The organism is Pseudomonas sp. Au-Pse12, assembly GCF_021341665.1.
GTDB lineage: Bacteria > Pseudomonadota > Gammaproteobacteria > Pseudomonadales > Pseudomonadaceae > Aquipseudomonas.
On record NZ_JAJTTH010000006.1, the window covers coordinates 229,104 to 344,063 of the forward strand.

General features: G+C 63.4%; 103 protein-coding genes, 1 tRNA gene and 5 pseudogenes (2 of these 109 running past the window's edge). 60 read left to right on the top strand and 49 right to left on the bottom strand.

Annotation, left to right across the window (positions count from 1 at the left end; translation table 11 throughout):
* The 5 genes from LXM55_RS18620 to LXM55_RS18640 form a co-directional block, all read left to right on the top strand.
* A protein-coding gene (locus tag LXM55_RS18620) for a gamma-butyrobetaine hydroxylase-like domain-containing protein (RefSeq protein WP_233321721.1) crosses the window boundary here: on the top strand, positions 1–322 show its 3' portion. Its footprint begins 56 nt before the window's first position; only the last 322 of its 378 coding nucleotides appear in the window; its start codon lies beyond the left edge, outside the window; the stop codon is at positions 320–322.
* Between the two features lie 256 nt (positions 323–578).
* Positions 579–2,258 (top strand): class II poly(R)-hydroxyalkanoic acid synthase, encoded by a 1,680-nt coding sequence (gene phaC, locus LXM55_RS18625; RefSeq protein WP_233321722.1) that lies wholly within the window; start codon positions 579–581, stop codon positions 2,256–2,258.
* Positions 2,259–2,388: 130 nt separating this feature from the next.
* Positions 2,389–3,249: a poly(3-hydroxyalkanoate) depolymerase gene (gene phaZ, locus LXM55_RS18630; RefSeq protein ID WP_233321723.1), complete on the top strand. Its 861-nt coding sequence runs from the start codon at positions 2,389–2,391 to the stop codon at positions 3,247–3,249.
* 108 nt (positions 3,250–3,357) lie between these two features.
* On the top strand, positions 3,358–5,040 hold the full coding sequence (gene phaC / locus LXM55_RS18635) for a class II poly(R)-hydroxyalkanoic acid synthase (protein ID WP_233321724.1): 1,683 nt from the start codon (positions 3,358–3,360) through the stop codon (positions 5,038–5,040).
* A gap of 64 nt (positions 5,041–5,104) precedes the next feature.
* Positions 5,105–5,725 carry a TetR/AcrR family transcriptional regulator gene (locus tag LXM55_RS18640; RefSeq protein ID WP_233321726.1) on the top strand — a complete coding sequence of 207 codons (621 nt, stop codon included), beginning with the start codon at positions 5,105–5,107 and terminating at the stop codon, positions 5,723–5,725.
* A 73-nt stretch (positions 5,726–5,798) separates the two neighbouring features.
* Here LXM55_RS18640 and LXM55_RS18645 read toward each other — a convergent pair whose 3' ends face one another.
* The 3 genes from LXM55_RS18645 to LXM55_RS18655 form a co-directional block, all read right to left on the bottom strand.
* Positions 5,799–6,623 (bottom strand): phasin family protein, encoded by an 825-nt coding sequence (locus LXM55_RS18645; protein ID WP_233321728.1) that lies wholly within the window; start codon positions 6,621–6,623, stop codon positions 5,799–5,801.
* 10 nt (positions 6,624–6,633) lie between these two features.
* Positions 6,634–7,056, bottom strand: a complete 423-nt coding sequence (locus LXM55_RS18650; RefSeq protein ID WP_233321729.1) for a phasin family protein — start codon at positions 7,054–7,056, stop codon at positions 6,634–6,636.
* Between the two features lie 198 nt (positions 7,057–7,254).
* Entirely contained in the window at positions 7,255–7,530 is a 276-nt protein-coding gene (locus tag LXM55_RS18655; RefSeq protein WP_233321730.1) for a polyhydroxyalkanoic acid system family protein, read from the bottom strand.
* A gap of 155 nt (positions 7,531–7,685) precedes the next feature.
* Here LXM55_RS18655 and ubiE point away from each other — a divergent pair, with 155 nt between their 5' ends.
* The 11 genes and pseudogenes from ubiE to LXM55_RS32735 all read left to right on the top strand — a co-directional run bounded on the left by ubiE (position 7,686) and on the right by LXM55_RS32735 (position 15,792).
* Positions 7,686–8,456 carry a bifunctional demethylmenaquinone methyltransferase/2-methoxy-6-polyprenyl-1,4-benzoquinol methylase UbiE gene (gene ubiE / locus LXM55_RS18660; protein ID WP_011058802.1) on the top strand — a complete coding sequence of 257 codons (771 nt, stop codon included), beginning with the start codon at positions 7,686–7,688 and terminating at the stop codon, positions 8,454–8,456.
* A complete protein-coding gene (locus tag LXM55_RS18665) occupies positions 8,456–9,079 on the top strand; it encodes a ubiquinone biosynthesis accessory factor UbiJ (RefSeq protein ID WP_233321731.1) in 624 nt (207 codons plus the stop codon). Before ubiE ends, LXM55_RS18665 begins: the two co-directional genes overlap by 1 nt.
* Positions 9,076–10,680, top strand: a complete 1,605-nt coding sequence (gene ubiB / locus LXM55_RS18670; RefSeq protein WP_233321732.1) for a ubiquinone biosynthesis regulatory protein kinase UbiB — start codon at positions 9,076–9,078, stop codon at positions 10,678–10,680. The genes LXM55_RS18665 and ubiB overlap by 4 nt, the downstream gene beginning before the upstream one ends.
* Before the next feature lie 80 nt (positions 10,681–10,760).
* A complete protein-coding gene (hisI, locus tag LXM55_RS18675) occupies positions 10,761–11,153 on the top strand; it encodes a phosphoribosyl-AMP cyclohydrolase (protein ID WP_011058799.1) in 393 nt (130 codons plus the stop codon).
* Position 11,154: 1 nt separating this feature from the next.
* Positions 11,155–11,487, top strand: coding sequence for a phosphoribosyl-ATP diphosphatase (locus LXM55_RS18680; RefSeq protein WP_011058798.1), 333 nt, complete (start codon positions 11,155–11,157; stop codon positions 11,485–11,487).
* A 25-nt stretch (positions 11,488–11,512) separates the two neighbouring features.
* Positions 11,513–11,794, top strand: a complete 282-nt coding sequence (locus tag LXM55_RS18685; RefSeq protein WP_011058797.1) for a twin-arginine translocase TatA/TatE family subunit — start codon at positions 11,513–11,515, stop codon at positions 11,792–11,794.
* A gap of 10 nt (positions 11,795–11,804) precedes the next feature.
* The gene (gene tatB / locus LXM55_RS18690; RefSeq protein ID WP_233321733.1) at positions 11,805–12,257 is read left to right on the top strand and encodes a Sec-independent protein translocase protein TatB; all 453 of its coding nucleotides are present in this window, start codon (positions 11,805–11,807) and stop codon (positions 12,255–12,257) included.
* Positions 12,254–13,048: a twin-arginine translocase subunit TatC gene (gene tatC, locus LXM55_RS18695; RefSeq protein WP_233321734.1), complete on the top strand. Its 795-nt coding sequence runs from the start codon at positions 12,254–12,256 to the stop codon at positions 13,046–13,048. Before tatB ends, tatC begins: the two co-directional genes overlap by 4 nt.
* Entirely contained in the window at positions 13,045–13,752 is a 708-nt protein-coding gene (locus LXM55_RS18700) for a 16S rRNA (uracil(1498)-N(3))-methyltransferase (RefSeq protein WP_233321736.1), read from the top strand. Before tatC ends, LXM55_RS18700 begins: the two co-directional genes overlap by 4 nt.
* A gap of 123 nt (positions 13,753–13,875) precedes the next feature.
* Positions 13,876–14,886: pseudogene (locus tag LXM55_RS32730) on the top strand (methyl-accepting chemotaxis protein); the annotation flags it as partial.
* Between the two features lie 201 nt (positions 14,887–15,087).
* Positions 15,088–15,792 carry a methyl-accepting chemotaxis protein gene (locus LXM55_RS32735; RefSeq protein ID WP_442799773.1) on the top strand — a complete coding sequence of 235 codons (705 nt, stop codon included), beginning with the start codon at positions 15,088–15,090 and terminating at the stop codon, positions 15,790–15,792.
* A gap of 63 nt (positions 15,793–15,855) precedes the next feature.
* Here LXM55_RS32735 and LXM55_RS18710 read toward each other — a convergent pair whose 3' ends face one another.
* The 15 genes from LXM55_RS18710 to hutC all read right to left on the bottom strand — a co-directional run bounded on the left by LXM55_RS18710 (position 15,856) and on the right by hutC (position 35,245).
* Positions 15,856–16,590: an amino acid ABC transporter ATP-binding protein gene (locus LXM55_RS18710; RefSeq protein WP_233321738.1), complete on the bottom strand. Its 735-nt coding sequence runs from the start codon at positions 16,588–16,590 to the stop codon at positions 15,856–15,858.
* The gene (locus tag LXM55_RS18715; RefSeq protein ID WP_233321740.1) at positions 16,583–17,545 is read right to left on the bottom strand and encodes an amino acid ABC transporter permease; all 963 of its coding nucleotides are present in this window, start codon (positions 17,543–17,545) and stop codon (positions 16,583–16,585) included. Before LXM55_RS18715 ends, LXM55_RS18710 begins: the two co-directional genes overlap by 8 nt.
* Positions 17,546–17,690: 145 nt before the next feature.
* Positions 17,691–18,488: a transporter substrate-binding domain-containing protein gene (locus LXM55_RS18720; RefSeq protein ID WP_019095754.1), complete on the bottom strand. Its 798-nt coding sequence runs from the start codon at positions 18,486–18,488 to the stop codon at positions 17,691–17,693.
* A 223-nt stretch (positions 18,489–18,711) separates the two neighbouring features.
* A complete protein-coding gene (mdoH, locus tag LXM55_RS18725; protein WP_233321742.1) occupies positions 18,712–21,282 on the bottom strand; it encodes a glucans biosynthesis glucosyltransferase MdoH in 2,571 nt (856 codons plus the stop codon).
* Entirely contained in the window at positions 21,275–23,098 is a 1,824-nt protein-coding gene (locus tag LXM55_RS18730) for a glucan biosynthesis protein G (protein WP_233321743.1), read from the bottom strand. The genes mdoH and LXM55_RS18730 overlap by 8 nt, the downstream gene beginning before the upstream one ends.
* 276 nt (positions 23,099–23,374) lie before the next feature.
* The gene (dtd, locus tag LXM55_RS18735; RefSeq protein WP_233321744.1) at positions 23,375–23,812 is read right to left on the bottom strand and encodes a D-aminoacyl-tRNA deacylase; all 438 of its coding nucleotides are present in this window, start codon (positions 23,810–23,812) and stop codon (positions 23,375–23,377) included.
* Positions 23,809–24,780 (bottom strand): prolyl aminopeptidase, encoded by a 972-nt coding sequence (gene pip / locus LXM55_RS18740; RefSeq protein WP_233321746.1) that lies wholly within the window; start codon positions 24,778–24,780, stop codon positions 23,809–23,811. The genes dtd and pip overlap by 4 nt, the downstream gene beginning before the upstream one ends.
* Positions 24,781–24,996: 216 nt before the next feature.
* A complete protein-coding gene (hutG, locus tag LXM55_RS18745) occupies positions 24,997–25,797 on the bottom strand; it encodes an N-formylglutamate deformylase (protein ID WP_233321747.1) in 801 nt (266 codons plus the stop codon).
* A gap of 10 nt (positions 25,798–25,807) precedes the next feature.
* Positions 25,808–27,013 (bottom strand): imidazolonepropionase, encoded by a 1,206-nt coding sequence (gene hutI / locus LXM55_RS18750; protein WP_233321748.1) that lies wholly within the window; start codon positions 27,011–27,013, stop codon positions 25,808–25,810.
* Positions 27,014–27,025: 12 nt separating this feature from the next.
* Positions 27,026–28,438, bottom strand: coding sequence for an amino acid permease (locus LXM55_RS18755; RefSeq protein ID WP_233321749.1), 1,413 nt, complete (start codon positions 28,436–28,438; stop codon positions 27,026–27,028).
* 156 nt (positions 28,439–28,594) lie between these two features.
* Positions 28,595–30,133, bottom strand: a complete 1,539-nt coding sequence (gene hutH / locus LXM55_RS18760; protein WP_233321751.1) for a histidine ammonia-lyase — start codon at positions 30,131–30,133, stop codon at positions 28,595–28,597.
* 116 nt (positions 30,134–30,249) lie between these two features.
* The gene (locus LXM55_RS18765; protein WP_233321753.1) at positions 30,250–31,719 is read right to left on the bottom strand and encodes a purine-cytosine permease family protein; all 1,470 of its coding nucleotides are present in this window, start codon (positions 31,717–31,719) and stop codon (positions 30,250–30,252) included.
* A gap of 109 nt (positions 31,720–31,828) precedes the next feature.
* On the bottom strand, positions 31,829–33,511 hold the full coding sequence (gene hutU / locus LXM55_RS18770) for a urocanate hydratase (protein WP_233321755.1): 1,683 nt from the start codon (positions 33,509–33,511) through the stop codon (positions 31,829–31,831).
* Between the two features lie 415 nt (positions 33,512–33,926).
* Complete coding sequence (locus LXM55_RS18775; protein ID WP_233321757.1) at positions 33,927–34,499, bottom strand: HutD/Ves family protein; 573 nt, start codon at positions 34,497–34,499, stop codon at positions 33,927–33,929.
* Complete coding sequence (hutC, locus tag LXM55_RS18780) at positions 34,496–35,245, bottom strand: histidine utilization repressor (protein ID WP_011058774.1); 750 nt, start codon at positions 35,243–35,245, stop codon at positions 34,496–34,498. Before hutC ends, LXM55_RS18775 begins: the two co-directional genes overlap by 4 nt.
* Before the next feature lie 107 nt (positions 35,246–35,352).
* Here hutC and LXM55_RS18785 point away from each other — a divergent pair, with 107 nt between their 5' ends.
* Entirely contained in the window at positions 35,353–36,717 is a 1,365-nt protein-coding gene (locus LXM55_RS18785) for a formimidoylglutamate deiminase (protein WP_233321758.1), read from the top strand.
* Between the two features lie 46 nt (positions 36,718–36,763).
* Here the strand turns inward: LXM55_RS18785 and LXM55_RS18790 are convergent, their stop codons facing one another.
* Complete coding sequence (locus LXM55_RS18790) at positions 36,764–37,333, bottom strand: lipocalin family protein (RefSeq protein WP_233321760.1); 570 nt, start codon at positions 37,331–37,333, stop codon at positions 36,764–36,766.
* Positions 37,334–37,366: 33 nt separating this feature from the next.
* The gene (locus LXM55_RS18795) at positions 37,367–37,621 is read right to left on the bottom strand and encodes a hypothetical protein (protein WP_011058771.1); all 255 of its coding nucleotides are present in this window, start codon (positions 37,619–37,621) and stop codon (positions 37,367–37,369) included.
* Between the two features lie 294 nt (positions 37,622–37,915).
* Between LXM55_RS18795 and LXM55_RS32740 the strand changes: the two are divergent.
* The 4 genes and pseudogenes from LXM55_RS32740 to LXM55_RS18810 all read left to right on the top strand — a co-directional run.
* Positions 37,916–38,938: pseudogene (locus tag LXM55_RS32740) on the top strand (HAMP domain-containing protein); the annotation flags it as partial.
* 93 nt (positions 38,939–39,031) lie between these two features.
* Complete coding sequence (locus LXM55_RS32745) at positions 39,032–39,796, top strand: methyl-accepting chemotaxis protein (protein WP_442799774.1); 765 nt, start codon at positions 39,032–39,034, stop codon at positions 39,794–39,796.
* 169 nt (positions 39,797–39,965) lie between these two features.
* Entirely contained in the window at positions 39,966–40,238 is a 273-nt protein-coding gene (locus LXM55_RS18805; protein WP_233321764.1) for a type II toxin-antitoxin system Phd/YefM family antitoxin, read from the top strand.
* Positions 40,235–40,509 (top strand): annotated as a pseudogene (locus tag LXM55_RS18810) (type II toxin-antitoxin system RelE/ParE family toxin); the annotation flags it as partial. The gene LXM55_RS18805 and the pseudogene LXM55_RS18810, both read left to right, overlap by 4 nt.
* A 41-nt stretch (positions 40,510–40,550) precedes the next feature.
* Here LXM55_RS18810 and LXM55_RS18815 read toward each other — a convergent pair.
* The 5 genes from LXM55_RS18815 to LXM55_RS18835 form a co-directional block, all read right to left on the bottom strand.
* On the bottom strand, positions 40,551–41,153 hold the full coding sequence (locus tag LXM55_RS18815; RefSeq protein ID WP_233321766.1) for a DUF924 family protein: 603 nt from the start codon (positions 41,151–41,153) through the stop codon (positions 40,551–40,553).
* A 3-nt stretch (positions 41,154–41,156) separates the two neighbouring features.
* Positions 41,157–42,167: a class 1 fructose-bisphosphatase gene (locus LXM55_RS18820; RefSeq protein ID WP_233321768.1), complete on the bottom strand. Its 1,011-nt coding sequence runs from the start codon at positions 42,165–42,167 to the stop codon at positions 41,157–41,159.
* Between the two features lie 222 nt (positions 42,168–42,389).
* Positions 42,390–43,763, bottom strand: a complete 1,374-nt coding sequence (locus LXM55_RS18825; RefSeq protein ID WP_233321770.1) for a DUF3999 domain-containing protein — start codon at positions 43,761–43,763, stop codon at positions 42,390–42,392.
* Entirely contained in the window at positions 43,760–47,389 is a 3,630-nt protein-coding gene (locus LXM55_RS18830; RefSeq protein WP_233321771.1) for a DUF2339 domain-containing protein, read from the bottom strand. Before LXM55_RS18830 ends, LXM55_RS18825 begins: the two co-directional genes overlap by 4 nt.
* Positions 47,390–47,620: 231 nt before the next feature.
* Positions 47,621–50,071 carry a glycogen/starch/alpha-glucan phosphorylase gene (locus tag LXM55_RS18835; RefSeq protein ID WP_233321773.1) on the bottom strand — a complete coding sequence of 817 codons (2,451 nt, stop codon included), beginning with the start codon at positions 50,069–50,071 and terminating at the stop codon, positions 47,621–47,623.
* Between the two features lie 266 nt (positions 50,072–50,337).
* Between LXM55_RS18835 and LXM55_RS18840 the strand changes: the two genes are divergently transcribed.
* Entirely contained in the window at positions 50,338–50,781 is a 444-nt protein-coding gene (locus LXM55_RS18840) for a YkgJ family cysteine cluster protein (protein ID WP_170002055.1), read from the top strand.
* 136 nt (positions 50,782–50,917) lie between these two features.
* Here LXM55_RS18840 and typA read toward each other — a convergent pair whose 3' ends face one another.
* Together typA and thiI are read right to left on the bottom strand one after the other, a co-directional pair.
* On the bottom strand, positions 50,918–52,738 hold the full coding sequence (gene typA / locus LXM55_RS18845) for a translational GTPase TypA (protein ID WP_025130242.1): 1,821 nt from the start codon (positions 52,736–52,738) through the stop codon (positions 50,918–50,920).
* 139 nt (positions 52,739–52,877) lie between these two features.
* Positions 52,878–54,332 carry a tRNA uracil 4-sulfurtransferase ThiI gene (thiI, locus tag LXM55_RS18850; protein ID WP_233321775.1) on the bottom strand — a complete coding sequence of 485 codons (1,455 nt, stop codon included), beginning with the start codon at positions 54,330–54,332 and terminating at the stop codon, positions 52,878–52,880.
* Between the two features lie 331 nt (positions 54,333–54,663).
* Between thiI and glnA the strand changes: the two genes are divergently transcribed.
* The 3 genes from glnA (at position 54,664) to LXM55_RS18865 (ending at position 57,322) form a co-directional block, all read left to right on the top strand.
* On the top strand, positions 54,664–56,070 hold the full coding sequence (gene glnA / locus LXM55_RS18855) for a glutamate--ammonia ligase (RefSeq protein ID WP_016965623.1): 1,407 nt from the start codon (positions 54,664–54,666) through the stop codon (positions 56,068–56,070).
* Between the two features lie 137 nt (positions 56,071–56,207).
* Positions 56,208–56,762 (top strand): chorismate mutase, encoded by a 555-nt coding sequence (locus LXM55_RS18860; RefSeq protein ID WP_233321776.1) that lies wholly within the window; start codon positions 56,208–56,210, stop codon positions 56,760–56,762.
* Between the two features lie 68 nt (positions 56,763–56,830).
* Positions 56,831–57,322: a DUF4124 domain-containing protein gene (locus LXM55_RS18865; protein ID WP_233321777.1), complete on the top strand. Its 492-nt coding sequence runs from the start codon at positions 56,831–56,833 to the stop codon at positions 57,320–57,322.
* A gap of 9 nt (positions 57,323–57,331) precedes the next feature.
* Here LXM55_RS18865 and LXM55_RS18870 read toward each other — a convergent pair whose 3' ends face one another.
* Together LXM55_RS18870 and LXM55_RS18875 are read right to left on the bottom strand one after the other, a co-directional pair.
* Positions 57,332–58,519, bottom strand: a complete 1,188-nt coding sequence (locus LXM55_RS18870) for a CaiB/BaiF CoA transferase family protein (protein WP_233321778.1) — start codon at positions 58,517–58,519, stop codon at positions 57,332–57,334.
* 35 nt (positions 58,520–58,554) lie between these two features.
* Positions 58,555–60,276: an acyl-CoA dehydrogenase family protein gene (locus LXM55_RS18875; RefSeq protein ID WP_233321779.1), complete on the bottom strand. Its 1,722-nt coding sequence runs from the start codon at positions 60,274–60,276 to the stop codon at positions 58,555–58,557.
* Between the two features lie 111 nt (positions 60,277–60,387).
* On the opposite strand from LXM55_RS18875, the gene LXM55_RS18880 reads away from it, so the two are divergent.
* Positions 60,388–61,287: a LysR family transcriptional regulator gene (locus tag LXM55_RS18880; RefSeq protein WP_233321780.1), complete on the top strand. Its 900-nt coding sequence runs from the start codon at positions 60,388–60,390 to the stop codon at positions 61,285–61,287.
* 155 nt (positions 61,288–61,442) lie between these two features.
* Entirely contained in the window at positions 61,443–62,864 is a 1,422-nt protein-coding gene (locus tag LXM55_RS18885) for an MFS transporter (RefSeq protein WP_233321781.1), read from the top strand.
* Here the strand turns inward: LXM55_RS18885 and LXM55_RS18890 are convergent.
* The gene (locus tag LXM55_RS18890; RefSeq protein WP_233321782.1) at positions 62,847–63,941 is read right to left on the bottom strand and encodes a bifunctional transcriptional activator/DNA repair enzyme AdaA; all 1,095 of its coding nucleotides are present in this window, start codon (positions 63,939–63,941) and stop codon (positions 62,847–62,849) included. The genes LXM55_RS18885 and LXM55_RS18890 overlap by 18 nt on opposite strands.
* Before the next feature lie 363 nt (positions 63,942–64,304).
* Here LXM55_RS18890 and glnL point away from each other — a divergent pair, with 363 nt between their 5' ends.
* The 3 genes from glnL to LXM55_RS18905 all read left to right on the top strand — a co-directional run bounded on the left by glnL (position 64,305) and on the right by LXM55_RS18905 (position 67,123).
* Complete coding sequence (glnL, locus tag LXM55_RS18895; protein WP_060837111.1) at positions 64,305–65,390, top strand: nitrogen regulation protein NR(II); 1,086 nt, start codon at positions 64,305–64,307, stop codon at positions 65,388–65,390.
* Positions 65,387–66,823 (top strand): nitrogen regulation protein NR(I), encoded by a 1,437-nt coding sequence (gene ntrC, locus LXM55_RS18900; protein ID WP_233321783.1) that lies wholly within the window; start codon positions 65,387–65,389, stop codon positions 66,821–66,823. Before glnL ends, ntrC begins: the two co-directional genes overlap by 4 nt.
* A 129-nt stretch (positions 66,824–66,952) precedes the next feature.
* A complete protein-coding gene (locus LXM55_RS18905) occupies positions 66,953–67,123 on the top strand; it encodes a hypothetical protein (RefSeq protein ID WP_233321784.1) in 171 nt (56 codons plus the stop codon).
* Positions 67,124–67,507: 384 nt separating this feature from the next.
* On the opposite strand, the gene LXM55_RS18910 is transcribed toward LXM55_RS18905, so the two are convergent.
* Complete coding sequence (locus LXM55_RS18910) at positions 67,508–67,948, bottom strand: hypothetical protein (RefSeq protein WP_233321785.1); 441 nt, start codon at positions 67,946–67,948, stop codon at positions 67,508–67,510.
* Between LXM55_RS18910 and trmL the strand changes: the two genes are divergently transcribed.
* Positions 67,947–68,402 (top strand): tRNA (uridine(34)/cytosine(34)/5-carboxymethylaminomethyluridine(34)-2'-O)-methyltransferase TrmL, encoded by a 456-nt coding sequence (gene trmL / locus LXM55_RS18915; protein WP_047301115.1) that lies wholly within the window; start codon positions 67,947–67,949, stop codon positions 68,400–68,402. The genes LXM55_RS18910 and trmL overlap by 2 nt on opposite strands.
* A gap of 75 nt (positions 68,403–68,477) precedes the next feature.
* Here the strand turns inward: trmL and secB are convergent, their stop codons facing one another.
* Genes secB through LXM55_RS18930 form a run of 3 tightly spaced genes read right to left on the bottom strand, consistent with a single transcriptional unit; the run spans position 68,478 to position 69,670 of the window.
* On the bottom strand, positions 68,478–68,960 hold the full coding sequence (gene secB, locus LXM55_RS18920) for a protein-export chaperone SecB (protein ID WP_016963308.1): 483 nt from the start codon (positions 68,958–68,960) through the stop codon (positions 68,478–68,480).
* A 42-nt stretch (positions 68,961–69,002) separates the two neighbouring features.
* Positions 69,003–69,257, bottom strand: coding sequence for a glutaredoxin 3 (gene grxC, locus LXM55_RS18925; RefSeq protein WP_233321786.1), 255 nt, complete (start codon positions 69,255–69,257; stop codon positions 69,003–69,005).
* A complete protein-coding gene (locus tag LXM55_RS18930; RefSeq protein ID WP_233321787.1) occupies positions 69,257–69,670 on the bottom strand; it encodes a rhodanese-like domain-containing protein in 414 nt (137 codons plus the stop codon). Before LXM55_RS18930 ends, grxC begins: the two co-directional genes overlap by 1 nt.
* Positions 69,671–69,834: 164 nt before the next feature.
* On the opposite strand from LXM55_RS18930, the gene gpmI reads away from it, so the two are divergent.
* From gpmI to LXM55_RS18955, 5 genes are all read left to right on the top strand, one after another.
* Positions 69,835–71,376 (top strand): 2,3-bisphosphoglycerate-independent phosphoglycerate mutase, encoded by a 1,542-nt coding sequence (gene gpmI / locus LXM55_RS18935; protein ID WP_233321788.1) that lies wholly within the window; start codon positions 69,835–69,837, stop codon positions 71,374–71,376.
* Between the two features lie 184 nt (positions 71,377–71,560).
* Entirely contained in the window at positions 71,561–72,445 is an 885-nt protein-coding gene (locus LXM55_RS18940; RefSeq protein WP_233321789.1) for a DUF1460 domain-containing protein, read from the top strand.
* Positions 72,446–72,629: 184 nt separating this feature from the next.
* Complete coding sequence (locus LXM55_RS18945; RefSeq protein ID WP_233321790.1) at positions 72,630–73,916, top strand: murein hydrolase activator EnvC family protein; 1,287 nt, start codon at positions 72,630–72,632, stop codon at positions 73,914–73,916.
* 31 nt (positions 73,917–73,947) lie between these two features.
* Positions 73,948–75,258 (top strand): S41 family peptidase, encoded by a 1,311-nt coding sequence (locus tag LXM55_RS18950; RefSeq protein WP_233321791.1) that lies wholly within the window; start codon positions 73,948–73,950, stop codon positions 75,256–75,258.
* Positions 75,259–75,374: 116 nt separating this feature from the next.
* On the top strand, positions 75,375–76,181 hold the full coding sequence (locus LXM55_RS18955) for a divergent polysaccharide deacetylase family protein (protein WP_233321792.1): 807 nt from the start codon (positions 75,375–75,377) through the stop codon (positions 76,179–76,181).
* A 65-nt stretch (positions 76,182–76,246) separates the two neighbouring features.
* Here LXM55_RS18955 and LXM55_RS18960 read toward each other — a convergent pair whose 3' ends face one another.
* The 7 genes from LXM55_RS18960 to LXM55_RS18990 all read right to left on the bottom strand — a co-directional run bounded on the left by LXM55_RS18960 (position 76,247) and on the right by LXM55_RS18990 (position 82,119).
* The gene (locus LXM55_RS18960) at positions 76,247–77,002 is read right to left on the bottom strand and encodes a substrate-binding periplasmic protein (protein ID WP_233321793.1); all 756 of its coding nucleotides are present in this window, start codon (positions 77,000–77,002) and stop codon (positions 76,247–76,249) included.
* Between the two features lie 63 nt (positions 77,003–77,065).
* On the bottom strand, positions 77,066–77,836 hold the full coding sequence (gene hisF, locus LXM55_RS18965) for an imidazole glycerol phosphate synthase subunit HisF (protein ID WP_015633827.1): 771 nt from the start codon (positions 77,834–77,836) through the stop codon (positions 77,066–77,068).
* Between the two features lie 92 nt (positions 77,837–77,928).
* A complete protein-coding gene (gene hisA, locus LXM55_RS18970; protein WP_233321794.1) occupies positions 77,929–78,678 on the bottom strand; it encodes a 1-(5-phosphoribosyl)-5-[(5-phosphoribosylamino)methylideneamino]imidazole-4-carboxamide isomerase in 750 nt (249 codons plus the stop codon).
* Positions 78,679–78,769: 91 nt separating this feature from the next.
* Positions 78,770–79,033: a DUF2164 domain-containing protein gene (locus LXM55_RS18975; RefSeq protein WP_233321795.1), complete on the bottom strand. Its 264-nt coding sequence runs from the start codon at positions 79,031–79,033 to the stop codon at positions 78,770–78,772.
* Positions 79,034–79,672, bottom strand: coding sequence for an imidazole glycerol phosphate synthase subunit HisH (gene hisH / locus LXM55_RS18980; protein WP_233321796.1), 639 nt, complete (start codon positions 79,670–79,672; stop codon positions 79,034–79,036).
* Positions 79,672–80,265 (bottom strand): imidazoleglycerol-phosphate dehydratase HisB, encoded by a 594-nt coding sequence (hisB, locus tag LXM55_RS18985; protein WP_011058736.1) that lies wholly within the window; start codon positions 80,263–80,265, stop codon positions 79,672–79,674. Before hisB ends, hisH begins: the two co-directional genes overlap by 1 nt.
* Positions 80,266–80,457: 192 nt before the next feature.
* A complete protein-coding gene (locus LXM55_RS18990; protein ID WP_233321797.1) occupies positions 80,458–82,119 on the bottom strand; it encodes an OFA family MFS transporter in 1,662 nt (553 codons plus the stop codon).
* 348 nt (positions 82,120–82,467) lie between these two features.
* Here LXM55_RS18990 and LXM55_RS18995 point away from each other — a divergent pair, with 348 nt between their 5' ends.
* The 7 genes and pseudogenes from LXM55_RS18995 to LXM55_RS19025 all read left to right on the top strand — a co-directional run bounded on the left by LXM55_RS18995 (position 82,468) and on the right by LXM55_RS19025 (position 87,991).
* A complete protein-coding gene (locus LXM55_RS18995) occupies positions 82,468–82,866 on the top strand; it encodes an acetyl-CoA sensor PanZ family protein (protein ID WP_233321798.1) in 399 nt (132 codons plus the stop codon).
* A gap of 81 nt (positions 82,867–82,947) precedes the next feature.
* A complete protein-coding gene (locus LXM55_RS19000; protein WP_233321799.1) occupies positions 82,948–85,173 on the top strand; it encodes an AsmA family protein in 2,226 nt (741 codons plus the stop codon).
* The gene (gene mutY, locus LXM55_RS19005) at positions 85,170–86,237 is read left to right on the top strand and encodes an A/G-specific adenine glycosylase (RefSeq protein ID WP_233321800.1); all 1,068 of its coding nucleotides are present in this window, start codon (positions 85,170–85,172) and stop codon (positions 86,235–86,237) included. Before LXM55_RS19000 ends, mutY begins: the two co-directional genes overlap by 4 nt.
* Positions 86,234–86,506, top strand: coding sequence for an oxidative damage protection protein (locus tag LXM55_RS19010; protein WP_047301095.1), 273 nt, complete (start codon positions 86,234–86,236; stop codon positions 86,504–86,506). Before mutY ends, LXM55_RS19010 begins: the two co-directional genes overlap by 4 nt.
* Positions 86,507–86,611: 105 nt before the next feature.
* Positions 86,612–86,687 (top strand) — tRNA-Phe (locus LXM55_RS19015).
* 228 nt (positions 86,688–86,915) lie between these two features.
* Positions 86,916–87,316, top strand: a pseudogene (locus LXM55_RS19020) (DUF1016 N-terminal domain-containing protein); the annotation flags it as partial.
* Positions 87,302–87,991, top strand: coding sequence for a PDDEXK nuclease domain-containing protein (locus LXM55_RS19025; protein WP_233321992.1), 690 nt, complete (start codon positions 87,302–87,304; stop codon positions 87,989–87,991). The pseudogene LXM55_RS19020 and the gene LXM55_RS19025, both read left to right, overlap by 15 nt.
* 84 nt (positions 87,992–88,075) lie before the next feature.
* Here the strand turns inward: LXM55_RS19025 and LXM55_RS19030 are convergent, their stop codons facing one another.
* The 5 genes and pseudogenes from LXM55_RS19030 to LXM55_RS19050 form a co-directional block, all read right to left on the bottom strand.
* Positions 88,076–88,354 carry a hypothetical protein gene (locus tag LXM55_RS19030; protein ID WP_233321801.1) on the bottom strand — a complete coding sequence of 93 codons (279 nt, stop codon included), beginning with the start codon at positions 88,352–88,354 and terminating at the stop codon, positions 88,076–88,078.
* Between the two features lie 295 nt (positions 88,355–88,649).
* Positions 88,650–89,690: a DMT family transporter gene (locus LXM55_RS19035; protein ID WP_233321802.1), complete on the bottom strand. Its 1,041-nt coding sequence runs from the start codon at positions 89,688–89,690 to the stop codon at positions 88,650–88,652.
* A 212-nt stretch (positions 89,691–89,902) separates the two neighbouring features.
* Positions 89,903–90,361: a carboxypeptidase regulatory-like domain-containing protein gene (locus LXM55_RS19040; RefSeq protein ID WP_233321803.1), complete on the bottom strand. Its 459-nt coding sequence runs from the start codon at positions 90,359–90,361 to the stop codon at positions 89,903–89,905.
* A 258-nt stretch (positions 90,362–90,619) separates the two neighbouring features.
* Positions 90,620–91,201 carry a hypothetical protein gene (locus tag LXM55_RS19045; RefSeq protein ID WP_233321804.1) on the bottom strand — a complete coding sequence of 194 codons (582 nt, stop codon included), beginning with the start codon at positions 91,199–91,201 and terminating at the stop codon, positions 90,620–90,622.
* A gap of 105 nt (positions 91,202–91,306) precedes the next feature.
* Positions 91,307–91,617, bottom strand: a pseudogene (locus LXM55_RS19050) (isochorismate lyase).
* A gap of 109 nt (positions 91,618–91,726) precedes the next feature.
* Between LXM55_RS19050 and LXM55_RS19055 the strand changes: the two are divergent.
* The 3 genes from LXM55_RS19055 to LXM55_RS19065 all read left to right on the top strand — a co-directional run bounded on the left by LXM55_RS19055 (position 91,727) and on the right by LXM55_RS19065 (position 93,615).
* Entirely contained in the window at positions 91,727–92,056 is a 330-nt protein-coding gene (locus LXM55_RS19055; RefSeq protein WP_233321805.1) for a hypothetical protein, read from the top strand.
* Positions 92,057–92,104: 48 nt separating this feature from the next.
* Positions 92,105–93,079 carry an alpha/beta hydrolase family protein gene (locus tag LXM55_RS19060; protein WP_233321806.1) on the top strand — a complete coding sequence of 325 codons (975 nt, stop codon included), beginning with the start codon at positions 92,105–92,107 and terminating at the stop codon, positions 93,077–93,079.
* A gap of 125 nt (positions 93,080–93,204) precedes the next feature.
* The gene (locus tag LXM55_RS19065; RefSeq protein WP_233321807.1) at positions 93,205–93,615 is read left to right on the top strand and encodes a hypothetical protein; all 411 of its coding nucleotides are present in this window, start codon (positions 93,205–93,207) and stop codon (positions 93,613–93,615) included.
* A gap of 81 nt (positions 93,616–93,696) precedes the next feature.
* On the opposite strand, the gene LXM55_RS19070 is transcribed toward LXM55_RS19065, so the two are convergent.
* Positions 93,697–94,017, bottom strand: a complete 321-nt coding sequence (locus tag LXM55_RS19070; protein ID WP_011058722.1) for a hypothetical protein — start codon at positions 94,015–94,017, stop codon at positions 93,697–93,699.
* Positions 94,018–94,402: 385 nt separating this feature from the next.
* A complete protein-coding gene (gene gabP / locus LXM55_RS19075) occupies positions 94,403–95,794 on the bottom strand; it encodes a GABA permease (RefSeq protein ID WP_233321808.1) in 1,392 nt (463 codons plus the stop codon).
* A 564-nt stretch (positions 95,795–96,358) separates the two neighbouring features.
* Between gabP and LXM55_RS19080 the strand changes: the two genes are divergently transcribed.
* From LXM55_RS19080 to LXM55_RS19105, 6 genes are all read left to right on the top strand, one after another.
* Positions 96,359–97,132: an ABC transporter ATP-binding protein gene (locus LXM55_RS19080; RefSeq protein ID WP_233321809.1), complete on the top strand. Its 774-nt coding sequence runs from the start codon at positions 96,359–96,361 to the stop codon at positions 97,130–97,132.
* 13 nt (positions 97,133–97,145) lie between these two features.
* The gene (locus tag LXM55_RS19085; protein WP_233321810.1) at positions 97,146–97,898 is read left to right on the top strand and encodes an ABC transporter substrate-binding protein; all 753 of its coding nucleotides are present in this window, start codon (positions 97,146–97,148) and stop codon (positions 97,896–97,898) included.
* Between the two features lie 65 nt (positions 97,899–97,963).
* Positions 97,964–98,659, top strand: a complete 696-nt coding sequence (locus tag LXM55_RS19090; protein ID WP_233321811.1) for an ABC transporter permease — start codon at positions 97,964–97,966, stop codon at positions 98,657–98,659.
* A complete protein-coding gene (locus LXM55_RS19095) occupies positions 98,656–99,345 on the top strand; it encodes an ABC transporter permease (protein WP_170002027.1) in 690 nt (229 codons plus the stop codon). Before LXM55_RS19090 ends, LXM55_RS19095 begins: the two co-directional genes overlap by 4 nt.
* 48 nt (positions 99,346–99,393) lie before the next feature.
* Positions 99,394–100,605, top strand: a complete 1,212-nt coding sequence (locus LXM55_RS19100) for a methyltransferase (protein ID WP_233321812.1) — start codon at positions 99,394–99,396, stop codon at positions 100,603–100,605.
* A 279-nt stretch (positions 100,606–100,884) separates the two neighbouring features.
* Positions 100,885–102,516 carry a BBE domain-containing protein gene (locus tag LXM55_RS19105; RefSeq protein ID WP_233321813.1) on the top strand — a complete coding sequence of 544 codons (1,632 nt, stop codon included), beginning with the start codon at positions 100,885–100,887 and terminating at the stop codon, positions 102,514–102,516.
* Positions 102,517–102,915: 399 nt separating this feature from the next.
* Here LXM55_RS19105 and LXM55_RS19110 read toward each other — a convergent pair whose 3' ends face one another.
* Positions 102,916–104,499: an amidohydrolase gene (locus tag LXM55_RS19110; RefSeq protein ID WP_233321814.1), complete on the bottom strand. Its 1,584-nt coding sequence runs from the start codon at positions 104,497–104,499 to the stop codon at positions 102,916–102,918.
* Between the two features lie 292 nt (positions 104,500–104,791).
* Here LXM55_RS19110 and LXM55_RS19115 point away from each other — a divergent pair, with 292 nt between their 5' ends.
* The 8 genes from LXM55_RS19115 to fdhF all read left to right on the top strand — a co-directional run.
* Positions 104,792–105,709, top strand: a complete 918-nt coding sequence (locus tag LXM55_RS19115) for a LysR substrate-binding domain-containing protein (RefSeq protein WP_233321815.1) — start codon at positions 104,792–104,794, stop codon at positions 105,707–105,709.
* A 149-nt stretch (positions 105,710–105,858) separates the two neighbouring features.
* Positions 105,859–106,950, top strand: a complete 1,092-nt coding sequence (locus LXM55_RS19120) for an ABC transporter ATP-binding protein (protein ID WP_233321816.1) — start codon at positions 105,859–105,861, stop codon at positions 106,948–106,950.
* Positions 106,951–107,041: 91 nt separating this feature from the next.
* Entirely contained in the window at positions 107,042–108,154 is a 1,113-nt protein-coding gene (locus tag LXM55_RS19125) for an ABC transporter substrate-binding protein (protein ID WP_233321817.1), read from the top strand.
* Positions 108,155–108,164: 10 nt separating this feature from the next.
* Positions 108,165–109,001 (top strand): ABC transporter permease, encoded by an 837-nt coding sequence (locus tag LXM55_RS19130; protein ID WP_233321818.1) that lies wholly within the window; start codon positions 108,165–108,167, stop codon positions 108,999–109,001.
* 7 nt (positions 109,002–109,008) lie between these two features.
* Positions 109,009–109,824 (top strand): ABC transporter permease, encoded by an 816-nt coding sequence (locus tag LXM55_RS19135; protein WP_047335440.1) that lies wholly within the window; start codon positions 109,009–109,011, stop codon positions 109,822–109,824.
* A 526-nt stretch (positions 109,825–110,350) separates the two neighbouring features.
* Positions 110,351–110,827 (top strand): formate dehydrogenase subunit gamma, encoded by a 477-nt coding sequence (locus LXM55_RS19140; protein ID WP_233321819.1) that lies wholly within the window; start codon positions 110,351–110,353, stop codon positions 110,825–110,827.
* Positions 110,827–112,386 (top strand): NADH-ubiquinone oxidoreductase-F iron-sulfur binding region domain-containing protein, encoded by a 1,560-nt coding sequence (locus tag LXM55_RS19145; RefSeq protein ID WP_233321820.1) that lies wholly within the window; start codon positions 110,827–110,829, stop codon positions 112,384–112,386. Before LXM55_RS19140 ends, LXM55_RS19145 begins: the two co-directional genes overlap by 1 nt.
* Positions 112,383–114,960, top strand: the 5' portion of a protein-coding gene (gene fdhF / locus LXM55_RS19150; protein ID WP_233321821.1) for a formate dehydrogenase subunit alpha. 320 nt of this gene lie beyond the right edge of the window; 2,578 of the gene's 2,898 nt are visible here — the first part of the coding sequence; it begins with the start codon at positions 112,383–112,385; its stop codon lies off the right edge, out of view. The genes LXM55_RS19145 and fdhF overlap by 4 nt, the downstream gene beginning before the upstream one ends.

Genomic DNA, 114,960 nt, shown 5'->3' on the forward strand with positions numbered 1-114,960 from the left:
GACCTACGGGCCGGACGAGGTCTATCACCTGCCTGCGGAACTCCTGCGGGTGCATTCTCCCTCTGCCGAGGTCCAGGGCCACGGCAAGCCCATCCTGCAATTCGGCAAGCTCGGCGTCGGCCTGAGCAAAGTCGAACCGGCAGGCCAGTACGCACTGAAATTGACCTTCGACGACGGTCATGACAGTGGACTGTTCACCTGGGACTACCTCTATCAACTGGCGCTGCGCCAGGACGAGTTGTGGAACGACTATCTAGCGGAACTCAAGGCCGCCGGAAAATCCCGCGACCCAAACGAGTCCATCGTCAAGCTGATGCTCTAGCTCAAGCCTTCGACGGTTTAGAAGGCATTTTCTAATTCCATCTGTTTGAATGCTGGGCGGTATGGCCAATGAATGGCCTGCTTGCGGAAAAAATTAAACTCGGGTAACCAATGGAGCTGGCAAGTTCCCTGCAGAGCTTTCGCAACAAAAAGCAGCGGTACGCAATCAACGGTCACCCGAGCAGTAGTACCTGGCATCGTGCTGTGTGACTGCACAGCAGGTCCGGTACTCGTCTCAGGACAATGGAGCGTCGTAGATGAGTAACAAGAATAACGATGACCTGAAACGCCAAGCCTCGGAAAACACCCTGGGGCTCAATCCGGTCATCGGCTTGCGTAGAAAGGATCTGCTTACTTCTGCTCGAATGGTGCTTGCCCAGGCCATCAAACAACCTATCCACAGTGTCAAGCACGTCGCCCATTTCGGCCTTGAGCTGAAGAACGTGATATTCGGCCAATCGACCCTGCAGCCTGAGAGCGACGACCGTCGCTTCAACGACCCGGCGTGGAGCCAGAACCCGCTGTACAAACGCTATCTGCAAACCTACCTGGCGTGGCGCAAGGAACTCCACGAGTGGATCGGCGACAGCAACCTGTCCGACCAGGACATCAGCCGCGGGCACTTCGTGATCAACCTGATGACCGAAGCCATGGCCCCGACCAACAGCATGGCCAACCCGGCTGCGGTCAAGCGCTTCTTCGAAACCGGCGGCAAGAGCCTGCTGGACGGCCTGTCCCACCTGGCCAAGGACCTGGTGCAGAACGGCGGCATGCCCAGCCAGGTCAACATGGACGCCTTCGAAGTCGGCAAGAACCTCGGCACCAGCGAAGGCGCGGTGGTGTTCCGCAATGATGTGCTGGAGCTGATCCAGTACCGGCCGATCACCGAGCAGGTGCATGAACGTCCGCTGCTGGTGGTACCGCCACAGATCAACAAGTTCTACGTGTTCGACCTCAGCCCGGACAAGAGCCTGGCGCGCTTCTGCCTGCGCAACAACGTGCAGACCTTCATCGTCAGCTGGCGCAACCCCACCAAGGCGCAGCGTGAGTGGGGCCTGTCCACCTACATCGAAGCCCTGAAGGAAGCCGTCGACGTGGTCACCGCGATCACCGGCAGCAAGGACGTGAACATGCTCGGTGCCTGCTCCGGCGGCATCACCTGCACCGCGCTGCTGGGCCACTACGCGGCGCTGGGGCAGAAGAAGGTCAATGCCCTGACCCTGCTGGTCAGCGTGCTCGACACCACCCTGGATACCCAGGTGGCGCTGTTCGTCGACGAACAGACCCTGGAAGCCGCCAAGCGCCATTCCTATCAGGCGGGGGTCCTCGAAGGCCGCGACATGGCCAAGGTGTTCGCCTGGATGCGCCCCAACGACCTGATCTGGAACTACTGGGTCAACAACTACCTGCTGGGCAACGAACCGCCGGTATTCGACATCCTGTTCTGGAACAACGACACCACCCGCCTGCCCGCGGCGTTCCACGGCGACCTGATCGAGATGTTCAAGAACAACCCATTGACCCGGGCCGATGCACTGGAAGTGTGCGGCACGCCGATCGACCTGAAGCAGGTGACTGCCGATATCTTCTCCCTGGCCGGTACCAACGATCACATCACCCCGTGGAAGTCCTGCTACAAGTCGGCACAGCTGTTTGGCGGCAAGGTCGAGTTCGTGCTTTCCAGCAGCGGGCATATCCAGAGCATCCTGAACCCGCCCGGCAACCCCAAGGCGCGCTACATGACCAGCAGCGATATTCCGGCCTGCCCCGATCAGTGGCAGGAAAACTCGATCAAGCACACCGATTCCTGGTGGCTGCATTGGCAAGCCTGGCAGGCCGAGCGCTCAGGCGAGCTGAAACCGTCACCGACCATCCTGGGCAACAAGAAGTACCCAGCCGCCGAGGCAGCACCCGGGACCTACGTTCACGAGCGCTGAGTGCTGACCATCGACACGGCGGCGCCAGGAGGCACCGCCAAGCCCTATTCTTGGTAAGAGGCTCGGCCTCAGAACATCTTCAAGGTGCCCGGGAAGGCACCTGCAACGGTTTAATTCACAGGGCTACGGCATGCCACACTCATTCATATTCCGCACCGTCGACCTGGATGGCCAGACCATCCGCACCGCGGTACGCCCAGGCAAGCCGCACTTGACGCCGCTGCTGATCTTCAACGGTATCGGCGCCAACCTGGAGCTGGTGTTTCCGTTTGTCCAGGCCCTGGATCCAGACCTGGAAGTGATCGCCTTCGACGTTCCCGGTGTCGGAGGCTCCTCCACCCCGAGCCGGCCCTACCGCTTTCCCGGGCTGGCCAAGCTGACCGCACGGATGCTCGACTACCTGGACTATGGCCAGGTCAACGCCGTGGGCGTGTCCTGGGGCGGAGCGCTGGCCCAGCAGTTCGCCTACGACTACCCCGAACGCTGCAAGAAGCTGGTGCTGGCGGCCACCGCCGCCGGGGCGTTCATGGTGCCGGGCAAACCCAAGGTGCTGTGGATGATGGCCAGCCCACGGCGCTATGTGCAGCCTTCCCATGTGATACGCATCGCGCCGCTGATCTATGGCGGCTCATTCCGGCGCGACCCGAGCCTGGCAGCGGAGCACGCGGCCAAGGTGCGCTCGGCCGGCAAGCTCGGCTACTACTGGCAGCTGTTCGCGGGCATGGGCTGGACCAGCATTCACTGGCTGCACAAGATCCACCAGCCGACCCTGGTGCTGGCCGGTGACGACGACCCGCTGATCCCCCTGATCAACATGCGCATGCTGGCCTGGCGGATACCCAACGCCCAATTGCACATCATCGATGATGGCCATTTGTTCCTGATCACACGGGCCGAGGCCGTTGCCCCCATCATCATGAAGTTCCTCCAGGAAGAACGGCAGCGTGCGGTGATGCACCCCCATCCACTGCCTTCGCACCCAACGAAGTAAAAGAACTCTGTCGACAGGATCGTCGCGCGCAAGAAAGGCCAGGACCGACTATGTTGTCTGTCTTGGATTGGTCTGCTTGTTAGTGGCTTGACGAAGGAGTGTTGACTCATGCAAGACAAACCTGCGACGGGCTCGTTGCCCTCACCCGCCGCGTATATCAATGCGCAGAGCGCGATCACCGGTCTGCGCGGCCGGGACCTGTTCTCCACCTTACGCAGCCTGGCAGCCCACAGCCTGCGCAACCCGTTGCACAGTGCCCGGCATACCCTGGCGTTGAGCAGCCAGCTGGGGCGCGTGCTACTGGGGGATACCCTGCACAAGACCAACCCCAAGGACACCCGTTTTGCCGACCCGGCCTGGAGCCTCAACCCCTTTTACAAACGAGGCTTGCAGGCGTACCTGAGCTGGCAGAAACAGGTCCGCCACTGGATCGACGACAGCGGCATGAGCGAAGACGACAAGGCCCGTGCACACTTTGCCTTTTCCCTGCTCAATGACGCCGTCGCGCCCTCCAACACCTTGCTCAACCCCCTGGCCCTCAAGGAGATCTTCAACACCGGGGGCAACAGCGTGGTGCGTGGCATCGGCAACTTGCTGAATGACTTGCTGCACAACAACGGGCTGCCCAGCCAGGTGACCAAGCACGCCTTCGAAGTCGGCAAGAACCTGGCCGTCACTCAAGGTTCGGTGGTGTTTCGCAGCGAGCTGCTGGAGCTGATCCAGTACAGCCCCATGAGTGAAAAGCAGTACGCCAAGCCGCTGCTGATCGTGCCGCCGCAAATCAACAAGTACTACATCTTCGACCTGAGTCCGGCCAACAGCTTCGTCCAGCACGCGCTGAAGAATGGCCTGCAGGTCTTCATGATCAGCTGGCGCAACCCGGATGTGCGGCACCGTGAATGGGGCTTGTCGACCTACGTCGAGGCGGTCGAGGAGGCGCTGAATGTCACCCGGGCGATCAGCGGCAGTCGCGAAGCCAACCTGGTGGGCGCCTGTGCCGGCGGCCTGACCATTGCGGCCCTGCAAGGCCACCTGCAGGCCAAGCGCCAACTGCGCCGGGTGTCCAGCGCGACTTATCTGGTGAGCCTGCTGGACAGCCAGATGGACAGCCCGGCAACGCTGTTCGCCGACGAAAAGACCCTGGAGGCGGCCAAGCGTCGCTCCTATCAGCAAGGGGTGCTGGACGGTCGCGACATGGCCAAGGTGTTCGCCTGGATGCGCCCCAACGACCTGATCTGGAACTACTGGATCAACAACTACCTGCTGGGCAAGGAGCCGCCAGTCTTCGACATTCTCTACTGGAACAACGACAGCACTCGCTTGCCGGCCGCGCTGCACGGTGACCTGCTGGATTTCTTCAAGCACAACCCGCTAAGCCACGAAGGCGGGCTGGAAGTCTGCGGCACACCGATCGACCTGCAGAAAGTCACGGTGGACAGTTTCAGCGTGGCCGGAATCAACGACCACATCACGCCCTGGGACGCGGTCTATCGCTCGACCCTGCTGCTGGGCGGCGAGCGGCGCTTCGTGCTGTCCAACAGCGGGCATGTGCAGAGCATCCTCAACCCGCCGAGCAACCCCAAGGCCAACTATGTGGAGAACCGCAAGCTCAGCAGCGATCCCCGGGCCTGGTACTACGATGCGGAGCACGTCGACGGCAGTTGGTGGAGCCAATGGCTGACCTGGGTCCAGGAACGCTCCGGAGCGCAGCGGGAAACCCTGACCACCCTCGGCAACCAGAACTACCCACCGATGGAGGATGCCCCCGGCACCTACGTGCGCGTGCGCTGAAAACACTTTGCAGCACGACTCCATGCCGGAGTCGTGCCCTTCAATGGACCGACAAGAAATCAGGATGAAAACCCGCGATCGGATACTCGAATGTGCCCTGCAACTGTTCAACCAGAAGGGCGAGCCCAATGTCTCGACCATGGAGGTGGCCAACGAGATGGGCATCAGCCCCGGCAACCTCTATTACCACTTCCACGGCAAGGAACCGCTGGTGCTCGGCCTGTTCGAGCGCTTTCAGAACGAGCTGACGCCGCTGCTGGATCCACCGCCCGACGTCCAGCTGGCAGCGGAAGACTACTGGCTGTTCCTGCACCTGATCGTCGAACGCCTGGCCCACTACCGCTTTCTGTTCCAGGACCTGTCGAACCTGGCCGGACGCCTGCCGAAACTGGCCAAGGGCATTCGCAACCTGCTCAATGCCTTGAAGCGCACCCTGGCCTCCTTGCTGGCCCGGCTCAAGGCCCAGGGGCAACTGGTCAGCGGCACTCAGGCCCTGGGGCAGCTGGTGGAACAGATCACCATGACCCTGCTGTTCTCCCTGGATTACCAGCGGATACTCGATCGCGAAGGCGAGGTCCGCCTGGTGGTCTACCAGATCATGATGCTGGTGGCGCCGCACCTGCTGCCACCCGCGAAGATGGCCACCGAACAGCTGGCGCTGCGCTACCTGGATGAGCAGGGGTAAGCGGAATCAGCGAATGCGGCCCATGAAAAACGCCCGGTCTTTACAGGCCGGGCGTTGTGTATTCCTGAGGCAATCAGGACTGGCTGCTGGGCGTCGCTGGAGCTGGCGCGGCAGTCGGGGTTGCAACAGGGCTTGGCGCCACGGCGGAGTTCGCCGAACTGGCCGGTGCAGCAGCTGCAGGTTTTGCCGCAACAGCAGGCTTGGCGGCAGCAGGCTTCTTGGCCACTGGCTTTTTCGCTGCCGCAGGCTTGGCCGCGGGTTTCGCAGCTGGCTTGGCCGCTGCGGTCTTTACCGCCGGCTTGGCGGCGGGCTTGGCCGCAGGTTTAGCTGCGGGTTTGGCCGCAACAGGCTTGGCAGCCGGTTTGGCGGCAGGCTTGGCAGCGGCCGTTTTCGCTGCTGGCTTGGCAGCGGCCTTGGCGACAGGTTTAGCCGTAGGCTTGGCCAGCGGTTTGGCGGCAGCGGCTTTCGCTGCAACCGGCGCAACCTTGGCACCTGTGAGTTTTTCAATCTGCTTGGTCAGGGTGTCGACCTTTTCATGCAGGGCCTTGACCTCGTTGCGGCTCGGTACGCCCAAACGCGAGATGGCACTGTTCAAGCGCTTGTCGAAAGCACCTTCCAGCTCATCCCACTTGCCCAGAGCGCGGTCCTTGACGTCACTGATGCGCGACTTGGCCGAACTTGCGGAATCTTTGGCCGCATCAACTTTCTTGCCAACTACGCTCTTGGTCAGTTTCTCGGCTTTCTCGCCATCTTTGACCAGTGTCTCGAAAAGCTTGCTGCCGTCAGAGTCGATTTTCGAGTACACGCCTAAACCAGCAAGCCAAATTTTACGGGAGTACTCTTCGACTTTCCCGATCCACGAGCTGCCTTCTTTTTCAGTATTCTTTTTACCAGCCATCCCGTTCTCCTTAATGTTTACGCGCGACACGTTCGAGCAACGCCGTCAGCTCATCGAGCTTAGCAGAGAGTGTCTCAACGTCATGTTTAGACGGAATGCCGATACGATTCAAGGCACTGGCGACGCGCGTGTCAAAAGCCTTCTCGACCTTGTCCAGTTGCACTTCGACTTTGCCTTTAAGAGTACTGACATCCCCTTTAACGCTATCAATCTGACTGTTGGCGGCTTCAAGTTGTTCAGTGACAACTTTTTTGCCTTTCTTTTCAACGGATTGACCCGCCTTGATCAACTCTTGAAAGTACTCGCTGCCTTCCTGACCCACTTTGGCGTAGGCACCCAGGCCTGCCAGCCAGATCTTGCGGGCATAGGATTTGACTTCACTCAGAGCAGTCGATTGGGCATCAACCTTTTTCTTCAGAATTACTTTGGCCATGGTGCACCTCACGCGCAGAAGGTTTGAGGAACTGCCCTCGGAACGAGGACCTGAGGCACAACCTAGAGAGAAAAATTAGAATCGGCACCCTAACAAATGTCATCAATTCATGTAGGAGCCGGCTCGCCGGCAAGGCGCTTTGCCTGGCACCGTTGCAGTGCCTGCGAGTCGCCGGCAAGCCGGCTCCTGCGGGCCAGATCAGGCCAGGGCCTTGTCCAGGGCCTTTTCGATTTCCGACTTGATGGTGCCGCTCATGGCCGACATCAACATTCCCAGTTCCACGTCGACGCGAATCGACTCTTCGCCCACATGCACCGCGCCTTTGACCCCGGAGCGCTTGAGGTTCAGCGTATCGCCTGCCCACTGCGGCTCCAGGCCATATTGATCGGCGAGCTTCTGCGCCAGTTTGTCGGCCTTTTCACGGGCTGCCTGCTTACCCAGGCCATGGGCACGTTCAACACTAATACGGGCCATTGAAGGACTCCTGCTGTTTCCGGACTTGCCTGAAGCATCTTGACCCTGCGTGCGTCAAAACGTCCCGGCGGATCGCTATCTTACATTCAGCCTTGCCAAGACAAAGACCGCCACCGGCATTAGAATGTCGCGCATTCTCTTTTGGTGACAGCGATATGACTGATCAGCGCAAAGGCAGCGATGCCGAACCCACCACTCACTTCGGCTTCAAGAATGTTCCTGAAAGCCAGAAAGCGGAAAAAGTCGCTGAGGTGTTCCACTCGGTAGCGGCCAAGTACGACTTGATGAACGACGTGCTGTCCGGTGGCATGCACCGTCTGTGGAAACGCTTCACGATCGAGCTGTCCGGCGTGCGCGCCGGCAACCGCGTGCTGGACATCGCCGGTGGCACTGGCGACCTGACCAAGCGTTTCTCGCACCTGGTCGGCCCGACCGGCCAAGTGGTGCTGGCCGACATCAACGAATCCATGCTCAAGGTCGGTCGTGACCGCCTGCTGGACCTGGGTGTGGCCGGCAATGTCGAATTCGTCCAGGCCGATGCGGAAAAACTGCCATTCCCGGACAACCATTTCGACTGCGTGACCATCGCCTTCGGCCTGCGCAACGTGACCCACAAGGAAGACGCCCTGCGCTCCATGCTGCGGGTGCTCAAGCCAGGTGGCCGCCTGTTGGTGCTGGAATTCTCCAAGCCGACCAACGCGCTGATGTCCAAGGTCTACGACGCCTATTCGTTCGCCTTCATGCCCCTGGCCGGCAAGCTGATCACCAACGACTCGGAAAGCTACCGCTACCTGGCCGAATCGATCCGCATGCACCCCAACCAGGAAACCCTGAAGTCGATGATGGTCGAGGCCGGCTTCGACCGCGTGACCTATCACAACATGACCGCAGGCATTGTCGCCCTGCACCGCGGCATCAAGCCCTGATGTTGCTCAGCGGCCTGCTCGCCAGCGTCGAGACCGGCATCAATCGGGTGCTGCGCCTGGACAGCACGGCCCTGCCGCGCCTGCAGCACCTCAATGGCAAGGTGATCGCCGTGGATTGCCGCAGCCCGGCACTGCAGCTGTTCATCCTGCCCAGCGATGAAGGCCTGATGCTCGCCAGCCAGTGGGCCGCGGACCCGGACTGTACCCTGCGCGCGCCGGCATCGAGCCTGGCGCGCCTGGCCTTGAGCAAGGACAAGACCGCGGTCCTGCACAGCCCCGAAGTAGAGCTGGAAGGCGACAGCGGCGTGCTGCTGGACCTGGCGGCGATCCTCCAGGACCTGGAGCTGGACTGGGAATACGAACTCTCGCGCTGGCTGGGCCCGGTGGCCACCCAGCTGTTCAGTGGCCATGTGCGCAGCCGCGCCCGCTGGTATCAGCAAGGATTTGCCAGCCTCAACCAGAACCTCGCCGAATTCCTCGCCGAAGAATCGCGGACCCTGGTGGGTCAGCGCGAAGCTGAAGCGCGCTTTCGCGAGCTGGATCAGGCCAAACTCGACCTGGAACGTCTCGAGGCGCGCTTCGAGCGCCTTTCCCGATCCCTTGACCCAAGCGATAACGCATGAAGCTGCTTGCCGTCCGCCGTCTGTTGCGCATCCAGCGCGTCGTGATCCGCTACCGCCTCGATGACCTGCTGTTCGCCCTGCCCCTGCCCTGGTTTCTCCTGGCCCTGCGCTTCGCCCTGCCCTGGCGCTGGTTCCCGCGCAAGCCGCTGGACCTGAGCCGTGGTGCCCGCCTGCGCCTGGCGCTGCAGGACCTGGGGCCGATCTTCATCAAGTTCGGGCAGATCCTCTCCACCCGCCGCGACCTGCTGCCGGAAGACATCGCCGACGAGCTGATGCTGCTGCAGGACCGGGTGCCGCCCTTCGACTCGCAAAAGTCCGTGGCCCTGATCGAAGAACAACTGGGCAAGAAGATCAGCGACGTGTTCAGCCGCTTTGACATCGACCCCCTGGCCTCGGCCTCGGTGGCCCAGGTCCACGCCGCCAAGCTCAAGACCGGTGAAGAAGTGGTGGTCAAGGTGATCCGCCCCGGGCTCAAACCGATCATCGCCCAGGACCTGGCGTGGCTGTTCATCCTCGCCCGCGCCGCGGAAAAGCTCTCTGCCGACGCGCGCCTGCTGCACCCGGTGGACGTGGTCAGCGACTACGAGAAAACCATCTACGACGAGCTCGACCTGCTGCGCGAGGCGGCCAACGCCAGCCAGCTCAAGCGCAACTTCGAAGGTTCGCCGCTGCTTTATGTGCCCCAGGTCTACTGGGACTGGTGCCGGCCGAAAGTGCTGGTGATGGAGCGCATCTACGGCATTCAGGTGACCGACCTGGCCACCCTGGCCGACCAGCGCACCGACATGAAGATGCTCGCCGAGCGCGGCGTGGAGATCTTCTTCACCCAGGTGTTCCGCGACAGTTTCTTCCACGCCGACATGCACCCGGGCAACATCTTCGTCAGCACCGTGCAGCCCTGGAGCCCGCAGTACATTGCCATCGACTGTGGCATCGTCGGCAGCCTGACCCCGGAAGACCAGGATTACCTGGCACGCAACCTGTTCGCCTTCTTCAAGCGCGACTACCGTCGCGTGGCCCAGTTGCACATCGACTCCGGCTGGGTCCCGGCAGAAACCAAGCTCAACGAATTCGAGGCGGCGATCCGCACCGTGTGCGAGCCGATCTTCGAAAAGCCGCTGAAGGACATTTCCTTTGGCCAGGTGCTGATGCGCCTGTTCCAGACCGCCCGGCGCTTCAACATGGAAGTGCAGCCGCAACTGGTGCTGCTGCAGAAAACCCTGCTCAACATCGAGGGCCTGGGGCGCCAGCTGTACCCGGAACTGGACCTGTGGAACACCGCGCAGCCCTTCCTCGAACGCTGGATGCGCGAACGGGTCAGCCCCAAGGCCGTGCTCGGCAATATCCACAGCCAGATCGAACAACTGCCGCACCTGGCCAACATGACCCGCGACCTGCTGGAACGCATGTCGCAGCCACACGCTGCCGACCCTCCGGCGCCCTGGCACAAGCGCAAGGACGACTGGTTCCTGCGCCTGCTGGGCACCGCCCATCTGGGTGGCGGCGCCGTTCTGGCCGCCGGTGGTCCGCTGCATGAGCTGGGGCACTGGCCTGCTGGCATCATGATTGCGGTCGGTTTGTATCTGATCGTTCGCCGATAGCCAGTGGCGCGACCTGCTGGCAAACTGTCGAAATAGCCGAGGCGTCACCAGCGGGTTGCGCCCGGTTGTCGGAGTCGAAAATGAAAGATTGGCTGGACCAGATCAAATGGGACGCGGACGGCCTGGTGCCGGCCATCGCCCAGGACCACAAGACCGGGCGCGTGCTGATGATGGCCTGGATGAACCGCGAGGCCCTGAGCCTGACCGCCGCCGAGAACCGCGCCATTTATTGGTCACGTTCCCGTGGCAAGCTATGGCGCAAGGGCGAAGAGTCCGGGCACGTGCAGAAACTGCATGAGATGCGCCTGGACTGCGACGCGGACGTGATCATCCTGATGGTCGAGCAGATCGGCGACATTGCCTGTCACACCGGCCGCCACAGCTGTTTCTACCGCGTCTATGAAGACGGCGAGTGGAAAACCGTCGAACCGGTCCTCAAGGACCCGCACGCGATTTATTCTGCAGGACACTGACATGAGCGATACCCTCACCCGTCTGGCCCAAGTGCTGGAAGAGCGTAAAGACGCCGCAGCCGACAGCTCCTACGTGGCCAGCCTGTATCACAAGGGCCTGAACAAGATTCTGGAAAAAGTCGGCGAAGAGTCGGTGGAAACCATCATTGCCGCCAAGGACGCCGCCATCAGCGGCGACTGCAGCGATGTGATCTATGAAACCGCGGACCTGTGGTTCCATACCTTGGTCATGCTGGCGCAGCTGGGTCAGCACCCCCAGGCCGTGCTCGATGAGCTGGACCGCCGCTTCGGTCTGTCCGGACACGCCGAGAAAGCCTCGCGTCCGTCCGCCTGAACAACTTTCTAAGAGGAAACGCAGCATGGGCATTTTTGACTGGAAACACTGGATCGTCATCCTGGTGGTCGTGGTACTGGTATTCGGCACCAAGAAGCTCAAGAACCTGGGCACCGACGTCGGCGAATCGATCAAGGGCTTTCGCAAGGCCATGAACGACGACGAAAAACCTGCCGAACCCGTTGTACCGCCAGCCGCGCAGCCCGTGCCACCGGTTCAGCCACAGCAAAGCGCTCCGCTGAACCAGCCGCACACCATCGACGTGCAGGCACAAAAAGTCGAAGAGCCGACCCGCAAAGACTCGTGAGCACTGACTAATGTTTGGTATCAGCTTCTCTGAACTGCTGCTGGTGGGCCTGGTGGCCCTGCTGGTGCTCGGCCCCGAGCGCCTGCCTGGCGCGGCGCGTACCGCCGGCCTGTGGGTCGGGCGCCTGAAGCGCAGCTTCAACGCGATAAAACAGGAAGTTGAACGTGAGATCGGGGCCGACGAGATCCGTCGGCAACTGCACAACGAGCACATTCTGTCCCTGGAACAGGAGGCGCGGAAAATCCTCGCCCCGACCCAGCAGCAACCGACGCCCGTGGAGCCTGTGGCCGAGCAGACGATCCACGCGCCAGGCACCGCGCCGCTGGCCGAAGCCTCGCCTGTCAGCGAGGTGCCCGCCCCCGCGGCACCAACATCGGCACCGACCGCAGAGCCAGCAGCCCCGGTGGCAACACCCGCCACCACGGCCTCCCACGACTCCACCTTGCCGCCGCGAGCACCATGAGCGATATCCCAGAGAACGACCAACACATGCCGCTGGTATCGCACCTCACCGAGTTGCGTACCCGCCTGCTGCGCTGCGTAGCGGCGATCTTCATCATCTTCGCCGGGTTGTTCGCCTTCACCCAGCAGATCTACACCATCGTCTCCACGCCACTGCGCCAGTACCTGCCAGTCGGCGCGACGATGATTGCCACCGACGTCGCCTCGCCGTTTCTCACGCCGTTGAAGCTGACGATGATGGTCTCGCTGTTCCTGGCCATTCCGGTGATCCTGCACCAGATCTGGGGCTTTATCGCACCCGGCCTGTACAAGCATGAGAAGCGCATTGCCGTGCCCTTGCTGGTGTCGAGCATCCTGCTGTTCTACATCGGCATGGCGTTCGCCTACTTCCTGGTGTTCCCGCTGATCTTCAAGTTCTTCGCCGCCGCCACCCCGGCCGGCGTGGAAATGATGACCGATATCACCAGCTACCTCGATTTCGTCATGACCCTGTTCTTCGCCTTCGGCGTGGCCTTCGAAATCCCGGTGGCCGTGGTCCTGCTGGTGTGGATCGGCGTGGTCAACGTGGCGTACCTGCGCAAGATCCGCCCCTATGTGATCATCGGCTGCTTCGTGGTGGGGATGATCCTCACGCCGCCGGACATCTTTTCGCAAACCTTGCTGGCCGTCCCCATGTGGCTGCTGTTCGAGATCGGCGTGCTGTTCGGCGGGCTGATCAGCAAGCGTGGCGAGCATCCGGACGATGCACCGACTGACGACCACAACGACCAGCCGCCAGCGACCCAAGCGTGAACCTGCTGCTTCTGGAGGAGGCCGACTTCATCGCGGCCGACCGAGTGGTGCTGCGCGATCGGCGCCTGACCCACATGCAGGAAGTGCATCGGGTAGCGGTAGGCGACAGCCTGCGCGTAGGGCGCCTTGGCGGCTTGATGGGTAGCGCACAGGTACTGCGCCTGGAAGCACGCGAAGCCGAGCTGCAAGTCACCCTGGAGCAAGCGCCACCGGCCAAGCTGCCGCTGACCCTGGTACTGGCCCTGCCGCGGCCGAAGATGCTGCGCCGGGTATTCCAGACCGTGGCCAGCATGGGCGTGCCACGGCTGGTGCTGGTCAACAGCTACCGGGTCGAGAAGAGTTTCTGGCAGACCCCGTTCCTTGAACCTGAAGCCATTCGCGAACAACTGGTCCTTGGCCTGGAGCAGGCGCGTGACAGCGTACTGCCGGACGTGGTCATCGAGAAACGCTTCAAGCCCTTCGTTGAAGACCGCTTGCCCGCCTTGAGTGCCGGCACCCTGGGATTGGTGGGCCACCCAGGCCAGTACCCGCCTTGCCCACGCGGCCTGGATCAGCCGGTGACCCTGGCCATCGGCCCGGAAGGCGGCTGGATTCCCTACGAGATCGACCTGCTGGGCAAGGCCGGATTGCAACCGGTACAACTCGGCGAACGCATCCTGCGAGTGGAAACCGCCGTCACCGCCCTTCTTGCCCGCCTGTTCTGAGGTTCGACCCGGCGCCAGCCGGGCCTGCCGCCAGTAATGGCAAATCGCTATTTCGCTACAGAACCCGGGGTTCCCGCCGATAGCCTATGGTTAAGCCCATATTGCTAAAAGGGAGTTCGCAGCATGTACCGTTGGCTAGCCAAAAACCTCGGAAACTTGAGCGTCAGCCTGAAGCTCGGCATCGGCTTCGGCCTGGTACTGCTGCTGACCCTGGTGATCACAGCCACCGGCTGGACAGGCCTGGGCGGGGTGATTGATCGCGGCGACAAACTGGGCAATATCTCCACCCTCTACGCCATGACCAAGGACCTGCGGATCGCCCGTCTCAACTACGAGATGCTCCACGGCGAACAGGGCCCCACCGCAGTCAACGACACGCTCAAACAGCTCGACGAAGGCCTGCAAGCGGCTCGCGCGCAATTGCAGCAACCCGAAAGCATCGCCATGGTCGAGCAGCAACTGGAAGCCGTCGCCGAGTACCACAGGGCCTTTAACGACATGACCCAAGCCACCGCCGCCCGCGAGGCCGCCCGCTCGCAGCTCGGTGCCAGCGCGGACAATGCCGTGGCTCGAGTGGCCGAAGTCGAGAAGTCGCTGCTGCAAGGCGACAGCGTGGCTCAGTTCAACAACGTCATCGACCTCTCCAAGCTGATCCAGCAGGCGCGTTTCCAGGTTCGCGGCTACACCTACAGCGGCAAGCCCGAAGCCAAGCAGCCGGCCCTGGACGCCATCGACAACGCCCTGAACAACCTCACCAGCCTGCCCACGCGCCTGCCGGACCAGCACCTTGCCAACCTGCAACAGGCCAGCGACTCGCTCAAGGCCTACCGCGCCGCCGTCAGCGCCTTCAGCGACTCCGAGGAAGCCAGCGCCGCCGCCCTCAAGCGCATGGCCGCCCAGGGCGACCGGCTGATGAGCCTGAGCAAGCAACTGACCGTCACGCAGACCGCCAAGCGTGACAGCGAAGCCAGCCAAGCCAAGAGCACCCTGTTGATCGCCACCCTGCTGGCCCTGGTATTCGGCCTGATCGCCGCCTGGGCCATTACCCGGCAGATCATCCAGCCCCTGCAACAGACCCTCAAGGCCGCCGAACGAGTGGCTTCCGGCGACCTCAGCCAGGACCTGACGGTAGACCGGCGCGACGAGCTGGGCCAACTACAGAAGGCCATGCAGCGCATGACCCTGGGCCTGCGGGAGTTGATTGGCGGCATCAGCGACGGCGTGACCCAGATCGCCAGCGCCGCCGAGCAACTGTCCGCCGTCACCGAGCAGACCAGCGCCGGGGTCAACAGCCAGAAGGTCGAGACCGACCAGGTGGCCACCGCCATGAATGAAATGGCCGCCACGGTGCAGGAAGTCGCGCGCAACGCCGAAGAGGCTTCGGAAGCCGCAGTAGCCGCCGACCAGCAGGCACGCGAAGGTGATCGCGTGGTCAACGAAGCCATCGCCCAGATCGAGCGCCTGGCCAGCGAGGTGGGCCATTCCACCGAAGCCATGGGCCTCCTCAAGCAGGAAAGCGACAAGATCGGCAGCGTGCTGGACGTGATCAAATCCGTGGCCCAGCAGACCAACCTGCTGGCCCTCAACGCCGCCATCGAAGCGGCGCGGGCCGGTGAAGCCGGGCGTGGTTTTGCCGTGGTGGCGGACGAAGTGCGCAGCCTGGCGCAACGCACCCAGCAATCCACCGAAGAAATCGCCGAGTTGATCGTCGGCCTGCAAAGCGGCACCCAGCAGGTGGCCAGCACCCTGGACACCAGCCGCAGCCTGAGCGACAGCAGCGTTGAGCTGACCCGCCGGGCCGGTGGCTCGCTGGAAAACATCACCCGCACCGTGTCGGCGATCCAGGCGATGAACCAGCAGATCGCCGCCGCTGCCGAGCAGCAGAGCGCCGTGGCCGAGGAGATCAACCGCAGCGTGTTGAATGTGCGTGATGTGTCCGAACAGACGTCATCGGCCAGCGAGGAAACCGCGGCCTCCAGCGCCGAGCTGGCGCGGTTGGGGATTCACTTGCAGAGCCTGGTGGGGCGCTTCCGGGTCTGAGCCGCTTCGCCGGCAAGCCGGCTCCTACAGGGAAATGCAGGAGCCGGCCTGTCGGCACAGGCCTTACAGCACCTGACGCAGGAAAGCCTGGGCCCGTGGGTCTTTCGGTGCCTCGAAGAAGACATCCGGCGCCGCATCTTCCAGCAGCTTGCCGTGATCGAAGAACAGCACCCGATCCGCCACTTCCCGGGCGAACCCCATTTCGTGGGTGACGCACACCATGGTCATGCCTTCCAGGGCCAGGGTCTTCATCACGTCCAGCACCTCGCCGACCATTTCCGGGTCCAGCGCCGAGGTCGGCTCGTCGAACAGCATCACCTTGGGCTCCATCGCCAGGGCCCGGGCAATCGCCACCCGCTGCTGCTGGCCGCCGGAAAGCCGTGAAGGAAACTCGTGGGCCTTCTGTGCGATACCGACCTTCTCCAACAGCGCCAGGGCCTTGGCCTCGCGCTCCTGCTTGCCCCGCTTGCGCACCACCTTCTGCGCCAGGCAGAGGTTTTCCAGCACGGTCATGTGGGGAAACAGATTGAAGTGCTGAAACACCATGCCGACTTCCCGGCGATAGGCGTTCACGTCGGTCTTGGGATCGGCCAGTTGCAGGCCGTCGATGCTCACCGAACCCGAATCGAACGCTTCCAGGCCATTGAGGCAGCGCAGGAAGGTCGACTTGCCGGAACCGGAAGGACCGATCACCACCAGCACCTCGCCCTTGGCCACTCGGGTGGTGACGTTATCCACCGCGCGCACCACCTGGCCGCGGGTGTCGAAGACTTTTACCAGATCGCGGACTTCAATCACTTTGCGCGAGCCTCCGCTCAAGCCGGCTGGCCATCTTCGACAGCGGCAGGTTGATCAACAAATACAGGCCCGCCACACAGAACAGGATCTCGAACGGCGAGAACGAGGTGGTGATGACTTCCCGGCCGCTCTTGAGCAGCTCGGTAATGGCAATCACCGACACCAGCGAGGTGTCCTTGACCAGGCTGATGAATTGCCCGGCCAGGGGCGGCAGCACCCGCTTGAAGGCCTGGGGCAGCACCACATGGCGCATCGACTGGCCAGCGCTGAGCCCCAGGGAGCGGGCGGCTTCGTTCTGGCCGCGGGCGATGGACTGCACCCCGGCGCGAACGATCTCCGCCACATAGGCCCCGGTGAACAGCGACAGCGCGGCGATCCCGGCGAACTCCCGGGACAGGTTGAGCACCGTGCCGATAAAGAAATAGAAGATGAAGATCTGCACCAGCAACGGCGTGCCGCGCACCAACTCGACATAGATCGTCGACAGGTCGCGCAGGGTCGGGTTGTTCGACAGCCGGCACAAGCCGGTGCCCAGGCCAATGAACAACCCCAGTACCCCGGACACCACCGATAACCACAAGGTGGTCCACAGGCCCCACAACAGCGGGCCCGCGGCCCAGTGCCGGGTCACGCCGATGACATCGCCTTCGGCCACGTCATCGCCGCTGGCCACCTGCAGGCTGCTTTCATCGACGCTCAGATGCTGCTCGGCACCGGAGTCACCGCGCAGCGTGACTTGAGCCTTGCCGCCCTGGCGCACAACCTCGGCGACGGTGGAGATTTCCGCCGCACGCTGGGACTCTTCGGCCTGATAGGCGAAGTACTGGGGGACACGGTTCCAGCGCCACTCGTAAGACATCAACGAGGTGGCGTAGTACAGCGCGCCGGCCAGACCGATCAGCACCAGCACGGTCAGCACGTGCCAGGGCCATTGGGCTTTCTTGTGTTTGTTCACTTTGCAGGTTCCAGCGGTTTGCAGCGGGGAGGTTCGGCAGAGCCCGGGCGGGCATCATCACGAGCAAGCTCGTTCCTACAAAAACGCCGTACGTCCTGTAGGAGCGAGCTTGCTCGCGATCAACCACAAATCAGTTGCCTGACACCTATTCCATGTCCTTGAGCCACTCGGTGCTCTTGAACCACTTGTCATGGATGCGATCGTAGGTGCCGTCTTCGTGGATCTGGTGCAGGAAGTTGTTGATGAAGTTGATGCTGTCGTAGTCGCCCTTCTTCAGGCCGAAGGCCAGCGGCTCGTAGGTGAACGGCTTGTCGAGGAATACCAGCTTGCCATTGCCCACTTTGTTGACCGCCACCACGTTGTACGGGGCGTCATAGATGAAGGCGTCGGCCTTGCCGTTGACCACGTCCAGCACCGCTTCCTGCTCGTTGTCGTAGCCGTGGTACTTGGCCTTGGCGATCAGCTTCTTGGCGACCATTTCACCGGTGGTGCCCAGCTTGGAGGTGATGCGGTAATCGGCGCTGTTCAGGTCCTTGTAGGACTTGATGGTGCCTTCCAGGTCCTTGCGGATCAGCAGGGTCTGACCGACCACGATGAAGGGTTCGCTGAAGTTCAGGCGCAGGTTGCGTTCCTGGGTCAGGGTCATGCCGCTGCCGATCATGTCGAACTTGTCGGTCAGCAGGGCCGGGATGATGCCGTCATAGCCGGTCGAGACCATCTCCAGCTTGACCCCCATGGACTTGGCCATGGCTTTGAGCAGGTCGACTTCGAAACCGATGATTTCGCCGCGCTTGTTGGTCATTTCGAACGGCATGTAGGTCGGGTCCATGCCGACCTTCAGCGTGCCGCGCTTGACCGCATCGTCGATGGCGCCGGCCTGGGCCGTGTTGACCGCCAGCAGTGCCGCGGCACCTGCCAGCAACAGCGAAAGATACTTCTTCATCTCAAGTCCCCTGAAGCCATTTTATTGTGGTGTCTGTGCGTAGCGGGCATCTGCTGGAGTGCTTCGATTGGCAGGCCGTTGTCGATCACGCGCAGAAATTTGCGGGTGCGATGCTAACGCACTCGGCCATTTGCACAAGGATTTTTGTTGTTTCACAGAGGGATGGAGACTATTGGCCGCACACAGCAAAACGCCCTTGAGCGAGAGCTCAAGGGCGTTGGCTTCAGGCCGGTTGCGGCGCCGCGTTCAACGGCTGCAACGGCAGCAACGGTGCATGGGGGTCGGCATCCACCGACTGGCGCCAGGCGCTCAGCCATTCGCTGTGCCCCTCGCTCCAGACCTGCTGGTGCAGGCGGCCCAGGGCCACCGGGTCGCTCAACAGCGCCAGGCGCTCGCTATTGTTCAAGGCCGCCGGGCCGGCTTTCAGGGCATGCCGCACCCGCTCCTGACGCAGCCACTCGATCGGCTCGGCCTGGGTATGACGGGACGTTGCCAGGGCACAGGCCAGGGCGTTCTGCTGCGGATCGACCACGGCCCGGATAAAGCCGTCGTTGAGCGCGTGCCAGCGGTTCTCGTGGGTGTACTGGTCGGTGGCCAGCAGCGCCTGGGGCGGAGCGTATTCCTCAGGGATCAGGAACAGGCTCTCGTCACGGGACTTCAGGCCCAGGCCGACGCGACTGGAGATCACCGACACCGGGATCGACAGCATCAGCGAACCGACGATCGGCACCAGCCACCAGAGGAAGCTCGGGTTCAACCAGATCACCAGCAGCGCCCAGCAGAAGCCCAGCAGGGTCTGCGGACCGTGGCGGCGCACCGCTTCGCTCCACGGCGTGGAGTCGTCGTCACGTTGTGGCGAGTTCCAGGTCGCGGCCCAACCGAGGAACGCGGCCAGGACGAAACGGGTGTGGAAGATCATCCGCACCGGTGCCAGCAGCATGGAGAACAGCATCTCCAGGAGCATCGACAGGGTCACCTTGAACTTGCCGCCGAACTCTTTCGCCCCCTTGGCCCAGATCAGGATGATGCTCAAGAGCTTCGGCAGGAACAGCAGCACGATGGTGGTGGAGAACAGCGCGATGGCCTTGTCCGGGTGCCACTGCGGCCACAGCGGATACAGCTGCCGCGGTTCGAGGAAGTACTGCGGCTCCATCAAGGTGTTGACCGCCAGCAGGGCCGTGGACAGCACCAGGAAGAAGAACCACAACGGCGCCGACAGGTACGACATCACCCCGGTGAGGAACACCGCGCGGTGCACCGGGTGCATGCCCTTGACCAGGAACAGGCGGAAGTTCATCAGGTTGCCGTGGCACCAGCGACGGTCACGCTTGAGCTCGTCCAGCAGGTTCGGCGGCAGTTCTTCGTAGCTGCCCGGCAGGTCGTAGGCAATCCACACGCCCCAGCCGGCACGGCGCATCAGCGCGGCTTCGACGAAGTCGTGGGACAGGATCGCACCGGCGAAGGCGCCTTTACCGGGCAACGGCGCCAGGGCGCAGTGCTCGATGAACGGCTTCATGCGGATGATCGCGTTGTGCCCCCAGTAGTGGGATTCACCCAACTGCCAGAAGTGCAGGCCAGCGGTGAACAGCGGGCCGTAAACGCGGGTAGCGAACTGCTGCATGCGCGCATACAGGGTGTCCATGCCCGAGGCCCGTGGCGCGGTCTGGATGATCCCCGCGTCTGGCGTGGCCTCCATCAGGCGTACCAGGCTGGTCAGGCATTCGCCGCTCATCACGCTGTCGGCGTCGAGCACCACCATGTACTTGTAGTCACCGCCCCAGCGACGGCAGAAGTCGTCGAGGTTGCCGCTCTTGCGTTTCACCCGGCGGCGACGGCGGCGATAGAAGATCTTGCCGAAGCCCTTGGCTTCCCGGCAGACATCCAGCCAGGCCTGCTGCTCGGCGACGCAGATATCACTGTCATTACTGTCGCTGAGGACGAAGAAGTCGAAGCGGTCCAGGTCACCGGTGGCTGCCACCGACTCGAAGGTCGCGCGCAGGCCGGCAAACACCCGCGGCACGTCTTCGTTGCAAATCGGCATGACCAATGCGGTGCGCGCATCCATGGGGATCGGCTCGTTGCCGGCGCTGGCCCCGGAAATGCGGTACTTGTCGTGACCGGTGAGCAGTTCCAGGAAGCCCATCAGGGCGGTCCAGAAACCTGCCGACACCCAGCAGAACAGGATCCCGAACAGGATCAGGATGCTGGTCTGCAAGGCATAGGGCAGCACTTGCTGGGCGGTCTGCATCAGCGGCTGGTGCATGACCTCTTCCAGGTCGACGAAGGACCAGCCCTGGTACGGCATGATGCCTTTCATGTACCAGCCGGCGACGATGGTCTGGCCGAGCATCAGCACCAGCAGGATGTAGCGGCGGATCGAACCGACGGTGCGCCAGCGGGCAGCCGGCAGCACGCGCTCATCCTTCGGCGGCGCGGGCGGGTTGGTGCGCCCGGTCAGGCGCCGCCAGCCACGCACCAGGATATTGGTGCGCCACGGCTCCGGAACCACCTTGGTGCGGCGGATCGGCGGCGTGGCCTTGAGGCAGACCCGGCCTTCGGCGTCGACACCGAGCATCTCCGCGTCTTCAAGCTCCGCAGCGGTGCTCAGGCTCAGGCGTGGGCCCACCGAGGCCTGGGCGGCATCGGTGGGCGCGTCGAAGGTGCTGGACGACAGGCGTTGGTGCAGTTCGCTGAAGGACTGGCAGCCCGCGAGTTCCGCGCGCTGCTCGTCCGACATGGGCAAGTGAGCCAGGTACTCGGCAAGAGACGCTGGCTGTAGTTGAGAGTTACTCATCGGCAGGCAACTGATAGCTCCAGGTCTCGGTCAGGACTTGTTCAGTTTTAACCGGTTCCGGTGTGGCTGGGGCCGCTTCGGCAGCAACAGGCTGCTTGGCGTCTTTGTGATCCTTGTCCTTGGCATCCTTGGCTTCTTTGGCCGGCTTGGCATCAGCCTGCTTGGCGGCAGCCGCTGCGGCCTCCTTCTCCTTCTTCTCCTGCTGCTTGGCGGCGAGCTTGTCGGCCTTGGCCACGGAGGAGTTGGAGTTCGGCGTCGAGGCCTTGGTCGGCTCGGGCTGCGGAATGTCACGGACCAGGGCGGCGCGCATCTCGGTGGACTTGCTCGCGTCCTTGATCTTCATCCGCAGGGTCAGGCGCCAGCCCTTGGTTTCAGGGTTGTAGCGAACGCTGTTTTCCACCAGCTCGGCATTGTCGCCAACGCTGACCTGGCTGCGAACGTCGGCGTTCTCCGGCAATGCCGCCAGAGATGGGCCTTCGAAGTCCACCAGGTAGGCCACGCTGCCATCCGGCTGACGGATCAGGTTGGACTGCTTGACGTCACCGGTGGAGCGCAGGGTCTGCTTGACCCAGGCGCTGTCAGGCGAATGCAGGGCGGCTTCGTCGATGGTCCAGTGCAGGCGGTAGGCGTAATCCAGCGGCTGGCCTGGCTCAGGCTGCTTTTCCGGGTTCCAGAACGCCACGATGTTGTCGTTGGTTTCGTCCGCGGTCGGGATCTCTACCAGGTCGACGGTGCCTTTGCCCCAGTCGCCCTTCGGCTCGATCCAGGCGCTTGGGCGCTTGTCGTAGCGGTCATCGAGGTCTTCATAGTGGCTGAAGTCGCGGCCACGCTGCAGCAGGCCGAAACCACGCGGGTTTTCCACCGAGAAGTTGCTCACGGCCAGGTGTTTCGGGTTGTTCAGCGGGCGCCAGATCCACTCGCCATTGCCGGCATGGATCGACAGGCCGCTGGAGTCATGCAGCTCGCGACGGTAGTTGAGGACTTTCGACGGCTGGTTGGCGCCGAACAGGTACATGCTGGTCAGCGGGGCCAGGCCCAGCTTGCCGACCTTGTCACGCAGGAACACCCGGGCCTTGACGTCGACAATGGTGTCGGCGCCCGGCCGCAGGGTCAGGCGATAGGCGCCAGTGGCCCGTGGCGAATCCAGCAGGGCGTAGATCACCAGGTGCTTGTCGGTCGCCTTGGGCTGCTGGATCCAGAACTCGCTGAAACGCGGGAATTCTTCGCCGGACGGCAAGGCGGTGTCGATCGCCAGGCCCCGCGCGGACAGGCCATAGGTGTGGCCCTTGCCAACGACGCGGAAGTAGCTCGCGCCGAGCATGGTCATGATCTCGTCTTGCTTGTCAGCCTTGTTGATCGGGTACAGCACGCGGAAGCCGGCGTAGCCGAGCTTCTCGGTGGCTTTGGGATCGAACTTCACGTCGCCGAAATCGAAACGGTTCGGGTCGTACTTGATCTCGGTAACAGTGTTGGCGGCGATCTCGTTGATCTTCACCGGCGTGTCGAAGTGCATGCCCTGGTGGTAGAACGACAGCTTGAAGGGGGTCTTCTGATCGGCCCATTCGGCTTTTTCGGTGAGGAAGCGGATTTTCTGGTAATCCGCGAACTTCATCTCACGGAACTCGTTCGGCAAGTTACTGCGCGGGGCCTCGTACTTCTGCCCGGCCAGGTCCTTGGCCTTGACCGACACATCATCCAGATTGAATGCCATGAGTTGACCGGCACCGAACAGGCAGACCAGCGCAGAGCCCGTCACCAGTGCGTTTCGTAACCGTTTGGCAAACAAGTTTGGTGCATTACAGGGACTAACAATCACGAGCAACCCTCGCCGAAAACAGATCAAAAAACCAACGGCCAGCTATCTATATGCCAGGTTGGCGAGCATTGTTCCGACTCCGATGGGGCTAAATGATTCCCCAAACGGCCGTGGACAAGTCTCTACTTAAGTCAAAATGGACCAACGAACGCTGATCCCCGTAGCGCGCGATTATCTAGTAGCCCGCGTTACAACGCATCAGGGGTAACAAAGTATTTATCGCGAAAAACAGCAGTTTCCGGCCCAAATCGGCGGAAAAAGATGTTTCAGGCACTTTCAGGTCTGTAACAGGAAGGTTACCGGGCCATCATTGACCAGATGCACCTGCATGTCCGCGCCAAAACGCCCTGATGCCACTTTGCCATGCAACTGTTGCGCCTTCACTACCAGGTAGTCGAAAAGCGCCTCGCCAAGGGCGGGTGGCGCGGCCGTGGAAAAGCTCGGGCGCAACCCGCTCTTGGTGTCCGCCGCCAGGGTGAACTGCGACACCAGCAGCAAGCCACCCTGCACATCCGCCAGGGACAGGTTCATCTTGCCCTCGGCATCGCTGAACACCCGATAGTTAAGCAGCTTATGCAGAAGTTTGTCGGCGCTGGCCCGAGTGTCCTCGGGCTCCACCGCTACCAGCACCAGCAAGCCCTGGTCCACCGCGCCGACTATTTCCCCGGCCACTTCCACCCGCGCGCCACGCACGCGCTGCAACAGGCCCTTCATGCTTCTTCGGGCGGCAGATCGAGAAGGCGACGCGCCATCTGATCAGTGGCACGTACCAGGGCATCGGTGATGCCCGGTTCGGAGGCGGCGTGACCGGCGTCGCGAATCACCTGCAATTCACTGTTGGGCCAGGCTTGATGCAGCTCCCAGGCATTGTCCAGCGGGCAGATCACGTCGTAGCGACCATGAACGATGACCCCGGGCAGATGGGCGATCTTGCCCATGTCGCGAATCAGCTGGTCGGGTTCGAGGAAGGCGTTATTGGTGAAGTAGTGGCACTCGATCCGGGCAATCGACAGCGCCCGCTGCGGTTCCGAGAAACGATCCACCACCAGAGGGTTGGGACGCAGGGTTGCGGTGCGCCCTTCCCAGCCCGACCAGGCCTTGGCTGCATGCATCTGGGCGATCTGGTCGGTGCCGGTCAGGCGCTTGTGGAAGGCGCTGACCAGGTCGTGACGCTCTTCCAGGGGAATCGGCGCCACATAGTCTTGCCAGTAGTCGGGGAACAGGCGGCTGGCGCCACACTGGTAGTACCACTGAATTTCCTGGGGCCGGGCGAGGAAGATGCCGCGCACGATCAGGCCAAGCACACGGTCCGGGTGAGTCTGGGCATAGGCCAGGGCCAGGGTCGAACCCCAGGAGCCGCCAAACAGCACCCATTTGTCGATGCCCAGGTGCAGGCGAATGCGCTCCAGGTCGGCCACCAGGTCCCAGGTGGTGTTGTTTTCCAGGCTGGCGTGAGGGGTGGAGCGCCCGCAACCGCGCTGGTCGAAAGTGACGATACGGTACAGGTTCGGGTCGAAGTAGCAGCGACTCGCCCCATCACAGCCCGCGCCCGGACCACCGTGAATGAACACCACCGGCAAACCTTCCGGTGAACCACTTTCGTCGACATACAGCACATGCGGCTCGTCGACGGCCAGATCGTGCCGGGCATAGGGTTTGATCTGCGGGTACAAAGTCTGCATTACGCGCTCCGTGGAGGTCGGGTTCATCCCTGGTGGGGACTTCATTTATTCTGCCGTTCGGCATCATAAACCCGAATTACGCAATGAGCATGTCCTTGAAGAAAACAGGGTTGTTCAGGGGATTGCGACGAGTCACGCAGGGCGCTTCGCGAGCACGCTCGCGCCTACAGAAGGCGTGCGCCCGCGGTAGGAGCCAGCGTGCTGGCGAACGCCATGTCAGCGGTAACGCTCCTGCCCCCAGGCCAGCAGCCCCTGCAGCAACGCCTTGAGCACCTCCTGGGTCGGTGCCGCCAAGTCCTCGCGATAGCGGAACGGTTCGACCTCTTCCATGTAGGCGCTCTGCGCCAGTTCCAGCTGCACCGCGTGGATGTGCTCGGCCGGGTTGCCGTAATGCCGGGTGATGTGCCCGCCCTTGAAACGGCCATTGAGCACGTGGGTGTAATCGGCATGGGCCGCGCAAATGCTCTCCAGGCGGCCAGCCAATTGTGGATCGCAACTGGCGCCATTGAAGGTGCCGAGGTTGAAGTCCGGCAGCTTGCCTTCGAACAGGTGCGGGATCAGCGAACGGATGGAATGGGCATCGAACAGCAAGGCATAGCCGAACTCGGCCTTGAGCCGCGCCAGCTCTTCTTGCAGGGTCCGGTGATAGGGCCCCCAGACCTGCTCCAGGTACTGCTGGCGCTCCTGCGCGGACGGCGCCAGCCCTTCGACGAACAACGGCTCGCCGTCGAACAGGGTCGCCGGGTACAGGCCGGTGGTGGCGCCCACATACAGCGGCTTGTCGTCGGACGGCCGGTTCAGGTCAATGACGAAGCGCGAGTACTCGGCCGCCAGGGTGCTGGCCCCCAGCTCCTCGGCGAACTGATACAGCCGTGGAATGTGCCAGTCGGTGTCCGGCAGGCTCTGCGCCTGGGGCACCAGCCCGGCCGCCACTGCTGGCGTCAGGCGCGTACCGGCGTGGGGCATGCTGATCAGCAGCGGCACCCGGCCTTGTTTGAAGCTCAGAACCTTATCCACAAGCCTTCTCCTACACAGTCACTTCAACGCCGTGTCGCACGACGCGTTTTTCCAGGTCGCCGCCCAGCCAGTAGGCCAGGTCGGCGGGACGATCGATCTGCCAGGCGACGAAATCCGCCACTTTGCCCACCTCCAGCGAACCGTGGGTCTTGTCCATGCCCAGGGCCTGGGCCGCGTGCAAGGTCACCCCGGCCAGCGCCTCCTCGGGGGTCATGCGAAAACAGGTGCAGGCCATGTTCAGCATCAGCCGCACCGACAGCGCCGGCGAGGTGCCGGGATTGAGGTCGCTGGCCACGGCGATCTTCACCCCGTGCTTGCGCAGGGCTGCCATCGGCGGCAGCTGGGTTTCCCGGAGGAAATAGAAAGCCCCCGGCAACAACACCGCGACGGTTCCCGAGGCCGCCATGGCGATGGCATCGTCCTCGGTCATGAATTCCAGGTGATCGGCGGACAGCGCCCGGTAGCGCGCCGCCAGGCTCGAACCATGCAGGGACGACAGCTGCTCGGCATGCAGTTTCACCGGCAGGCCAAGCTGTTGCGCGGCAATGAATACCCGCTCCACCTGCTCAGGGGAAAACGCCAGGTACTCACAGAAGGCATCCACCGCATCCACCAGCCCTTCGGCCGCCAGGGCCGGGAGCATCTCGCTGCAGATATGCTCGATGTAGTCGTCGCTGCGCTCGGCGTATTCCGGCGGCAGGGCATGGGCCGCCAGGCAGGTGCTGCGCACGCTGACCGGCAGTTCCTCGCCCAGGCGGCGGATGACCCGCAGGATCTTGCGCTCGCTGGCCAGGTCCAGGCCGTAGCCGGACTTGATCTCGACGCTGGTGACACCGTCGCGCAGCAAGCTCAGCAGACGCTTGCGCGCACTGACGAACAGCTCCTCTTCAGAGGCGGCGCGAGTGGCCCGCACGGTGCTGGCGATACCGCCACCGGCCGCGGCGATCTCGGCATAACTGACGCCTTGCAGGCGTTGTTCGAACTCACCGCTGCGGTTGCCGCCAAACACCGTGTGGGTATGGCAATCGATCAGCCCCGGGGTGACCCAGGCGCCGCCCAGGTCCTGTACCCGGGAATAGTCGGTGGCCGGCGCCGCCTGGCGCCGGCCGATCCACTCGATGTGCGCCCCTGACGTCACGATGGCCGCGTCCTCGATGATCGAGTAAGTACCCTGGGCCATGCTCGCGACGTTGCAGTGTTGCCAAAGAGTTTTCATCCAAGGCCTCCGTTAATGATCAGTAGGTAGAGAAGAATCGACGCGGATCTGCTGGGCCTGCGCCGCTGCCGGCTTGACCCACAGCATATAGGCCAGCACCAGCAAGGCGATCCACACCACGCCCACCAGCAGCGCGGCCTGGGTTTTCGGGAAGTAGCCCAGCACACCGAAGATGAACAGCATGAAGGCAATGGCCGCCGCCGGCGCCCAAGGCCAGAACGGCACCTTGAACTGCAACTGGGCCACCTGTTCGGCGCTCATCGAGCGACGCATGGCCACATGGGTCAGCAGAATCATCAGCCACACCCAGACCGTGGCGAAAGTCGCCAGGGAAGCGATCAGCAGGAAGATGTTTTCCGGAATCAGGTAGTTCAGCACCACGCCACCCAACAGGGTCACGGCCATCACCACCACGGTCATCCACGGCACGCCGGTCTTGGACACCTGGGCAAAGCCCTTGGGCGCCTGCCCTTGCTGGGCCAGGCCGTACATCATGCGCCCGGCACCGAAAATGTCACTGTTGATGGCCGACACCGCCGCCGAAATCACCACGATATTCAGGATGGTGGCCGCCGAGCTGATACCCAGGCTGTCGAAGATCTGCACGAACGGGCTGCCCTGGGTACCGATCTGTGGCCAGGGGAAAATCGACATCAGCACGAACAGCGTCAGCACGTAGAACAGCAGGATGCGCAGAGGCACCGCGTTGATTGCCTTGGGAATGACCCGCTGCGGGTCCTTGGCCTCGCCGGCGGTGACGCCGATGATCTCGATGCCGCCGAAGGCGAACATCACCACCGCGAAGGAAGCGATCACCCCGCTGATGCCATTGGGCATGAAACCACCATGGGCCCACAGATTGCTGGCGCCGGTGGCCTGTTCGGTGGCCGCGCTGCCGATGCCGAACAGCATGATGCCGAAGCCGCCAAGGATCATCGCGATGATCGCCCCGACCTTGAGCAGCGACAGCCAGAACTCCATCTCGCCGAACACCTTGACGCTGCACAGATTAAGGCCGCCGATCAGCAGGACGATGCCCAGCACCCAGATCCAGCGCGCCACCTCGGGAAACCAGAACCCCATATAGATGCCGAAGGCGGTGACGTCCGCCAGGCACACGATCAACATCTCGAACGCGTAGGTCCAGCCCAGGATAAAGCCCGGCAAGGGCCCCAGGTACTGACTGGCGTACTGCCCGAAGGAGCCGGACACCGGGTTGTGCACCGCCATCTCCCCGAGGGCGCGCATCACCATGAACACCGCCGCCCCGCCAATCAGGTAGGCCAGCAACACAGCTGGCCCGGCCATCTGGATGGCCGAGGCCGAACCGTAGAACAATCCTGTACCGATGGCCGACCCCAGGGCCATGAAGCGTATATGACGGGCAGTCAGCCCCCGACGTAATCCTGTTTCTTGCGATTGCATGTCATCGTCCCTTTTATTGTTATCGGACAAGTGCGCCCCGCGCAGAGGCGCGGGGCGGCAGAAGCAGACGCTCAGCGCCCGCCTTGCCGGTCAAGCAAACCAACACAGGCCACCATTAGCGGCCGAGCACGGCGTTATCTGGCGGCCCGGCGTGCATTACAGGCTCGGCAACAACCGGGCTGGCAGCAGCCCATTCAGGCAACGCGAAGCCAGCAGCTCGCTGGCGGCGTTGATGTCCGGCGCGAAGAAACGGTCCTTCTCGTAATACGCCACTTTTTCGCGCAGGGTCGCGCGGGCCTTTTCCAGGGCCGGCGAGGTTTTCAGGCCTTCGCGCAGGTCCAGGCCCTGGCAGGCCGCCAGCCATTCCACGGCTAGAACACCGCGGGTGTTCTCGGCCATTTCCCACAGGCGCTTGCCAGCGGCCGGAGCCATGGAAACGTGGTCTTCCTGGTTGGCGGAAGTGGGGATGCTGTCCACCGAGTGCGGGTGGGCCAGGGCCTTGTTCTCGCTGGCCAGGGCCGCAGCGGTGACCTGGGCGATCATGAAGCCGGAGTTGACCCCGCCATTGGCCACCAGGAACGGCGGCAACTGGGACATGTGCTTGTCCATCATCAGCGAGATCCGCCGTTCGCTCAGCGAAGCGATCTCGGCGATGGCCAGGGCCATGTTGTCGGCCGCCATGGCCACCGGCTCGGCGTGGAAGTTGCCACCGGAGATCACGTCACCTTCCGCGGCGAACACCAGCGGGTTGTCCGACACGGCGTTGGCTTCCACCACCAGCACCTCGGCGGCCTGGCGGAACTGGGTCAGGCAGGCGCCCATCACTTGCGGCTGGCAACGCAGGGAGTACGGGTCCTGGACCTTGTCGCAGTTCTGGTGCGAGGCGGACACCTCGGTGCTGTCCCCCAGCAACGTCCGGTAGGCCGCAGCGGTATCGATCTGCCCGCGCTGGCCACGAGCCGCGTGAATCCGCGCATCGAACGGCGAGCGCGAACCGAGCACGGCTTCCACCGTCAGGCCGCCACAGACCAGGGCGCCGGCGAACAGGTCTTCGCCTTCGAACAACCCGCGCAGGGCGTATGCAGTGGAAACCTGGGTGCCGTTGAGCAGCGCCAGGCCTTCCTTGGCGGCCAGGGTCAGCGGCTTGAGGCCGGCGATTTCCAGGGCCGCAGTGGCTTCCAGCCATTGCCCCTTGTGGCGCGCCTTGCCCTCGCCCAGCAGCACCAGGGACATGTGCGCCAGCGGCGCCAGGTCACCGGATGCACCCACCGACCCCTTGAGCGGGATATGCGGGTAGACCTCGGCGTTGATCAGCGCGATCAGGGCATCGATCACCTGCCGCCGGATCCCGGAGAAACCACGGCTCAGGCTGTTGACCTTGAGCACCATGATCAGGCGCACCAGGTCGTCGCTGATCGGCTCGCCGACACCGGCAGCGTGGGACAGCACCAGGGAACGCTGGAGGTTTTCCAGGTCGGCGCTGGCAATGCGGGTCGAGGCCAGCAGGCCGAAGCCGGTGTTGATCCCATAGGCGGTGCGATTCTCGGCGAGGATCTGCTCGACACAGGCGACGCTGGCATCGATCTGCGCCGAAGCGCTGTCGTCCAGGCTCAGGGTCAGCGGCTGCTGGTAGATGGCACGCAGTTGGGCCAGGGTCAGTTGGCCGGGAATCAGGTTTAGCGCAGTCACATTCATGCTCCTTTCGAGAGTTTTGTAATTACTACCAGTCGCTCCGGAAGCTTCCGTTGTCCGTCGCCAGGCTCAAGGGTGAGTCGCTGGCGCCTTGGCACGCTGGTGATGAAAATCGAGAGTCAAACCGCCGTAGCACGGCGAGGTTCGTGGGTCGTTTGTTCAAGGACGGCTGGCGGCTCGACGGGCAGGATCAACTGCTCGGGCACCGCGCCGTGCCACTTCTTCGCACAGACGTAATACAAGGCTGCGGGCACCACCAGGCCGATGATCCAGGAAATATCAGTATCGCCAAGACTCGCCACCAGGGGGCCGGTGTAGAAGTGGGTAGAAATGAACGGCATCTGGACCAGCACGCCGAACACGTAAACGCTGATGCCCATGACATTCCAGCGGCCGTAGCGACCGTCCGGGTTGGACAGCGCCGGGATGTCATAGCGCTCCTTGGTGATGCAGTAGAAGTCCACCAGGTTGATCGCGCTCCAGGGCGTGAAGAACGCCAGCAGGAACAGGATGAAGGACTTGAACACACCGAGGAACGAGTGCTGGCCGAGCAGTGCGATCAGGGTCGCGGTGCCGACAATCAGCAACACCGCGACCAGCCGCTGCAAGCGCGTCACTTTCAGCTCGCCGCGAAAGCCGCTGATGATGGTGGCAATGCACATGAAGCTGCCATAGGAGTTCAGCGTCGAGATGGTCACCTTGCCGAAAGCGATGCTGAAGTAGAGCAACGCAGCAATGGCGCCACTGCCGCCCAGGCCGACGATGTAGGCCACTTCACGACCGGCGAACTGGCCCTTGGAGAGGGCCGCGGCGAACACCCCGAGCACCATCGCCACCTGGGCACCGATCACCGAACCGGCGCCAGCGGCGAGGAAGGTCTTCAACGGCGAAGTCTTGCTCGGCAGGTAGCGCGAATAGTCGGCGACGTAGGGGCCGAAAGCGATCTGCCAGGATGCCGCCAATGACACCGCCAGGAGGAAACTGCTCCAGCTGAAGTGACGAATGGCCAGCAAGGCACTGACATCGGTCTGGCTCAGCAGCCGGCTGAACAGATAGAAGAAGGCGACCACGCCAATCACGCTGGCGACTCGGCCGATGTAGTGAATCACCCGGTAGCCAAGCACCGTGACCAGCACGATGACGCTGGCGAAGATCAGGATGCCGGTGCTGTCGCTGACGCCAAACATCTGGCCCAGCGCCTGCCCGGAAAGCACCGTGCCGGTTGCGGTGAAACCGACGTACATCAGGCACACCAGCACGATCGGAATGGCCGCGCCATAGACGCCGAACTGCACCCGGCTGGAGATCATCTGCGGCAGGCCGAGCCTCGGCCCTTGCGCGGCATGCAGCGCCATCACCCCACCGCCCAGCAGTTGGCCGATCAGCAGACCGATCAACGACCAGAACACATCACCGCCCAACACCACCGCCAGAGCCCCGGTGACGATCGCCGTGATCTGCAGGTTGGCACCCAGCCACAGGGTGAACTGACTCAAGAGACGACCGTGTCTTTCCGCTTCCGGGATGTAGTCGATCGAACGCTTCTCGATCAACGGTTTGTTGTTGGCACGATCATTCGCTAAAGCCATGGACGTCAAACCTCTATGGGCACTGCAGACGACTTCCACCGTAGGAGCCAGCAAGCACCGCGGTGCTTGCTGGCTCCTACAGGGAGGGTGGGGTGAACCGACGCTCCGGTTACTGGCCGGTGATCATTGGCAGATTCAGGCCCTGTTCCTTGGCGCAATCGATCGCGATCTGGTAACCGGCATCGGCATGACGCATGACCCCGGTGGCCGGATCGTTGTGCAGCACGCGGGCAATCCGCTCGGCCGCTTCATCGGTACCGTCGCAGACGATCACCATCCCCGAATGCTGGGAGAAGCCCATGCCGACGCCGCCGCCGTGGTGCAGGGAAACCCAGGTCGCGCCACTGGCGGTGTTCAACAGGGCGTTGAGCAGCGGCCAGTCGGACACGGCGTCGGAACCATCCTGCATGGATTCGGTTTCACGGTTCGGGCTGGCCACGGAACCGGAGTCCAGGTGGTCGCGACCGATGACGATCGGCGCCGACAGCTCGCCGCTGCGGACCATTTCGTTGAACGCCAGGCCGAGCTTGGCGCGCTGGCCCAGGCCAACCCAGCAGATCCGCGCCGGCAGGCCCTGGAAGCTGATGCGCTCGCGCGCCATGTCCAGCCAGTTGTGCAGGTGGGCGTCGTCGGGAATCAGTTCCTTGACCTTGGCGTCGGTCTTGTAGATGTCCTGCGGATCACCGGACAGCGCCGCCCAGCGGAACGGGCCGATACCGCGGCAGAACAGCGGACGGATATAGGCCGGGACGAAACCCGGGAAGTCGAAGGCATTCTCGACGCCCTCTTCCTGGGCCATCTGGCGGATGTTGTTGCCGTAGTCGAAGGTCGGTACGCCCATCTTCTGGAACGCCAGCATGGCCTTGACGTGCTCGGCCATGGATTGCTTGGCGGCCTTGATAACCGCAGCAGGCTCGGTCTTGGCGCGATCACGGTACTGCTCCCAGGTCCAGCCTTTGGGCAGGTAGCCGTTGAGCGGGTCGTGAGCACTGGTCTGGTCGGTGACCATGTCCGGGCGCACGCCGCGACGTACCAGCTCCGGCAGGATCTCGGCAGCGTTGCCGCACAGCGCGATGGAGATCGCCCGGCCTTCGGCGGTGTATTTCTTGATCCGCGCCAGGGCGTCGTCCAGGTCGGTGGCCTGCTCGTCGACATAGCGGGTCTTGAGGCGGAAGTCGATGCTGGTCTGCTGGCACTCGATGTTCAGCGAGCACGCCCCGGCCAGGGTCGCGGCCAGCGGCTGCGCGCCGCCCATGCCGCCCAGACCGGCAGTCAGCACCCAGCGGCCGGTGAGGTTGGAATCGTAGTGTTGGCGACCCGCCTCGACGAAGGTTTCGTAGGTGCCCTGGACAATGCCCTGGCTGCCAATGTAGATCCAGCTGCCGGCGGTCATCTGGCCGTACATGGCCAGCCCCTTGGCATCCAGTTCGTTGAAGTGTTCCCAGCTGGCCCAATGCGGCACCAGGTTGGAGTTGGCGATCAGAACCCGTGGCGCGTTGCTGTGGGTCTTGAACACGCCGACCGGCTTGCCGGACTGCACCAGCAGGGTCTCGTCGTCATTCAGATTAGTCAGGGCTTCGACGATCTTGTCGTAGCACTCCCAGTTGCGCGCCGCGCGGCCAATGCCGCCGTACACCACCAGCTCCTTGGGGTTCTCGGCAACTTCCGGGTCGAGGTTGTTCATCAACATGCGCAGCGGCGCTTCGGTCAGCCAGCTCTTGGCGGTCAGCTTGTTGCCACGTGCGGCGCGGATTTCGACGTTACGGTATTTAGTTGGCTTGCTGTCGGTCACGGAAAAACTCCTCGGCGATGAGTCCAAGGTGCGAAGAGGTTCCATCGACTCTTACGCACACATATTTACTTGTACATACAAGCATATGCAATCAAGCGGCCAACTCGCTTGAGACGTACCTGAAAAGCCCCCGGATAAAACTGCAAGCCTTGCGGAACAAGGCTTTCAACCGAGCGAGAATTTTCCAGAGGAGACGTTGGCCCGCCGCGACGCTGTTACCCAGAATCGGTTTTGCGCCGTTCTGGGGCGTTCGGTAACAAATGAGTGCGCGGAAGAAACACCCCGCACAGGGCAATGCGTGCCGATCCAGCCCGACAAAGGCGGGCCAGCATCCGGGCAAGATCGAAGGAAGATAGAAGAAGGAAAACGTGCAGCCGTTCCAGGCCGGAGCTCGACCTGGAACGGCCAAGGGGAATCAGCGGATGGTGAGTTCGATGACGCAGCAGCGTCCGTCGGTGGCCATCTCCATAACCCCGGCATTGCCTTCCAGGCGCAGGCAGTCGTAACGACCCAGCGCCTGCAACGGGGCGTTACCCGTGTCCACCCACGCCTGTTCGGCGGCGCTGAACACCAGCACGGTGTGGGCCTGGGTGAAAAAGCGTTGCTGGCCATCGAACCACTGCAAGCGGGCAACATAGCGCTCAGGGCAATAGATCAGGTTGAAGTCGCGAATCGCCCCGTCCAGCAAGGTGCAGCTCACCTGGCTGGCACCACTGAAGGCGAAGGGGTCCAGAGGCAGCAAGGGCCGTACATCCCGACCATCGACCGTCAGTTGCATGCCCACGCCTTGCAGCACGGTGATGATCCGCTGATAACCGGCAAAGCTGGAAAAACCGCCGGACTCGCCAATGTCGGCAATCGACAGGCGCCAGCCGAAACCGTCCAGGCCAGTGCCCGCATCACGGGTGATTTCCTCAGTGCTGCCGCCGCCGTTTTTCCACGGCATGCGCGGGTAGTCGGCGGCGCGTAACAGGGTGGAGTGGATCATTTGTGAAAACGCCCTTCCAGACGATGACGGGAACCGGGGTGAATCAGCCGTGCAGCCGTTACCGGCTGGCGCCCGGACCAGGTGCGGCGGCGGATCAGCAGGCAAGGCTCGCCGCGCTCGATCTGCAACAGCCGGCATTCTTCGGCTTCGGCGAGAATCGCCTCCACCACATGCTCGCCCTCGGTCAGTGGCGCGACCTGGGACAGATAGGCGTAAGGGGTTTGCAGGGTGAAGTCCTGCTTGAGGTACTCCGGCGCCACCAGGGCGTTGACGAAGCGATCCTCGATCTGCACCGGAATATCATTCTCGAAATGCACGATCAGCGAGTGAAAGACCTTCTGCCCTTCGCGCATGTCCAGGGCCAGGGCGCGCTCGGAACCGGCGGCCTCTTCACCCAGGGTGATCACCTGGCAGGTATGGCGATGACCGCGGGATGCGATCTCGTCGGCAATGTTGTGCACTTCGAACAGGGCCGACTGGCTCTTGGGCTCGGCGACGAAAGTGCCCACGCCCTGCATCCGCACCAGCATGCCTTCGGCGGTCATCTCACGCAGCGCGCGGTTGATGGTCATGCGGCTGAAACCCAACTGATTGACCAGCTCGCTTTCCGAGGGAACCCGGTAATGCGGCGGCCAGTTTCCGCTCTCGATCTGCTGGGTGATCATCTGTTTGACGCGGGCATACAAGGGCGCCGGACTATCGCCCAAGTGGGCAGCCAACGGCGATTTGGCAGGCGGAGTCGGCACGGGAAATCCTTGTTGAGGAAAAAAGGTGACTAGCTTGCCGGAGTTTACCGGGCAGGCAAACGTCTGTATATGTATATACAAATAACACACGATGGGGTGCTTGAACCATGTCCGCCTTCTTCGCCGAACGCGCGCTGCTGCCTAATGGATGGGCCAACCATGTACGTCTTGAAGTCAGCGCCGACGGCCTGCTGACGCACATCCAGGCCAACGCCAGCGCGGATGGCGCAGAGCGACTCAAGGGCCCGTTGCTACCCGGCATGCCCAACCTGCACTCCCACGCCTTTCAGCGGGCGATGGCCGGGCTGGCGGAAGTGGCCGGCAACCCCAATGACAGCTTCTGGACCTGGCGCGACCTGATGTACCGCCTGGTGGGCAAGATCAGCCCTGAACAGCTGGAGATCATCGCCCGCCAGCTGTACATCGAAATGCTCAAGGCCGGCTATACCTCGGTGGCTGAATTCCATTACGTGCACCACGACAGCGATGGCCAGCCCTACGCCGACCCTGCCGAGCTGTCCCGACGCATCAGCCAGGCGGCTGCCGGCAGCGGCATCGGCCTGACCCTGCTGCCCGTGCTGTACAGCCATTCGGGCTTTGGCGGCCAGGCCCCCAATGACGGCCAGCGCCGCTTCATCAACAGCACGGAAAACTACCTCAAGCTGCAACAGCACCTGCAATCCGTGCTGGCGCAACAGGCCAACCAGCAACTGGGCCTGTGCTTTCACTCGTTGCGCGCGGTCACGCCCCAGCAGATCAGCGAAGTGCTGGCTGCCAGCGACCGCCAGTGCCCGGTGCATATCCACATTGCCGAGCAACAGAAGGAAGTCGACGACTGCCTGAGCTGGAGCGGGCAGCGCCCGTTGCAGTGGCTGTATGAGCACGTCGCGGTGGATCAGCGCTGGTGCCTGGTCCACGCCACCCACGCCAACCCGGAAGAAGTCAGCCTCATGGCCAAAAGCCGGGCCATTGCCGGCCTGTGCCTGACCACCGAAGCCAACCTGGGCGACGGTATTTTCCCAGCGGTGGATTTCCTCGCCCAGGGCGGCCGCCTGGGCATCGGCTCCGACAGCCATGTATCGCTGAGCGTGGTGGAAGAGCTGCGCTGGCTGGAATACGGCCAGCGCCTGCGGGACCAGCGGCGCAACCGCCTGTACGGCGCCGACCAGCCCATGGTGGGCCGGACCTTGTACGACGCCGCGCTGGACGGCGGCGCGCAAGCCCTGGGGCAAGGCATTGGCGCCCTGGCGGTGGGCAAGCGCGCCGACTGGCTGGTGCTCGATGGCACTGACCCGTACCTGGCCACCGCCGACGGCGACGGCATTCTCAACCGCTGGCTGTTCGCCGGCGGCGACCGTCAGGTGCGGGATGTGATGGTGGGCGGGCAATGGGTCGTGCGTGACGGTCGTCACGCCGCCGAAGAAGACAGCAGCCGGGCCTTCACCCAGGTACTGCGCGACCTGCTCCACTGACCCCAATGCATAGGAGCCGGCTGGCCGGCTCCTACAGGGGATGAGTCTATTTCGAGGTCTGGGCCATGGCCGAGTCCGACACCCGCCAGATCAGCCGCGTGGTGTCATAACCCTGCTGACGCGCCTTGCTCAGCAGATCCTCACGCACCGTCTCGTTGACCTCCGGAGTGCGCGACAGCAACCACAGGTAGCGCCGGTTCGGGTTGCCGACAATGGCGGTCTTGTAGTCATCGCTGACATACAGCACCCAGTAGTCGCCCTTGATCGCCCCCGGCAACAGCCGCGAGAACCAGTTATCGAACTGCACCCAAAGCTTGTCGGTCTTGCCCGGCACTTGAGGTGTGGCCGTGCCCCGCGCTTCCTCCCATTTCCACTCTGCTGTCAGGCAGCGGTTGAGCACCGCCACGTTGCCCTCTGGCAGCAAGGTGTAACGGGCCTCGGATTGCGCGCAGTTGCGCTGGAAATACATGGGCAACCGCGCCAACTCATACCAGGTCCCCTGGTAGCGCTTGAGGTCGACGTGATTGACGGTCTTGGGCGCCAGCGAATCGTCCCGGGACGTGGCGCAGCCGGCCAAGAGCAGGCCGACCAGAAGAGTGAAAACAAAACGCATCATTATTTTTCTCCCGTGGGCTCGAAGCCCCGGTTTTTACTTCAGGCCTTGCCCGGAAAACATCAGAACCTTGTCACCGGCATACTGCACGCTGATAAAGCTGTTCTTGTCACCCCAGGTGCAGCTGGACATGCCCAGCGCGCCCGAACAGTCAGTCGGTTTGCCCAGGAGCTGTTCGACCTCGGCCTTGGGCATGCCCGCCGAGAGCTTGGAATAGTTTTCCTGATTGACCTTGCTGCACGCAGCCAACAGCACGCAGAACGACAACAGAGCGAGAGAACGCAGGGACATGGTGAACTCCTGGACGAAAGGGGGAAGGCCTGTCAGCCAACCAGAAGCTTAGAAGAGAAAACCCCCTTCTGGTTCCCCGGGGGAACGGGTATTTCTCGCCAGGCTGGCGCGGTATTTTCCTCATCAATCAAGCCCCTTTTCAGCGGACCTGGCAGTTCGTCGGTTTTCTTCGCCACGACCTCATCTTCGCTAATGGCCAGTCGACATAACTGCAGCGCAAAGCCCTCCACTGTGGCAAATTGACGCCCCCTCGTTGACCAGCCCATCGCGGTAGTTCATTTAATGACCAGAAATATGAAGTTCAGCCACAAGATCCTGCTGGCCGCCGCCCTTGTGGTGGCCGTCGCGTTCGCCTGTTTTATTCTGTTCAACGACTATCGACAGCGTGAAGCCCTGCGCAGCAGCACCGAAGCCTCGATGCAGGAACTGGGCAGCCTGACCACCAGCAACATCCAGACCTGGCTGGAAAGCCGCATCCAGTTGCTGCAATCCCTGGCCCAGCAGATTGCCGTCGACGGCAGCGGCGCCGACAGCCTGAAACGCAGCGTCGGCCTGCCCGCCTATACCAGCAACTTCCAGCTCAGCTACTTCGGCGGCCAGGACGGCGTGATGTTCTCGGTCCCGGCCGGCAACCGTGCCGCCGACTACGACCCCCGTGCCCGCGGCTGGTACAAGGCGGCGAACAGCGCCCAGCAGACCATCGTCACCGAACCCTACATCGCCGCCTCGTCGGGCAAGCTGGTGGTCACCGTCGCCACCCCGGTGCAGCACCAGAACCAGATGATCGGCGTGGCCGGTGCCGACATCGACCTGTCGAGCATCAGTGCCATCATCAACTCGCTGAATTTCGGCGGCCATGGCCACGCCTTTATCGTCAGTGCCGAAGGCAAGATCCTCATCCATCCCGACAGCAAGCTGGTGCTCAAGAGCCTGAACGAGGCCTACCCCAGCGGCGCGCCGAAAGTCAGCCCGGGCATGAAAGAAGTGCAACTCAATGGCAAGTCGCAGTTCATTTCCTTCACCCATGTCAACGGTGTGCCCTCGGCCGACTGGTACGTGGCCCTGGTCCTGGACCAGGACACCGCGTTCGCCATGCTCAGCGAGTTTCGCACCTCGGCGATCATCGCCATGGCGATTGCCGTGGTGATCATCATCAGCCTGCTGGGCATGCTGATCCGCATGCTGATGCAGCCGCTGCACCTGATGGGCCGGGCCATGCATGACATCGCCGAAGGTGAAGGCGACCTGACCAAACGCCTGGTGATCCACGGTCACGACGAGTTCGGCACCCTGGGCGTGTCGTTCAACCGCTTTGTCGAGCGCATCCACAGCTCGATCCGCGAAGTGTCCTCGGCCACCGGCCAGGTCAACGAAGTGGCGCTGCGAGTCGTCGCGGCCTCCAACTCGTCGATGCTCAACTCCGACCAGCAGGCTTCGCGCACCAGCAGCGTGGCTGCGGCAATCAATCAGCTGGGGGCCGCCGCCCAGGAAATCGCCCAGAACGCCGCCCTGGCGTCGCAGCACTCCAGCGACGCCCGCAGCCTGGCGGAAGACGGCCAGCAGGTGGTGGACAGGACCATCGCGGCCATGCACCAGCTGTCGGCCAAGATCAGCAGCTCCTGCGACAACATCGAGACCCTCAACAGCAACACGGTGAACATCGGGCAGATCCTCGAAGTCATCACCAGCATCTCCCAGCAGACCAACCTGCTGGCGCTCAACGCCGCCATCGAGGCGGCCCGCGCCGGTGAGGCCGGACGTGGCTTCGCGGTGGTGGCGGACGAAGTGCGCAACCTCGCCCACCGCACCCAGGATTCGGCGCAGCAAGTGCAGAAGATGATCGAGGAACTGCAGGTCGGCGCCCGTGAAGCGGTGGGCACCATGACCGAAAGCCAGCGCGAGAGCGAAAGCAGCGTGGGCATCGCCAACCAGGCCGGCGAACGCCTGGGCAGCGTGACCCAACGCATCGGCGAGATCGACGGCATGAACCAGTCGGTGGCCACCGCCACCGAAGAGCAGACCGCGGTGGTGGAGTCGATCAACGTCGACATCACCGAGATCAACACCCTCAACCAGGAAGGCGTGGAAAACCTCCAGGCCACCCTGCGCGCCTGCTCCGACCTGGAACAACAGGCCAAGCGCCTGCAGCATCTGGTGGGCAGTTTCCGTATCTGAGTCACCGCTTCGCCGGCAAGCCGGCTCCTGCCACTCTCCCGCAGGAGCCAGCTTGCCGGCGAAATCATTCGATTGCGGACATTCAGCAATACAGTCGCGGGTCTGCACGCCCCCAACAGAACGGGATTAAGACTAAACTCAGGCCTGCCTTTCCAGTCGAGCCCGCCCCATGAAGCTTTCATCTCAGGTCAAGCCCATCAGTTACCTGAAAAGCCACACCGCCGAGATCGTCAAGCAACTGACGGAGAGCCGCGAGCCTCTGGTTATTACCCAGAATGGCGAAGCCAAGCTGGTGGTTATGGATGTACAGAGCTTTGAGGAACAGGAAGCGACCCTGGCCATGTTGAAACTTTTGGCCCTGGGCAACCGGGAGATTGAAGCCGGCCAGTTCCGTGATGCAGAGCAGGTGTTGGCCGACCTGGAGCGGGACGACCCGCAATGAGATTCAAGGTGGTCATTCTGCACTCGGCAGAACACGACCTCAAAGCGCTCAGACACTACCTGATAGTCGATTCTCTACCCAAGCCTGGCACAGCACCTTCCAGCACTTGAAATCCACCGTGGCTCAATTGGCGACCTCGCCCTACGCAGGCGTGGTGCCTGACGAAATTCAGTAGCTCAATCTGCGCCACTATCGCCAGGTACTGTGCGGCATGAACCGGGTGATCTACGAAGTACGGGAGAACACCGTCTTTATCCACATCATTGCTGATGAAGCGCCTGTTGCGAACGGACAAGTGATGCTTGCCGGCCGTCAGAAACGCGAACCAGGCTCGCGCAAAAAGGCCAGTTCTTCAGCGGTGGACTCACGGCCGAGGATGGCATTGCGATGGGGGAAGCGCCCAAAGCGGGCAATGACTTTCTGGTGCCGTTCGGCGTAGTCCAGGTTGTCGGCAAACACTGCACGCTCGTCCGCTGGCTGTTCGTCGTGCAGGGCCGTAAAGCGTGAAACGCTCTCGTTCTGCACCGCCAGGTTTTCGCAGTGCTCGAACACCAGGTAGATGAAGCAGCGCTGCATGGCCGGCAGGCGCCGGTCAAAATCCGCGGCGATGCCCTGGGCCACCAGTGCCTGGGCACGCAGGTCGCCGGCAAATGCCTTGGGAGTGTCGCGATAGATCATCCGTGGCAGTTGGTCGAGCAACAGCACCAGGGCCAGCCAACCTTGGGGACTTTGCGTCCACTCGGTCAAACCGCCGGCCAGGGCCTGCTCCGTCAGATCCCCAAAACGCTGGCGCGCCTCGAGGTCCTGGCTGTCACGCTTGCCAAACCACAACCGGCCCTTGGCAGCGACAATCTCTGCCGGCTTTTCGGCTGAGCCGAACCACCAGTCAAGCAGAGGCTGCCAGGGCGCGGTCACGGTTTATTCCTTGTGGTAACCGGTCACCCGGGCCACTTCTTCCTTCGAACCGAGGAACACCGCCACGCGCTGGTGCAGGCCTTCAGGCTGGATGTCGAGAATGCGCTTGTGGCCATCGGTGGACGCGCCGCCGGCCTGCTCCACCAGGAACGACATCGGGTTGGCTTCGTACATCAGGCGCAGCTTGCCCGGCTTCTCCGGTTCGCGGCTGTCGCGCGGGTACATGAACAGGCCGCCACGGGTCAGGATACGGTGCACGTCGGCCACCATCGCCGCGACCCAGCGCATGTTGTAGTTCTTTTTCAGGGGACCGGTGTCGCCCGCCAGCAGCTCCTCCACGTAGCGCTTGACCGGGGCTTCCCAGTGACGCTCGTTGGACATGTTGATAGCGAATTCCTGGGTGGCCTCCGGAATCGTGATGTCTTCGTGGGTCAGTACGAAGCTGCCCATTTCACGGTCCAGGGTAAAGCCCTTGACGCCGTCGCCCAGGGTCAGCACCAGCATGGTCTGCGGGCCGTAGATGGCGTAACCGGCGGCGACCTGCTGGGTGCCTGGCTGCAGGAAGGCCTTTTCGTTCAGGGCTTCGTTCTGGCTCAGGTACTCGTTCGGGCAGCGCAGCACCGAGAAGATGGTGCCCACCGGTGCGTTGATATCGATGTTCGACGAGCCGTCCAGTGGGTCGAATACCAGCAGGTAGGCACCTTTCGGGTACTTGCCGGGAATCTGGTAGGCATTGTCCATTTCCTCGGACGCCATACCGGCCAGGTGGCCGCCCCACTCGTTGGCTTCGAGGAGGATTTCGTTGGAAAGCACGTCGAGCTTCTTCTGCACTTCGCCCTGCACGTTTTCCGTGCCCATGCTGCCCAGGACACCGCCCAGGGCGCCCTTGGAAACGGCGTGGCTGATCTCCTTGCAAGCACGCGCCACCACTTCGATCAGGAAGCGCAGATCGGCAGGAGTGTTGTTGCTGCGGGTCTGCTCAATCAAATAGCGACTCAGGGTAACGCGGGACATGGAAGGCTCCGGAGGAATGGGGGGGTAAAAACCCGCGCAGTTTAACGCGAGTCGAGGCGCATTTCCTCCTCTCAGACAGGGAACTGGCAGATAGAGTTCAGGCACCGGTTTCAGCGTAGCCAAAAACGGCCGGCAGGATGGCGGCCCGTGGCGAGGGAGCCTGCTCCTGCTGCGCGCAGGCCAGCCGAACGGGAGCAATCTCCCTCGCCACAAGTGCTCGCTTCAGGCTGCCGGTTTGCGCAGCATGCTGAAGGCCATGCCGGCCAAGGCCAGCACGCCCAGGAGCAGCACCGCCCACAGGCCGATCTTTTTCCAGTCCGGCCCGCTGGCCGCCACGCCGGTCGCAGGAGCGGCGGTGGCCGCGGCCAGTTGCGCCGCGCCCTCGACCTTGGCCTGGCCCAGTGCCTTGAGCCGTTGCGGGCTGTAGTCGGGGATCAGGGTAGACAGCGGCAGATTGGCCGCGCTCGCGGTCGGGTTGCCCAGCGCCAGGGTGTAGGGCCCGGCGCCACGAGCCAGGAACACCAGTTGCGTGCCGTGCACGGCAAATTCCAGGCTCGGCGCCTCGGCGCCCAGGCCACCGCCGCGCTCGTCCACCACCAGCTTGAGTTGCTGCACGGTCTGCCCCGGCAGTTGCAGTTCGTTCTGTTGCACGTCCTGGCCATTCTGGGTCAGGCGATACAGCAGGCCATTGCCCAGGGGCTGCCATGGCAGGCTGCTTTCACGACGCCCATAAAGCGTGGCCGGAGCCAGGCTGTTGGCCTGGACCAGGGCAATCCGCACCCGCGCAAGGTTCAGGCCCATGGGCAACTGCCAGGTGTATTCGCCAGCCTTGCCAGTGCTGCCGCCCAACGGCTGCGACCACACCAGCGGCGACGGCAGGCTGCTGGTGGTGCTGCTTTGCACTTGCGCCGAGGTCAGCACCGGTGCCGACTGCGGGGTGTTCCACAACAGGCGCAGATAGCGCGCCGACTGCCCGGGCAAGGCCACTTCGTGCTGCTCGATCCGCTCGTCGGCAAACGACAGACGCGCCACCTGGCCATCGCCCCAGGCTTGCCAGTGCTGCAAGTCGTCACTGGCCTCGATGCTGAAGCGCTGGAAGCCATCGCGCTCGCTGGTCCAGTCCAGCACCAGTTGCTGCAAGGGGGCCTTGATCGCGCTGGCATCCAGCAGCCAACCGCGCAGGACTTCTTCTCCGGCCTCCAATTGCGTGGAAGGCTGGACTTCCACCAAGGTGCCATTGGTACTGGACTGCACGCGCACGCTGGGGGTGCTGTCGGCGGCCTCTGCCGAGCTGTACAGCGGGAACCACTTCACATCGCTGAGATGACGCTGCTCGCTGGTCTGCGCCGGCTGGCGGGCCAGGGCATAGGCCTGGGGCTCGCCGGCGGCGTTGAACACGCGGATATCCCGCAGGTCGGTCTGGCTGGCGTGCAGTTGCACCGCCAGCGGCAGCTCCAGGCGGTACCAGGGGCCCTCGCCGCTCAGGCTCAGGGGCGCAAGGGACTTGAAATCCCCCGGCTTGTCCTGGGCCACGGCGGACAACGCCACACACAGGCCGACAGCGCCCAACCAGCCCAGGCTCAGCTTCGAACTCACGATGACACTCCTTCATTCAACGGTTTGCCGGGCTCGGGTTCAGCCTCGGCGCGCTTGGGCGGCAATGGGGCGAAATAGCCCACCACCAGCAGCAATACCCCCACCCCGATGAACGAGACGATCCGCGCCAGCCCGCCACGGTTGCTCAACTCCACCAGGAACAGCTTGGCCACCACCACGGCAATCAGCACCGCGCCGATCAACCACACTTCGCGGCGATGGCGCAGGTGACCGCCGATCATCAGGCTCAGGGCAATCAGGGTCCAGACGATGGACAGCCCGGCCTGGACCATCATCGACTCCAGCAAGGCATCCGGCTGGAACGGCACGCCGCTCCAATGATGGGCCGCACGCATCACCAGCACGGTAAAGAAGGCGAACAGCGACAGCCCCGCCACCAGCTGCGTGCCGCGCTCGGCGTAATCGGCGCGGATCGCCAGTTCCTGCACGGCACTGCGCGACCAGACATAGACGCCGAACAGGGCAAACAGCAGCCCCAGCTCCAGCGGGTTGAGCAGCGGCAGGTACGGCAGCGGCTCGGCCCGGCCATCGCTGACGATATTCGCCAGCCAGAACCAGCCCAGCATCAGCACCGCCAGGGGCAGCGCGGCATACAGACGATATTCACGGGAATGCGCGCTGACCGGCCACGGCCAGTTGCGCGGTACGGCCATCGCCACCAGGTACAGGCTCGGCAGGATCGCCCAGCCCAGCCAGCGCCAGGCGTTGTACTGCTCGGACAACAGCAGCAAGCCATAACGCAGCTCCAGCGCCAGCACGCCGATCAGCAACCAGCAACCCAGTACATGGGCGATGCTCGCTACCCGGGCCGGCAACAACGCCGCCAAGCGCCGCAGGCTGAAGAAGTGCACGGCGAACAACAGGGTCCAGGCGAGCCAGCCGAAATCCGCTGCCGGGTGATAACGCGGCGCCCAGGACGCCAGCAACACCCCGCCAGCGGCCGGCATCAGCAGGCTGCACAGCAGGCCCAGGGACGGCCATTTCAGGCGCACCGCCAGCAGCGCCCAGAGCAGCACGCTGGCCGCGCAAACCAGCAACAGCAAGCTGGCCTGCCAATGGGCCGGGGCGAAACGCAGCACTTCCTTGAGCCAGCTAAAGGCCCACCAGCAGGCGCCCCAGGCCAGCAACAGATCAGACAGATGGCCGAGGCTCAAGGCATCGAAGGCCGAGCCATGGTTGCCTCGCTGCAGACGCCAGGCACCCACCAGGGCCGCCAGGGCCAGGACCATCGGCGTCCAGAAATCACCATTGGCCAGTGGCCGCAGGTTTTCCACCGCGCCACTGATGAACCCGTCCGAGCCGGCCAACAGGAAGGTGCTGCCACCTATCACCTGGAGCACCAGGCCGAAGACAAAACTGGCCCGCTGCTGCAAATACAGGCTGAGCCAGATGATCAGCAGGCCACTGGCGGCCCAGACGCCGCTGGCGGTGCGCCACGGCAGGACGAACAGCACCGCCAGGTTGATCATCATCAGCCCGGCCAACAGCACCAGAGACAGGCCGCGCAACAGCCGCGGGTCATTGCGCACCATGTCGTTGCGGGCGGCCAGGAGCATGCCGCCGATCAGAGCCAGGCCAATCAGCGAAGCGCTCAGCAAGCCGCTCCAGCCGGCGCTGAATACCGCACCGGCATCGCCGTCCGCGCCTTGCAGGCGCATCAGGAACAACGCACCGCCCAACAGTTGCACGGCGAAGGCGCTGAACAGGAAAGTCCGCGATTGCAGGCGCAGGCCGACAAACAGCGTCGCCAGCCCGGCCAGCGCCCAGCTGATGGCGGTGCCCTGGGTGAACAGGAACAACGGCGCCAGCAGGTACAGGAATGCCAGCCCGGCCACCGCCAGGATCGGCGCAATGCCCTGCTCCCAGCTCGCCACCTGGGTCTTCTGCGCCCGCCGCAACTGGTCGAAGCTGAACAGCAGCGAGCCTCCGAGCAGCAATGCCCCCAAGGGCGCGCCGGCCAGCAGGCTGGTGTCGCCGGGGCGCAATTCACTGAGAAAGGCCAGGGCCGAGCCCACCTGCAGCAGCAGGGCAAAGGCCCGGGCCAGCGGCCGCTGCTGGCGCAGGCCGAGCCAGAAGATGCCCGCACCTTCCACGGCCCAGGCTGCCGAGGTCCAGCGCGCATCCAGGCCCAGGGGAATCGCCAGGCTGGCGAAGATCACCCCCAGGGCCAGGCAGGTTTCACCGAGCAACAGGGCCCGGCCGCCCATCAATACCCGGGCCAGGACCATGTAGATCAGCCCCAGGGCCAGGGCGCTGAAGGACGCGGCGAACGCCAGGTGCTGCACCAGCGCCAGTTGCAGGCCAAAGCCCACCAGCGGCGGGCCGAAGAGCATGCTGCCGTCGACGTAATCGCCCTTGCGCGCGGACCAGTGCAGCAACGCCTGGCGGCTGTCGTCGGTGGGCGCATCGCTCAATTCCAGCAGCTTGCGCCGGGTGAACAGCAGGCCGATGGCCAGGTACATGACAAAGAACAGGACCAGGAAGGGTTCGGTGCTCCACAGCAGCTCAGGCGTGTAGGAGCGCAGGCCCCAGGCCAAGCCGATACCGAAGGTGCCGACAAAGCCGATCAGGTTCAGCAGGCGCCAGGCCTTGAACCAGGCGATGGCCAGGATGCCGGCATTGAGCAAGGCGAAGTAGCTGAAGAGCGCCACGTGGCTGCCGGCGCCGGTGGACGTCAGGATCGGCGCGGCAAAACCGCCCAGGGCCGCAGCGGCGGCCAGCCCGAGGGAGTCCTGGGTAATGGCCAGGATGGCCGAAAACACGGTGACCGCCACCAGCAGGCCCAGGGCGGCGGAAGGATCGAGCAGCGGATGCAGGCGCATGGCGGCGAACACCGTCAGGTACAGCACGGCGATCCCGGTGCCCTGGAGCATCAGGGCATAGTTGCTGTTGCGCCGCCGCAACCACCAGCCCAGGCCCAACAAGCCCAGCGCGCTGGCGGCGACGCCGGCGTAGCGCAGTTCGAGGGGCACCACCATGCCTTCGGTGGCATAGCGCAGGAGGAAGGCCAGGCCGAGGAACAGCAGCACCACGCCGACCCGTAGCACGGTGTTGCCGCCAAACAGCCAATTGCGCGCGCCGCTGATGGCGCGCTCGATCAGGTTCGGTTCCCGCGGCTGCGTCGCCACCGGCTCACGGGCCGGCGCCTGGGATTGCCAGACCGAATCCGGCAGCGGCTGGCTGGCCTCGACGGCTGCGGCAGGGCGCACCTCAGCGGGCAATTCCCAGACCAGATCCGGGGCAGCCGGCACCGGCTCCACTGGCTGGACCGGGTCAAGAATGAACTCAGGAAGGTCTTGCAGTTCCGGCGCGGCGTTCGAGGCCCTGTCGGCCTCGGCAGGCGGGGTGCTGGCCTGGGGTTCTGCAGCCGTTTCGGCAGCGCTGCCAGTGCCTTCCAGCAGGGCCAGACGCTGGCCCAGCGCCGCCAGGGCCTTTTTCGCCTGCTCCAGCTCGCGGTGCTGGTCGGCCACTTGTCGATGCAGGGCGCCGAAACGAATGGCCAGGCCAACAGCCAGGCCCAGCAGGGCGCCAATCAGGGCATCGCTGAAGGACTCGTCGATGATCCAGCCCAGCACGGCCCCCAGCAGCATGAACATCCATTGCATGTGTCGATATCCCTAAGCGGTCCACTGACGGACAGGTACAGCTGTGTTGATGCTTGCGCCGCACGCCGGTTCCTACAACGGATTGCAGGAGCCGGCGAAGGCCTCTCCCCGATTGGAAGCCAAGCGCGGCCCAAAAGACACCCCGAGGGAGACAAAATCGCCGCCCAGTATATCGACAAGGCCCAACAAACGCTGGGCCTTGTGCACACTTCCAGGATTTTCTCGCAAGCCTCAGTCCAAGGCCTTCCAGATCTCCGTGGCGTACTCGCGGATGGTCCGGTCCGAAGAAAACCAGCCCATGCGCGCGGTGTTGAGCACCGCCGAACGCCACCATTCCTTGGAATCGTGCCAACGCTCCTCGACCCGCACCTGGGCATTCCAGTAGGCGTCGAAATCAGCGCAGACCAGAAACCGGTCGTAATCGATCAGCGAGTCGACCAGCCCGGTATAGCGCGACGGATCGTCCGGAGAGAACACCCCCCCACGAATCGCCTGCAGCACATCGTTCAGGCGATGGGAGGCGGCAATGTCCGGCACCGCGCTGAACTCGCCATTGCGCTTGCGCGCCTCCACCTGCTGGGCGCTGAGGCCAAAGATGAACATGTGCTCGGCGCCGACCTGCTCGCACATTTCGACGTTGGCGCCGTCCAGGGTGCCGATGGTCAGCGCGCCATTGAGGCCGAACTTCATGTTGCTGGTGCCCGAGGCCTCGAACCCGGCGGTGGAAATCTGCTCCGACAGGTCGGCGGCGGGAATGATGCTTTCCGCCAGGCTGACGTTGTAGTTGGGCAGGAACACCACCTTGAGCAGGCCGCGTACCGTGGGGTCGTTATTCACCGTACGGGCAATGTCGTTGGTCAGCTTGATGATCAGCTTGGCCTGGTGATAGCTGGCGGCGGCCTTGCCAGCGAAGATCTTCACCCGCGGCACCCAGTCGGTTTCCGGCTCGGCGCGGATCGCCTGGTACAGCGCCACGGTGTGCAGCAGGTTGAGCAACTGGCGCTTGTATTCGTGGATGCGCTTGACCTGCACATCGAACATCGCCGCCGGGTTGATCGCGATCCCCAGGCGCTCGTGAATGATCGCCGCCAGGGCGCGCTTGCTGTGCAGCCGCTGCTCGGCGAACTGCTTGCGAAAGACCGGCTTCTCGGCAAAGGGCTCCAGCCCCCGCAGCAGCGCCTCGGGGTTGTCCAGCAGCTCGGGGCCCAGCGCCTCCACCAGCATTTCGGTGAGCGGCGGGTTGGCCTGGTACAACCAGCGGCGGAAGGTGATGCCGTTGGTCTTGTTGTTGATGCGCTCGGGGTACAGCTTGTGCAACTCGGAGAACACCGTGCTGCGCATCAGCTGGGTGTGCAGGCCGGACACGCCATTGACGCTGTGCGAACCGAGGAACGCCAGGTTGCCCATGCGCACCCGGCGGCCGTTGTCCTCCTCGATCAGCGACACCGCCCGCAGCACGTCGAAATCGTGCAAGCCCTTGGCCCGCAGCGAATCGATGTGCTGGGCATTGATCAGGTAGATGATCTGCATGTGCCGCGGCAGCATGCGTTCCATCAAGCCCACCGGCCAGGTTTCCAGGGCTTCGGGCAACAGCGTGTGGTTGGTGTAGGACAGGGTTTCCACGGTGATCTGCCACGCCGCGTCCCAGGCAATGCCGTGCAAGTCGACCAACTGGCGCATCAGCTCGGCCACGGCGATCGACGGGTGGGTGTCGTTGAGCTGAATGGCCGCGTGCTCGCCGAGGCTGAGCACCGAATCGTGCATGTTCTTGTGGCGCCGCAGCAGGTCCTGCAGCGACGCCGAGACGAAGAAGTATTCCTGGCGCAGGCGCAGTTCCTGGCCGGCCTCGGTGCTGTCAGCCGGGTACAGCACCCGGGAGATGCTCTCGGCCCGAGCCACTTCCGCCACCGCGCCCAAGTGGTCGCCGGCGTTGAAACGCTCCAGGTGCAGGTCTTCCATGGCCCGTGCCCGCCACAGGCGCAAGGTATTGACGCTGGCCCCGCGCCACCCCACCACCGGGGTGTCGTAGGCCACCGCGCGCACCGTTTCCGCCGGCCACCAGACTTGCCGGGCATGGCCCGCCTCGTCGGTCACGGTGTCGACACTGCCGCCAAAGCCGATGGAGTAGATCACCTCGGGGCGCTCGAACTCCCAGGGGTTGCCGAAATCCAGCCAGTGCTCGGTCTGCTCCTGCTGCCAGCCATCGACAATGGCCTGGCGGAACAGCCCGTGTTCATAGCGAATGCCGTAGCCGTGGCCGGCGATGCCCAGGGTCGACATGCTTTCCATGAAACACGCCGCCAAGCGCCCCAGGCCGCCGTTACCCAGCGCCGCATCGGGCTCCAGCAGGCGGATGCGCTCCAGGTCCACGCCAAGGTCGGTGAGGGCTTCGCGGGCCACGTCCAGCAACCCAAGGTTGCTCAGGCTGTCGAACAAGAGCCGACCAATGAGGAACTCCAGGGACAGGTAGTACACCCGCTTCTGACCCTTGCGGTAGATCTGTCGCGTGTGATCCATCCAGTGGTCGACCATATGGTCCCGCGCGGCCAGGGCAATGGCCTCGAACCAGTCGTGATCGAAGGCGTGATCCGGGTCTTTGCCTACCGCGTAGGTGAGCTTGGTCAAGACGGCTTCGCGAAAAGCAGCCACCTCAGCGTCGCGAACAAGGGGTTCCTGAGTCATCGATACGACCTCTGACGAGATACACAGTGAGCATGGAATGGTCTGAGCCTAGTCGGTCTGACACGAGGCGAAGGCTCTGGTTCGGCGCTACTTCAAATGGCTCGGCTAATGGGGGGAGTCGTCTGCGCCAGCAGGGAAAAAGATGCAGTTGCCGTGCCGCCATGCATTATTCGGCGCCATATGAAGAAAAATCCGACCCGCAGTCGTTCAAAAATCCACCAGTCCCGGTATGATCGCGCGCCCTGGAACATGCCGGAACCACCACCTTGATGAAGTCCAACCTGATCGCCGCCGCGGAAATCGACCGTCTCGATACCTGGGCCAAATACACCGCGCCCATGTGCGGCTCCTGCATGTCCAGCTGCTGCACCCTGCCGGTGGAAGTGAAGATCAAGGACCTGATCCGCATTGGCATCGTCGACGAATTCGAGCGCGGCGAACCGGCGAAGAACATCGCCAAGCGCCTGCAGAAAGAAGGCATCGTCGAGCGCTACAACCAGAAGTCGGAAATCTTCACCCTGCAGCGCATGAGCAACAACGACTGCCTGTATCTGGATCGTAAGAGCCGCCTGTGCACCATTTATGACAAGCGCCCGGACACCTGCCGCAACCACCCGAAGATCGGCCCGCGCCCGGGCTACTGCGCCTACAAGCCCAAGCCCCAGGAACGCCCGACCAATACCAGCAGTCGGACCCTGGAACGCTTCTGAGCCACCGCGCCTCACCGCTACTACCGCTGCTGTAGCCGCTGCCGAGCAGCGGCTACATGAACAGGTTTTCTCCAGGCAAAAAAAACGCCCCCGGTCTCGCGACCGGGGGCGTTTTCATTCAGCCGGAACTAAAGACTCAGTTCTTGGCTTTCTTGGCAGCGCGAGTACGCTCGCCTTCGTCCAGGATCTTCTTGCGAAGACGGATGGACTTAGGCGTCACTTCGCACAGCTCGTCGTCCTGGATGAATTCCAGAGCCTGTTCCAGGGTGAAACGAACCGGCGGCACCAGGGCGATGGTTTCGTCTTTACCCGAAGCACGCATGTTGTCGAGCTTCTTGCCTTTGGTTGGGTTCACACCCAGGTCGTTGTCACGGCTGTTCAGACCAACGATCTGACCGTTGTAGATCTCCTGGCCGTGCTCGACGAACAGCTTGCCGCGCGCCTGCAGGGTTTCCAGGGAGTAGGTCAGGGCCTTGCCGGTTTCTACCGATACCAGTACGCCGTTCTGACGGCCGGACATGTGGCCGGACTTCATCGGAGCGTAGCGATCGAAGATCGAGGTCAGGATGCCTGCACCGTTGGTCAGGGTCAGGAACTGGTTACGGAAACCGATCAGACCACGGGCCGGGATGTTGTATTCCAGGCGTACACGGCCCTTGCCATCCGGAACCATGTTGCTCAGGTCGCCCTTACGCAGGCCCATTTCTTCCATGACCTTGCCCTGGGATTCTTCAGGGATGTCGATGGTGACGTTTTCGAACGGTTCCTGCTTCACGCCATCCACTTCACGGATGATCACTTCAGGACGGCCAACGCCCATCTCGAAGCCTTCGCGACGCATGGTTTCGATCAGTACCGACAGGTGCAGCTCACCACGGCCGGAAACCTTGAACTTGTCGGCCGAGTCGCCTTCTTCAACGCGCAGGGCAACGTTGTACAGCAGCTCCTTGTCCAGACGTTCCTTGATGTTACGGGAAGTCACGAACTTGCCTTCTTTACCGCAGAATGGCGAATCGTTGACCTGGAAGGTCATGGAAACGGTTGGCTCGTCGACGCTCAGTGGCTTCATCGCTTCGACAACAGTCGGGTCGCACAGGGTGTCGGAGATGAACAGCTCGTCGAAACCGCTGATGCAGACGATGTCGCCGGCGGCAGCTTCTTCAACGTCCACACGGTGCAGACCGTGGTGACCCATCAGCTTGAGGATACGACCGTTACGGCGCTTGCCGTTGACGTCGATGGCCACTACCGGGGTGTTCGGCTTGACGCGACCGCGAGCGATACGGCCAACGCCGATCACACCCAGGAAGCTGTTGTAGTCCAGAGCGGAAACCTGCATCTGGAACGGGCCGTCACGGTCAACGCTTGGCGCTGGCACGTTGTCGACGATCGACTGGTACAGCGGGGTCATGTCTTCAGCCATTTCGGTGTGGTCAAGACCAGCAATACCGTTCAGGGCCGAGGCGTAGACGACTTTGAAGTCCAACTGTTCTTCAGTGGCGCCCAGGTTGTCGAACAGGTCGAAGATCTGGTCCAGAACCCAGTCAGGACGCGCGCCCGGACGGTCAACCTTGTTGATCACCACGATTGGACGCAGGCCGGCTTCGAAGGCCTTCTTGGTCACGAAACGGGTTTGCGGCATAGGGCCGTCTTGAGCGTCGACCAGCAGCAGCACGGAGTCGACCATGGACATTACGCGCTCAACTTCGCCGCCGAAGTCGGCGTGGCCCGGGGTGTCCACGATGTTGATGTGGTAGCCGTTCCAGTTGATGGCGGTGTTTTTCGCCAGAATGGTAATGCCGCGCTCTTTTTCCTGGTCGTTGGAGTCCATCACGCGCTCGTCGTTGAGCTCGTTGCGCTCCAGGGTGCCGGATTGACGCAGGAGTTTGTCTACCAGGGTGGTCTTACCATGGTCAACGTGGGCAATGATGGCGATGTTGCGTAGATTTTCGATCACTTGTGTATCTCGATCAGAGGATTCGGTGTGCTGACAAATGCTGGCAGCGATTAACAATAGATTCAGGCCTGGCCGTTACAGCTGGACGGCGGCGTCGGGGGGCCGGTGACGCAAGCCACAGGCGAACATCCCCGGGCACTTAGCTCGGTCTATAAACGCGCACATTGGCATGTCCCTCACTGAGCAGATGGTGAGCATGCAGGCGACTCATGACGCCTTTGTCGCAATACAGCAGGTACTGGCGCGTAGGGTCCAGTTCCTTGAAGCGGGCGTTCAATGCATAGAACGGCAGCGCTTTTACTTCGATGCCAGCCAGCTCCAGCGGGTCGTCTTCCTGGGCATCCGGGTGACGGATGTCGATGATGATCTGACCGGCCAGCGCCTCACTGACTTCTTCAATCTGCACATCCTGGCCCAACTCGTCGATCACCCGATCGATCGGCACCAGTTTGGCCCGCTCGATCGCACGCTCGAGCACCGCCATATCGAATTCTTTCTCTTCATGCTCGACGCGATGGCGCTTGGCATGGGTCTTGGGGTTCACCGAAATGACCCCGCAGTACTCCGGCATGTGCTTGGCGAAGTCGGCGGTGCCGATTTCCTCGGCCAGGTCGATGATGTCCTGCTTGTGGCTGGCGATCAGCGGACGCAGCACCAGCTTCTCGGTCACGCAGTCGATCACCGACAGGTTCGGCAGGGTCTGGCTGGACACCTGGGAAATCGCCTCGCCAGTCACCAGCGCATCGATGTGCAGGCGGTCGGCGATGCTCGACGCGGCACGCAACATCATACGCTTCAAAATGACGCCCATATGACTGTTGTCGACTTTGCCGAGAATTTCCCCGAGCACTTCCTCGAACGGCACGCTGACGAACAGCACGCGCTGGGAGCTGCCGTACTTCTTCCATATATAGTGCGCGACTTCCATCACGCCCAATTCGTGGGCACGCCCGCCCAGGTTGAAGAAGCAGAAATGCCCCATCAGGCCGCGCCGCATGATCTGGTAGGCCGCCACCGTGGAATCGAAACCGCCGGACATCAGCACCAGGGTCTGTTCCAGGGCACCCAGCGGGTAGCCGCCGATGCTGTTGTGCTGGCTGTGGATCACGAACAACCGTTGGTCGCGAATTTCCATCCGCACTTCGATTTCCGGCTCTTTCAGGGAAATTCCGGCGGCGCCGCACTGCCGACGCAGTTGGCTGCCGACGTATTTTTCCACGTCCATGGAGCTGAACGAGTGCTTGCCGGCACGCTTGCAGCGCACCGAAAAAATCTTCCCGGGCAAGGCATCGCCGAAGTGCTGCTTGCACTTGGCGACGATGTCGTCGAAGTCGCCCAGAGGGTACTCGTCGACCTGCAGGAAATGCGCGATGCCGGGCATGCAGCTCAGGCGCTCGGTCATGTCCTTCAGGGCCTTGGGGTCGCTGACGGCGGTTTCCAGCTCGAGGTTGTCCCACACACCATTGACCACCACGGCCGGGTCCAGATCGCGGAGCACGGCACGGATGTTTTTCGCCAACTGACGGATGAAACGCGTCCGTACCGGGCGGCTCTTGATGGTGATTTCCGGGAAAACTTTAACGATTAGTTTCATGAAAACAGCGCGCGCTGGGCCAGCCGAAAAAGGGGGGCGCGGATTATAGCGGAAATTGCTCAAGGTTTAACCAGTTAATGTGCAGAAGGTTTTCAGTGCACCAAAACGGGTCATTTATGGGCAAAGACGCTACATTGCAGTGCGCCAGATACCGGCATTTCAGCGAATGCGTCCTATAAAGCGTGATTTTGGGGCAGAAAACCCATCACGGGGCACTGGCATGCAATTTGCTCCCTTGTGAGGCAGGTTGCCATGGCAGAGTATTCGCGCCGGCATCACCCACATTCTAAGGGCACTCCAACACCAAGCCCGAAGCCACCCGGAGGACACTATGTCGAAGTCGGTTCAACTCATCAAAGATCATGACGTCAAATGGATTGATCTGCGCTTCACTGACACCAAGGGCACTCAACATCACGTGACCATGCCGGCCCGTGATGCGCTGGATGAAGACTTCTTCGAATCCGGCAAGATGTTCGACGGTTCCTCCATCGCTGGCTGGAAAGGCATCGAAGCCTCCGACATGATCCTGATGCCGGACGACGAAACCGCCGTGCTGGACCCGTTCACCGAAGAGCCGACCCTGATCCTGGTCTGCGACATCATCGAACCTTCGAGCATGCAAGGTTACGACCGCGACCCACGTGCCATCGCCAAGCGCGCTGAAGAGCACCTGAAGGCAACCGGTATCGGCGACACCGTATTCGCCGGTCCAGAGCCAGAGTTCTTCATCTTCGACCAGGTGAAGTTCAAGTCCGACATCTCCGGCTCGATGTTCAAGATCTACTCCGAACAAGGCTCCTGGATGTCCGACCAGGACATCGAAGGCGGCAACAAGGGCCACCGTCCAGGCGTCAAAGGCGGCTACTTCCCGGTTCCACCGTTCGACCACGACCACGAAATCCGTACCTCCATGTGCAACGCACTGGAAGAAATGGGCCTGACCGTTGAAGTTCACCACCACGAAGTGGCGACTGCCGGCCAGAACGAAATCGGCGTCAAGTTCAACACCCTGGTGAAGAAGGCCGACGAAACCCAGACCCTGAAATACGTCGTGCACAACGTGGCCGACGCCTACGGTCGCACCGCCACCTTCATGCCTAAGCCACTGTACGGCGACAACGGCTCGGGCATGCACGTGCACATGTCCATCTGGAAAGACGGCAAGAACACCTTCGCTGGCGAAGGCTATGCCGGCCTGTCCGACACCGCCCTGTACTTCATCGGCGGCATCATCAAGCACGGTAAGGCCCTGAACGGCTTCACCAACCCGGCCACCAACTCCTACAAGCGTCTGGTTCCAGGCTTCGAAGCCCCGGTCATGCTGGCCTACTCGGCGCGCAACCGTTCCGCTTCGATCCGCATTCCTTACGTGTCGAGCCCTAAGGCCCGCCGTATCGAAGCGCGCTTCCCGGACCCGGCTGCCAACCCGTACCTGGCCTTCGCCGCCCTGCTGATGGCCGGCCTGGACGGTATCCAGAACAAGATCCACCCTGGCGACGCTGCGGACAAAAACCTGTACGACCTGCCGCCTGAAGAGGCCAAAGAGATCCCACAGGTTTGCGGCAGCCTGAAGGAAGCCCTGGAAGAGCTGGACAAAGGTCGTGCGTTCCTGACCAAAGGCGGCGTTTTCAGCGACGACTTCATCGACGCCTACATCGCCCTGAAAAGCGAAGAAGAGATCAAGGTCCGTACCTTCGTACACCCACTGGAATACGAGCTGTACTACAGCTGCTGATCCGGTAGCGCCGGCGCAAGCCGCGTGATCGAGAGGCCTCCTTCGGGAGGCCTTTTTTATGCCCGCACATGTGCCCGGCCCGGGGTAGTTGCGTGCATCATGGGCGCCCTCTTTCCCATCAGCAGCCGAGCCCGCCCATGACTTCGCGCCTCACCCTGTGCCTCGCCCTGACTTGCAGCCTGCTCGCCACCGCGGCCTGCGCCAACGATGCCCCACCCACTCTTGCCCCACTGCTGCAAAGCATCAGTGAGCGCCTGGCGCTTGCCGATCAGGTGGCCCTGAGTAAATGGGACAGCCACAAGGCCGTGGAAGACCGCCCGCGAGAGCAGCAAGTGATTGCCGGGGCCACCGCCCAGGCGGCGGCCTATCACCTGAGCGAGGAAACGGTGGCGCAGTTCTTCGCCGCCCAGATCGAAGCCAACAAGCTGGTGCAATACGCCCGGCTCTCCAACTGGCACCTGCAAGGCCAGGCACCGGACACTCCGCGCCAGGATCTGGCCGGACAGATCCGCCCGCAACTTGATCAGTTACAAAAACGCCTGCTGCAGCAACTGGCCGACTTCAGCCCGCAACGCAGCAACCGCCAATGCCCGCAATGGCTGGCCCAGGCCAGCAAAGCCAGCAGCAGCGACCCCCTGCAGCAACTGGCGATGGTCCGCGCCACAGCAGAGTTATGTGTGTTCAAAGGTTAACCGCGCCCGCGCCACGCCCGGCCGCGGCCTATGCTGGGGCCTTTCAGGCAACCGCCAGGAGCCAGCAGATGCGCGCCTTGATCGCGGGCCTGCTGTGGATAACCGCACAGCCAGCCAGCGCACAGATCTACCAGTACACAGACACCGCCGGTCATCGCGCCTACAGCGACCAACCGCCGGGAACCCCGTATCAGCCGATTGAAACCGCCGCAGCGAAGCGCCTTCCCCGCCCGGCCGCTCCAGCGGCGCAGCCTGCCAGCGCATTCCAGGCCTACCAACGGCTGCAATTGACGGGTGTGCCGGAGCACGGCGCCGTGCGGGCCAACAATGGCCACTTCAGCGTGCAGGTGCGGTTGCAGCCGAGCCTGCAGCCCGGCCACCGCTTGCGCCTGCTACTGGACGACCAGCCCTACGGCCAGGCCAGCCAGGGGCCCGGCCTGCAACTGGAGAATATCGACCGCGGCCAGCACCGCCTGGCGGTGCAGGTGCTCGACGGCGAGCGGGTCCTGCAACAGAGCCCAAGCGTCACCTTCACCCTGCTGCGGGCCCAGCGCCGTTGAGCCCGCACCTCAACCGCGTACCACCCCGCTGGCCAGCAGCTTGGCGATGGTCGACTCATCCAGGCCCAGCCCCTGCAGGACCGCCCGGGTGTCCTGGCCCAGGGTCGGCGGAGCCGTGCGATAGCTGGCCGGGGTCCGCGACAGCTTCACCGGCGAGCCTATGCCGCGGTAACCATCGAGCTCCACCAGCAGGCCGCGATGCCGGGTGTGCGGATGAGCCACCACCTGCTCAACGGTAGCGATCGAGCCACAGGGCACCCCAAGGCCAATCAGGCGCGGGGCCAGCCCTGCACCGTCGTGGGCCGCCAGGTAGTGCTCCAACCGCTGCTTCAAGGCCTCGCGATTGACCGAACGCTGGCCGTTGTCGGCAAAGCGCGGGTCTTCCAGCAACTCGCTGGCCCCCAGCTCCTGGCACAGCCTGGCGAACTGCCGATCGTTGCCGACCGCGAGGAAAATCGGTTCGCCGGCGGTTCGATAACTGTCGTAGGGGGCAATATTGGGGTGGGCATTCCCCGTGCGCTGCGGCGTCTTGCCAGAGGCAAAGTAGTTCGGCAAATGGGGATGCAGCAGGGACACACCGCAGTCGTACAGGGAAATGTCCAGCGACTGCCCGCGGCCGCTGCGCTGGCGCTCGTTGAGGGCCAGGAGGATCCCCGCCAGGGCATTCAGGCCCGTGACCATATCGACAATCGGCAAGCCGATACGCAGCGGCCCGCCCTCGCCTTCGCCGTTGACGCTCATCAAACCGGCCATGGCCTGGATCACCGCGTCGTAACCGGGCAGCCCGCCCAGCGGCCCATCGGCGCCAAAGCCGGAAATCCCGCAGTGAATCAATGCCGGAAAGCGCGGGCTCAGCACCTCCTCGAAACCGATGCCCCAACGCTGCAGGGTGCCCGGCTTGAAGTTCTCGATCAGCACGTCGGCGCCTTCCAGCAACTGCATCAGCAGTTCCAGGCCTTCAGGGCGCGACAGGTCGACCGCAATCCCCTGCTTGTTGCGGTTGATACCGCGAAAGTACGAGGCGTCATCCCCTTCGAACGGCGGTCCCCAGCCACGGGTCTCGTCGCCGCTCAAGGGCTCCAGCTTGATCACTTCGGCGCCATGGTCGGCCAGGGCCTGGGAACAGTAGGGACCGCCCAGCACACGGCTGAGGTCGATGATTTTCAGGCCCGCCAGGGCCCCTTGGGTTTGCTTCATGTGAGTACTCCGGAAAATCGGCAAGGGGCGCACATTCAGGCCGGCAGCAATTGCATGGCTTCGGCCAGGGACAACGGGCTTTCATTGGCCAGCCGCGCCAGCAGTTCGGCATCGATGGCCGGCTCCAGGCTCAGGGGATCGCGCGGCAGCACCTTGTGCGCCAGCACCAGGTGAGCCAGGGCCAGGCGTCGATAATCCCCGGCCTGGCGCGTGGCCTCCCAGGCCATGAAAATCGCGCTGCTCAGGTGATAGAGAACACTGCCGGCCTGCCGCACCTGCTCATCCCGACGTTGCTGCGCCACGGCCTGGAAGCCGCTCACGGTGCGCAGCAGGGCCGAGTCGAACAGCTTGCGACTGGCGTCTGGCAGATCCGCCTCGGCCAGCAGCCCGGCCAGGTAGCCCTGCAGCGGCTCCAGCGCCTGCTCGCGGGTTGCCGCCCGGGCAATGTCCAAGGCAACGATGTTGCTGGTGCCCTCCCAGATCGACCCCAGGTGGGCGTCGCGCACCAGGCGGGCGTCGCTCCATTCCTCGATGTAGCCGACCCCGCCTCGCACTTCCATGGCATCGCCGGTCACCCGCCGGGCATCGCGGCAGGCGCGGAACTTGATCAGCGGCGTGAGAATCCGCACGCACTTGCGCGCCGTCTCTTCGCCGCCGTCGGCCCGGGGCAGCAAGGTGGCGATCTGCATGAACATCGAGCGCGCCTGCTCGGTAGGCAGCATCATCTTCAGCAACTGGCGCTGCATCAGCGGCATCTCGATCAAGTGCTTGCCAAACGCCCGACGTTGACGGGCGATGTACAGCGCCTCGCTCAGGCCCCGGCGCATCAGCCCCGCCGCGCGCACGCCGTTGGACAGGCGCGACATGTTGATCATGTCGGCCATCTGTTGAAAGCCGCGGCCGACTTCACCGATCAGGTAGGCCGTGGCGCCTTCCAGGGTGATCTCGCCGCTGGCCATGGAACGGCTGCCCAACTTGTCCTTCAGGCGCTGGATCCGGTAGGTGTTGCGCGAACCATCGGGCAGCACCTTCGGCAGCAGGAACAGGGTCACCCCGGCCATGCCGGACGGCGCATCGTCCGGGCGCGCCAGGACCATGGCCAGGTCCGCATCCGGGTTGGAACAGAACCATTTCTCGCCATACAGGCGCCACTGGCCATCTTCCAGCCGGGCACGGGTTTCGGTGCGTGAGACGTCGGAGCCGGCGGCCTGCTCGGTCATGAACATCGCCCCCTGGAACAGCTCGTCGAAATCCTGGGACTGCAACTGCGGCAGGTAGCGCTGCACCAGTTCGGGCGCGCCGAACTTGCGCAGCGTACGGGTCAGGGAGTCGGTCATGCTCACCGGGCAGCACAGGCCGAACTCGGCCTGGACGAACAGATAGGTCAGGGCGTACTTGACCAACGGCAGCGGGCCATCAGGGCGATGGCTCATGGCGGCCAGGCCCAGTTCGGCGTACGCCACCCGCTCCAGGGCCACGTAGTCCGGGTGCTTGGCAATGCTTTGCAGGTTCTCGCCACGGCGGGTACGGGGCTGCAGCACCGGCGGGTTCTTGTCGGCGCACAGCGCCAGCACATCCAACTCGCCACCGGCCCGGGCGCCCAGGCGCTGCAGGGTCGGCAGCCATTGCTGATAGACCGCCGGCGGCAGGTAGACCTGGAGCAATGCGGCCAGGCCGGCGTCACACGCAAACAGGTTGATGCCACGGCTGTCGGGAATGTTCAGGCGGTCTTCGATGGGGCGGGGCTCGACGGTCATGGCGCGTCTCCTGATTTTTGTAGGGCGAGACTAGAGCCACCATCGATAAGTATCTAATACAAAATCCATCCACTACGATAAGAAAACCATATCGTAGAAGGCAGGCCCCTCATGGACCTCAAACAACTGCGTTACTTCGTCGCCGTGGCCGAGGAGCTGCACTTCGGGCGCGCCGCGGAGCGTCTGTGCATTTCGCAACCGGCGCTGAGTTTCGACATCAAGAAGCTTGAGGGGCAGCTGGACATCCAGTTGCTCAACCGCAACAACAAGTCCGTGAGCCTGACCAATGCCGGCCAGGTGCTGCTGGGCGAAGCGCGCTACCTGCTGCTGCGGGCCGACCAGGCACGGCGCCTGACCCAGCGCTCGGCCGAGGGGTTTGCCGGGCGCCTGAGCGTGGGCTTCGTCAACTCGATCCTGCACCGTGGCCTGCCCCAGGCGGTCAAGGCCTTCGAGCGCAATCATCCGGACACCGAGATCGTGCTGATGGAAATGAACAGCGCCGGCCAGGCTCAGGCCCTGCAACGTGGGCAGATCGATATCGGCTTCGTTCACGCAGGCACCTTCGCCGCCGGCATCCACAGCGAAACACTGCTGGCCGAACCCTTTCTCTGCTGCCTGCCCCAGGGTCACCCGCTGGCCCGGCAGGCGCGGGTCGACCTGAAGCAGTTGGCCCATGATGATTTCATCCTGTTTCCACGGGAGGTCTCGCCGCACTACCACGACCTGATCATCGCCCGCTGCGTGGCCGCCGGGTTCAGCCCGCGCATTCGCCACGAAACCCGGCTCTGGCAAACCGTGGTGGCGATGGTGGCCCATGAGATGGGCGTGGCATTGGTGCCCCAGACTCTGGCCCAGCTCGGCCAACCGGGGGTGACTTACTGTGAGATTGAAGGCCAGGGCGCGCCTTCGGAGATTCTGGCGATCCATCTGGCGGATAAACCTTCGGCCGCTGCCGACAGTTTCCTCGCCTTGTTCAGATCCTTGCTGCAACCGCCAATCACCCAGGGCTGAGCGCCGCGCGGCGATACGAAATCACGTATCAAACCATAAGATTTAATCATTATATTTTTCGATTCCTGCCTGTATAGGCTCCCAGCGGTCGGGCCTTGCATGAAGCCCACGCGCCCTGCCGGGGCGCCCATAACAATAACAAGCAGGAGTTGCACATGAGCGCCGCCCTGGAAGCTGCCGCCCACAAGAAAGCCCGTAAAGCGGGCATTGCCTCGTTCATTGGCACCACCATCGAATGGTATGACTTCTACGCCTACGGGATCGCCGCGGCGCTGGTGTTCGGCAAAGTGTTCTTCCCCGCCGACCTGCCTGCGGGCACCGCCACCCTGCTGTCCTTCCTGACCCTGTGGGCGGGCTTTGTCGCCCGCCCCATTGGCGGCATCCTCTTCGGCCACATGGGCGACAAGATCGGCCGCAAGACCACCCTGGTGATCACCCTGATCATGATGGGCGTGGCCACCACCTGCATCGGCCTGCTGCCCAGCTATCTGCAGATCGGCATCTGGGCGCCGATTGCCCTGGTGGTCCTGCGCATCATCCAGGGCATCGCGGTGGGCGGCGAATGGGGCGGGGCGATCCTCATCGCCAGCGAAAGCGCGCCCAAGGGCAAGGGCATCCTGTATGCCGCCTTCGCCCAGCAGGGATCGCCCGCTGGCAACCTGCTGGCGACCCTGGTGTTCTTCGGCCTCAGCGCCCTGCCGACCCCGGACTTCCTGCTCTGGGGCTGGCGCATTCCGTTCCTGATCTCGGCACTGCTGGTGATCGTCGGCATGGTCATCCGCCTCAAGCTCGAAGAGTCCGATGACATGAAGCGCCTGATGGCGCAGAAAAAGACCGTCAAGCTGCCGATTCTCGAAGTGCTGCGCGACCACTGGCGGCTGGTGCTGCTGGGCGCCGGGGTGCTGCCGATCATCCACGTCACCTACTTCAAGAGCACCTTTGCCCTGTCCTGGGCCACCAAGGAACTGGGCTACAGCCAGAGCAGCTTCCTCAGCGTGATCGTCATCGCCCTGGTGGTGCAGTTCATTACCCAACCCCTGGGGGCGGTGCTGGTCTCGCGCATCGACATGCGCAAGGCCATGGTGCTGATGGTGGTGCCGGAGCTGTTGCTGATGCCGGCGATGTTCTTCGCCGTGGAAACCGGCAACTACTGGATTGCCGTGCTCGGCATGTGCCTGGCTACGGTGCCCCACTCGATGTTCTATGGCGCGGTGGGCGGCATCCTGGCCCGGGCCTTTCCAACGCGGGTGCGCTACAGCGGGCTGTCGATCTCCTACCAGCTGTGCTCGCTGCTGGTCGGCGGCGCCACCCCGGTGCTGGCACAGAGCATCCTCAATGGCACCGGCAGCATCATCGGCGTGGCCATCGCCTCGGCCTGCTACGCCCTGGTCTCGCTGCTGTGCATGCTGGCCCTGCTCAAGCGCATCGGCCACAACGCCGCCGAGCTGTCCACGGCAGAGCAGGCGGATGCCGACGAACTGCTGCGAGAAGCCAACAACCCGTGTTCAACGCCGCCTGTGGATAACCCTCCAACTGCCACCGCCACGCCCGCGATCCCGTTACAACCCGCTCGCTGACCCGCCCGGTGCAGGGCGCAAGCGCCGCTCATGCTCCAGCAGCCAGCGCTTGCGCCAAAGACCGCCGCCATAGCCGGTCAGGGAACCATCGGCGCCGATCACTCGGTGGCAGGCAATGACGATGGAAATCTGATTGGCCGCATTGGCCCGGGCCACCGCGCGCACCGCTGACGGCGAGCCGATCCGGCTCGCCACCTCGGCGTAGCTGCACGTCGTTCCCGGGGGAATGCCGCGCAACGCCTGCCAGACCGTGCGGGTAAAGGGCGAGGCGTTCATCGCCAGCGGCGTGCTGAAGTTCACCGCCTCGGCGGCGAAGTAGCGCTGCAATTCGGACTCGATCTGATCGATGGGGGCAAAACGCCCGAAACCGATGCTGGAGCCGCTGCTCTTTTGCAGGTTCTGCAGTTCATTGGCCAGCGCCGGGCGGTCGAAGAACTCCAGCAGGTGCAGAACCTGAGCATCCGCCACCGCCAGCATCACGCCGATCGGGGTTTGCAGCCAATCGACCTTGAGCAGTTCGCGCCCCCGCAGGTTCGACGGTGGCTGGCCCGCCAGGCGGCTGAAGGCGCGGCGAAAGCCGCTGTCGGAATCGAAACCGGCGCTGATCTGCGCCTCGATCACCGGCTCCCCGCAAGCCAGTTGCTGCATGCCCCGGCCCATGCGGCGCAGGCGGGCCATTTCCAGGAAGGTGACCCCGAAGTGGCGCTTGAAGGCGCGGCGAACCGTGGATGGATCCAGCCCCATGCCAATCAGATCGCCTTCGTACCAGCGACGCTCGGGGTCGCGGCCCAACTGCTCGAGCAAGGTCTTCACCCAGGGTTCCTGAACCCCGACCTGCTCCAGGGGACGGCAACGCAGGCAGGCGCGGAAGCCGGCTTCGATACAGCCTTTGATCGAGCTGAAAAACACCGTGTTCTCGCGCTTGGGCTTGCGCGCGGCACAGCTCAGGCGGCAGAACACCCCGGTGCTTTTCACCCCGACAAAGGCAAAGCCTTCATAGGCCGGGTCACGATCCAGCAGGGCCTGGTACAGGGTGTCGTCATCGGGGAGCTGGAACAGCAGAGGGGCATTTTCCATGGCCGCATCCTAAATCTTCACGCATCGGGTTCAAGCACTCTAAACCCGCGCCCTGCGCGCTGCCGCCGAAAAACGGGCGTTGATTCCCGCGCCATCCGGCAGCCGGCAAGCGCCACGCGGGATCATGCACTATATTGGTGCATCAGCTTGCACCCCACGGCCAATACCAGCCCATTTTGGTTCGAAAATACCCGCCGGAACTGGCAAAGCGCCACGCAATCGAGCCTCAAACGCCTGTTTCAGGGCTTGAACGCTTCTTTTCGGAGCCTTGGTTTAGTTTTTGCATTTTCTCCACATCAGCGCCTTAACTCCGCGCGCGATCCCGGACCGGTTCCGGATCGCCTTGCTCCAAAAGAGGTCCGAATGACCATCAGCGACCCACTGCACCGTCTGCTTCTGGACAACCTGACCACCGCCACCATTCTGCTCAACGCCGACCTGCGCCTTGAGTACATGAACCCGGCGGCGGAGATGCTCCTGGCCATCAGCGGCCAGCGCAGCCATGGGCAATTCATCAGTGAACTGTTCACCGAATCCGCCGAGGCCCTGAGCTCCCTGCGCCAGGCGGTGGAACAGGCGCACCCGTTCACCAAGCGCGAAGCCATGCTCACCGCCCTGACCGGCCAGACCCTGACCGTCGACTATGCGGTAACGCCGATCCTCAGCAATGGCGATACCTTGCTGCTGCTGGAAGTCCACCCCCGCGACCGGCTGCTGCGCATCACCAAGGAAGAAGCCCAGCTGTCCAAGCAGGAAACCAGCAAGATGCTGGTGCGCGGCCTGGCCCACGAGATCAAGAACCCGCTGGGCGGGATTCGCGGCGCCGCCCAACTGCTGGCCCGCGAGCTGCCCGAGGAAAGCCTCAAGGACTACACCAACGTCATCATCGAAGAGGCCGACCGCCTGCGAAACCTGGTGGACCGCATGCTCGGCTCGAACAAGCTGCCATCCCTGGCGCTGACCAACATCCATGAAGTGCTGGAGCGAGTCAGCAGCCTGGTGGAAGCCGAAAGCCAGGGCTGCATCACCCTGGTACGCGACTACGACCCGAGCATTCCCGACGTCTTGATCGACCGCGAACAGATGATCCAGGCGGTGCTCAACATCGTGCGCAACGCCATGCAGGCCATCAGCAGCCAGAACGAAATGCGCCTGGGGCGCATCACCCTGCGCAGCCGCACCATGCGCCAGTTCACCATCGGCCATGTGCGCCATCGCCTGGTGACCAAGATCGAGATCATCGACAACGGCCCGGGCATTCCCGCCGAGCTGCAGGACACCCTTTTCTTCCCCATGGTCAGCGGCCGCCCGGACGGTACCGGGCTGGGCCTGGCCATTACCCAGAACATCATCAGCCAGCACCAGGGCCTGATCGAATGTGACAGCCATCCTGGCCACACCACCTTCTCGATCTTTCTGCCTCTGGAACAAGGAGCCCCATCGACATGAGCCGTAGTGAAACCGTGTGGATCGTCGATGACGACCGTTCTATCCGTTGGGTCCTGGAAAAAGCCCTGCAGCAGGAAGGGATGACCACCCAGAGCTTCGACAGCGCTGACGGGGTGATGAGCCGCCTGGCCCGCCAGGCCCCGGACGTGATCATTTCCGACATTCGCATGCCCGGCGCCAGCGGCCTGGACCTGCTGGCGCGGATTCGCGAGCAGCACCCGCGCTTGCCGGTGATCATCATGACCGCGCATTCGGACCTGGATAGCGCTGTCGCCTCCTACCAGGGCGGGGCCTTCGAGTACCTGCCCAAGCCGTTCGATGTCGATGAAGCGGTGTCGCTGGTCAAGCGCGCCAATCAGCATGCCCAGGAGCAGCAAGGCCTGGAAGTGGCGCCCACCCTGACCCGCACCCCGGAAATCATCGGTGAAGCGCCGGCCATGCAGGAGGTGTTCCGCGCCATCGGCCGCCTGAGCCACTCCAACATCACGGTGCTGATCAACGGCGAGTCCGGCACCGGCAAGGAGCTGGTGGCCCACGCCCTGCATCGCCACAGCCCGCGGGCGGCTTCGCCGTTCATCGCCCTGAACATGGCGGCGATTCCCAAGGACCTGATGGAATCCGAACTGTTCGGCCATGAAAAAGGCGCCTTCACCGGCGCCGCCAACCTGCGCCGTGGGCGCTTCGAGCAGGCCGACGGCGGCACCCTGTTCCTCGACGAGATCGGCGACATGCCGGCCGACACCCAGACCCGCCTGCTGCGGGTTCTGGCCGATGGCGAGTTCTACCGGGTCGGTGGCCACACGCCGGTCAAGGTCGATGTGCGAATCATCGCCGCGACCCACCAGAACCTGGAAACCCTGGTGCATGCCGGCAAGTTCCGCGAAGACCTGTTCCACCGCCTCAACGTGATCCGCATCCATATCCCACGCCTGTCGGACCGTCGCGAAGACATCCCGACCCTGGCCAAGCACTTCCTCAGCCGTGCCGCCCAGGAGCTGGCGGTGGAACCCAAGCTGCTGAAGAACGAAACCGAGGAATACCTGAAAAACCTGCCGTGGCCGGGCAACGTGCGCCAGCTGGAGAACACCTGCCGCTGGATCACGGTGATGGCTTCAGGGCGCGAAGTGCATATCAGCGACCTGCCGCCAGAACTGCTGAACCTGCCCCAGGACAGCGCGCCAGTCACCAACTGGGAGCAAGCCTTGCGCCAGTGGGCCGACCAGGCGCTGGCCCGCGGACAATCGAACCTGCTGGACAGCGCGGTGCCGAGTTTCGAGCGGATCATGATCGAAACCGCCCTCAAGCACACCGCCGGCCGCCGCCGCGACGCCGCGGTGCTGCTGGGCTGGGGCCGCAACACCCTGACCCGCAAGATCAAGGAACTGGGAATGAAGGTGGACGGTGGCGACGAGGACGAAAGCGAAGAAGGCTGAGCCCTCTCCCCCTGTGCAGGAGCCGGCTTGCCAGCGAAGAAGCCCTTGAGCCTTGCGCTGCGCTGACCGGCGCGTTCGCCGGCCAGCCGGCTCCCTGGACGAAGATGTGCGTGCACCAGGATGGGCTGCATGCACTGCCCGAAGGCGCGGTGCGGCGCGCTCGGGCACAGGCAAAACCTGGGTTTCACCGCTGAAAACCTCTCCTTCGAAAACGCAAAAGCCCCGGATTACGGGGCTTTCAGCTATTTCTTCGAGCAACACGCGCAATGTTTGCCAAAACTGGCACGCCCCCTGCAATAACCCTGTCACTACCCAGTTTCGGGGACCTTGGTACAGGCAGGCCGGGGATTCCCCTCTTTAATACCCGGCCCATCACGCTCACAGCGACGGGCCACGTTTTCGGGAACCTCGGTACAGGCAGGCCGGGGCTTCCCTCTTTAACACCGGGCTCATCACGCGCATCGCGACGAGCCCAGGGTTTGGGAACCTCAGTACAGGCAGGCTGGGAATTCCCTTTTTACTACCCGGCCCATCACGCGCTCCGTGACCGGCCACGCTTTTGGGGACCCTGGTACAGGCAGGCCGGGAATCCCCTTCTTTACACCGGGACTCATCGCCGGCAACGGCGATCAGCCCGTCGCGCTTTTGGGGGCCTTGGTACAGGCAGGCCGGGGTTTCCCTCTTTTATTCCTCACGCAGGTGGATCGCCACGCGCCAGCGCCCCTGTACCTCGCTCCCGTCCCACTCGCCCCGCAGCGGGCGGGCGGCCACCAGACTCAGCAACAGGCCCTGGTCCGCCAGGCGCACCCGCCAGTTCACGTTCTTCTGATTGACCTGCAACTGGCCTTTCTGCGCATGCCCCTGGGCATCGAACAGCAGCGCCACGGTGCCATCGATGTGTTCGCCATGGAGCTTGGGCTCATGGTTGAACCACAGCACCAACCCATCGGGCGCCACTTCGACCTGCTGCAACTCGACAGGATCGGGCAGGGTCAGTCGACCAATCATCAAGCCCACCATCATTCCGACAATCGCCAGGGAGCCGAATACCCGCAGCATTAGCTTCGGTCGCGGGTCTTCTTCAGGCGTAGAATGCAGCCTGTCTTTCTCTTCGGAGCCGTGCATGTTTCACGTCATCCTCTTTCAACCAGAAATTCCGCCGAATACCGGCAACGTTATCAGGCTGTGCGCCAACAGCGGCTGCCACCTGCATTTGATCGAGCCGCTGGGTTTCGAAATGGACGACAAGCGCCTGCGCCGCGCCGGCCTCGACTATCACGAATACGCCACCCTGCAACGCCACGCCGACCTCGCCAGTTGCCTGGAAAGCCTCGGCCAGCCGCGCCTGTTCGCCTTCACCACCAAGGGCTCGCGGCCCTTTCACGACGCCAGCTTCAAGGAAGGCGACGCCTTCCTGTTCGGCCCGGAAAGCCGTGGCCTGCCCGCGGACGTGCTGGACGCCCTGCCCGGCGAACAGCGCCTGCGCCTGCCCATGCGCGAAGGCTGTCGCAGCCTGAACCTGTCCAACACCGTGGCCGTGGCGGTCTATGAAGGCTGGCGGCAACTGGGGTTCAAATAGCCGTCACCTGTAGCTGACGCCCGTGCATGAAAAAAGCGCCATTACAGGCGCTTTTTTCATGCACGGGCGAGGTTCTTATTGAACGGTGTTTTCGCCAGCGGACTGCAGGCGTTGCAGTTCCTGGGCGTACAGCGCATCGAAGTTCACCGGGGCCAGCATCAGTGCCGGGAACGAACCACGGGTCACCAGGCTGTCCAGCGCTTCGCGAGCGTAAGGGAACAGGATGTTCGGGCAGAAGGCACCCAGGGTGTGGCTCATGGAAGCCTCGTCCAGGTTCTTGATCAGGAAGATGCCGGCTTGTTGCACTTCAGCGATGAAGGCCACTTCGTCGCCGTTCTTCACGGTCACGGACAGGGTCAGCACCACTTCGTGGAAGTCGGCTTCCAGGGCTTTCTGGCGAGTGTTCAGGTCCAGGCCGACGCTTGGCTCCCACTGCTGGCGGAAGATGGCCGGGCTTTTCGGCGCTTCGAAGGACAGGTCACGCACGTAGATGCGCTGCAGGGAGAATTGCGGTGCGCTTTCGTCTTCGGCAGCAGCAGTGTTCTGTTGGTCAGTCATCTCAGATCCTTCTTGATCTTGGGGTCTATAGGGTTAGGAGTTTCAGGCCGCCAGCAGCGCGTCGAGCTTGCCGGCGCGCTCCAGGGCAAACAAATCATCACAACCACCTACATGGGTGGCACCGATCCAGATCTGCGGCACGGACGTGCGTCCGGCCTTCTGGGCCATATCGGCGCGCACCTGCGGCTTGCCATCGACCTTGATCTCTTCGAAGGCTACGCCTTTGTTCCCGAGCAGCTGTTTGGCGCGCGAGCAGTAAGGGCAGTAATCACTGGAGTAGACGATGACCTTGGGCATTACTTCACCAATGGCAGGTTGTCGGCTTTCCAGCTGGAAATACCACCGGACAGCTTGGCCGCGGTGAAACCGGATTTCAGCAGCTCACGGGCGTGGGTGCCGGCGTGCTGGCCCTGGGCATCCACCAGGATGATGGTCTTGGCCTTGTGTTTTTCCAGTTCGCCGACGCGAGCGGTCAGCTTGTCCTGGGGAATGTTCAGCGCGCCCACGATATGGCCGGCGGCATAGTCCTTGGATGGACGGATATCGATCACTACGCCCTGCTCGCTGTTGACCAGCGCGGTCAGTTCACGGGTGCTGAGGCTGCGGCCACCGCGGCTCAATTCATGAGCGATCAACAGAGCCAGCAGGATGGCGAAGGCGCCGACGAGCAAGTAGTGTTCAGTGGCGAATTGAATCAGGTGAGCAACCATCTAAGGAGGTTCCAGGGCGTTAAAATGTCGGCCAGTATACACAGCCCTCTGGGTCGGCCAAACCCCGCCCGGCGGTGACTCCATCGGAACTTCGCTTTAAACTGCCACTCCCTTTTTCAACACCTCCCTTTCAACTCTTTCCTATCCAGCCACGAGTGGACGCCATGACTACCACGCCTAAACCTTTGGTCCTGATGATTCTGGATGGCTTCGGTCACAGCGAAAGCCACGAATCCAATGCCGTCTATGCGGCCAAGAAGCCGGTCCTGGACCGCTTGTGCGCCAGCATGCCCAACGGCCTGATCTCGGGTTCGGGGATGGATGTCGGCCTGCCGGACGGGCAGATGGGCAACTCCGAAGTCGGCCACATGAACCTCGGCGCCGGCCGCGTGGTGTACCAGGACTTCACCCGGGTGACCAAGGCCATCCGTGACGGCGAGTTCTTCGAGAACCCGACCATCTGCGCCGCCGTGGACAAGGCCGTGGCCGCCGGCAAGGCCGTGCATATCCTCGGCCTGCTGTCGGACGGTGGCGTGCACAGCCACCAGGACCACCTGATCGCCATGGCCGAACTGGCCTTCAAGCGCGGCGCCGAAAAGATCTACCTGCACGCCTTCCTCGACGGCCGCGATACGCCCCCCAAGAGCGCCCAGTCGTCCATCGAACTGCTCGACGAGACCTTCAAGACCCTGGGCAAGGGCCGTATCGCCAGCCTGATCGGCCGCTACTTCGCCATGGACCGTGACAACCGCTGGGACCGCGTGGCCCAGGCCTACAACCTGATCGTCGACGGCCAGGGCCAGTTCAACGCCGCCACTGCCCAGGAAGGCCTGCAAGCCGCCTACGCCCGTGAAGAGAGCGACGAATTCGTCAAGGCCACCACCATCGGCGAGCCGGTCCGGGTCGAGGACGGCGACGCCGTGGTGTTCATGAACTTCCGCGCCGACCGCGCCCGCGAGCTGACCCGGGTTTTCGTCGAAGACGACTTCAATGACTTCGAACGTGCACGCCAGCCCAAGCTGGCCGGCTTCGTCATGCTCACCCAGTACGCCGCCAGCATCCCCGCGCCTTCGGCCTTTGCCCCGGGCAGCCTGGAAAACGTGCTGGGCGACTATTTGGCGAAAAACGGCAAGACCCAGCTGCGCATCGCCGAAACCGAAAAATACGCCCACGTCACCTTCTTCTTCTCCGGTGGCCGTGAAGAACCGTTCCCGGGCGAGGAACGCATCCTGATCCCGTCGCCGAAAGTCGCCACCTACGACCTGCAGCCGGAAATGAGCGCTCCTGAAGTCACCGACAAGATCGTCGATGCCATCGAGCACCAGCGCTACGACGTGATCATCGTCAACTACGCCAACGGCGACATGGTCGGCCACAGCGGCGTGTTCGCCGCCGCGGTGAAAGCCGTGGAGTGCCTGGACCAGTGCGTCGGGCGCATCGTCGATGCCCTGGAAAAGGTCGGTGGCGAAGCCCTGATCACTGCCGACCACGGCAACGTCGAGCAGATGTCCGACGCCTCCACCGGCCAGGCCCACACCGCCCACACCACCGAGCCGGTGCCTTTCATCTATTACGGCAAGCGCGCGCTGCAAGTGCGTGAAGGCGGGGTGCTGGCGGACGTGGCGCCGACCATGCTCAAGCTGCTGGACCTGCCCCAGCCCGAGGAAATGACCGGCACCTCGATCCTGGTCGATCCTGCGCACTGAAACCCTCAGGTCGCTGTTGCATGAAAAACGCCCGATGCTGCCCATCGGGCGTTTTTCATGGTGGCCTCGCCCCGCTCAAGACGCGGCACAACAACTCAAGGCCTGGACAGCGCGAGCAGACAACTACGCGCCACCTGTTGAATAATGATTATCGTTATCAGAAGAGCCCGCAGAGAGAATCCCCATGAACAAGATGGCTACGCTGTTTCTAGCCTCCCTCCTGTCAGGCTGCGCAAGCCAGGTTCCTGCTCAACAGTCGCTGGATCCCAGGGCCAGGGCGCCCGAACAGCAACACACCCGGGTGGCCATGGATCCGCTGACTGCCGACAAATTGCGCGCGCTGTTGCAGATCCAGCCCCAGCAGAGCTCCGCCGACATCGGGCAGATGAACGACCTCATTTCACGGGAGTTCCTGCAGACGCCTTATGCGCCGAACAAGCTGCAGGGCTCTGCCACCCTGGCCGAGAAACTGGTCGTCGACTTCAGGGGCCTGGACTGCTTTACCTACCTGGATTACGTCGAGGCATTGCGCCAGTCCAGCGACGAAGCCGGCTTCATCAACAACCTGGTGCAGATTCGCTACATCAACGGCGAGATCAATTTCCTCAACCGCCGCCACTTCTTCAGCGACTGGGCCCATGCCGGGCAACCCATGGCCGATGACGTCACCGCCCTGCTCGGTGCCGATGCGGTAACCGTCGCCAAGCACCTCAATCAAAAGGCCGATGGCGGCCACTACCTGCCCGGCCTGCCCGTGGCCGAACGCGACATCACCTACATTCCCAGCGCGCGGATTGACCAGCGTGTGCTCAGCCACCTGCGAACCGGCGACTACATCGGCATCTATACCCCGCTCTCGGGCCTGGACGTCACTCACACCGGGCTGTTCATCAGAACCGCAAAGGGCCCCGTCCTGCGCAACGCGTCCTCGAAGCAGAACCAGCGCGTGGTGATCGACTCGCCCTTCATGGAGTACGTCCACAACGTCCCGGGAATCGTGGTCCTGCGCGCCCGCCAAGCCAGCGTCCAGGCACAACAGCATCCGCCTCACTCGCAAGCACCTGGCTGACCTCGCCGGGAATCGCCGCCGCCCCGGGCCGCGAACGGCGGCGCGCTGATAGCAAATGGCCCAATAACCGCCCGGAAACGGCTTTTTATGACGAACGCCGCAAAGCAGTTGGCTTTGAGGCGTTTTTTTTGCCGCGATGGGCGGGCATACTAGGCCGTCCCTTTCCCTGGTGTCGCCCGCCTCTATGCTTCGCGCCCTGATTGCCCTTGCTCTGATCTGCCTGCTCCAACCGGCTTTTGCCGACGAGCGCGCGCAAACCCAACAACAGTTGGACGCCACGCGTCAGGACATTGCCGAGCTGAAGAAGCTGCTGGGCAAGCTGCAGGAAGAGAAGTCCGGGGTACAGAAAGAACTGCGCGGCACCGAAACCGAGATGGGCAAGCTGGAAAAGCAGGTCGAAGCCCTGCAGAAAGAGCTGAAGAAAAGCGAAACCGAGCTGCAGCGACTCGATGAGGAGAAAAAAAAACTCCAGAGCGCGCGCACTGAACAACAGCGACTGATCGCCATCCAGGCCCGCGCCGCCTACCAGAACGGGCGCCAGGAATACCTCAAGCTGCTGCTCAACCAGCAGAACCCGGAAAAATTCGCCCGCACCCTGACCTATTACGACTACCTGAGCCAGGCGCGCCTGGAGCAGTTGAAGAACTTCAACGAGACCCTGCGCCAGCTGGCCAATGTGGAAAAGGACATCTCCCTGCAGCAGGCCCAGTTGCTGGTGCAGAAAAGCAGCCTCGACACCCAGCGCGAAGAACTCGACAAGGTGCGCAAGGAACGCCAGCTGGCCCTGGCCAAGCTGAACAACGATGTGAAGGCCCGCGACGACAAGCTCAAGGCCCGCGAACAGGACCAGGCCGACCTGGCCAAGGTCCTGAAAACCATCGAGGAAACCCTGGCCCGCCAGGCCCGCGAGGCAGAGGAAGCGCGCCAGAAAGCGCTGATCGCCCAGCAGGAAGCCGAAAAAAAGCGTTTGCGTGAGGCTCAGGCCGACGCCAGCGATGCACCGCGCAAACCCGCAAGATCAAGCCCCGGCGCCCTGGTTTCCAGCGCCGGCCCGGCCTTCGGCGGTGCATTTGCTGCAGCCCGGGGAAAACTTCCATGGCCCGTTGATGGTCGACTGCTGGCACGCTTTGGTGAAACCCGTGGCGACGACTCCCGCTCCAAGTGGGACGGTGTGATGATCAGCGCCGCCGCCGGCAGCCAGGTGCACGCCGTGCACGGTGGCCGCGTGGTGTTCGCCGACTGGCTGCGTGGTGCCGGCCTGCTGGTGATCCTCGATCACGGCAACGGCTACCTGAGCCTCTACGGGCACAACCAGACGCTGCTCAAAGAAGCCGGCGACGTGGTCAAGGCCGGAGAGTCCATCTCCACCGTCGGTAATAGTGGCGGACAGGACACTCCTGCGCTGTACTTTGCAATTCGTCAGCAGGGCCGCCCCAGCGACCCGGCACAGTGGTGCCACGCGCAAGGATAAGCGCTGCATCTAAATTAGGAGTTCGTTCGACATGCTGCATTTGTCCCGCCTTACCTCGCTGGCCCTGACGATCGCCCTGGTGATCGGAGCGCCTCAGGCGTTTGCCGCCGAAACCGCTCAATCAGCGACCGCCGCGACCACCAAGGCGCCTTTGCCGCTGGAAGAGCTGCGCACCTTCGCCGAGGTCATGGACCGCATCAAGGCCGCGTATGTCGAACCCGTAGACGACAAGACCCTGCTGGAGAATGCCATCAAGGGCATGCTCAGCAACCTTGATCCGCATTCGGCCTACCTGGGCCCGGAAGACTTCGCCGAACTGCAGGAAAGTACCAGCGGTGAATTCGGCGGCCTGGGCATCGAAGTCGGCGCCGAAGACGGCTTTATCAAAGTGGTCTCGCCGATCGACGACACCCCGGCCTCCAAGGCCGGGATCCAGGCCGGCGACCTGATCGTCAAGATCAACGGCCAGCCGACCCGCGGCCAGACCATGACCGAAGCCGTGGACAAGATGCGCGGCAAGATCGGCCAGAAGATCACCCTGACCCTGGTGCGCGACGGCGGCACGCCGTTCGACGTGACCCTGGCCCGCGCCACCATCCAGGTGAAAAGCGTGAAGAGCCAGTTGCTGGAGTCGGGCTACGGCTATATCCGCATCACCCAGTTCCAGGTCAAGACCGGCGAGGAAGTCTCCAAGGCCCTGGCCAAGCTGCGCAAGGACAACGGCAAGAAGCTCAACGGCATCATCCTCGACCTGCGCAACAACCCGGGCGGCGTGCTGCAAGCCGCGGTGGAAGTGGTCGACCACTTCATCACCAAGGGCCTGATCGTCTACACCAAGGGCCGCATCGCCAACTCCGAGCTGCGCTTCTCTGCCACCGGCAAGGACGAAAGCGAAGCCGTGCCGATGGTGGTGCTGATCAACGGCGGCAGCGCCTCGGCTTCGGAAATCGTCGCCGGCGCCCTGCAAGACCAGAAACGCGCGGTGCTGATGGGCACCACCAGCTTCGGCAAGGGCTCGGTGCAGACCGTGCTGCCGCTGAACAACGACCGCGCGCTGAAGATCACCACCGCGCTGTACTTCACCCCCAACGGCCGCTCGATCCAGGCCCAGGGCATCGTTCCGGACATCGAAGTACGCCGCGCCAAGATCACCAGCGAAGCCCAGGACGGCGAGTACTTCAAGGAAGCCGACCTGCAGGGTCACCTGGGCAACGGCAACGGCGGCGCCGACAAGCCGAGCGGTTCGGCGAACAAGGCCAAGCCGATGCCGCAGGATGACGACTACCAGCTGGCCCAGGCCCTGAGCCTGCTCAAGGGGCTGAGCATCACTCGCGGCAAGTGATTGAACCCTTCGCCGGCAAGCCGGCTCCTACAGGAGCCGGCTTGTGTAGGAGCTGGCTCGCCAGCGAAGCGCCCGCCAGGGCGCCCATTCCCCTATAAGGCCCGATTCCGATCCCCATGATTTCCCGCCGCCCATTCCTGTTCCGCCCGCTCTGGGCCCCGCTGCTGGCCCTGCTGTGCCTCTTCACTGCTGCGACCCACGCTGCCGAACCGGCACCTGCGGCACCCAAGGCCTACCTGAGCCTGATCATCGACGACCTCGGCCAGAACCTGCCCCGGGACCGCCGGGTATTGGCCCTGCCCGGCCCGGTGACCACGGCGATCATGCCCGACACGCCCCACGCCGCCGAGTTCGCCCGCGAAGCTCACCGGGCCGGCAAGATCGTCATCCTGCACATGCCCATGGACCCGGCCACCGGCCCCTTCGCCTGGCACCCCGAACTGCCCATCGAGGAACTGCAGAAACGCCTGGACGCCGCCTTCCAGGCCGTGCCCTACACCAGCGGCATCAACAACCACATGGGCAGCCGCATGACCGCCCAACCGCAAGCCATGGCCTGGCTGATGGCCGACTTGCAGCGACGCCACAAATTTTTCGTCGACAGCCGCACCAGCGCCCAGACGGTCGCCGCCGCCGAAGCGCAGAAGATCGGCCTGGCCAGTGTTTCCCGGGATGTATTCCTGGATGACGAACGCACCGAAGCAGCGATCAGCCAACAGTTGCAAACAGCCATCAAGCTGGCGCGCAAACAGGGCTCGGCGGTGATGATCGGCCACCCTTACCCACAGACCCTGGCCGTGCTCGAACGCGAGCTGCCCACGCTCAAGGCCCAGGGCATCGAGTGGATCGATATCAAGTCGATGATCAGTCTGCGCAGCAACGAAGCCATGGCCGGGCATGGCAAAAATGGCAAGTACAGATAGGGCAGCGGCAAGCCTCAAGCTGCAAGACGCTTGCAGCTTCAAGCTTGTAGCTTGCAGCTGCTCCCCTACAGATAACGCCCCATGATTTCTTCCACCAGCCCCTCTTTGCGCATCTGCTCCAGGGCCGCCTGAAGCTTGGCCACCACCTCGTCAGGCACGTCCTTGTTCAGGGCCAGGTACAGCTCGGCGCTGTTGAAGCGCAACACAGTCTTGAGGCCGCTGATGCCTTCCTGCTTGGCCAGGTAACGTCCGGCCGGGTCGCCGGTGGCCCACAGGTCGATCTGCCCCGCCAGCAGCTTCCTGGCGTTGTCCTGGTCGCGTAGCACCACTTGCGGCGCCAGCCCCTGCTTGGTCAGGGTCTCGGCTATTGCATCGCCCTTGTAGGCGCCGATCTTGTACTTGCGCGCCTGCTCCAGGGATTCGAGGCTGATGGTGCTGTCGCCCTTGGCCAGCATGATCCAGTCGTCCGGGCCGATCGGGCCGACCCACTTGAACAGCGATTCGCGATCCGGCAGACGCGCCATGACAAACACGCCATACCCCGGCTGCTCCAGGGCCTGCTTGTAGATGCGTTCCCAGGGGAAGCGCAGGGTCAGGCTGTAGTTGATCCCGGCACGCTTGAACATTTCGCGGACGATATCCACGGCAATGCCGTTGATATTTTCGCCCTGGGCAAAGTTCTTGCCGTTCTTGGCCATGTTGTAAGGGGGGAAGTTTTCGGTCAGCAACACCAGGGAGGTGTCGGTCGGCTCAGCTGCGCGGGCAAGGCCGCAAAGAACAAGCGAAACGCTGGCGACCACCACTAGAAGAGGTTTGAACATGACGGGCTACCGGAATCCATGGCGTGCTCAAGAGTGCCGTGAGCCCGCCATGCTGTCCAGTGGCTATCGCACAACAATCCCGCGCTGAGCCATGTAGGCCTTGGCCTCGGGAACGGTGTATTCACCGAAGTGAAAAATGCTCGCCGCCAGCACCGCGCTGGCGTGGCCTTCGATGATGCCGTCAGCCAGATGCTGGAGGTTGCCGACGCCGCCGGAGGCGATCACCGGAATTCCCAGGGCATCGCTGATGGCCCGGGTCACGCCCAGGTCGAAGCCGTTTTTCATGCCGTCCTGATCCATGCTGGTGAGGAGGATTTCACCGGCCCCCAGGCCTTCCATCTTCTTCGCCCACTCCACCGCGTCCAGCCCGGTGGGTTTGCGTCCGCCATGGGTGAAGATTTCCCAGCGCGGGGTTTCACCCGGGCCGGAGACCTTCTTCGCGTCGATGGCGACCACGATGCATTGCGAGCCGAAATGCTGCGCCGCTTCACCAACAAACTCGGGGTTGAACACCGCCGCGGTATTGATCGAAACCTTGTCGGCACCGGCATTGAGCAGGTTGCGGATGTCTTGCACGGTGCGTACGCCACCACCCACGGTCAGCGGGATGAACACCTGGCTGGCCATGCGCTCGACGGTGTGCAAGGTGGTGTCGCGGCCATCAACGCTGGCGGTGATGTCGAGGAAGGTGATTTCGTCGGCACCCTGCTCATCGTAGCGACGGGCGATTTCCACCGGGTCGCCGGCATCGCGGATGTTCTCGAACTTGACGCCCTTGACCACCCGGCCGTTGTCCACGTCCAGGCAAGGGATGATGCGTTTGGCTAAGGCCATGGGCTTAATCTCCGATGAAGAGTTGCAAGCTGCAAGCTACAAGCGGCAAGTAAGAGCCGATCGCGGTCGGGCTTTGACTTGCCGCTTGCAGCTTATGACTTGCAGCTGGTCGCGTAGCCATCACAAAAGGCCTGGGCTTCTGCCACATCCAGCGTGCCTTCATAGATCGCGCGGCCCGTAATGGCGCCGATGATCCCCGGAGCCTTGGCATCCAACAGGGCCTTGATGTCGCCCAGGTTGTGGATGCCGCCGGAGGCGATCACCGGAATTTTGGTGGCCGCCGCCAGGGCCGCAGTGAACGGCACGTTGCAGCCCTGCATCATGCCGTCTTTGGCGATGTCGGTATAAACGATGGCGGACACGCCGTCGGCTTCGAAGCGCTTGGCCAGGTCGATCACCTGCACGCTGCTGACTTCAGCCCAGCCGTCGGTGGCGACGAAACCGTCCTTGGCGTCCAGGCCGACGATGACCTTGCCCGGGAACGCGCGGCAGGCCTCGGCAACGAACTCCGGCTCCTTGACCGCCTTGGTGCCGATGATCACGTAGCTCACGCCAGCCTTGACGTAGTGTTCGATGGTTTCCAGGGAGCGGATACCGCCGCCGATCTGGATCGGCAGGTTCGGGTAGCGCTTGGCGATCGCGGTGACCACCTCGCCGTTGACCGGCTGGCCTTCGAAGGCACCGTTCAGGTCCACCAGATGCAGGCGCCGGCAACCCCCTTCAACCCACTTGGCAGCCATGCTCACCGGGTCATCGGAGAACACCGTGGAGTCTTCCATGCGGCCCTGGCGCAGACGCACACAGGCGCCGTCCTTGAGATCGATAGCGGGAATAATCAGCATGCTTTTTCCTTCGTCAAAAGAGCTGCAAGCTGCAAGCAACAAGCTGCAAGCATGCGTGTCTGTTGTTCTTGCAGCTTGAAGCTTGGAGCTTTCAGCTGCTCTTCTCTAATGCCCACAGGTCGCTTTCGATGCTTTCGAACCTCTCTTTGAGGTGCGTCTGCACATCGAAAATCGCCCGGTTGTAATAGTGCGGAGCAATTTCGCGGGTAAACAGCTCAAGAATCTCCGCTGCCTCGAACGAGCCCAGGTCGAGCTCGAAGCGCTCTTCCATGAAACGCTTGATCTTGTACGTCGCCTCACGCTCCTGTTCGGCAGTGAGGCTCAGGATCGGCGGCTTGGATTTCTTGATCGCCATTTACCAGCGACCGTCCCAGGCGGCGAAATTCTGCAGCAATTGCAGGCCGTGGGTATGGCTCTTCTCCGGGTGGAACTGCACGGCGAAACGCGAACCGTCGGCCAGCGCCGCGGCGAAATCCACCCCGTAGTGACCGCTGCCCACCACCTGCCGCGCGTTGCCGGCGTTGATGTAGTAGCTGTGCACGAAGTAGAAGCGCGCCAGGTCCGGAATGCTGTGCCACAGCGGGTGATCCACCGCCTGCCTCACTTCGTTCCAGCCCATGTGCGGCACCTTCAGGTGCTCGCCGTCCTCGATCAGGCCCTTGCCGAAGAACTTCACCTGGCCGGGAAACAGGCCGATGCAGTCGACGCCATCGTTCTCTTCGCTGTGGTCGAGCAAAGCTTGCATGCCCACGCAGATCCCGAGGAACGGACGATCCTGGCTGACTTCACGCACCAGGGAATCGAAGCCCAGGCGGCGAATCTCGGCCATGCAATCGCGAATCGCGCCCACGCCGGGAAACACCACCCGGTCGGCTTCGCGAATCACGCTGGCATCGCTGGTGATCAGCACCTTGCCGGCGCCCACGTGCTCCAGGGCCTTGGCCACCGAGTGCAGGTTGCCCATGCCGTAGTCGATAACGGCGACGGTCTGCATTACAGCACGCCCTTGGTGGACGGCATCTGGCCGGCCATGCGCTCGTCCAGCTCCACCGCCATGCGCAGTGCACGGCCGAAGGCCTTGAACACGGTCTCGATCTGGTGGTGCGTGTTGGTGCCGCGCAAGGTGTCGATGTGCAGGGTCACGTTGGCGTGGTTGACGAAGCCCTGGAAGAATTCCTGGAACAGGTCAACGTCGAAACCACCGACAGTGGCGCGGGTGAAGGGCACGTGCATCTGCAGGCCGGGGCGGCCGGAGAAGTCGATCACCACGCGGGACAGGGCTTCATCCAGCGGCACATAGGCGTGGCCGTAGCGACGGATGCCTTTCTTGTCGCCGATGGCCTTGCTGAACGCCTGGCCGAGGGTGATACCGACATCCTCCACAGTGTGGTGGTCGTCGATATGCAGGTCGCCCTTGCTTTCGATGTCCAGGTCGATCAGCCCGTGCCGGGCGATCTGGTCCAGCATGTGCTCAAGGAAGGGCACGCCGATATCGAATCGGGCCTTTCCGGTGCCATCCAGGTTGATCGAGGCTTTGATCTGGGTTTCCAGAGTGTCGCGCTCGACAGATGCCTTACGTTCGGCCATCACCAGCTCCGCAAAATCATTGGGCGAAAAAGGCGAATAGTATAGGCCCGACGGCGGCTAAACAGAAACACGCTGGACAATATCCTGACGGGCGCCAGCCAATGGTTACGGGGCTGTACCTGTCATGACAAGCGGTGATGCGCTCGTCGGCCAACCGGCTCCCAGGCAGGAGCTGGCTGGCCAGCGAAGCCCTTAATGGAACAGCACGGCCGTCTTCTGCAGCGTCACCCACACGCCCCACGCCAGGGGAATGCCCACCACCAGCCAGGCAGCGATCACCACCGGCAGGCTGGCGGACGAAGCTTTCCACTCCAGCACGACACCGTTGTCGGCGCCCTTGTCGTGGCCCAGGGCCTGTTCGGCCGCCAGTTGTTCGTCGGTCATGAAGTACTTGTCGGCCACCGGGCGCACCAGCAGGTTGCACAGGAAGCCCAGCACCAGCAGGCCGGCGAGGATGTACAGGGTGATGTCGTAGGCCGCGGCGCGCTCGACGCCGATGCTCAGCTGGTACTCGCGCAGGTAGTTCACCAGCACCGGGCCCAGCACGCCCGCCGCCGCCCAGGCAGTCAGCAGGCGACCGTGGATCGCGCCCACCATCTGCGTGCCGAACAGGTCGGCTAGGTAGGCCGGAACCGTGGCGAAACCACCGCCGTACATCGACAGGATGATGCAGAACGCCGCCACGAACAGGGCGATATTGCCCAGGTGGCCGAGGTTCGGAATCAGCGCATACAGGGCAAAACCCAGGGCGAAGAACACGAAATAGGTGTTCTTGCGGCCCAGGTAGTCGGAGAACGACGCCCAGAAGAATCGCCCGCCAATGTTGAACAGGCTCAGCAGGCCGGTGAAGCCGGCGGCGATGGCGGCGATCTGCGCCAGTTGCCCGGCATCCAGCTGACTGAAGGTCAGGTCATTGCCCAGCAGCTTGCCGGCGAACACTTCCTGCAGCAGCGGCGAGGCCATGCCGAGAATGCCGATACCGGCCGATACGTTGAGGCACAGCACCAGCCAGACCAGGCGGAACTGCGGAGTCTTCCAGGCCACGTTCACGTGGACATGGCGGTGGGTGATCATCGCGTTGGCGGCTTTCTTCGCCGGCGCGGCCCAGCCTTCAGGTTTCCAGCCGGTAGGCGGAACCCGGTACGCCAGGGCGCCACCGATCATGAACACGAAATAGATCGCGGCCATCACCAGGAAGCTCTGCCACACGCCGACACTGGTAGGCGTGGCGAAGTGGCTCATCAGGGCTGCCGCCAGGGGCGCTCCCACCATGGCACCGCCGCCAAATCCCATGATCGCCATGCCGGTAGCCATGCCGCGCTTGTCCGGGAACCACTTGATCAGGGTCGACACCGGGGAGATATAGCCCAGGCCCAGGCCGATACCGCCAATGACCCCAGAGCCGATCCACATCAGCCAGATCTGGTGGGTGTAGATCCCCAATGCCGAGATCAGCAGGCCGCCGCACCAGCACAACGCGGAAACCACACCGGCCTTGCGCGGCCCGGCGTGTTCCAGCCACCCGCCCCAGATCGCTGCCGAGCAGCCGAGGAAAATGAAGAACAGGGTGTAGATCCAGCCGAGCATGGAGATCGGCCAGTCGCACTGGGACGAAAAGATCTGCGCGATAAAGCCCATGCCGGGCTCGCAGGCCACTGGCGCACTGATACCCAGGGCCTTGGACAGCGGCAGCCAGAACACCGAGAAGCCATAGGCCATGCCGATGCACAGGTGGATGGCCAGGGCGGCCGGTGGAACCAGCCAGCGGTTGAAACCAGGCTTGGCGATGATGCGTTCTTTGGACAAGAACGCTGGCTGAGCGGTCGAACTGGCCACCGCGGTGCTAGTGCTCATGGATGTTTCCCCCAATTATTAGAATTGTTCATCGACCACTCTTCTGCGACGACCTTGGCACGCAGGCGCGGTCGTTTTATTGAGTAAAGCTGCATTTTTGCAGGCGCGACATTAAGTCGCAGAAGGACGAACGAACCGCGAGAGGTTACCATTTGCGACGCGCTAAAAAACCAGACTGCTACCACCTTTTTTTGCCGCGACTGCTTCGTTCGGCCTCGCCAGAATGATGCCCAGGGCCTGCAGGCGGCCCTGTTCGCCAGCACGCCGGCCCCTGGCTGAAAACCCGACGCGCCATGGTGCGGACCTGCCAGCGAAGGCCCCAGCCACGGCCCCCAAACAGGAAATCCCATGCCCATTCTTGTCGAATCGCTGTGCAACGCCAGCTATCAGGATCAGCAAGACCTGCAGAAGATCTACCAGGACGCCCCGCACTGGCTGTTTGCGCCTCAACGCGACGCACAGGAGCTGATCGACAGCGGCCTGCGCGACGGCGAACTGCTCACCGCCCGCTTCAATGACCGCTTGCTGGGCGCCGCACGCCTGCAACGGCACCCGGACGGCTGGCACCTGTCACAGCTGTGCGTGCGCAGAATCACCCGGCGCCGCGGGGTGGCCGAGCGCCTGCTGAGCGAGGCCCAGAAAATGGCTCGCGCCCAGGGCACAACCTTGCACCTGCTAGCGCCCGCCGGGCATCTGGAGGCTCAGGCCCTGGCGAGCAAAATGCACCTGCCGCTGAAAAAACTGTAAGCGCAATGGCTGACCAGCCGTCAGGTTCAGAGCGCTATACTCCCCGGCTAAATTTTGAATTCGACATACAAGGACTCGCCCATGAAAGCGTTCGGCAAAATCCTGGGTCTGGTCATTCTCGGGCTGTTGCTGATCATCGTGGCTCTGGGCTTCGCCCTGACCCACCTGTTTGATCCCAACGATTACAAAGACGAGATTCGCCAGATTGCCCGCGACAAGGCCCACATCGAGCTGACGCTCAATGGCGATATCGGCTGGAGCCTGTTCCCCTGGCTGGGCCTGGAACTGCACGATGCCGGAGTGGCCACCCTGGCCAACCCGACCCAACCCTTCGCCGACCTGCAGATGCTCGGCCTGTCAGTGCGCGTCCTGCCGCTGCTGCGCCGCGAAGTGCAGATGAGCGATGTCCGGGTCGAAGGCCTGAACCTGCGCCTGACCCGCAACAAGGACGGCCACGGCAACTGGCAGGACATCGGCAAGGTAGCGCCGACCGACAAGCAGGCCGAGACCCCGGCCACCAGCACCGGCGACGCCAGCCAGGCCCCGGCCGGCGCAGAGAAACCCTCGCAGCCGATCCGCCTGGACATCGACAGCCTGACCGTGAACAACGCGCGGGTTGAATACAACGATGAACAGACCGACAAGCAGTTCACCGCCGAAAGCATCCAGCTGAGCACCGGGCCGATTCACGAAGCCAGCAGCACCCCGGTCAAGCTCACCGCCTTCCTCGCCAGCACCCAGCCGGCGGTGCGCGTGCGCACCGAGCTCAATGGCGAGCTGCGCTTCGACCGCGCCCTGCAGCGCTACCAGTTCGAAGACATGCGCCTGTCCGGCGAGGCCACCGGCGACCCGCTGCAAGGCAAGACCGTGACCTTCGCCGCCCAGGGCCAGCTGTTGCTGGACAAGGCCGCCAACGTCGGCCAGTGGACCGGGCTGAAAGTCTCCCTCAACCAACTGCGCGCCCTGGGCGAGCTGAAGGTCAATGACCTGGACAAGACCCCGCAGATCAGCGGCGGGATTTCCATCGCCCAGTTCGACCTGGCGAAATTCGTCGACAGCATCGGCCAGACCCTGCCGGCCATGGCCGAAGGCAGCCTGAGCAAGGTCGAGCTGGTCAGCCGCCTGCAAGGCACGCCCAGCAGCCTGGCCCTGGAAGACCTGAACCTGAAGCTCGACGACAGCACCTTCAGCGGCCGCCTGGCCATCGAGGACTTCGACAAGCAAGCCCTGCGCGCCCAGCTCAAGGCCGACACCTTCAACGTCGACCGCTACCTGCCGCCCAAGTCTGCCGCCGCCAACAGTGCCGCCACTGCGCGCAAGGCTGAAGTGCAGAGCAGCGAAGCCGACGCCATGGCCGGCGCCGGCACCACGCCGCTGCCTAACTCGCCGACCAAGGGCGCCTGGAGCACCGACAAACTGCTGCCGGTGGAACGCCTGAACAAGCTCGACGTCGACGCCGACCTGAGCTTCGGCCAACTGACCCTGGACAAGCTGCCGATTCAAAACGCCGCGCTCAAGGCCAGCGGCCAGGGCGGCCTGCTGAAACTGTCCAGCCTGCGCGGCGAGCTGTACAACGGCAGCTTCGAGGCCAGCGGCACCCTCGATGTGCGCCAGAGCACACCGCAGTTGAACCTGCAGACCAAGATCAACCGGGTGCCGGTGGAACGCATCCTCGAAAGCCAGGGCCAGACACCTCCAGTCAAGGGCCTGGTGACCCTCAACAGCAACCTCAGCGGCAATGGCAACAGCCAGAAAGCGCTGATCGACAGCCTCAACGGCAGCGCCAGTTTCGTCATCAACAACGGCGTGCTGCTCAACGCCAACATCGAGCAGCAACTGTGCCAGGGCATCGCCGTGCTCAACCGCAAGAACCTCACCAGCACGCCCCGGGGCAAGGACACGCCCTTCCAGGAGCTCAAGGGCAACCTGACGCTGCGCAACGGCGTGGCCAGCAACCCGGACCTGAAAGTGCGCATCCCCGGCCTGAGCGTCAACGGCAATGGTGATATCGACCTGCGGGTACTGGGCATGGACTACCGGGTCGGCATCGTCGTCGAGGGCGACCTCAGCAATAACCCCGACCCGGCCTGCCAGGTCGGTGAACGCTTCACCGGCGTTGAACTGCCGCTGCGCTGCCGCGGGCCGCTGGAGCTGGGGGCCAAGGCCTGCCGCCTGGACAAGGACGGCCTGGGCCAGGTCGCGGCCAAACTGGCCGGTGACCGGCTGCAGCAGAAAATCGACGAGAAACTGGGTGACAAAGTCAGCCCGGAACTGAAAAACGCGCTCAAGGGGCTGTTCAAACGATGAGAGCCGAGGCGTTTTCAACGGCGGTGCTGGACTGGTACGACCGCCACGGCCGCCATGACCTGCCCTGGCAGCAGGACATCAACCCGTATCGGGTGTGGGTCTCGGAGATCATGCTGCAGCAGACCCAGGTCAGCACCGTGCTCAACTACTTCGACCGCTTCATGGCCTCGCTGCCCACAGTGCAGGCCCTGGCCGAAGCCCCGGAAGACGAAGTGCTGCACCTGTGGACCGGCCTGGGCTACTACACCCGGGCGCGCAACCTGCAAAAGACCGCGAAGATCGTCATGGCCGAGCACGGCGGCGAGTTCCCCCGGGACGTGGAAAAACTCACCGAGCTGCCGGGCATCGGCCTGTCCACTGCCGGCGCCATCGCCAGCATCAGCATGGGCCTGCGGGCGCCAATCCTCGACGGCAACGTCAAGCGGGTGCTGGCACGCTTCACCGCCCAGGAGGGCTACCCGGGCGAACCCAAGGTCGCCAAACAGCTGTGGGCCGCCGCGGAGCGCTTCACGCCCCACAGCCGGGTCAACCACTACACCCAGGCGATGATGGACCTGGGGGCGACCCTCTGTACCCGGAGCAAGCCCAGCTGCCTGCTGTGCCCCCTGGAGCGCGGCTGCGAAGCCCACATGCTCGGCCTGGAAACCCGCTACCCGATTCCCAAGCCGCGCAAGGAGGTGCCGCAGAAGCGCACCCTGATGCCGATGCTGGCCAACCGCGAAGGCGCCATCCTGCTTTACCGGCGGCCCTCCAGCGGCCTCTGGGGCGGCTTGTGGAGCCTGCCAGAACTGGATGGCCTGGACGATATCCCGCACCTGGCCTCGCAGCACGCCCTGGAACTGGGCCAGCAACAGCAGATGCCGGATCTGCTCCACACCTTCAGTCACTTCCAACTGGCCATCGAGCCCTGGCTGATCCGGGTCGAAGAGTCGGCCCTGCACGTCGCCGAGGCCGATTGGCTCTGGTATAACCTCGCCACCCCGCCGCGCCTGGGCCTTGCCGCCCCGGTGAAAAAACTGCTGAAGCGCGCGGCCGAAGTCTTGAATGCAGGAGAGTCGTCATGACCCGCACCGTAATGTGCCGCAAATACCAGGAAGAACTGCCGGGCCTGGAGCGCCCTCCCTACCCGGGCGCCAAGGGCCAGGACATTTTCGAACACGTCTCGGCCAAGGCCTGGGCCGACTGGCAGAAACACCAGACCCTGCTGATCAACGAAAAGCGCCTGAACATGATGAATGCCGAAGACCGCAAATATCTGCAGGGCGAGATGGACAAATTTTTCTCCGGCGAGGAATACGCCAAGGCCGAAGGCTACGTGCCACCGGCTGAGTAAAACCCGCACAAAATCGGGGGCGGAACGTAAGCGGCGGTAATAATTAAACTTTTTTTCAAAACTTGCTTGACGCCCCCCTGAAAAACCCGTTTAATGCGCCCCGTTGCCCAGATAGCTCAGTCGGTAGAGCAGGGGATTGAAAATCCCCGTGTCGGCGGTTCGATTCCGTCTCTGGGCACCACCTTCAGCTTTCAGGTGGTGTTTACATCACGTGAAAGCAACCAGAAAACCCGCCTAGTGCGGGTTTTTTGTTGCCTGAGATTTAGCCCCTCCCCGTATAACCTGCATCGCCAAGAGCGTTGCACCCCGACAGAAATACCCCGATACCCCATGACCCAGCTCAAGTCGTGACTTGCTGGCACTCTCCTCAGTTTGCCAATCCGTCAGGCTGCCCTCTGTGGAGGTTCATATGAGTCAGGCAAGTACGTGGAACAATCCCGATACCCACCTTCTTCCGCTGATCGACAGCCTCGGTGAATTGATCCGTCAATCACGCCGACAGGCACTACGCACCGTCGATACGCTTCAGGTACAAACCTGCTGGCAAATCGGCCGGCACATCGTGGAGTTTGAGCAAGGCGGCGCCGAACGGGCGACCTATGGAAAGCGCCTGCTGCCAGAACTGGCAAAGGTACTGAGCGCAGAGTTTGGCAAAGGCTTCGACGCTACCAACTTGCGGCATATGCGCGGTTTTTTCTGAGCGTCGAAAAATGCGACGCACTGCGTCGCGAATTGAGCTGGACCCACTATCGCTTGCTTCTAAGAGTCGAAAGCCAGCACGCGCGCCAGTGGTATATGCACGAAGCCGCGACACAGGGCTGGTCAACCCGAGCCCTGGAACGCCAGATCGGCACGCTCTATTACGAACGCCTCCTGAGTAGCCAGGATCGCGCCCCTGTCGAGCAAGAGGCGGCCATCAATATTCAAGCCCTGGGCAAGACTCCAAGGGAGTTTGTCCGCGATCCTGTGCTGTTGGAGTTTCTTGGAGTACCCAGCCCTGCCAACCTGCTGGAGAACGATCTGGAGCAGGCGCTGATCAATCAGTTGCAAGCCTTCCTGCTTGAACTGGGCAAGGGCTTCGCCTTTGTTGCTCGTCAACAACGTATCAGCACCGAGAGCAAAGACTTCTACCTCGATCTGGTGTTCTACAACTACCTGCTCAAATGTTTCGTGGTCTTCGATCTCAAGCGTGGCGAACTCAGCCATCAGGATATTGGCCAGATGGATATGTACGTGCGCCTTTACGACGACCTCAAACGCGGGGCGGATGACGGACCTACCGTGGGCATCATTTTATGCACACAAAAAGACGAATCCATGGTTCGTTATTCCGTGCTACACGGGCATGAGCAGCTGTTTGCAAGCAAGTACAAGCTAGTACTGCCCAGCGAAGAGCAACTGCGTGATGAGCTGGACCGCGAGCGAGCCAGGATCGAAGAGCGCCTACTGGCGCAAACTGACCAGGTACTGCCGGGAAGCCGATAAGCGCCGCAGATGCTCTCAGGCCGGTTTGAAGGCGGTCAGATTCGTATCGACCCTGACCGCATACGCATTACCTGCCTGCGCTGATCAGAAGGCTCTGCCAGCACTCTCCAGCGCCTGCCCCTGAGCCACATCGAGCAGGGCCACGCCATCACCGAGCAGCAGCGAGGCGATGTCGGCGATCTGGAACAGGTCGCTGGCGTCAGCCGTTTGCGCGGTCATGCCGGACAGGCTGTTCATCAGTTTGTGAAGGGCGCGGATGCGCTGATCGGCGCAGGCCAGAAGATCGACCAGCGGCGCATGAGGATTGATCAGCAGGACGGGGTTGTCCGCTGGCGTGTGTTGAAGAGGGATATATCCGTTCATTGATGTAGCTCCGTGCGTTAGGGAAGCTCCCCCCAAGCTCTCCTACAAGCTGGGTGGCAGCTGTACGCGGGGTAGGAGACCGGTCGCACAACCCGGCCACGCCGAAGCGTGCCCGCGCACAGCCGCCATAAAACACAGGGCAGCAAGAAGCGCCCAAGAAAAGCTGGGCGCCTGTGCACGGTGCGACTCTCGGGCTCCTACACCCGGCCGCTGATTTGGCAGCGACCGGCGCAGAGTAAAGAGCAGGTCGGATCAGCGCAAGCCCTCACCTGGTGACTGAAAGTAACCAGCCCACTCAGTGTTTATGCCGATGATGAACATCGGGGAAGTGCGCATGGCTATGCCGGATCGGCGCGTGCTCATGGGGATGGCTGTGGGGCTCCGAGCCGTCCCACTCAAAGCCGTGTTCATGCTGGTGGTGCTCGTCATGCCTATGGCGATGGTTGTGCGCGAGAGGTTCATGCTGATGCTCGTGAGCATGGTGTTCCATCAAGTGAATCCAGACGCCGATGGCCATCAGTGCCGCCGCCACCAGGAACCACAGGGAAACCGACTCGCCGAGGATCAGAATCGAGAGCGCCGCGCCAAGAAAGGGCGCCGTGGAGAAATAGGCCCCAGTGCGCGCGCTGCCCAGCCCACGCAGAGCCAGGACGAACAACACCAGGCTGACGCCGTAACCCAGGAACCCCACCAGCAGTATCGGCCCCAGTGTGGCAGCGGCAGGCAGTTGCGCGCCAATAAGCAGCGCCAGGCCAACATTGACCACCCCCGCCACCAATCCCTTGCTGCCGGCGATGAACAGCGCATCGGACGCCGAGACGTTGCGGGTCAGGTTGTTATCGATGGCCCAGCACAGGCAGGCGAAGGCCACCGCCAGTGGCCCCAGCCAGTCATCAGCGCCGGCGTGCTGCTGCGGCCATGACAGAACGATCCCGCCCAACACGATGGCGAGCATGCCGAGCACGATCCGGCGATCGGCGTTCTCCTTGAACACCAGCCACGCCAGCACCGCGGTGAGTACCGACTCCAGGTTGAGCAGCAACGAAGCGGTGGCGCCTGCGGTCCGCGTCAGGCCGAACATCAGCGCGACCGGCGCCAGCACTCCGCCAAACAAGATCGCCCCCAGTAGCCACGGCCACTCGCGCGCCGTCAGCCCCGTCGGTCGCCAACCCCGATCGCGAACGCAACGGACAATGGCCAGGCCGACGCCACTGCCCAGGTACAGCAGCCCAGCCAGGAGCATCGGCGGAACATCCAGCCCCAGCAGCTTGGCCAACGGCGTACTGGCGCCGAACAAGGCGGCGGCCGCCAAGGCATAGAGAACACTCAGATTCATATTCGGGTCGCCTTTCAGGCTGGTGGCATGCAGTTGTGCATGATGGCTCTGCCCGTGTGGAAATGATGTGAATCACCCCGCAACGGACAAGCGCATGCCTCCCTCTTTCTGCCCGCCCACAGTAAAAACCCTGAATCTTTCGACTCAGGGCTTTTCAGGCCTGGGATTGGGCATTGCCCCTGTTCCACGCCGGGCAACACCCCCGCCCTTACTCAGTAGGCGTCATTCCAGTGCAGGTTGAGGTCGCGCGTGGCCGCCATCCGCGTATCGACCATGCTGTGTTGCACATGCCCGTTGCGCGTGGTGACAACCTGGTATTTTCCGGCCGGCAACTGCACATAGACGAACGGGCCCACCTGGTTCAGGTTCAGCACCGACCGCCCTTGCAGGTTCTGGATCGCCACATCGATATCCGAGGTGTATTGGTTTTCCGGCCCCACGGAAAAGGTCATGTGCAGGTTGTAACCCTTGACCAGCTGGATAGCCCGCGACTCGTCCAGGCCGATGCCGCCGCACAGATAGGTGATGCCATTCTGCTGTTGCGGCTCCAGCTGCACACCGGCCGGATCGATCGGCTCGCTGCTGATGGTGGCGGACTGCAGGCCAAGTGGCGTCACTGACAGCAGCGCCGCCACAACGCCGGATATGACACTCATAGGAAAGGACTTCATGATGACCACTCCCGGGTTCGTCTCGAACCGGTGAACAGAACACCACCGCCACGTCTTCAGCCCCAGGATGGCGGTGACTGGGTCTCCCCTACTGTCTCTGAATGACCAGCCCCTCTCAGGCAAGCAACCTTGTGCTTGCAGCTCCTGTCTTAAGTGTATGCCGCGACAGAGAGCGGTTTAGAACGATTCGGCGTGAAGTCTTTAACCAAAGGAATCTAGGCTCGCCGGCTCGGAGACCTTGCCCGCCCAGCCACTTGTTCACTGCGAACTGGCATCCATCAGCACCTTGAGCGCCGCATCGGCCTCGGCACGCTGGGCCTTGGTGGGTTTGCCGGCAAATTGGCTGCGCTGCTTGTTGAGGGTCAAGTAGGCGTTATCGCCATCCCCCCAGATGTAGGAGTAGATCAGCAGGAAACTGTCGGAGCCGGGCTGGCAGTAAGGGGCGACGCTGCGCAGCGGTGCCAGCAGTTGGATCATCTCGCCATAGTTGTCGGTGAACTCCAGCAGGGCGAACTGCCAGCGACCGGTCTGCGGATCATAGTGCGAAGCGCTACCCGGCCCGGCCCAGATCTGCACCACCTCCTGCAGGCTGCGCGCACCGGAATCCTGCAACCACTCGGCATCGACCCGCGCCGAGCCGTACATGTCCTTGCTGTCGAACCACTTCTGCCAATCGCTGTAGGAAACCGCCGGGCGTGGCGCTGCCGCCATGGCCTTGGCGTACTGCTCGGGGGTCATGCTGCAACGCAGATACACCGAGGAAGGCTCGCTCGCCTGTACCTGCCCGGTCGCTGCCAATAGCGCTGCCAGCGCCAGCCCTGTCCATGAGCGAAATTGCATGGTTGTCGTTCCTGATCGATCAAAAAAGGTCGCCAGCATACCCGGCGCCGACACAGATCAAGGACGCTGCCCAATCCGATCAACGCCGAACGCCGGCCTACAAGCTCAAGCAGGCGCCTGCGCCGCCTGCCAATGCTTCATCTCCTCTGCGATAAAGTGCTGCTGTACAGCTTCTCGATGGCATCTGCGCTCAGGCCTTCGGCCTCGGCCCATTCGCGGCGGGTGGCGAGCATCGCCTTGAAGCGCTCCTCGGCCCGCACGGTGGCCGCCGAGGTCTTGAACTTCGACGCGGCCAGCACGTACTTGAAACGCGCGCCCAGGAGGGCAATGACCGCCCGATCCAGGCTGTCGATTTCCCGACGGATATCTTCCATGCCCTGGCATTGTTCCGGGCTCATCTGCAGCTTCACTTCCATGCTCAAGGCTCCATCGACATCTAGCGGCTGGGCCCGGATTATTCCCATGGCGGCGCATGGGAGTAAAGTTGCAGGCTCGCGCCCATTCGACTGCAAAGGAACTGCCCGCGTGAACCAGAAGAGAACCCGAGTCCGCCTGCCCCATCCCAAGCCCGGCAAGACCGGCAGGGGCGCCTGGGTATTCCTGCTGATCGGTAGCGTGCTGCTGGCACTGACCGGGCTACTGGACTGGGCGCTGGTGAACGCCTGGCTGGACGGGCTGATCGTTACCCGCAACCGCGCCGGCCCGAAGCTCGCCTACAGCCAGGCACAACAGCCCACCCAGTTCTATATCGAGCTGCTCTGGCAAGGCACCAGCACCCTGTTGCTGGGCGCACTGGCAGTTGCCGCGCTGTGGATCGGCCGGGTATTAATGAGCCCAGAAAAAAAACTTCGCTGACGCCGGATGCTGCTCCGGCACATTGCAGCCGCCAAGGAATAACCGTCCATGTCCCTGCTGTCCTCACCCGACCTGCCTGCCGCGCGCCCCACCGCTACCGAGCCGGCGCCCGGCCCCAGCGAAACCTTCCACGAACCGGCGGCCGACGGTTACCTGATCGGTGGCTTCGGCTGGCGCCACCCGCAAGCCGACCCGGCGCGACCGGTGGTGATCATCAACGCCGCGACCTCGGTGCGCTGCCGCTACTACTTCCGTTTCGCCGACTACCTGTTCGCCAATGGCTTCGACGTCATGACCTATGACTATCGCGGCATCGGCGAGTCGCGCCCGGCCTCGCTCAAGGGGCTCAAGGCGTCCTGGTCGGACTGGGGCGCACTGGATTTCGAAGCCATGCTGCAACGCGCCCGGCGCGAGTTTCCCGGGCAACCAATCGATGTGGTGGGCCACAGCTTCGGTGGCTGTGCCGTGGGCCTGGCGGCCTCCGCCGGGGAAATCCGCCGCGTGGCGACCATGGGCGCGCAGTTCGCCTACTGGCGCGACTACGAGCCCCGGCTGCGCTGGCGCATGCTGGGCAAATGGCATGTGCTGATGCCCCTGCTGACCGGCTTCTACGGCTACTTCCCGGGCAAGCGCCTGGGCTGGATGGAGGACACCCCCGCCGGCGTGGTCCGCGACTGGGCCACCCCGCATCCACGCTATGAAGGCCGCCCCAGTGGCCGCAGGCTCACCGGCGCGCGCAGCGGCCAGCCCTTCGCCCAGGTCACGGCCAACGTGCTCGCCATCAGCCTCAGCGACGACCCCTTCGGCACGGTGGCGGCCATTGAGCGCCTGCTGGGCTACTTCAGCCACAGCGCCCGCACCCATTTGCGCATCGCCCCGCAGGATATCGGCGAAACCGAGGTCGGCCATTTCGCCTTTTTCCACAGCCGCTTCGACACCCGGCTCTGGCCCATCATCCTGAGCTGGCTGCGCCACGGCGAACTCGACAGCCGCAGCCCGGGACGGGTAGTGCCGCGCGCCTGAGCCGCCCTTCTCGCCCGGCGGCAGGTGCTCCGGCCTCGATTTGCTGGCATCCTTGGCCGCCTGAAAAGGTCGCTGCAGCCCGGCGACCCACGCGAAACACCTCACAGCATCAAGGTAAGGCGCCCATGGCATCTGCGAACAAGCAACACAAAAGGGCCCAGCGGGCGAAAACCAAGGCCAAGCAAAACCGCGCCAAGCGCACGGCACCCACTTCGGAACTGGAGCTGGACCCCAACGACAGCCGCATCGACTTCGAGTCGGTGGACCTGACCGAGCTGTTCGTGAAAATGCTCGACGCCGAGAAAACCAGCCTGCAGGCCATGTGCACCGTGTTCCTCTCGGACCCGTTGCTGGAGCTGGTGTATGAGCAGGAAGGCGACGAAGGCGCCACGGATTTCATCCTTGCGGCGCTGATCGAGTACCGCAACTGGTCCACCGAAGCCGACGAGGCGGCGGCGCTGGAGTGGATCGAGTCCGAGGCCTTCCGCAACGACTACATGGCCGCGTCCCAGGCGCTGTTCAGCACCAAGGACTGAGCCGCCGACAGGCATGAAAAAAGGGCGCATTCAGCAATGAATGCGCCCTTTTCATTTCAGCTACAGAAGCCGAGCCGAGACTCAGGCCGCTTCCAGCCGAGGAATTTCCATGCCGATGCGCGAACTGGCGAAGTTCAGGTCGCCGCTGGCGATGGACTGGGCCTTGAAGCCTGCGCCGATCAGGTCACGGACATACAGCTTGTTGTAGATGAACATGAACACCAGGTTGCTCAGGCCGAAAGTGAACATGGCCAGCAGGAACATGATGGCTGCCCATTTCCAGTCGGCGCGGAACAGTGCCGGGATGAAACCGAAGAAGAACACGGTCCAGGAGAAACCAACTGGCGCTTCCTTGATGGCTCCGGTGTTCGGGTTTTTGAAGATGATTTTAGTGAACGCCATGCGCGTCTCCTTGCCGCCCCATTTTGAGGAACCAACGACCGGGCGATCGCCATTGGACCCTGAATGCTCATTCTTCGAGCCGGGACCGTCAGCCATGCCATAGGCAAGTGCGGACAATCAGGAGCATGGGCCGGCGCGGATGGATCAGGGGGAGGGAAGCGGAAGACGGATTCAGAGTCCCGACAAGCATTCAATCCCTTGCAATACAGCGCTATTCCCTAGCTCCTCTCACGCAGGCACGCAAGAGCTCTTATCGAAGAGCGCGCAGGCTACTATTTCGCCAGCGGGCTGTCCATGAAACGCCATGTAACAAGTCACAGATCCAATAAAAAAAGCCGCGGTCAATGCTGACAGCGGCCTTTTTGTATGGCAAAGCGTCAAACCGTCAGTTCAGCACCAGGGCGCCCTTGCCCTCGATCTTGCGCCGACGGGCCACCAGCAGGCCGGCGGCGATCACCAGGATGCTCAGCAGGCCGGTGGCGAGGATCTCCACCCGATGCTCTTCCTGGAACAGCATGATGCCCAGGATCGCCACGATGAACACGATCACCGCGTAGGTCAGGCCGGGGAACAGCCACATGCGGAAGGCGATCTTTTCGCCAGCCGCCACGCGCTTCTGGCGCATGCGCAGTTGCGACACGGCGATCACCAGGTACACCAGCAGGGCGATGGCGCCGGAACTGGCCAGCAGGAACTCGAACACCGCCGCCGGGGCCACGTAGTTGGCGAACACCGCGAGGAAGGCCGCAGCGGTGGACAGGATCACCGCCCAGTAAGGCGTGCCGCTGGCATTGGTGCGCTTGGCCGCTGCCGGGGCATCGCCACGCTTGCCCAGGGAGAAGAGCATGCGCGAGGCGGTATAGAGCGCCGAGTTCAGGCAACTGGTCACCGCCACCAGCACCACCAGGTCAACGATCAGCTTGGCGTTGGGAATGCCCATGCGGTCAAGCACGGTCTGGTAGGAGCCGACCTGGGCCAGGCTTGGGTCGTTCCACGGCACCAGGGCCACGACGATGAAGATCGACACCAGGTAGAACAGGCCGATCCGCCAGATCACCGAGTTGGTGGCCTTGGAGATCTGCTTGCCCGGGTTGTGGGATTCTGCCGCGGCGATGGTAACGATCTCGGTCCCCATAAAGGAGAACATGGTGGTCAGCATGGCCGCCAGCACCGCGCCCATGCCGTTGGGCATGAAGCCCTGGGTATCCACCAGGTGCGAGACACCGCTGACCTGGCTATTGGGCAGCAAGCCGCAAATGGCCGCCAGGCCGAGGATCACGAAGCCGATGATGGCCACCACCTTGATCAGGGCGAACCAGAACTCGAACTCGCCGTAGTTCTTCACGCTGAACAGGTTGGTGGCGGTCAGCAGCAACGTGATCACCAGGGTGAAGACCCAGATCGCCACGTTGGGGAACCAGGCATGCAGGATGGTCGCGGCGGCGTTGGCTTCCAGCGGGATCACCAACACCCAGAACCACCAGTACAGCCAGCCGATGGTGAAACCGGCCCAGTGGCCGATGGCGCGATCGGCGTAAGTCGAGAACGAACCGGTGTCCGGCGAGGCGACCGCCATTTCCGCCAGCATGCGCATCACCAGCACCACCAGGGTGCCAGCGGCGGCATAGGCCAGCAGCACGGCCGGGCCGGCCTCGGCGATGGCGTGGCCGGAGCCGACGAAAAGACCTGCGCCGATCACACCGGCAATCGACAGCATGGTTACATGCCGCGGTTTGAGCCCCTGTTCGAGGTCATTGGAGAGTTGCGTACCGCTCATGAAAAGCACCTTTGCAACGAAAAAAGAATCACTCCACCCGGGCTGGATTGGCTCTCGTAAAAAGAATCCAACAGGGCGTTCTTTATTTCGCACGCAAGATTTGCGCCAAAATGTTACAGAGTCCCGGGCAACGGGGGTTGGCGAGCCGACCGACGGGATTCCCAACTCCTTGAGATCAATGGCATTTCGCCATTTCGTTACCGGGCGACTCACTTGTCGGACAATCCGGCGCACCAGAAACACACCCGAAAAGTGGGCGATGAGCGATTAGAGTGCAGATCCATGACCTTTGGCCCGTAAACCCTTCCAACACCCGGCCAAAGCTGGCACCATCGCGCCTTTTTTTACGCGACACCTACCGGATTCCAGGCGAATCCAGGGTTCAAACGGGCGTTCGGTTGTTGATGGGGCGACAGTCTTCTGTGCTGATGCGACAACCTGCCACACACCGTCCGTTTACCTCCGGTAGCGCTGTTGGCTGCGATTCGAACCCTATGCTAGCTTGGCGCCTCGCCAGGAAGGCCGCCAACAGCAGGAGCACAATGAACTCTATGAGGACCGCACATGGCTGAGGCCACGCCCGCGCTTGAAATCCGCAACTTGCACAAACGCTACGGCACTCAGGAGGTACTCAAAGGTATCTCGCTGACCGCACGCGACGGTGACGTGATATCGATCCTGGGTTCCTCCGGCTCCGGCAAGTCCACTTTCCTGCGCTGCATCAACCTGCTGGAAAATCCGCACCAGGGGCAGATCCTGGTCGCCGGCGAAGAGCTCAAGCTCAAGCCCGCGAAAAACGGCGAGCTGGTGGCCGCCGACGGCAAGCAGATCAACCGCCTGCGCAGCGAAATCGGTTTCGTCTTTCAGAATTTCAATCTCTGGCCGCACATGAGCGTGCTCGACAACATCATCGAGGCACCGCGCCGGGTGCTGGGCCAGAGCAAGGCCGAAGCCATCGAAGTGGCCGAGGCACTGCTGGCCAAGGTCGGCATCGCCGACAAGCGCCACGCCTACCCGGCCCAGCTTTCCGGTGGCCAGCAGCAGCGCGCCGCCATCGCCCGCACCCTGGCGATGCAACCCAAAGTCATCCTGTTCGACGAGCCGACCTCGGCCCTGGACCCGGAAATGGTCCAGGAAGTCCTCAACGTGATCCGCGCCCTGGCCGAAGAAGGCCGCACCATGCTGCTGGTCACCCACGAAATGAGCTTTGCCCGTCAGGTCTCCAGTGAAGTGGTGTTTCTGCACCAGGGCCTGGTAGAAGAACAAGGATCGCCACAGCAGGTCTTCGAGAACCCGCTTTCGGCACGCTGCAAACAATTCATGTCCAGCAACCGCTAACGGAGCTACACGCATGCAGAGCTATAAGAAAATCCTCCTGGCCGCTGCCGTCACCCTGGCGTTCAGTGCCAGCGCTGCCGCCGAGACCCTGAAGATGGGCATCGAAGCAGCCTACCCGCCGTTCAACAACAAGGACGCCAGCGGCCAAGTGGTCGGCTTCGACAAAGACATCGGCGACGCCCTGTGCGCCAAGATGAAAGTCGAATGCACCGTGGTCACCTCCGACTGGGACGGCATCATCCCGGCCCTGAACGCGAAGAAGTTCGACTTCCTGATCTCTTCGCTGTCGATCACCGACGAGCGCAAGCAAGCGGTGGACTTCACCGACCCGTACTACTCCAACAAGCTGCAGTTCATCGCGCCCAAGGCCAAGACCGAGTTCAAGACCGACAAGGCCTCGCTCAAGGGCAAGATCATCGGCGCACAACGGGCGACCCTGGCCGGCACCTGGCTGGAAGATCAACTGGGCGACGACATCACCATCAAGCTCTACGACACCCAGGAAAACGCCTACCTGGACCTGACCTCCGGCCGCCTGGACGCGATCCTGGCCGACAAGTACGTCAACTACGAGTGGCTCAAGAGCGAAGCCGGCAAGCCTTACGAGTTCAAGGGCGATCCGGTTGAAGAAAGCGACAAGATCGGCATTGCCGTACGCAAGAAAGATCCTCTGCGCGAGAAGCTGAACGCCGCCCTGAAGGAAATCGTGGCCGACGGCACTTACAAGAAGATCAACGACAAGTACTTCCCGTTCAGCATCTATTGATACTGACTTGCCTGACCGGCGCCCGCCCCCTGGGCGCCGGTCCTTAGCAAAGCCATCCAGACCCCATGAATATCGATCTCTACGGATTCGGCCCGGCGCTCGCCGCCGGCGCGCTGATGACCGTCAAGCTGGCCCTCTCGGCGTTGTGCCTGGGGCTGGTGCTCGGTCTGCTCGGCGCCTTGGCCAAGACTTCTCCGTACAAGCCGCTGCAATGGCTTGGCGGCGCTTATTCGACCCTGGTGCGCGGCGTTCCGGAGCTGCTCTGGGTCCTGCTCATCTACTTCGGCACGGTCAACCTGATGCGGGCCCTGGGCGAGTTCTTCGGCAACCCCGAGCTTGAACTCAACGCCTTCGCCGCCGGGGTGATCGCCCTTGGCCTGTGCTTCGGCGCCTACGCCACCGAAGTGTTCCGCGGCGCGATCCTGGCCATTCCCAAGGGTCACCGCGAGGCCGGCATGGCCCTGGGCCTGTCGAAATGGCGGATCTTCACCCGGCTGATCATGCCGCAGATGTGGCGCATCGCCCTGCCGGGCCTGGGCAACCTGTTCATGATCCTGATGAAGGACACTGCCCTGGTGTCGGTGATCGGCCTGGAAGAAATCATGCGTCACTCGCAGATTGCAGTGACCGTTTCCAAGCAGCCGTTCACCTTCTACATGGTCGCCGCCTTCATGTACCTGGGCCTGACCGTGCTGGCCATGACCGGCATGCACTTCCTGGAAAAACGCGCCGCTCGCGGCTTCGCAAGGAGCGCCCAATGAACTGGGAAGTGATCATCAAATGGCTGCCGAAACTGGCTCAGGGCGCAACCCTGACCCTGGAGCTGGTGGCCATCGCGGTCATCGCCGGCCTGTTGCTGGCGATCCCCCTGGGCATCGCCCGCTCGTCGCGGCTGTGGTACGTGCGCGCCCTGCCCTACGCCTACATTTTCTTCTTCCGCGGCACGCCGCTGCTGGTGCAGCTGTTCCTGGTGTACTACGGGCTGGCGCAGTTCGATGCGGTGCGTGAAAGCGCTCTGTGGCCCTACCTGCGCGATCCGTTCTGGTGCGCCACCGTGACCATGACCCTGCACACCGCGGCCTACATCGCCGAGATCCTGCGCGGTGCGATCCAGGCCATCCCGCCGGGTGAAATCGAGGCCGCGCGGGCCCTGGGCATGTCCCGACCCAAGGCTTTGTTCTACATCATCCTGCCGCGCGCCGCGCGGATCGGCCTGCCGGCCTACAGCAACGAAGTGATCCTGATGCTCAAGGCCAGTGCCCTGGCCAGCACCGTGACCCTGCTGGAACTGACCGGCATGGCACGCACCATCATCGCCCGCACCTACCTGCCGGTGGAGATTTTCTTCGCCGCCGGGCTGTTCTACCTGGTGATGGCCTACGTCCTGGTACGCGGCTTCAAGCTGCTGGAACGCTGGCTGCGGGTCGACGCCTGCCAGGGACGCTGACCTTCCCCCGCTCCCGCCCGGGAGCGGGCCTGCCCGGACCCACCGCCCATGCCCTCGATCCTCCAAGGCCCCGCGCTGCTCGATCGTTTCCAGGCCCTGGACGGCTTCCTGCTTGAACACCAGGCGCTCTGGCGCCCGCGCCCGTTCAACCATCTGCAACTGCCGTGGGAAACCGCTCACCCCGAACTGGCCCAGTGGCTGCGCCAGCGCTCCCTGGAGGACGCCGAAGCGGCTCATAACCACCCGGAGCTACTCCAGGCACCCGCGCCCTTTGCCCAACTGGCGGAGCAGGCCCGAGCGCTCGGCGCGGTGGGCGAACTCCCCATAAAGGCCCTGCCCGCGCATCACCCGCGCCTCAATGTCGACGTGCCCGGGCGCAAATGGCAGCAGATCGAAGCCTTCGCCGCCTGCCTGCAATTCGAGCGCGCGCCGGCTCACTGGCTCGACTGGTGCTCCGGCAAGGGCCACCTCGGCCGGCGCCTGCTGCAACCCGGGCAGCAACTGACCTGCCTGGAATACGACCCGGCGCTGATCGACAGTGGCGAGCAACTGAGCCGGCACCACGGTTTGCCCGCCCGCCATCTGCACCAGGACGTGCTGGCCGATGACACCGCCCAGCACCTGCGCGCCGAGCACAGTCCGGTGGCCCTGCACGCGTGCGGCGATCTGCATGTGCGCTTGATCCAGTTGGCCAGCCAGCAGGGTTGTCCACAGCTGGCCATTGCCCCTTGCTGCTACAACCGCACCCGCGCCAGCCACTACCAGGGGTTATCCACAGCCGCCCGGGCATCGCGCCTGCAACTGTCCCTGGAAGACCTGGCCCTGCCCATGAGCGAAACCGTCACCGCTGGCGCCCGGGTCCGGCGCCAGCGCGACCGCTCCATGGCCCGGCGCCTGGCCTTCGACCTGCTGCAACGGCAAGTGCGCGGGGTCGACCAATACCTGCCAACGCCTTCGCTGCCCAGCCACTGGCTGGACAAGCCGTTCGCCGACTACTGCCGCGACCTGGCCGCGCTCAAGGACTTATCCACAGGCGATTGCCAGGATTGGGCCGCCCTCGAAGCCGCCGGCTGGCAGCGCCTGGCCCAGGTGCGCAACCTGGAACTGCTGCGGGGCCTGTTCCGCCGCCCACTGGAATTGTGGCTGGTGCTGGACCGTGCGCTGTTTCTACAAGAACAGGGCTATGCCGTGCGCCTCGGAACCTTCTGCCAGGCCCCCTTGACCCCACGCAATCTGCTCCTGCTGGCAGAGCGCCGGTAATCGCCCCCTTCGACCCACGCTCGCTGTGCATCACTGCCGCCAGTGGCCTCACCAACGCACGTCGGACACCCACGGCAAACCCGCCCCTTTGAAAGTCGCCTATCAAACCGGGGGATATGCCTCAACTTCACAAAAGAAAAAAACCAAGCTCATTACGCCTACTAGTCTGTAAGGCGTACCGGACACAGGCAGCCCCCAAGCAACAGAGCTGGCACAACGAAAGCGCTCATCTTTCGACAGGAAGTCGCCAAGTCCACCCTCACTGACAGGGAGTCAACCATGAACGTCATCGACCCTCAGGCACACACCTACGAAACCCTGCAAAAGGGTTTCAACTTGCGCTGGCCGCCCAGTATCGAACAGGGCGCAAAGCGGATTTATGTCTGCACAACCCCGGAGCAAGCCCTGACGGCAGCCAATACCGCACTGCGTGAGGGCTATCGCATCACGGTGCGCAGTGGCGGCCACTGCTACGAGGGTTTTGTCTCCAACAGGTTGAGCGGCGAGACAGAAAGCCTGGCAATCATCGACATCGGTGAAATGAAAGGCCTGAAGTACGACGAGAACCAATCCATCACCTCGCCCTGGGACAGCCGCCACAGCAAATATCGATTCATGGCATTGACCGGCAACCAGAACTGGGACGGCTACCTGTCGCTGTACAAGCAGGCCGGGCGCACCCTTCCTGGCGGCTCGTGCTATTCAGTCGGCGTGGGCGGACACATCAGCGGCGGCGGTTATGGATTGTTATCGCGCCTGCAGGGCCTGACCGTGGATTGGGTCACCGGAGTCGACATTCTGGTACCGGTCGGAAACTCGCGGCAACTGGCGTTCCGGCATGTTCGCGCGGACAGTCCCTCGGCCAACGACAAGGCATTGTTTAGCGCCTGTTGCGGGGCCGGCGGTGGCAACTTCGGCATCATCATCGGCTACTACTTCGACCAACTGCCCCAAGCCCCGCAGAAAGCCTACTGGATTCCCCTGGCCTACCCGTGGAAAGAGCTGATTCCCAACTTCTCGAACTTCCTGCGAGCCTATTGGCAATGGTTCTCGGATAACGACGCCAACGCGACCAGCCCGGTGGAAGGCGTTGGCAACGGTGGCTTGTTCACCCTGCTGAAACTCAACCATGTGGACACCTCCGACCATGTGGTGCTGGCGATCCAGTACACCGGCCCCAATGGCCGGGTCGGCGGCGCCAACGACATACCGCTCAACGACTTCATCAGCAAGATGAACGCCGCCGCGGGCATCACGCCGACCCTGCATGACGGCTTCATCGCACCTAACATTGCCCCGCTCAGGCACCCGCTCGCCGGCAGGAAATTCAGAGGCGCGGTGCCTGAACACACGGCGATGGACTGGCTGTACGTCACTCAAATGATCAACGGCTCGGGCAACAATCAGCGGGGCAAATACAAGTCTGACTATCAGGTCGAACAGTTCTCCGAGCAGGCCTGCAACGCGCTGCTGACGCACTTGACCGAAGCGACCGCAGACAAACGCTTCAGCCAGTCGCTGGTACAGATCGACTCCTACGGCGGGGCCATCAATGAAAAGGGCATGGGCACGACCGCCGTTCCTCAACGAAACTCACTGCTTAAAACCCAATACCAGACGTACTGGACCCATGCGGCCGATGACGCGGAGCAAATAGCCTGGATTCGCAACATCTTCACCGCCGTGCATGGCGGCAAGCCGAAACGCCCCGCCTACGATGGCTGCTATATCAACTACCCCGACGTCGACATGAAGTACACCGATACGGGCGCGGTCGATCCCCACTGGCTGAACCTGTACTACGGCTGGAACAGCGAGCTCATCACCAGGCTTTGCAAGCTGAAAGCCGCCATCGACCCGCACAACCTGTTCCGTCATGAACTGTCCATTCCGGCCACAAGGACCGAGTAGGTTCCGGCCTGGACCCAGCACCCAGGCATAACCACAGCCTGCTCGATCAAGCCTCCCGGCGACCCTGCGCCATCGGCTTGACGAGCAGGCTGCATGCCTCTGCGACAGGGCGTCGCAACCTGTGGATAAGTCTGTTGATGGAATCTTGAAAATGCCCAGGATTGCAGGACGTGCAAGCGCAATCCGCAACTGGTCATTTTTTGTTCATAAAATAAAATCCCGAAAAAACAGCCAGTTGCAAAAAGATGAGAACGGCTGCACAAATCCGGCAGTTTCTCGCCCCGGCCGCCCATCCGTTGTGCATAAACACCTGAGCGAACGGGCATAACGCCCTGCGCTCAGGTGCCTGGGAGCGACCTCAGGCAAGGGCCTGATAACGCCCCCCCTGCCTACTCATCCCTACTCATCGGCCCGAGCCGGGATCCACCACTCTTCGCCCCGGGCGGTGCTGATGTACTCCGGCCAGCGGAAATCATGGGGCACCTTGAAGTCCTCGGGCAGCAGCGGCGCCTGCCAGCGGCTGCCGCCGATACCGCCACCGGTACGCTCGACGAACTCGGCCTTGGCCGCGCTGAGCAGCGCTTCGTCGGTCAGCAGGTCGACCAGGGTCGCGGCGATGGTCTTGGCCGCCACCTCGATCATCGGATCGATGGTCTGGCGAATGCCGCCCAGGGCGTTGGACACCCAGTCCGGATAGACCGTGCCCGGCGGCGCGCTGAGCATCGGCCGGGCCACCAGCAGACGCACGGTCGGGCAGTGCCAGGTGTATTCCGGGTAGTCGTCGGAGGTCAGGTAGTTCTGCCAGGCGGGCATTTGCAGGCGCATCTGGCGTTCGCATTCCTGGGGCTCGATCAGTTCTTCGGTGGCCGGCAGGAAGGGCTTGTCCATGGCTTCCAGGCCGAGGTTGCGCTGGATCTCGCGGGCAATCTCCCGCGCGTCTTCATCCCACTGCGGGGCCCCCACCGCCGCCAGGTTGTCGTAGGTGGCCTGGGCCATGACGTGGTTGGGCAGGCCGCCCCGGGACTTGCAGACCCAGGTCTTTTTCCAGCGGCAGCCGGTAGCCATGGCCGCTGCCGCGGCGTTGTTGTCCATCACCTGGGAGATGGTTTCGGCCTGCTCGATGGAGTCGCAGCGCAGCAGGTACTGGATCTGCGACAGGTGCGGCGGCAGGTTGTCGGCGGTGGCCTGGCCGGCGGTGAGGATCGCTTCGTTGTAGCTCCACAGGCCGGTGAACGGCAGGGTCGAGCGGCGCAGGCTTTCGTTCAGGGTGTAGAAATGCACCAGGGCGTCGTTGGCTCCCGGGGCCCGGGCCGCCAGGTGGTTCTGCGGGATCGGGCTGTAACGGTCGGCAGCGATCCAGTGTTCCGGATCCTCGCAGGTGAAGCTGTAGATGTAGGCGTAGGCGATGCCGCAGTGGGTGTCCCAGGTGGTGGTGTTGTTCAGCGGCAGCATGTAGGTCGGGTGGAAGCTGATGGCCGCGTCCAGGTCATCGTAGTAACCCTTGGCGGCGTGGACCGGCTTGGAGGCGCGGAGCTTTTCCGCCGGCTCGCCGAAGAACCTGATGCTGCCCTGCAGGCCGAATTCCACCATGGTCGCCTTGGCCGCCAGGGCCCCGCCGAGGGCGCTGATGCCCAGGGCCGAATGCGGGTCGGTGTGCCCCGGAGCAAAGCGCGACAGGCCATCACGCGGCTGCTTGCGGGTGGTCGCCGCCTGGCAGTTGCCGGGCACCGCGTCGTACTCGCCGTAGGTGGCCAGCAGCGGCCCCTGGCCCTGGGTGAAGGTGGCGCAGAAGGCCGTGGGCATGCCGCCGCTGGCGCGTTCAACGGTAAAGCCCTCGGCTTCCAGCAACTGCACATACCAGGCGCTGGACTTGTACTCACGGAACGCCGGCTCGGCGTAATGCCAGATGATCTGGTGCCAGTCCGACAATTGCTGGCGGTGGCGCTCAACCCAATCGAGAGCGAATGCTTTGTAGCGGGACATGCGCGGCACTCCTGGTTATCCAGGTTCCGGCCGGCCGCTGTCCGGACGCCTCGGCGTCCGTTCCAGGCCTGCAGGACCTCTTGTTGTTATAGGGATGGTCCGGTTGGCTGTGCCCGGATCGCGGTCCAGTATTGGTGAAGCAGCGATGACATCAATCGAATTTTTTCGCCAGCAATGTCAAAGAAAATTGACCAATACGGCGCCGCCGCGGCCCATACTGCGACGCGCCCAGCCGCGCCTCGGAGCCCTGCCTGGGGCCGTCGTACACAGGTTCCCCTGACCCGGAGGTTGTATGCGTTACCCCTCGATCACCGCCCTGCGCGCCCTCGACGCGGTCGCCCGGCTAGGCAGCGTGACCGCCGCCGCCCAGCAGCTGAGCCTGACCCGCAGCGCCATCAGCCACCAGATCATCAGCCTCGAACAGAGCCTGGGGTTTGCCCTCACCGAACGGGTCGGGCGCGGCATTGGCCTGACCTACCAGGGCGAGTGCTACGCCCGCGAAGTACGACGCATCCTGGCGGATATCCAGGACGCCGGGCGGCGTTTCGACGGCCAGGCGGTGTCGGGCAAATTGCGCATCAGCTGCAACCCGGGCTTCGCCAGTTTCTGGCTGTGCAACCACATCAACGGCTTCCTGCGCCAGTACCCCCAGGTGCAGCTACAGGTGGTCAGCCCGCGCGCTCAGGACGACACCAGCGATGCCGAGGCTGACCTGTTCATCGCCTACGGCATCGGCGACTGGCCGGGGCTGCTGGTGGAACAGATCGTCACCCTGCGCTTCTCGCCGGTGTGCAGCCCGCGCCTGATCAACGCCATTGGCGGCCTGAAGAGCCCGCTGGAGCTCAAGGACTTTCCGCTGATCCACATGAGCGACAGCAGCGACTGGCGGGTCTGGCTGGCGGCCGCCGGGGCCAGCCAGGTCAACCCCGACCGCGGCATTACCTTCTCCGATGCGCACTGCGCGCAGTCGGCCTGCATCGCCGCGCAAGGCGTGGCCATCGGCGACAACCTGCTCAGCGGCGACGCCCTGGCCCGCGGCCTGCTGGTGCGCCCGTTCGACATCAGCATCAGTGCCCTGCGCGGTTATTTCCTGGTGATCGACCCGGCCAAGGCCGAGCGACCGGCGGTCCAGGCCTTCAGCGACTGGCTGAAAAACCAGCTGCAAACCAGCGCTCAAAGCATCAGCGACGGCCCGCAGATCGAGCCTTGAAGAGCGGGCCGAATGGAAAATTTCACTCACCAATGAGGCAAAAATTATTCCATTGATGTGGCGTTGCTTTTCACAATAATGAGCCGACCACCTGCTGCACACACAATAAAAATTCAATCGTGCAGGTGGGCTTCCGGGAGATTTCTGAAGTGTCCAGTAGCCCCTCGACTCAACTCAGCGCCCAAGGAATCAGCCAGTTTTACGGCAACTTCACCGCCCTGGATGGCATTGACCTCGACGTTCGCCAAGGCGAATTCCTCACCTTGCTCGGCCCCTCCGGCTCAGGCAAGACCACCCTGTTGATGATCCTCGCGGGCTTCCTCACCCCCAGCGCCGGCAAGCTGCTGGAGCGTGGCGTGGACATCAGCCGGCGGCCGGCGGAAAAACGCAACTACGGCATGGTGTTCCAGGGCTACGCGCTGTTCCCGCACATGAGCGTGGCCGACAACGTCGCCTACCCGCTGCGCATTCGTGGAGTGAAGGCCGAAGAGCGCCAGCGCCGGGTCAAGCACATCCTCGACGTGGTGGGCCTGGGGGCTCATCTGGACAAGAAACCCTCCGAGCTTTCCGGCGGCCAGCAGCAACGCGTGGCCATTGCCCGGGCCCTGGTGTTCGAGCCGGACATGCTGCTGCTCGACGAGCCCCTCTCGGCCCTCGACAAGAACCTGCGCGAGCAGTTGCAGACCGAGCTGCAACGCATCCACCGCCAGGTCGGCACCAGCTTCGTCTTCGTCACCCACGACCAGGGTGAAGCCCTGGCCCTGTCGACCCGCATCGCCATCTTCAACCAGGGGCGGCTGGCGCAGATCGACACCCCGGAAACCATCTACGACCGGCCGAAAAACCGCTTCGTCGCCGAGTTCCTCGGCAAGATGAACCTGTTCCCGCTGCAGGGCCTTTCCCGCACCGGCAGCCAGGCCAGCGGCCGCTTTGGCGACAACCCGCTGCACGCCACCACGACCGGGGACATCAGCAGCCAGCCGCAGCTGCTGGCGGTGCGCCCGGAACACATGACCCTGCACACCGAGCGCCCGCAAGCGGGGGAACACAACGTGCTGCCCGCCTGCCTTGGCGAGCGGGTCTACCAGGGGTCCAGCACTCATCTGGCGCTGAACATCAGCCCGCAAATGGCACCGGTCAACCTCTCGGTGCCTGGCGATCACCCCGGCGCCCGCTTGCCCAGCGGCACCCCGGTGTGGCTGAGCTGGCCCGTGCGCCACAGCCTCCTGCTGGAAGCCTGAGCCGGCCACGCTCGCTGTCGACCGTTTTCGTAGAAAGCCAATAACACTATCGGCCGGCGCCTTGCGCATCGGCCTCGCGAGGACTTGCCCCATGAGCCAGCACCACCAACGCGACTGCATCGAAATCCTCATCGAAAAAGCCCGTGGCGGGCAGGTCAGCCGCCGCACCTTCCTCCAGGCCATGGGCCTGCTGGCAGCGGTGCCGCTGGCGCTGCGCAGCGGCATCAGCTGGGCGGCGGACAAGCCCCTGGTGGTGGTCAACTGGGGCGGCGATGCGCTCAAGGCCTTTCGCAGCGCCTGGACCGACAGCTTCACCCAGAGCACCGGCATCCCGGTGCGCATCGACGGCGCCGGCCCCACCGAAGGCGCCATCCGCTCGCAGCTGGCCAGCGGCCGGCCAAGCTGGGACGTGGTGGATGTGGACAGCTACAGCGCCATGACCCTGGGCCGCGACAAGGTCCTGCAACCCCTGGACTACAGCGTGGTGCAACGCGACCTGGTGGCGCCGTCGCTGTCCCACGAGCACGGCATCGCCGGCTACCTGTTCAGCTACGTGATCGCCTGGGACAGCCAGAAATACGGCAACAACGGCCCCAAGGACTGGGCGGATTTCTGGAACGTGGAGAAATTCCCCGGCAAGCGCACCCTCTACAAATGGATGAACGGCATGCTCGAAGCCGCGCTGCTGGCCGATGGCGTGGCCGCCGACCAGTTGTACCCGCTGGACGTGCCCCGAGCCTTGCGCAAGATCGATGAGCTCAAGCCCCACGTCCTGTCGTTCTGGGGCTCGGGCGCGGAAAGCCAGCAACTGATGATCGAAGGCGAAGCCTCCATGGGCGCCATCTGGCACACCCGCGCCACCCTGCTCCACGAGGACAGCGACGGGCGCATCAAATGGGGCTTCGACAATGCCTTCCTCAACGCCAGCAGTTGGGGCGTGCTCAAGGACAACCCGGCGGGCGCCGCGCCGGCCATGCAGTTCATCCAGCACGCCTTGCAGCCGGCCGGCCAGTTGAAGCTGTTCGAAGCCCTGGGCAACGGCCCGTCCAACGCCGCCACCCAGCAACTGATGAGCGCCGAGCAGCGGGAGATCAACTGCGCCTCCGAAGCCAACATGAAGAAGCAGATCTTCCTCAATACCCAGTGGTACGCCGACCACTACTCCAGCACCCTGGAGCAGTACCTGACCCACCTCTCCAAGTGAGCCGTCGACCATGAGTGCAACCCGAACCGCGCGCCTGGAACGCAGCCTGCTGCTGTTCCCGCTGCCGCTGCTGCTGGTGGTGTTCTACCTGTTGCCGTTCTTCGGCGTGGTGAGCTGGAGCTTCACCCTGCCCGAGCCCGGAATCGAGCAGTACCAGCGCATTGCCACGGACCCGGCGATCCACGACATGCTCCTGCGCACCCTGCGCCTGTGCCTGACCGTGAGCCTCCTGGCCCTGGTGATCGGCTACCTGCTGGCCTACTGCTGGGTGTTCAGCCCGCCGTTCTGGCAGCGCATGGTGGAGATCTGCGTGTTCATCCCGTTCTGGATCTCGGTGCTGGTGCGGGCCTTCGGCTGGCTGATCGCCCTGCGCAGCAACGGCGTGGTCAATGACAGCCTGCTGTCCCTGGGCTGGATCGACCACCCGTTGCAGCTGACCCGCAACGAGCTGGGGGTGGTGATCGGCATGCTGCACTTCATGATTCCGTATGCGCTGTTCCCGCTGCTGTCGAGCATGCGCCAGCTGGATCAACGGGTGCTGCTGGCCTCGCGCGGCCTGGGGGCCGGCGCGCTGCGGACCTTCTGGCAAGTGCTGCTGCCGCAGACCCTGCCGGGGCTCTTGGGGGCCTTCATCATGGTCTTCGTGTTCTGCCTGGGCTTTTTCATCACCCCGGTGCTGCTGGGCGGCGGGCAGACGGTGATGATCGCCGAGTACGTGTTCCTGCAGATGTTCCAGACCAGCAACTGGGGCCTGGGCGCGGCCCTGAGCCTGGTGCTGCTGGCCCTGGTCAGCGCGCTGATCTGGCTGCTGCTGCGCGTCACCCGTGTCAATCGACTGGTGGGTTGAGGTCACTATGAATACACATCGCACTGCATTGAGTACCCGGCTGATCGCTGTGGTCGCCATGGCCTTCATGCTGTTCCCGCTGCTGACGGTGATCCCGGTGTCGTTCACCGCCAAGCGCTACCTGTCGATGCCGGACGGCAACTGGTCGCTGCGGCACTATGAGGCGCTGCTGAGCAACCCCGACTGGCTGTCGAGCATCGGCCAGAGCCTGGCGATTGCCAGCGCCACCAGCCTGATCGCCACCTTGCTGGCGGTGAGTTTCAGCCTCGGCATCTGGTACCTGCGCTCGCGCCTGGCGACCCTGCTGATCGGCCTGGTGCTGCTGCCCATGGCCATTCCGCCGGTGATCTCGGCGCTGGTGCTGTACTTCATGGAAACCAACCTCGGGCGCATCGCCCCGGGCTGGGGCTACGACACCTTGCCCGGGGTGGTGATCGCCCACGTGGTGATGGTGGTGCCCTACGGCGTGGTGACCATGCTGGTGGCCCTGAGCCAGGTGGACCGGCGCATCGAGCTGGCTTCGCGCAACCTCGGCGCGAGCCTGATGCAGACCACCTTCCTGGTGATGCTGCCGAACCTCAAGCTGGGGATCTTCTCCACCGCGCTGCTGAGCTTTGCCCTGTCCTGGGAGGAGGTGGCGGTGACCCTGTTCATCACCAGCGTCGACGTCAACACCTTGCCGCGGCGGATCTGGAGCGGCTTGCGGGACAACGTCGACCCCAGCGTGGCGGCGATCTCGGTGCTGCTGATCGGCCTGACCCTGCTGGTGCTCATGGGCCGCCTGGCCCTGCAATACGCCGCCCAGCGCCGCGCCCGCCCCTAGCCACCGCTACGTGGCGAGGGAGCTTGCTCGCGCTCGGGCGCGCAGCGGCCGCAACGCCTGAATCCGTGGTCAGCCTGCAAGATCCGGGATTCAGGCATTGGGCCGGCTTCGCCAGCCAGCGGGAGCAAGCTCCCTCGCCACGGTGCCCACCCTCCTCCTTGCCAACCTCCTCGGCTATCGGCCTTCGAGCTGACCGAAGTCATGCCCCGCGCCCACGGTTTTGTCCGATAGTGCGCCGCTCGCTGCACCCGGTTGCCCAGGCTCTTCTAGACTCAATGAGTGGTCGTATTCGGAACTGAGCAAGTCGCTTTCGTGCGGATCAATCAGAGGCAGCGTGTCAAGCTGCCCTTTATGCCCTGAACAGGTGCGGCAACGACCGCGCCGGGTACAACAAGATGCCCATTCAGGGTGCATGGCCAACGGCCTGAAACGCCGCGCTACCGTGACGTGGCAACCAGTGTCGCAGCCGACACTTTCGGACAGCCGACAACCACCAGGTGTGTCCGTGACCGTGAGGAATTGCTGTATGCCTGATGAAACACTGCACCTGCCGTTGATCCACGCCCTGCTGGAGCGTCACAAGGGCTCCCCGGGCGCGCTGTTGCCGATTCTCCACCAGATTCAGCAGGAGCTCGGCTACGTCCCCGATCTGGCCGTCCCGGACATCGCCCATGCGCTCAATCAGAGCCAGGCGGAAGTGCGCGGGGTGATCAGCTTCTACCATGATTTCCGCACCGCGCCGCCGGCGCGGCACATCCTGCGCCTGTGCCGTGCCGAGTCCTGCCAGAGCCGCGGCTCCGAGCAGCTGGCGGCGCAATTGCGCGAGCGCCTGCAGCTGGATGACCACGGCAGCAGCGCCGACGGTTCCATCAGCCTGCGACCGGTGTATTGCCTGGGGGCCTGTGCCTGTTCGCCGGCCCTGGAACTGGACGGGCAACTGCACGCCCGGGTCAGCGCCGAACGCCTGGATGCGCTGCTGGACAGCTGCCGGGAGGACGCGTGATGCCGAGCCTCTATCTGCCCTGTGATTCCCTGGCCCGGGCCGTGGGCGCCGACGCGGTGGCCGCCGCCATCGCCGCCCAGGCCGAACAGCGCCACCTGCCGCTGCAACTGCAACGCACCAGCTCCCGTGGCCTGTACTGGCTGGAGCCGCTTTTGGAAGTCGACACCCCGGACGGGCGCCTGGGCTTTGGCCCGCTGAGCGTCGCCGACGTGCCTTCGTTGCTCGATGCCCTGCAAGGCGATCCCGCCAGCCATCCCCTGGCCCTGGGCCGGGTGGAAGACCTGCCCTATCTGAAAAGCCAGCAACGCTTGCTGTTCGCCCGCGCCGGTATTACCCGGCCGCTGTCCCTGGCGGACTATCGGGCCCATGGCGGCTTCGAGGGGCTGGACCGTTCCATCGCCCTGGGCGGTGAGCAGACCGTGGCCGCGGTGCTCGATTCCGGCCTGCGTGGCCGTGGCGGCGCGGCGTTCCCCGCCGGGATCAAATGGCGCACCGTGCGCGACACGCCGCCGCAGCAGAAGTACGTGGTGTGCAACGCCGACGAAGGCGACTCCGGCACCTTCGCCGACCGCATGCTGATGGAAGGCGACCCGTTCCTGCTGATCGAAGGCATGGCCATTGCCGGCCTCGCGGTCGGCGCCAGCTACGGCTACATCTACGTGCGCTCGGAATACCCACAGGCGGTGGCGACCCTGCGCGAGGCCCTGGACATCGCCCGGGATGCCGGTTACCTCGGGGCCAATGCCGGCGGCAGCGGCCAGGCCTTCGACCTGGAAGTACGGGTCGGCGCCGGGGCCTATATCTGCGGCGAGGAAACCGCCCTGCTGGACTCCCTGGAAGGCAAGCGCGGCATCGTCCGCGCCAAGCCGCCGATCCCGGCGTTGCAAGGCCTGTTCGGCCAGCCGACCCTGGTGCACAACGTGCTGACCCTGGCCTCGGTGCCGCTGATCCTGGAAAAGGGCGCGGCCTTCTATCGCGACTACGGCATGGGCCGCTCCCTGGGCACCATGCCCTTTCAACTGGCGGGCAACGTGCGTCATGGTGGCCTGGTGGAACGGGCCTTCGGCCTGACCCTGCGCGAGCTGGTGGAAGGCTACGGCGGCGGCACTGCCAGCGGCCGGCCGCTGAAGGCCGCGCAAGTGGGCGGCCCTCTTGGCGCCTGGGTGCCGCCGGCGCAGTTCGATACGCCGCTGGATTACGAAGCCTTCGCCGCCATGGGCGCGATGCTCGGCCACGGCGGCGTGGTGGTCGCCGATGACAGCCTGGACATGGCCCACATGGCGCGCTTCGCCCTGCAATTCTGCGCCGAGGAATCCTGCGGCAAATGCACCCCGTGCCGCATCGGTTCGACCCGCGGCGTGGAGGTCATCGACCGCCTGCTGGCCGCGCCACAGGCCGAGGATCGCCAGACCCAGGCGATCATCCTCAAGGACCTGTGCGACACCCTGCAATACGGCTCGCTGTGCGCCCTGGGCGGGATGACGTCCTACCCGGTGGCCAGCGCCCTGAAGCACTTCCCCGCCGACTTCGGTCTGGCGCCCTCGGAGGCCGAGCAATGATCAGCATTTTCGACCCAGCCACAGACATCGACCTCAATGCCGTGGACTTCGGCACCCCGGCCCGCGACAGCCAGGTGCAGGTCAGCCTGAACATCGACGGGCGCAGCATCAGCGTGCCCCAGGGCACTTCGGTAATGCGCGCCGCAGCCCTGATGGGCACCACCATCCCCAAACTCTGCGCCACCGACAGCCTGGAAGCCTTCGGCTCGTGCCGCATGTGCCTGGTGGAGATCGACGGCATGCGCGGCTACCCGGCCTCCTGCACCACCCCGGTCAGCGAAGGCATGGTGGTGCATACGCAAACACCGAAGCTGGCGACCCTGCGGCGTAACGTGATGGAGCTGTACATCTCCGACCACCCGCTGGACTGCCTGACCTGCTCGGCCAACGGCAACTGCGAACTGCAGACCGTGGCCGGCCAGGTGGGCCTGCGGGAAGTGCGCTACGGCTATGACGGCGCCAACCACCTGCAAGACCAGAAAGACACCTCCAACCCCTACTTCGACTACGACCCGAGCAAGTGCATCGTCTGCAACCGCTGCGTGCGCGCCTGCGAGGAAACCCAGGGCACCTTCGCCCTGACCATCAGCGGCCGCGGCTTCGAATCCCGGGTCGCGGCGGCCGGTGGCGACAACTTCCTGGACTCCGAATGCGTGTCCTGCGGTGCCTGTGTGCAAGCCTGCCCCACCGCGACCCTGATGGAAAAAAGCGTGGTGGAAATGGGCCAGCCGGAACGCGCGGTGATCACCACCTGTGCCTACTGCGGGGTCGGCTGCTCGTTCCGCGCCGAGATGAAGGGCGACCAACTGGTGCGCATGGTCCCGGACAAGAACGGCCAGGCCAACCACGGCCACTCCTGCGTCAAGGGTCGCTTCGCCTGGGGCTACGCCACCCACCCGGACCGCATCACCAAACCGATGATCCGCAAGCACATCAGCGACCCGTGGCAGGAAGTCAGCTGGGACGAAGCGGTGACCTACGCCGCCAGCGAGCTGCGGCGCATCCAGTTCAAGTACGGCCGCGACTCCATCGGCGGCATCACTTCCAGCCGCTGCACCAACGAAGAGACTTACCTGGTGCAGAAACTGGTGCGGGCGGCCTTCGGCAACAACAACGTCGACACCTGCGCCCGCGTCTGCCATTCACCCACCGGCTACGGCCTCAAGCAGACCCTGGGGGAGTCCGCCGGCACCCAGAGCTTCGACTCGGTGATGCAGGCCGATGTGATCCTGGTGATGGGCGCCAACCCCAGCGACGCGCACCCGGTGTTCGGCTCCCAGCTCAAGCGGCGCCTGCGTGAAGGGGCCAAGCTGATCGTCATCGACCCGCGACGCATCGACCTGGTGGACTCGGTGCACGCCCGCGCCGAACTGCACCTGGCCCTGCGCCCGGGCACCAACGTGGCCATGCTCAATGCCCTGGCCCATGTGATCGTTACCGAGGGCCTGGTCAACCAGGCATTCGTCGAAGCCCGCTGCGAGCCGGAAGCCTTCGCCCAGTGGAGCGCCTTCGTCAGCCGCGCCGACAACTCGCCGGAAGTGCTCGGCGCCATCTGTGGCGTGCCCGCCGCCGATATCCGCGCCGCCGCGCGCTTGTACGCCACCGGCGGCAACGCGGCGATCTACTACGGCCTGGGCGTCACCGAACACAGCCAGGGCAGCACCTCGGTGATGGGCATTGCCAACCTGGCCATGGCCACCGGCAACATCGGTCGTGAAGGGGTGGGCGTGAACCCGCTGCGGGGCCAGAACAACGTCCAGGGCTCCTGCGACATGGGCTCCTTCCCCCACGAGCTGCCGGGCTACCGGCACATCTCCAACCAGACCGTGCGCCAGGAGTTCGAGCAGGCCTGGAACGTCACCCTGCAAGCCGACCCCGGGCTGCGCATTCCCAACATGTTCGAAGCGGCCCTGGGCGGCAGCTTCAAGGGCCTGTACTGCCAGGGCGAGGACATCGCCCAGAGCGACCCCAACACCCAGCACGTGACCGCCGCCCTGTCGGCCATGGAATGCGTGGTGGTGCAGGACATCTTCCTCAACGAAACCGCCAAGTTCGCCCATGTGTTCCTGCCGGGCAGCTCGTTCCTGGAAAAGGACGGCACCTTCACCAACGCCGAACGGCGCATCTCGCGGGTGCGCAAGGTCATGGAACCGCTGGGTGGCAAGGCCGACTGGGAAGGCACCCTGGCCCTGGCGGCGGCCCTGGGCTACCCGATGCACTACAGCCATCCCTCGGAAATCATGGATGAAATCGCCCGCCTGACCCCGACCTTCACCGGTGTCAGCTACGCCAGCCTGGACCGTCACGGCAGCCTGCAATGGCCGTGCAACGACGCCGCCCCGGACGGCACGCCGACCATGCACATCGACGAATTCGTGCGCGGCAAGGGGCGCTTCATGCTCACCGGCTACGTGCCCACCGACGAGAAGGTCAACAGCCGCTACCCGCTGCTGCTGACCACCGGCCGGATCCTCAGCCAGTACAACGTCGGCGCCCAGACCCGGCGCACCGACAACGTTGCCTGGCACGCCGAGGACCGCCTGGAAATCCACCCCACCGACGCCGAGAGCCGGG

Bases quoted from the DNA above. Each gene is read 5' to 3' on its own strand.
- phaC (WP_233321722.1), top strand. From the start codon at position 579: ATGAGTAACAAGAATAACGATGACCTGAAACGCCAAGCCTCGGAAAAC.
- phaZ (WP_233321723.1), top strand. From the start codon at position 2,389: ATGCCACACTCATTCATATTCCGCACCGTCGACCTGGATGGCCAGACC.
- phaC (WP_233321724.1), top strand. From the start codon at position 3,358: ATGCAAGACAAACCTGCGACGGGCTCGTTGCCCTCACCCGCCGCGTAT.
- LXM55_RS18640 (WP_233321726.1), top strand. From the start codon at position 5,105: ATGAAAACCCGCGATCGGATACTCGAATGTGCCCTGCAACTGTTCAAC.
- LXM55_RS18645 (WP_233321728.1), bottom strand. From the start codon at position 6,623: ATGGCTGGTAAAAAGAATACTGAAAAAGAAGGCAGCTCGTGGATCGGG.
- LXM55_RS18650 (WP_233321729.1), bottom strand. From the start codon at position 7,056: ATGGCCAAAGTAATTCTGAAGAAAAAGGTTGATGCCCAATCGACTGCT.
- LXM55_RS18655 (WP_233321730.1), bottom strand. From the start codon at position 7,530: ATGGCCCGTATTAGTGTTGAACGTGCCCATGGCCTGGGTAAGCAGGCA.
- ubiE (WP_011058802.1), top strand. From the start codon at position 7,686: ATGACTGATCAGCGCAAAGGCAGCGATGCCGAACCCACCACTCACTTC.
- LXM55_RS18665 (WP_233321731.1), top strand. From the start codon at position 8,456: ATGTTGCTCAGCGGCCTGCTCGCCAGCGTCGAGACCGGCATCAATCGG.
- ubiB (WP_233321732.1), top strand. From the start codon at position 9,076: ATGAAGCTGCTTGCCGTCCGCCGTCTGTTGCGCATCCAGCGCGTCGTG.
- hisI (WP_011058799.1), top strand. From the start codon at position 10,761: ATGAAAGATTGGCTGGACCAGATCAAATGGGACGCGGACGGCCTGGTG.
- LXM55_RS18680 (WP_011058798.1), top strand. From the start codon at position 11,155: ATGAGCGATACCCTCACCCGTCTGGCCCAAGTGCTGGAAGAGCGTAAA.
- LXM55_RS18685 (WP_011058797.1), top strand. From the start codon at position 11,513: ATGGGCATTTTTGACTGGAAACACTGGATCGTCATCCTGGTGGTCGTG.
- tatB (WP_233321733.1), top strand. From the start codon at position 11,805: ATGTTTGGTATCAGCTTCTCTGAACTGCTGCTGGTGGGCCTGGTGGCC.
- tatC (WP_233321734.1), top strand. From the start codon at position 12,254: ATGAGCGATATCCCAGAGAACGACCAACACATGCCGCTGGTATCGCAC.
- LXM55_RS32735 (WP_442799773.1), top strand. From the start codon at position 15,088: ATGGCCGCCACGGTGCAGGAAGTCGCGCGCAACGCCGAAGAGGCTTCG.
- LXM55_RS18720 (WP_019095754.1), bottom strand. From the start codon at position 18,488: ATGAAGAAGTATCTTTCGCTGTTGCTGGCAGGTGCCGCGGCACTGCTG.
- mdoH (WP_233321742.1), bottom strand. From the start codon at position 21,282: ATGAGTAACTCTCAACTACAGCCAGCGTCTCTTGCCGAGTACCTGGCT.
- dtd (WP_233321744.1), bottom strand. From the start codon at position 23,812: ATGAAGGGCCTGTTGCAGCGCGTGCGTGGCGCGCGGGTGGAAGTGGCC.
- pip (WP_233321746.1), bottom strand. From the start codon at position 24,780: ATGCAGACTTTGTACCCGCAGATCAAACCCTATGCCCGGCACGATCTG.
- hutI (WP_233321748.1), bottom strand. From the start codon at position 27,013: ATGAAAACTCTTTGGCAACACTGCAACGTCGCGAGCATGGCCCAGGGT.
- LXM55_RS18755 (WP_233321749.1), bottom strand. From the start codon at position 28,438: ATGCAATCGCAAGAAACAGGATTACGTCGGGGGCTGACTGCCCGTCAT.
- hutH (WP_233321751.1), bottom strand. From the start codon at position 30,133: ATGAATGTGACTGCGCTAAACCTGATTCCCGGCCAACTGACCCTGGCC.
- LXM55_RS18765 (WP_233321753.1), bottom strand. From the start codon at position 31,719: ATGGCTTTAGCGAATGATCGTGCCAACAACAAACCGTTGATCGAGAAG.
- LXM55_RS18775 (WP_233321757.1), bottom strand. From the start codon at position 34,499: ATGATCCACTCCACCCTGTTACGCGCCGCCGACTACCCGCGCATGCCG.
- LXM55_RS18785 (WP_233321758.1), top strand. From the start codon at position 35,353: ATGTCCGCCTTCTTCGCCGAACGCGCGCTGCTGCCTAATGGATGGGCC.
- LXM55_RS18790 (WP_233321760.1), bottom strand. From the start codon at position 37,333: ATGATGCGTTTTGTTTTCACTCTTCTGGTCGGCCTGCTCTTGGCCGGC.
- LXM55_RS18795 (WP_011058771.1), bottom strand. From the start codon at position 37,621: ATGTCCCTGCGTTCTCTCGCTCTGTTGTCGTTCTGCGTGCTGTTGGCT.
- LXM55_RS32745 (WP_442799774.1), top strand. From the start codon at position 39,032: ATGCTCAACTCCGACCAGCAGGCTTCGCGCACCAGCAGCGTGGCTGCG.
- LXM55_RS18805 (WP_233321764.1), top strand. From the start codon at position 39,966: ATGAAGCTTTCATCTCAGGTCAAGCCCATCAGTTACCTGAAAAGCCAC.
- LXM55_RS18820 (WP_233321768.1), bottom strand. From the start codon at position 42,167: ATGTCCCGCGTTACCCTGAGTCGCTATTTGATTGAGCAGACCCGCAGC.
- LXM55_RS18830 (WP_233321771.1), bottom strand. From the start codon at position 47,389: ATGCAATGGATGTTCATGCTGCTGGGGGCCGTGCTGGGCTGGATCATC.
- LXM55_RS18835 (WP_233321773.1), bottom strand. From the start codon at position 50,071: ATGACTCAGGAACCCCTTGTTCGCGACGCTGAGGTGGCTGCTTTTCGC.
- thiI (WP_233321775.1), bottom strand. From the start codon at position 54,332: ATGAAACTAATCGTTAAAGTTTTCCCGGAAATCACCATCAAGAGCCGC.
- glnA (WP_016965623.1), top strand. From the start codon at position 54,664: ATGTCGAAGTCGGTTCAACTCATCAAAGATCATGACGTCAAATGGATT.
- LXM55_RS18860 (WP_233321776.1), top strand. From the start codon at position 56,208: ATGACTTCGCGCCTCACCCTGTGCCTCGCCCTGACTTGCAGCCTGCTC.
- LXM55_RS18865 (WP_233321777.1), top strand. From the start codon at position 56,831: ATGCGCGCCTTGATCGCGGGCCTGCTGTGGATAACCGCACAGCCAGCC.
- LXM55_RS18870 (WP_233321778.1), bottom strand. From the start codon at position 58,519: ATGAAGCAAACCCAAGGGGCCCTGGCGGGCCTGAAAATCATCGACCTC.
- LXM55_RS18875 (WP_233321779.1), bottom strand. From the start codon at position 60,276: ATGACCGTCGAGCCCCGCCCCATCGAAGACCGCCTGAACATTCCCGAC.
- LXM55_RS18880 (WP_233321780.1), top strand. From the start codon at position 60,388: ATGGACCTCAAACAACTGCGTTACTTCGTCGCCGTGGCCGAGGAGCTG.
- LXM55_RS18885 (WP_233321781.1), top strand. From the start codon at position 61,443: ATGAGCGCCGCCCTGGAAGCTGCCGCCCACAAGAAAGCCCGTAAAGCG.
- LXM55_RS18890 (WP_233321782.1), bottom strand. From the start codon at position 63,941: ATGGAAAATGCCCCTCTGCTGTTCCAGCTCCCCGATGACGACACCCTG.
- glnL (WP_060837111.1), top strand. From the start codon at position 64,305: ATGACCATCAGCGACCCACTGCACCGTCTGCTTCTGGACAACCTGACC.
- ntrC (WP_233321783.1), top strand. From the start codon at position 65,387: ATGAGCCGTAGTGAAACCGTGTGGATCGTCGATGACGACCGTTCTATC.
- LXM55_RS18905 (WP_233321784.1), top strand. From the start codon at position 66,953: ATGCACTGCCCGAAGGCGCGGTGCGGCGCGCTCGGGCACAGGCAAAAC.
- trmL (WP_047301115.1), top strand. From the start codon at position 67,947: ATGTTTCACGTCATCCTCTTTCAACCAGAAATTCCGCCGAATACCGGC.
- LXM55_RS18910 (WP_233321785.1), bottom strand. From the start codon at position 67,948: ATGCACGGCTCCGAAGAGAAAGACAGGCTGCATTCTACGCCTGAAGAA.
- secB (WP_016963308.1), bottom strand. From the start codon at position 68,960: ATGACTGACCAACAGAACACTGCTGCTGCCGAAGACGAAAGCGCACCG.
- grxC (WP_233321786.1), bottom strand. From the start codon at position 69,257: ATGCCCAAGGTCATCGTCTACTCCAGTGATTACTGCCCTTACTGCTCG.
- LXM55_RS18930 (WP_233321787.1), bottom strand. From the start codon at position 69,670: ATGGTTGCTCACCTGATTCAATTCGCCACTGAACACTACTTGCTCGTC.
- gpmI (WP_233321788.1), top strand. From the start codon at position 69,835: ATGACTACCACGCCTAAACCTTTGGTCCTGATGATTCTGGATGGCTTC.
- LXM55_RS18940 (WP_233321789.1), top strand. From the start codon at position 71,561: ATGAACAAGATGGCTACGCTGTTTCTAGCCTCCCTCCTGTCAGGCTGC.
- LXM55_RS18945 (WP_233321790.1), top strand. From the start codon at position 72,630: ATGCTTCGCGCCCTGATTGCCCTTGCTCTGATCTGCCTGCTCCAACCG.
- LXM55_RS18950 (WP_233321791.1), top strand. From the start codon at position 73,948: ATGCTGCATTTGTCCCGCCTTACCTCGCTGGCCCTGACGATCGCCCTG.
- LXM55_RS18955 (WP_233321792.1), top strand. From the start codon at position 75,375: ATGATTTCCCGCCGCCCATTCCTGTTCCGCCCGCTCTGGGCCCCGCTG.
- LXM55_RS18960 (WP_233321793.1), bottom strand. From the start codon at position 77,002: ATGTTCAAACCTCTTCTAGTGGTGGTCGCCAGCGTTTCGCTTGTTCTT.
- hisF (WP_015633827.1), bottom strand. From the start codon at position 77,836: ATGGCCTTAGCCAAACGCATCATCCCTTGCCTGGACGTGGACAACGGC.
- hisA (WP_233321794.1), bottom strand. From the start codon at position 78,678: ATGCTGATTATTCCCGCTATCGATCTCAAGGACGGCGCCTGTGTGCGT.
- LXM55_RS18975 (WP_233321795.1), bottom strand. From the start codon at position 79,033: ATGGCGATCAAGAAATCCAAGCCGCCGATCCTGAGCCTCACTGCCGAA.
- hisH (WP_233321796.1), bottom strand. From the start codon at position 79,672: ATGCAGACCGTCGCCGTTATCGACTACGGCATGGGCAACCTGCACTCG.
- hisB (WP_011058736.1), bottom strand. From the start codon at position 80,265: ATGGCCGAACGTAAGGCATCTGTCGAGCGCGACACTCTGGAAACCCAG.
- LXM55_RS18990 (WP_233321797.1), bottom strand. From the start codon at position 82,119: ATGAGCACTAGCACCGCGGTGGCCAGTTCGACCGCTCAGCCAGCGTTC.
- LXM55_RS18995 (WP_233321798.1), top strand. From the start codon at position 82,468: ATGCCCATTCTTGTCGAATCGCTGTGCAACGCCAGCTATCAGGATCAG.
- LXM55_RS19000 (WP_233321799.1), top strand. From the start codon at position 82,948: ATGAAAGCGTTCGGCAAAATCCTGGGTCTGGTCATTCTCGGGCTGTTG.
- mutY (WP_233321800.1), top strand. From the start codon at position 85,170: ATGAGAGCCGAGGCGTTTTCAACGGCGGTGCTGGACTGGTACGACCGC.
- LXM55_RS19010 (WP_047301095.1), top strand. From the start codon at position 86,234: ATGACCCGCACCGTAATGTGCCGCAAATACCAGGAAGAACTGCCGGGC.
- LXM55_RS19025 (WP_233321992.1), top strand. From the start codon at position 87,302: ATGCACGAAGCCGCGACACAGGGCTGGTCAACCCGAGCCCTGGAACGC.
- LXM55_RS19030 (WP_233321801.1), bottom strand. From the start codon at position 88,354: ATGAACGGATATATCCCTCTTCAACACACGCCAGCGGACAACCCCGTC.
- LXM55_RS19035 (WP_233321802.1), bottom strand. From the start codon at position 89,690: ATGAATCTGAGTGTTCTCTATGCCTTGGCGGCCGCCGCCTTGTTCGGC.
- LXM55_RS19040 (WP_233321803.1), bottom strand. From the start codon at position 90,361: ATGAAGTCCTTTCCTATGAGTGTCATATCCGGCGTTGTGGCGGCGCTG.
- LXM55_RS19045 (WP_233321804.1), bottom strand. From the start codon at position 91,201: ATGCAATTTCGCTCATGGACAGGGCTGGCGCTGGCAGCGCTATTGGCA.
- LXM55_RS19060 (WP_233321806.1), top strand. From the start codon at position 92,105: ATGTCCCTGCTGTCCTCACCCGACCTGCCTGCCGCGCGCCCCACCGCT.
- LXM55_RS19065 (WP_233321807.1), top strand. From the start codon at position 93,205: ATGGCATCTGCGAACAAGCAACACAAAAGGGCCCAGCGGGCGAAAACC.
- LXM55_RS19070 (WP_011058722.1), bottom strand. From the start codon at position 94,017: ATGGCGTTCACTAAAATCATCTTCAAAAACCCGAACACCGGAGCCATC.
- gabP (WP_233321808.1), bottom strand. From the start codon at position 95,794: ATGAGCGGTACGCAACTCTCCAATGACCTCGAACAGGGGCTCAAACCG.
- LXM55_RS19080 (WP_233321809.1), top strand. From the start codon at position 96,359: ATGGCTGAGGCCACGCCCGCGCTTGAAATCCGCAACTTGCACAAACGC.
- LXM55_RS19085 (WP_233321810.1), top strand. From the start codon at position 97,146: ATGCAGAGCTATAAGAAAATCCTCCTGGCCGCTGCCGTCACCCTGGCG.
- LXM55_RS19090 (WP_233321811.1), top strand. From the start codon at position 97,964: ATGAATATCGATCTCTACGGATTCGGCCCGGCGCTCGCCGCCGGCGCG.
- LXM55_RS19095 (WP_170002027.1), top strand. From the start codon at position 98,656: ATGAACTGGGAAGTGATCATCAAATGGCTGCCGAAACTGGCTCAGGGC.
- LXM55_RS19100 (WP_233321812.1), top strand. From the start codon at position 99,394: ATGCCCTCGATCCTCCAAGGCCCCGCGCTGCTCGATCGTTTCCAGGCC.
- LXM55_RS19105 (WP_233321813.1), top strand. From the start codon at position 100,885: ATGAACGTCATCGACCCTCAGGCACACACCTACGAAACCCTGCAAAAG.
- LXM55_RS19110 (WP_233321814.1), bottom strand. From the start codon at position 104,499: ATGTCCCGCTACAAAGCATTCGCTCTCGATTGGGTTGAGCGCCACCGC.
- LXM55_RS19115 (WP_233321815.1), top strand. From the start codon at position 104,792: ATGCGTTACCCCTCGATCACCGCCCTGCGCGCCCTCGACGCGGTCGCC.
- LXM55_RS19125 (WP_233321817.1), top strand. From the start codon at position 107,042: ATGAGCCAGCACCACCAACGCGACTGCATCGAAATCCTCATCGAAAAA.
- LXM55_RS19130 (WP_233321818.1), top strand. From the start codon at position 108,165: ATGAGTGCAACCCGAACCGCGCGCCTGGAACGCAGCCTGCTGCTGTTC.
- LXM55_RS19135 (WP_047335440.1), top strand. From the start codon at position 109,009: ATGAATACACATCGCACTGCATTGAGTACCCGGCTGATCGCTGTGGTC.
- LXM55_RS19140 (WP_233321819.1), top strand. From the start codon at position 110,351: ATGCCTGATGAAACACTGCACCTGCCGTTGATCCACGCCCTGCTGGAG.
- LXM55_RS19145 (WP_233321820.1), top strand. From the start codon at position 110,827: ATGCCGAGCCTCTATCTGCCCTGTGATTCCCTGGCCCGGGCCGTGGGC.